The sequence below is a fragment of the Nocardia sp. NPDC003183 genome (assembly GCF_053590715.1).
Window position 1 is genome coordinate 109,518 of sequence record NZ_JBSFTG010000003.1, and the last position, 113,735, is coordinate 223,252.

Annotated in this window: 108 protein-coding genes and 2 pseudogenes (2 of these 110 cut by a window edge); 67 read left to right on the top strand and 43 right to left on the bottom strand. The window is 67.2% G+C overall.

Annotation, left to right across the window (positions count from 1 at the left end; all coding sequences use genetic code 11):
* Window positions 1-72: the end of a class I SAM-dependent methyltransferase gene (locus ACWDXS_RS12385; RefSeq protein ID WP_449965049.1), read on the top strand. Its footprint begins 720 nt before the window's first position; 72 of the gene's 792 nt are visible here — the last part of the coding sequence; its start codon lies beyond the left edge, outside the window; the stop codon is at window positions 70-72.
* Between the two features lie 161 nt (window positions 73-233).
* Here ACWDXS_RS12385 and ACWDXS_RS12390 read toward each other — a convergent pair whose 3' ends face one another.
* Entirely contained in the window at window positions 234-773 is a 540-nt protein-coding gene (locus tag ACWDXS_RS12390) for a hypothetical protein (protein WP_449965052.1), read from the bottom strand.
* A 131-nt stretch (window positions 774-904) separates the two neighbouring features.
* Here ACWDXS_RS12390 and ACWDXS_RS12395 point away from each other — a divergent pair, with 131 nt between their 5' ends.
* Window positions 905-2,185: a cytochrome P450 gene (locus ACWDXS_RS12395; protein WP_449965056.1), complete on the top strand. Its 1,281-nt coding sequence runs from the start codon at window positions 905-907 to the stop codon at window positions 2,183-2,185.
* A gap of 98 nt (window positions 2,186-2,283) precedes the next feature.
* On the opposite strand, the gene ACWDXS_RS12400 is transcribed toward ACWDXS_RS12395, so the two are convergent.
* Together ACWDXS_RS12400 and ACWDXS_RS12405 are read right to left on the bottom strand one after the other, a co-directional pair.
* Window positions 2,284-2,676, bottom strand: a complete 393-nt coding sequence (locus ACWDXS_RS12400; protein ID WP_387443653.1) for a nuclear transport factor 2 family protein — start codon at window positions 2,674-2,676, stop codon at window positions 2,284-2,286.
* A gap of 61 nt (window positions 2,677-2,737) precedes the next feature.
* A complete protein-coding gene (locus ACWDXS_RS12405; protein WP_378988454.1) occupies window positions 2,738-4,102 on the bottom strand; it encodes a lipase family protein in 1,365 nt (454 codons plus the stop codon).
* Between the two features lie 451 nt (window positions 4,103-4,553).
* Here ACWDXS_RS12405 and ACWDXS_RS12410 point away from each other — a divergent pair, with 451 nt between their 5' ends.
* A complete protein-coding gene (locus ACWDXS_RS12410) occupies window positions 4,554-5,945 on the top strand; it encodes a lipase family protein (RefSeq protein ID WP_449965060.1) in 1,392 nt (463 codons plus the stop codon).
* Between the two features lie 15 nt (window positions 5,946-5,960).
* Window positions 5,961-6,668, top strand: coding sequence for a TetR/AcrR family transcriptional regulator (locus ACWDXS_RS12415; protein ID WP_378987458.1), 708 nt, complete (start codon window positions 5,961-5,963; stop codon window positions 6,666-6,668).
* 71 nt (window positions 6,669-6,739) lie between these two features.
* On the opposite strand, the gene ACWDXS_RS12420 is transcribed toward ACWDXS_RS12415, so the two are convergent.
* Window positions 6,740-8,380 (bottom strand): CocE/NonD family hydrolase, encoded by a 1,641-nt coding sequence (locus ACWDXS_RS12420; RefSeq protein WP_449965064.1) that lies wholly within the window; start codon window positions 8,378-8,380, stop codon window positions 6,740-6,742.
* A gap of 519 nt (window positions 8,381-8,899) precedes the next feature.
* Here ACWDXS_RS12420 and ACWDXS_RS12425 point away from each other — a divergent pair.
* The 4 genes and pseudogenes from ACWDXS_RS12425 to ACWDXS_RS12440 all read left to right on the top strand — a co-directional run bounded on the left by ACWDXS_RS12425 (window position 8,900) and on the right by ACWDXS_RS12440 (window position 12,805).
* Window positions 8,900-9,397: a MarR family winged helix-turn-helix transcriptional regulator gene (locus ACWDXS_RS12425; RefSeq protein ID WP_379314091.1), complete on the top strand. Its 498-nt coding sequence runs from the start codon at window positions 8,900-8,902 to the stop codon at window positions 9,395-9,397.
* Window positions 9,398-9,434: 37 nt separating this feature from the next.
* Window positions 9,435-10,946, top strand: a pseudogene (locus ACWDXS_RS12430) (MDR family MFS transporter); the annotation flags it as partial.
* Between the two features lie 48 nt (window positions 10,947-10,994).
* The gene (locus tag ACWDXS_RS12435) at window positions 10,995-11,984 is read left to right on the top strand and encodes an MSCRAMM family protein (protein WP_449966203.1); all 990 of its coding nucleotides are present in this window, start codon (window positions 10,995-10,997) and stop codon (window positions 11,982-11,984) included.
* A complete protein-coding gene (locus ACWDXS_RS12440; protein WP_449965067.1) occupies window positions 11,984-12,805 on the top strand; it encodes a YceI family protein in 822 nt (273 codons plus the stop codon). The genes ACWDXS_RS12435 and ACWDXS_RS12440 overlap by 1 nt, the downstream gene beginning before the upstream one ends.
* A 57-nt stretch (window positions 12,806-12,862) precedes the next feature.
* Here the strand turns inward: ACWDXS_RS12440 and ACWDXS_RS12445 are convergent, their stop codons facing one another.
* From ACWDXS_RS12445 to ACWDXS_RS12455, 3 genes are all read right to left on the bottom strand, one after another.
* Window positions 12,863-13,963 carry a methyltransferase gene (locus ACWDXS_RS12445; protein WP_449965070.1) on the bottom strand — a complete coding sequence of 367 codons (1,101 nt, stop codon included), beginning with the start codon at window positions 13,961-13,963 and terminating at the stop codon, window positions 12,863-12,865.
* A gap of 848 nt (window positions 13,964-14,811) precedes the next feature.
* Entirely contained in the window at window positions 14,812-15,333 is a 522-nt protein-coding gene (locus ACWDXS_RS12450; RefSeq protein ID WP_449965074.1) for a DUF6924 domain-containing protein, read from the bottom strand.
* Window positions 15,334-15,408: 75 nt separating this feature from the next.
* Window positions 15,409-16,347 (bottom strand): alpha/beta hydrolase family protein, encoded by a 939-nt coding sequence (locus ACWDXS_RS12455; protein WP_449965077.1) that lies wholly within the window; start codon window positions 16,345-16,347, stop codon window positions 15,409-15,411.
* A 124-nt stretch (window positions 16,348-16,471) separates the two neighbouring features.
* Between ACWDXS_RS12455 and ACWDXS_RS12460 the strand changes: the two genes are divergently transcribed.
* Window positions 16,472-16,852 (top strand): MerR family transcriptional regulator, encoded by a 381-nt coding sequence (locus ACWDXS_RS12460; RefSeq protein WP_449965080.1) that lies wholly within the window; start codon window positions 16,472-16,474, stop codon window positions 16,850-16,852.
* A 140-nt stretch (window positions 16,853-16,992) separates the two neighbouring features.
* Here ACWDXS_RS12460 and ACWDXS_RS12465 read toward each other — a convergent pair whose 3' ends face one another.
* Window positions 16,993-17,187, bottom strand: a complete 195-nt coding sequence (locus ACWDXS_RS12465; RefSeq protein ID WP_449965084.1) for a hypothetical protein — start codon at window positions 17,185-17,187, stop codon at window positions 16,993-16,995.
* An 8-nt stretch (window positions 17,188-17,195) separates the two neighbouring features.
* Window positions 17,196-18,812: a murein biosynthesis integral membrane protein MurJ gene (murJ, locus tag ACWDXS_RS12470; protein ID WP_449966206.1), complete on the bottom strand. Its 1,617-nt coding sequence runs from the start codon at window positions 18,810-18,812 to the stop codon at window positions 17,196-17,198.
* Window positions 18,813-19,154: 342 nt separating this feature from the next.
* Here murJ and ACWDXS_RS12475 point away from each other — a divergent pair, with 342 nt between their 5' ends.
* From ACWDXS_RS12475 to ACWDXS_RS12485, 3 genes are all read left to right on the top strand, one after another.
* Window positions 19,155-19,355: a hypothetical protein gene (locus ACWDXS_RS12475; RefSeq protein ID WP_378987485.1), complete on the top strand. Its 201-nt coding sequence runs from the start codon at window positions 19,155-19,157 to the stop codon at window positions 19,353-19,355.
* Between the two features lie 50 nt (window positions 19,356-19,405).
* A complete protein-coding gene (locus tag ACWDXS_RS12480) occupies window positions 19,406-20,203 on the top strand; it encodes a SigB/SigF/SigG family RNA polymerase sigma factor (RefSeq protein ID WP_449965087.1) in 798 nt (265 codons plus the stop codon).
* A 292-nt stretch (window positions 20,204-20,495) separates the two neighbouring features.
* Window positions 20,496-21,293: a CPBP family intramembrane glutamic endopeptidase gene (locus tag ACWDXS_RS12485; RefSeq protein ID WP_449965090.1), complete on the top strand. Its 798-nt coding sequence runs from the start codon at window positions 20,496-20,498 to the stop codon at window positions 21,291-21,293.
* A gap of 39 nt (window positions 21,294-21,332) precedes the next feature.
* On the opposite strand, the gene ACWDXS_RS12490 is transcribed toward ACWDXS_RS12485, so the two are convergent.
* The 7 genes from ACWDXS_RS12490 to ACWDXS_RS12520 all read right to left on the bottom strand — a co-directional run bounded on the left by ACWDXS_RS12490 (window position 21,333) and on the right by ACWDXS_RS12520 (window position 27,320).
* The gene (locus ACWDXS_RS12490) at window positions 21,333-21,569 is read right to left on the bottom strand and encodes a hypothetical protein (protein ID WP_449966261.1); all 237 of its coding nucleotides are present in this window, start codon (window positions 21,567-21,569) and stop codon (window positions 21,333-21,335) included.
* Window positions 21,493-21,915, bottom strand: coding sequence for a nuclear transport factor 2 family protein (locus ACWDXS_RS12495; RefSeq protein WP_449965093.1), 423 nt, complete (start codon window positions 21,913-21,915; stop codon window positions 21,493-21,495). The genes ACWDXS_RS12490 and ACWDXS_RS12495 overlap by 77 nt, the downstream gene beginning before the upstream one ends.
* Window positions 21,916-21,937: 22 nt before the next feature.
* A complete protein-coding gene (locus ACWDXS_RS12500) occupies window positions 21,938-22,402 on the bottom strand; it encodes an SRPBCC family protein (RefSeq protein ID WP_449965096.1) in 465 nt (154 codons plus the stop codon).
* Entirely contained in the window at window positions 22,399-22,800 is a 402-nt protein-coding gene (locus ACWDXS_RS12505) for a nuclear transport factor 2 family protein (RefSeq protein ID WP_449965099.1), read from the bottom strand. Before ACWDXS_RS12505 ends, ACWDXS_RS12500 begins: the two co-directional genes overlap by 4 nt.
* Before the next feature lie 148 nt (window positions 22,801-22,948).
* Window positions 22,949-25,807 carry a BTAD domain-containing putative transcriptional regulator gene (locus tag ACWDXS_RS12510; protein ID WP_449965101.1) on the bottom strand — a complete coding sequence of 953 codons (2,859 nt, stop codon included), beginning with the start codon at window positions 25,805-25,807 and terminating at the stop codon, window positions 22,949-22,951.
* Window positions 25,808-25,867: 60 nt separating this feature from the next.
* Window positions 25,868-27,076 (bottom strand): alkane 1-monooxygenase, encoded by a 1,209-nt coding sequence (locus tag ACWDXS_RS12515; protein ID WP_449965104.1) that lies wholly within the window; start codon window positions 27,074-27,076, stop codon window positions 25,868-25,870.
* 25 nt (window positions 27,077-27,101) lie between these two features.
* Window positions 27,102-27,320 (bottom strand): hypothetical protein, encoded by a 219-nt coding sequence (locus ACWDXS_RS12520; protein WP_449965107.1) that lies wholly within the window; start codon window positions 27,318-27,320, stop codon window positions 27,102-27,104.
* Window positions 27,321-27,915: 595 nt separating this feature from the next.
* On the opposite strand from ACWDXS_RS12520, the gene ACWDXS_RS12525 reads away from it, so the two are divergent.
* Together ACWDXS_RS12525 and ACWDXS_RS12530 are read left to right on the top strand one after the other, a co-directional pair.
* Window positions 27,916-29,862, top strand: a complete 1,947-nt coding sequence (locus ACWDXS_RS12525; RefSeq protein WP_449965110.1) for a potassium transporter Kup — start codon at window positions 27,916-27,918, stop codon at window positions 29,860-29,862.
* 95 nt (window positions 29,863-29,957) lie between these two features.
* Window positions 29,958-30,329: a hypothetical protein gene (locus ACWDXS_RS12530; RefSeq protein WP_378987514.1), complete on the top strand. Its 372-nt coding sequence runs from the start codon at window positions 29,958-29,960 to the stop codon at window positions 30,327-30,329.
* Window positions 30,330-30,637: 308 nt separating this feature from the next.
* Here ACWDXS_RS12530 and ACWDXS_RS12535 read toward each other — a convergent pair whose 3' ends face one another.
* Entirely contained in the window at window positions 30,638-31,495 is an 858-nt protein-coding gene (locus ACWDXS_RS12535) for an aldo/keto reductase (protein WP_449965113.1), read from the bottom strand.
* 336 nt (window positions 31,496-31,831) lie between these two features.
* Here ACWDXS_RS12535 and ACWDXS_RS12540 point away from each other — a divergent pair, with 336 nt between their 5' ends.
* Window positions 31,832-32,704 carry a helix-turn-helix transcriptional regulator gene (locus ACWDXS_RS12540; RefSeq protein WP_449965117.1) on the top strand — a complete coding sequence of 291 codons (873 nt, stop codon included), beginning with the start codon at window positions 31,832-31,834 and terminating at the stop codon, window positions 32,702-32,704.
* Between the two features lie 154 nt (window positions 32,705-32,858).
* Here the strand turns inward: ACWDXS_RS12540 and car are convergent, their stop codons facing one another.
* Window positions 32,859-36,347 carry a carboxylic acid reductase gene (gene car / locus ACWDXS_RS12545; RefSeq protein WP_449965120.1) on the bottom strand — a complete coding sequence of 1,163 codons (3,489 nt, stop codon included), beginning with the start codon at window positions 36,345-36,347 and terminating at the stop codon, window positions 32,859-32,861.
* Window positions 36,348-36,553: 206 nt separating this feature from the next.
* Here car and ACWDXS_RS12550 point away from each other — a divergent pair, with 206 nt between their 5' ends.
* Genes ACWDXS_RS12550 through ACWDXS_RS12560 form a run of 3 tightly spaced genes read left to right on the top strand, consistent with a single transcriptional unit; the run spans window position 36,554 to window position 40,262 of the window.
* A complete protein-coding gene (locus tag ACWDXS_RS12550) occupies window positions 36,554-37,681 on the top strand; it encodes a sulfotransferase family protein (RefSeq protein WP_449965123.1) in 1,128 nt (375 codons plus the stop codon).
* An 11-nt stretch (window positions 37,682-37,692) separates the two neighbouring features.
* Entirely contained in the window at window positions 37,693-38,928 is a 1,236-nt protein-coding gene (locus ACWDXS_RS12555) for an aminotransferase class I/II-fold pyridoxal phosphate-dependent enzyme (RefSeq protein ID WP_378987529.1), read from the top strand.
* 2 nt (window positions 38,929-38,930) lie between these two features.
* Window positions 38,931-40,262: a cytochrome P450 gene (locus ACWDXS_RS12560; protein WP_449965127.1), complete on the top strand. Its 1,332-nt coding sequence runs from the start codon at window positions 38,931-38,933 to the stop codon at window positions 40,260-40,262.
* Here the strand turns inward: ACWDXS_RS12560 and ACWDXS_RS12565 are convergent.
* Genes ACWDXS_RS12565 through ACWDXS_RS12590 form a run of 6 tightly spaced genes read right to left on the bottom strand, consistent with a single transcriptional unit; the run spans window position 40,234 to window position 45,224 of the window.
* Entirely contained in the window at window positions 40,234-41,118 is an 885-nt protein-coding gene (locus ACWDXS_RS12565) for an acyl-ACP desaturase (RefSeq protein ID WP_449965130.1), read from the bottom strand. The genes ACWDXS_RS12560 and ACWDXS_RS12565 overlap by 29 nt on opposite strands.
* A gap of 15 nt (window positions 41,119-41,133) precedes the next feature.
* Complete coding sequence (locus ACWDXS_RS12570; RefSeq protein ID WP_449965133.1) at window positions 41,134-41,967, bottom strand: SAM-dependent methyltransferase; 834 nt, start codon at window positions 41,965-41,967, stop codon at window positions 41,134-41,136.
* Complete coding sequence (locus tag ACWDXS_RS12575; RefSeq protein WP_449965136.1) at window positions 41,964-42,227, bottom strand: acyl carrier protein; 264 nt, start codon at window positions 42,225-42,227, stop codon at window positions 41,964-41,966. Before ACWDXS_RS12575 ends, ACWDXS_RS12570 begins: the two co-directional genes overlap by 4 nt.
* Window positions 42,224-42,766, bottom strand: coding sequence for a PaaI family thioesterase (locus tag ACWDXS_RS12580; RefSeq protein WP_378987546.1), 543 nt, complete (start codon window positions 42,764-42,766; stop codon window positions 42,224-42,226). The genes ACWDXS_RS12575 and ACWDXS_RS12580 overlap by 4 nt, the downstream gene beginning before the upstream one ends.
* Before the next feature lie 5 nt (window positions 42,767-42,771).
* Window positions 42,772-43,557 (bottom strand): ferritin-like domain-containing protein, encoded by a 786-nt coding sequence (locus ACWDXS_RS12585; RefSeq protein WP_449965139.1) that lies wholly within the window; start codon window positions 43,555-43,557, stop codon window positions 42,772-42,774.
* Complete coding sequence (locus tag ACWDXS_RS12590) at window positions 43,452-45,224, bottom strand: AMP-binding protein (protein WP_449965142.1); 1,773 nt, start codon at window positions 45,222-45,224, stop codon at window positions 43,452-43,454. The genes ACWDXS_RS12585 and ACWDXS_RS12590 overlap by 106 nt, the downstream gene beginning before the upstream one ends.
* 368 nt (window positions 45,225-45,592) lie before the next feature.
* Here ACWDXS_RS12590 and ACWDXS_RS12595 point away from each other — a divergent pair, with 368 nt between their 5' ends.
* The 4 genes from ACWDXS_RS12595 (at window position 45,593) to ACWDXS_RS12610 (ending at window position 49,010) form a co-directional block, all read left to right on the top strand.
* Window positions 45,593-45,916, top strand: coding sequence for a hypothetical protein (locus tag ACWDXS_RS12595; RefSeq protein ID WP_449965145.1), 324 nt, complete (start codon window positions 45,593-45,595; stop codon window positions 45,914-45,916).
* A gap of 7 nt (window positions 45,917-45,923) precedes the next feature.
* Window positions 45,924-47,042, top strand: coding sequence for a PucR family transcriptional regulator (locus tag ACWDXS_RS12600; protein WP_378987558.1), 1,119 nt, complete (start codon window positions 45,924-45,926; stop codon window positions 47,040-47,042).
* 275 nt (window positions 47,043-47,317) lie between these two features.
* Complete coding sequence (locus tag ACWDXS_RS12605; RefSeq protein WP_387443581.1) at window positions 47,318-47,782, top strand: pyridoxamine 5'-phosphate oxidase family protein; 465 nt, start codon at window positions 47,318-47,320, stop codon at window positions 47,780-47,782.
* Window positions 47,783-47,972: 190 nt separating this feature from the next.
* Complete coding sequence (locus ACWDXS_RS12610; protein WP_449965149.1) at window positions 47,973-49,010, top strand: crotonase/enoyl-CoA hydratase family protein; 1,038 nt, start codon at window positions 47,973-47,975, stop codon at window positions 49,008-49,010.
* Window positions 49,011-49,092: 82 nt separating this feature from the next.
* Here ACWDXS_RS12610 and ACWDXS_RS12615 read toward each other — a convergent pair whose 3' ends face one another.
* The gene (locus ACWDXS_RS12615; protein WP_449965152.1) at window positions 49,093-49,701 is read right to left on the bottom strand and encodes a TetR/AcrR family transcriptional regulator; all 609 of its coding nucleotides are present in this window, start codon (window positions 49,699-49,701) and stop codon (window positions 49,093-49,095) included.
* Between the two features lie 92 nt (window positions 49,702-49,793).
* On the opposite strand from ACWDXS_RS12615, the gene ACWDXS_RS12620 reads away from it, so the two are divergent.
* The 3 genes from ACWDXS_RS12620 (at window position 49,794) to ACWDXS_RS12630 (ending at window position 53,878) form a co-directional block, all read left to right on the top strand.
* Complete coding sequence (locus ACWDXS_RS12620) at window positions 49,794-50,255, top strand: NUDIX hydrolase (RefSeq protein ID WP_378987570.1); 462 nt, start codon at window positions 49,794-49,796, stop codon at window positions 50,253-50,255.
* Window positions 50,256-50,445: 190 nt separating this feature from the next.
* Window positions 50,446-51,807 (top strand): FAD-dependent oxidoreductase, encoded by a 1,362-nt coding sequence (locus tag ACWDXS_RS12625; RefSeq protein WP_449965156.1) that lies wholly within the window; start codon window positions 50,446-50,448, stop codon window positions 51,805-51,807.
* 40 nt (window positions 51,808-51,847) lie between these two features.
* On the top strand, window positions 51,848-53,878 hold the full coding sequence (locus tag ACWDXS_RS12630; protein WP_449965158.1) for an ATP-binding protein: 2,031 nt from the start codon (window positions 51,848-51,850) through the stop codon (window positions 53,876-53,878).
* Here ACWDXS_RS12630 and ACWDXS_RS12635 read toward each other — a convergent pair whose 3' ends face one another.
* Window positions 53,879-55,186 (bottom strand): DUF1254 domain-containing protein, encoded by a 1,308-nt coding sequence (locus ACWDXS_RS12635; protein ID WP_449965161.1) that lies wholly within the window; start codon window positions 55,184-55,186, stop codon window positions 53,879-53,881. It lies immediately after the preceding gene.
* Window positions 55,187-55,465: 279 nt separating this feature from the next.
* On the opposite strand from ACWDXS_RS12635, the gene ACWDXS_RS12640 reads away from it, so the two are divergent.
* Both ACWDXS_RS12640 and ACWDXS_RS12645 read left to right on the top strand, forming a co-directional pair.
* A complete protein-coding gene (locus ACWDXS_RS12640) occupies window positions 55,466-56,212 on the top strand; it encodes an MspA family porin (RefSeq protein ID WP_378987582.1) in 747 nt (248 codons plus the stop codon).
* A 165-nt stretch (window positions 56,213-56,377) separates the two neighbouring features.
* Window positions 56,378-56,839 carry a cupin domain-containing protein gene (locus ACWDXS_RS12645; protein ID WP_378987585.1) on the top strand — a complete coding sequence of 154 codons (462 nt, stop codon included), beginning with the start codon at window positions 56,378-56,380 and terminating at the stop codon, window positions 56,837-56,839.
* Window positions 56,840-56,915: 76 nt separating this feature from the next.
* Here ACWDXS_RS12645 and ACWDXS_RS12650 read toward each other — a convergent pair whose 3' ends face one another.
* Entirely contained in the window at window positions 56,916-57,866 is a 951-nt protein-coding gene (locus ACWDXS_RS12650; protein WP_379314218.1) for an LLM class F420-dependent oxidoreductase, read from the bottom strand.
* A gap of 197 nt (window positions 57,867-58,063) precedes the next feature.
* On the opposite strand from ACWDXS_RS12650, the gene ACWDXS_RS12655 reads away from it, so the two are divergent.
* Window positions 58,064-58,441, top strand: coding sequence for a DoxX family protein (locus ACWDXS_RS12655; RefSeq protein WP_378987591.1), 378 nt, complete (start codon window positions 58,064-58,066; stop codon window positions 58,439-58,441).
* Window positions 58,442-58,525: 84 nt separating this feature from the next.
* The gene (locus ACWDXS_RS12660; RefSeq protein WP_449965167.1) at window positions 58,526-59,605 is read left to right on the top strand and encodes an alkaline phosphatase family protein; all 1,080 of its coding nucleotides are present in this window, start codon (window positions 58,526-58,528) and stop codon (window positions 59,603-59,605) included.
* A gap of 10 nt (window positions 59,606-59,615) precedes the next feature.
* Here ACWDXS_RS12660 and ACWDXS_RS12665 read toward each other — a convergent pair whose 3' ends face one another.
* Window positions 59,616-61,037, bottom strand: a complete 1,422-nt coding sequence (locus ACWDXS_RS12665) for a hypothetical protein (RefSeq protein WP_449966209.1) — start codon at window positions 61,035-61,037, stop codon at window positions 59,616-59,618.
* Between the two features lie 303 nt (window positions 61,038-61,340).
* Here ACWDXS_RS12665 and ACWDXS_RS12670 point away from each other — a divergent pair, with 303 nt between their 5' ends.
* The 3 genes from ACWDXS_RS12670 (at window position 61,341) to ACWDXS_RS12680 (ending at window position 64,848) form a co-directional block, all read left to right on the top strand.
* Window positions 61,341-62,030 carry a cupin domain-containing protein gene (locus ACWDXS_RS12670; protein ID WP_449965170.1) on the top strand — a complete coding sequence of 230 codons (690 nt, stop codon included), beginning with the start codon at window positions 61,341-61,343 and terminating at the stop codon, window positions 62,028-62,030.
* 171 nt (window positions 62,031-62,201) lie between these two features.
* Window positions 62,202-63,491, top strand: a complete 1,290-nt coding sequence (locus tag ACWDXS_RS12675; RefSeq protein ID WP_449965173.1) for a serine hydrolase domain-containing protein — start codon at window positions 62,202-62,204, stop codon at window positions 63,489-63,491.
* A gap of 139 nt (window positions 63,492-63,630) precedes the next feature.
* Window positions 63,631-64,848 (top strand): diguanylate cyclase domain-containing protein, encoded by a 1,218-nt coding sequence (locus ACWDXS_RS12680; protein WP_378987603.1) that lies wholly within the window; start codon window positions 63,631-63,633, stop codon window positions 64,846-64,848.
* 1 nt (window position 64,849) lies between these two features.
* On the opposite strand, the gene ACWDXS_RS12685 is transcribed toward ACWDXS_RS12680, so the two are convergent.
* Window positions 64,850-65,470, bottom strand: a complete 621-nt coding sequence (locus ACWDXS_RS12685) for a TetR/AcrR family transcriptional regulator (RefSeq protein WP_378987606.1) — start codon at window positions 65,468-65,470, stop codon at window positions 64,850-64,852.
* Between the two features lie 150 nt (window positions 65,471-65,620).
* Between ACWDXS_RS12685 and ACWDXS_RS12690 the strand changes: the two are divergent.
* The 11 genes and pseudogenes from ACWDXS_RS12690 to ACWDXS_RS12740 all read left to right on the top strand — a co-directional run bounded on the left by ACWDXS_RS12690 (window position 65,621) and on the right by ACWDXS_RS12740 (window position 78,223).
* Window positions 65,621-67,087 (top strand): annotated as a pseudogene (locus ACWDXS_RS12690) (flavin-containing monooxygenase).
* Window positions 67,084-68,577: a flavin-containing monooxygenase gene (locus ACWDXS_RS12695; RefSeq protein ID WP_449965177.1), complete on the top strand. Its 1,494-nt coding sequence runs from the start codon at window positions 67,084-67,086 to the stop codon at window positions 68,575-68,577. Before ACWDXS_RS12690 ends, ACWDXS_RS12695 begins: the two are co-directional and overlap by 4 nt.
* Before the next feature lie 89 nt (window positions 68,578-68,666).
* Entirely contained in the window at window positions 68,667-69,704 is a 1,038-nt protein-coding gene (locus ACWDXS_RS12700; RefSeq protein ID WP_449965180.1) for a lipase family protein, read from the top strand.
* 329 nt (window positions 69,705-70,033) lie between these two features.
* Window positions 70,034-71,404, top strand: coding sequence for an MFS transporter (locus ACWDXS_RS12705; protein ID WP_378987618.1), 1,371 nt, complete (start codon window positions 70,034-70,036; stop codon window positions 71,402-71,404).
* Between the two features lie 46 nt (window positions 71,405-71,450).
* Window positions 71,451-72,110 carry a response regulator transcription factor gene (locus tag ACWDXS_RS12710; protein ID WP_378987621.1) on the top strand — a complete coding sequence of 220 codons (660 nt, stop codon included), beginning with the start codon at window positions 71,451-71,453 and terminating at the stop codon, window positions 72,108-72,110.
* A 16-nt stretch (window positions 72,111-72,126) separates the two neighbouring features.
* A complete protein-coding gene (locus ACWDXS_RS12715; RefSeq protein WP_449965185.1) occupies window positions 72,127-73,575 on the top strand; it encodes a sensor histidine kinase in 1,449 nt (482 codons plus the stop codon).
* Window positions 73,572-74,498: a TAXI family TRAP transporter solute-binding subunit gene (locus ACWDXS_RS12720; protein ID WP_449965188.1), complete on the top strand. Its 927-nt coding sequence runs from the start codon at window positions 73,572-73,574 to the stop codon at window positions 74,496-74,498. The genes ACWDXS_RS12715 and ACWDXS_RS12720 overlap by 4 nt, the downstream gene beginning before the upstream one ends.
* Before the next feature lie 86 nt (window positions 74,499-74,584).
* Window positions 74,585-75,601, top strand: a complete 1,017-nt coding sequence (locus tag ACWDXS_RS12725) for an ABC transporter substrate-binding protein (RefSeq protein WP_449965191.1) — start codon at window positions 74,585-74,587, stop codon at window positions 75,599-75,601.
* A gap of 111 nt (window positions 75,602-75,712) precedes the next feature.
* Window positions 75,713-76,222, top strand: coding sequence for a DinB family protein (locus ACWDXS_RS12730; RefSeq protein WP_449965195.1), 510 nt, complete (start codon window positions 75,713-75,715; stop codon window positions 76,220-76,222).
* Between the two features lie 21 nt (window positions 76,223-76,243).
* A complete protein-coding gene (locus ACWDXS_RS12735) occupies window positions 76,244-77,260 on the top strand; it encodes an alpha/beta fold hydrolase (RefSeq protein ID WP_449965198.1) in 1,017 nt (338 codons plus the stop codon).
* Window positions 77,261-77,338: 78 nt separating this feature from the next.
* The gene (locus ACWDXS_RS12740) at window positions 77,339-78,223 is read left to right on the top strand and encodes an alpha/beta fold hydrolase (RefSeq protein ID WP_378987639.1); all 885 of its coding nucleotides are present in this window, start codon (window positions 77,339-77,341) and stop codon (window positions 78,221-78,223) included.
* A gap of 55 nt (window positions 78,224-78,278) precedes the next feature.
* On the opposite strand, the gene ACWDXS_RS12745 is transcribed toward ACWDXS_RS12740, so the two are convergent.
* Together ACWDXS_RS12745 and ACWDXS_RS12750 are read right to left on the bottom strand one after the other, a co-directional pair.
* Window positions 78,279-79,658, bottom strand: a complete 1,380-nt coding sequence (locus tag ACWDXS_RS12745) for a WS/DGAT/MGAT family O-acyltransferase (protein ID WP_449965201.1) — start codon at window positions 79,656-79,658, stop codon at window positions 78,279-78,281.
* A gap of 141 nt (window positions 79,659-79,799) precedes the next feature.
* The gene (locus ACWDXS_RS12750; RefSeq protein WP_378987645.1) at window positions 79,800-80,561 is read right to left on the bottom strand and encodes a 3-hydroxyacyl-CoA dehydrogenase; all 762 of its coding nucleotides are present in this window, start codon (window positions 80,559-80,561) and stop codon (window positions 79,800-79,802) included.
* 72 nt (window positions 80,562-80,633) lie between these two features.
* Between ACWDXS_RS12750 and ACWDXS_RS12755 the strand changes: the two genes are divergently transcribed.
* Window positions 80,634-81,260: a TetR/AcrR family transcriptional regulator gene (locus ACWDXS_RS12755; protein ID WP_449965205.1), complete on the top strand. Its 627-nt coding sequence runs from the start codon at window positions 80,634-80,636 to the stop codon at window positions 81,258-81,260.
* Here the strand turns inward: ACWDXS_RS12755 and ACWDXS_RS12760 are convergent.
* On the bottom strand, window positions 81,257-82,219 hold the full coding sequence (locus tag ACWDXS_RS12760; RefSeq protein ID WP_449965208.1) for an oxygenase MpaB family protein: 963 nt from the start codon (window positions 82,217-82,219) through the stop codon (window positions 81,257-81,259). The two genes, ACWDXS_RS12755 and ACWDXS_RS12760, sit on opposite strands and share 4 nt — an antisense overlap.
* Window positions 82,220-82,361: 142 nt before the next feature.
* Here ACWDXS_RS12760 and ACWDXS_RS12765 point away from each other — a divergent pair, with 142 nt between their 5' ends.
* Window positions 82,362-83,021, top strand: a complete 660-nt coding sequence (locus ACWDXS_RS12765; protein WP_378987654.1) for a TetR/AcrR family transcriptional regulator — start codon at window positions 82,362-82,364, stop codon at window positions 83,019-83,021.
* Window positions 83,022-83,135: 114 nt separating this feature from the next.
* A complete protein-coding gene (locus tag ACWDXS_RS12770; protein ID WP_387443527.1) occupies window positions 83,136-83,669 on the top strand; it encodes a VOC family protein in 534 nt (177 codons plus the stop codon).
* 23 nt (window positions 83,670-83,692) lie between these two features.
* Here the strand turns inward: ACWDXS_RS12770 and ACWDXS_RS12775 are convergent, their stop codons facing one another.
* Both ACWDXS_RS12775 and ACWDXS_RS12780 read right to left on the bottom strand, forming a co-directional pair.
* Entirely contained in the window at window positions 83,693-84,550 is an 858-nt protein-coding gene (locus tag ACWDXS_RS12775) for a DNA/RNA non-specific endonuclease (RefSeq protein ID WP_387443524.1), read from the bottom strand.
* 136 nt (window positions 84,551-84,686) lie between these two features.
* A complete protein-coding gene (locus tag ACWDXS_RS12780) occupies window positions 84,687-85,292 on the bottom strand; it encodes a hotdog family protein (protein ID WP_378987663.1) in 606 nt (201 codons plus the stop codon).
* 203 nt (window positions 85,293-85,495) lie between these two features.
* Here ACWDXS_RS12780 and ACWDXS_RS12785 point away from each other — a divergent pair, with 203 nt between their 5' ends.
* The 4 genes from ACWDXS_RS12785 (at window position 85,496) to ACWDXS_RS12800 (ending at window position 89,847) form a co-directional block, all read left to right on the top strand.
* Window positions 85,496-86,671 carry a Rieske 2Fe-2S domain-containing protein gene (locus ACWDXS_RS12785; protein WP_378627736.1) on the top strand — a complete coding sequence of 392 codons (1,176 nt, stop codon included), beginning with the start codon at window positions 85,496-85,498 and terminating at the stop codon, window positions 86,669-86,671.
* A gap of 37 nt (window positions 86,672-86,708) precedes the next feature.
* Window positions 86,709-87,887, top strand: coding sequence for an acyl-CoA dehydrogenase family protein (locus ACWDXS_RS12790; protein ID WP_449965214.1), 1,179 nt, complete (start codon window positions 86,709-86,711; stop codon window positions 87,885-87,887).
* 26 nt (window positions 87,888-87,913) lie between these two features.
* Window positions 87,914-88,819 (top strand): biphenyl-2,3-diol 1,2-dioxygenase, encoded by a 906-nt coding sequence (bphC, locus tag ACWDXS_RS12795; RefSeq protein ID WP_449965217.1) that lies wholly within the window; start codon window positions 87,914-87,916, stop codon window positions 88,817-88,819.
* A 179-nt stretch (window positions 88,820-88,998) separates the two neighbouring features.
* A complete protein-coding gene (locus ACWDXS_RS12800; protein WP_378627732.1) occupies window positions 88,999-89,847 on the top strand; it encodes an IclR family transcriptional regulator in 849 nt (282 codons plus the stop codon).
* Window positions 89,848-89,951: 104 nt separating this feature from the next.
* Here ACWDXS_RS12800 and ACWDXS_RS12805 read toward each other — a convergent pair whose 3' ends face one another.
* Window positions 89,952-90,584 carry a Dabb family protein gene (locus ACWDXS_RS12805; RefSeq protein WP_449965221.1) on the bottom strand — a complete coding sequence of 211 codons (633 nt, stop codon included), beginning with the start codon at window positions 90,582-90,584 and terminating at the stop codon, window positions 89,952-89,954.
* On the bottom strand, window positions 90,577-90,924 hold the full coding sequence (locus ACWDXS_RS12810; RefSeq protein ID WP_378987678.1) for a hypothetical protein: 348 nt from the start codon (window positions 90,922-90,924) through the stop codon (window positions 90,577-90,579). Before ACWDXS_RS12810 ends, ACWDXS_RS12805 begins: the two co-directional genes overlap by 8 nt.
* Before the next feature lie 139 nt (window positions 90,925-91,063).
* On the opposite strand from ACWDXS_RS12810, the gene ACWDXS_RS12815 reads away from it, so the two are divergent.
* Complete coding sequence (locus ACWDXS_RS12815) at window positions 91,064-92,038, top strand: alpha/beta hydrolase (protein ID WP_379316031.1); 975 nt, start codon at window positions 91,064-91,066, stop codon at window positions 92,036-92,038.
* 63 nt (window positions 92,039-92,101) lie between these two features.
* On the opposite strand, the gene ACWDXS_RS12820 is transcribed toward ACWDXS_RS12815, so the two are convergent.
* The gene (locus tag ACWDXS_RS12820; protein WP_449965225.1) at window positions 92,102-92,389 is read right to left on the bottom strand and encodes a putative quinol monooxygenase; all 288 of its coding nucleotides are present in this window, start codon (window positions 92,387-92,389) and stop codon (window positions 92,102-92,104) included.
* Window positions 92,390-92,440: 51 nt separating this feature from the next.
* On the bottom strand, window positions 92,441-93,136 hold the full coding sequence (locus ACWDXS_RS12825) for a PadR family transcriptional regulator (protein ID WP_378987687.1): 696 nt from the start codon (window positions 93,134-93,136) through the stop codon (window positions 92,441-92,443).
* 129 nt (window positions 93,137-93,265) lie between these two features.
* Between ACWDXS_RS12825 and ACWDXS_RS12830 the strand changes: the two genes are divergently transcribed.
* Window positions 93,266-93,772: a flavin reductase family protein gene (locus ACWDXS_RS12830; protein ID WP_378987690.1), complete on the top strand. Its 507-nt coding sequence runs from the start codon at window positions 93,266-93,268 to the stop codon at window positions 93,770-93,772.
* Window positions 93,773-93,817: 45 nt separating this feature from the next.
* Here ACWDXS_RS12830 and ACWDXS_RS12835 read toward each other — a convergent pair whose 3' ends face one another.
* Window positions 93,818-95,449, bottom strand: a complete 1,632-nt coding sequence (locus ACWDXS_RS12835) for a flavin-containing monooxygenase (RefSeq protein WP_378987693.1) — start codon at window positions 95,447-95,449, stop codon at window positions 93,818-93,820.
* 196 nt (window positions 95,450-95,645) lie between these two features.
* Here ACWDXS_RS12835 and ACWDXS_RS12840 point away from each other — a divergent pair, with 196 nt between their 5' ends.
* The 7 genes from ACWDXS_RS12840 (at window position 95,646) to ACWDXS_RS12870 (ending at window position 102,403) form a co-directional block, all read left to right on the top strand.
* Entirely contained in the window at window positions 95,646-97,181 is a 1,536-nt protein-coding gene (locus ACWDXS_RS12840) for an FAD-binding protein (protein ID WP_379317947.1), read from the top strand.
* Between the two features lie 106 nt (window positions 97,182-97,287).
* A complete protein-coding gene (locus ACWDXS_RS12845) occupies window positions 97,288-97,659 on the top strand; it encodes a nuclear transport factor 2 family protein (protein WP_378987699.1) in 372 nt (123 codons plus the stop codon).
* Between the two features lie 11 nt (window positions 97,660-97,670).
* Window positions 97,671-99,332 carry an FAD-binding protein gene (locus tag ACWDXS_RS12850; RefSeq protein WP_449965231.1) on the top strand — a complete coding sequence of 554 codons (1,662 nt, stop codon included), beginning with the start codon at window positions 97,671-97,673 and terminating at the stop codon, window positions 99,330-99,332.
* A gap of 11 nt (window positions 99,333-99,343) precedes the next feature.
* On the top strand, window positions 99,344-99,601 hold the full coding sequence (locus ACWDXS_RS12855; RefSeq protein ID WP_378627708.1) for a hypothetical protein: 258 nt from the start codon (window positions 99,344-99,346) through the stop codon (window positions 99,599-99,601).
* A gap of 24 nt (window positions 99,602-99,625) precedes the next feature.
* Window positions 99,626-100,417 (top strand): SDR family NAD(P)-dependent oxidoreductase, encoded by a 792-nt coding sequence (locus tag ACWDXS_RS12860; protein ID WP_378987705.1) that lies wholly within the window; start codon window positions 99,626-99,628, stop codon window positions 100,415-100,417.
* Entirely contained in the window at window positions 100,414-101,283 is an 870-nt protein-coding gene (locus ACWDXS_RS12865) for an alpha/beta fold hydrolase (RefSeq protein WP_387443509.1), read from the top strand. Before ACWDXS_RS12860 ends, ACWDXS_RS12865 begins: the two co-directional genes overlap by 4 nt.
* 91 nt (window positions 101,284-101,374) lie before the next feature.
* Complete coding sequence (locus tag ACWDXS_RS12870) at window positions 101,375-102,403, top strand: hypothetical protein (RefSeq protein ID WP_449965236.1); 1,029 nt, start codon at window positions 101,375-101,377, stop codon at window positions 102,401-102,403.
* A 4-nt stretch (window positions 102,404-102,407) separates the two neighbouring features.
* Here ACWDXS_RS12870 and ACWDXS_RS12875 read toward each other — a convergent pair whose 3' ends face one another.
* The gene (locus ACWDXS_RS12875; RefSeq protein ID WP_387443504.1) at window positions 102,408-103,235 is read right to left on the bottom strand and encodes a mycofactocin-coupled SDR family oxidoreductase; all 828 of its coding nucleotides are present in this window, start codon (window positions 103,233-103,235) and stop codon (window positions 102,408-102,410) included.
* Between the two features lies 1 nt (window position 103,236).
* Window positions 103,237-104,034 carry a mycofactocin-coupled SDR family oxidoreductase gene (locus ACWDXS_RS12880; protein ID WP_378987716.1) on the bottom strand — a complete coding sequence of 266 codons (798 nt, stop codon included), beginning with the start codon at window positions 104,032-104,034 and terminating at the stop codon, window positions 103,237-103,239.
* Between the two features lie 192 nt (window positions 104,035-104,226).
* On the opposite strand from ACWDXS_RS12880, the gene ACWDXS_RS12885 reads away from it, so the two are divergent.
* From ACWDXS_RS12885 to ACWDXS_RS12910, 6 genes are all read left to right on the top strand, one after another.
* Window positions 104,227-105,282 (top strand): 2Fe-2S iron-sulfur cluster-binding protein, encoded by a 1,056-nt coding sequence (locus ACWDXS_RS12885; RefSeq protein ID WP_449965239.1) that lies wholly within the window; start codon window positions 104,227-104,229, stop codon window positions 105,280-105,282.
* A 14-nt stretch (window positions 105,283-105,296) separates the two neighbouring features.
* Window positions 105,297-106,799 (top strand): MDR family MFS transporter, encoded by a 1,503-nt coding sequence (locus tag ACWDXS_RS12890; protein ID WP_449965242.1) that lies wholly within the window; start codon window positions 105,297-105,299, stop codon window positions 106,797-106,799.
* Window positions 106,793-107,578: a 2-keto-4-pentenoate hydratase gene (locus ACWDXS_RS12895; protein WP_378987725.1), complete on the top strand. Its 786-nt coding sequence runs from the start codon at window positions 106,793-106,795 to the stop codon at window positions 107,576-107,578. The genes ACWDXS_RS12890 and ACWDXS_RS12895 overlap by 7 nt, the downstream gene beginning before the upstream one ends.
* A 52-nt stretch (window positions 107,579-107,630) precedes the next feature.
* Window positions 107,631-108,539 (top strand): acetaldehyde dehydrogenase (acetylating), encoded by a 909-nt coding sequence (locus ACWDXS_RS12900; protein ID WP_378987728.1) that lies wholly within the window; start codon window positions 107,631-107,633, stop codon window positions 108,537-108,539.
* An 86-nt stretch (window positions 108,540-108,625) separates the two neighbouring features.
* Window positions 108,626-109,660, top strand: coding sequence for a 4-hydroxy-2-oxovalerate aldolase (gene dmpG / locus ACWDXS_RS12905; protein ID WP_449965246.1), 1,035 nt, complete (start codon window positions 108,626-108,628; stop codon window positions 109,658-109,660).
* A 210-nt stretch (window positions 109,661-109,870) separates the two neighbouring features.
* Window positions 109,871-110,428, top strand: a complete 558-nt coding sequence (locus tag ACWDXS_RS12910) for an SRPBCC family protein (protein ID WP_449965249.1) — start codon at window positions 109,871-109,873, stop codon at window positions 110,426-110,428.
* A gap of 22 nt (window positions 110,429-110,450) precedes the next feature.
* Here the strand turns inward: ACWDXS_RS12910 and ACWDXS_RS12915 are convergent, their stop codons facing one another.
* Window positions 110,451-111,722, bottom strand: coding sequence for a glycosyltransferase 87 family protein (locus ACWDXS_RS12915; RefSeq protein ID WP_378987737.1), 1,272 nt, complete (start codon window positions 111,720-111,722; stop codon window positions 110,451-110,453).
* A gap of 119 nt (window positions 111,723-111,841) precedes the next feature.
* Window positions 111,842-112,273, bottom strand: coding sequence for a MarR family winged helix-turn-helix transcriptional regulator (locus ACWDXS_RS12920; RefSeq protein ID WP_378987740.1), 432 nt, complete (start codon window positions 112,271-112,273; stop codon window positions 111,842-111,844).
* A gap of 58 nt (window positions 112,274-112,331) precedes the next feature.
* Here ACWDXS_RS12920 and ACWDXS_RS12925 point away from each other — a divergent pair, with 58 nt between their 5' ends.
* Complete coding sequence (locus ACWDXS_RS12925) at window positions 112,332-113,351, top strand: hypothetical protein (protein ID WP_449965253.1); 1,020 nt, start codon at window positions 112,332-112,334, stop codon at window positions 113,349-113,351.
* 237 nt (window positions 113,352-113,588) lie between these two features.
* Window positions 113,589-113,735: the start of a hypothetical protein gene (locus ACWDXS_RS12930; protein WP_449965256.1), read on the top strand. It continues 777 nt past the right edge of the window; only the first 147 of its 924 coding nucleotides appear in the window; the start codon lies at window positions 113,589-113,591; its stop codon lies off the right edge, out of view.

Here is a 113,735-nt window from a genome sequence, read left to right on the forward strand (position 1 = left end):
CCAGGACTATTCCGATTCCTGCAGTTACGGGCCGAGCTGTCGCGACGGACAGCCTTCCTGGAACCCAGGTAGTAAAAACGGTCTGCGCACTAGCGACGGTGACGAATGCCTAGAAATCCAGAACTTCTCGCGACGAAACGCGATAGCCCCCGGACCACAGACGTCGATCATCAAAGTCGCTGAACCAGCGACGACGTTCACGATGACAGCCGGGTCGCGGCCGAGGGGCCGAATTAGTAGACAGCAGACCAGTATTCGTTCACCGTCCATGTCACCGCACGGAATTCGGGGTGTTTCGGATCGTCGGTGACGGTGATCGTCGCACGTGCCAGGTCGATCTTCATGCCATCGGCCACGAACTGCTGACTATTGGCGGTGAAAGTGAAGAAGGCTCCGTCGAAGGGGTCCGGCCGTAGCGCCGGCGCCGCCGCCCGCATGATCCGGGTGCCAGCCTGGTCCTCGCACACGACGAATCGCTGGTCGCCGCCCACTCGGCTGCCCTGAAAGGTGGTCACCGGACGCCCAGTGGTCTGGCTGACCAGCAGCACCAGCCGTTCCGTGCCCTGACATCGGGCGAACGAATCGCGATAGCCGTAGGTGTCGGTGCCGTCGGGCAATGTGCCGTCGGTCTGCGTCGGTTCGGCCGTCGTGCTGGTGCGCGGCGCTGACGGGCTGGGCGAGGTCGCGGCGGTGTTCTCGCCGGAACACGCCACCATCGAACAGATCAACGCGGCCCCGATCAGCGCCGGAAAACCTTTCCGTGCTGAAATCATCAACGGAGACCAACAATTCAGACAAACGCCGTTCTGCCGCACTGCCGCCAACACGCGGACTTCCAGTTCGACGCCCGGCTCGAGCCCCCGGGGTTACCGTGGAGTGAGGTGTCTAGGAGAGGACCGTCGCCATGTACCCGCCCGGCCCCCGACTACCCGCGATCGCGCAGACCATCCGGTATGTGCAAGCGCGGGAGCGGTTCATGACCGCCACCGCTCTCCGTTACGGCGACACCTTCACCCTGCGCATGGTGCCGCCATACGCCCGACATCTGGTTGTCTTCACTCGCCCCGAGCACGTCCGCGAGATCTTCGCCGCCTCCCCCACCGACCTGCACGCCGGCGAGAGTAACGGCATCCTGCGTCCGCTGCTCGGCGATCATTCGGTGCTCATCACCGACGAGGCCGAGCACGCTCGGGCCCGCCGCCTGCTGATGCCCGCCTTCACCGGGCCAGCTCTGACCGGTTACCGCAAGATGATCGAGCAGATCGCCGCTGGCCACGTGGAGACCTGGCGGGCTGGGTCGACGATCCGCGGCCTGGACGCGATGACCGGGATCACCCTCGATGTCATCGGCGAGGTGGTGCTCGGTGTCGCCGATCCGCGCCGCCGCGACCTACTCGGTCCACCCATGCGCCGGATTACCGACATCGCCCCGCTCACCCTGCTCGGTTCCCGCTACCCGGCCCTACAAAACCGCGGCCCCTGGAAGCGGTTCCACCACGACCGGGCCAGTCTGGACGCCCACCTCTACGCCGAGATCGAGCAGCGCCGCACCGGCAGCAACGCCACGGGCGCAGATGTGCTGTCGCGGCTGATGGCAGCGGGCAGCGGCAACGACACCCCGCTCACCCCGGACGAACTCCGCGATCAGTTGGTCACCCTGCTCGCCGCCGGGCACGAGACGACCTCGGCCGCACTGTCATGGGCGCTACGCGAACTGGCCGCCAACCCCGCACAGCAGGACCTCGCCCGCCAGGCCGCGCTCGACGGCGACACCGTTTACCTCGAAGCGGTGATGAAGGAAGCACTGCGCTACCACTGGGTCATCGGAGGGATCGTGCGAAAGCTCACCCGCGACATGATGATCGGCGGCTACGACCTGCCCGCTGAAACCGTCGTCGCGACCTCGATCCTGCTCGCACACCAGCGCCCCGAGGCTTTCCCGGACGCGGTGTTCCGGCCCGGCCGCTTCCTCGACGGCAGCGTGGCGCCGAATACCTGGCTGCCGTTCGGCGGCGGAGTGCGGCGGTGCATCGGGGCGGGTTTCGCGCTGATGGAAGGCGCGGCGGTGCTCCAAGAGATCCTGCGCCGCCACGTCCTGTCCCTGCCCGCGGCCGCGACGACGCGGGGCCGGGTCCGCAACATCACGAATGTGCCGTCCGACGGGGCACCGATTCTGGTCAACTGAAAAGCGCACCATCATTGGTGGATGCTCTGTTTCGCGCGACGCCGGATGGAGTTTCAGACGCCCTCTGACGCACAGGTCGAATTCGGGCGACAGGACCATCAATCCGTCGTGCTGGCGTGTGCTGCGATGATCCGCCAGCCGTGCGTATCGTCGTGCAACCAGGAACGCGTGTAACGCATCCTGGCTCCGAAAGGCTCGCCGTTGACGGTCCCCTCGATGGTCCCGAGAAACCAGGTCACCCCGGCACGCCCGTCGGTGAGTACGTTCAGCTCTTCCTCGACCATGGCCGTCACCACCTGCGTCCGGGTGCGGTGAAGCTCCAGATCATCGGTCTTGGTGTAGACGTCTGCGCCGAAGGTGAAGATCAACCGGTCATCGAGCAGACGATCCAGCGCCTGCACATCCCCGGCAAGTTGCGCGGCCTGCAACCGCCGCTCAGCATCCCGTAAGTTCTCCATGCGCCTCACCTTGCCAGCCGATGTCGCACCCACGCCACGATGTTCGCGTTCAGCTGAGGCTGTCGCGATCCACGAGTCGACCCGACAGCGGGCGTCAGCGGGTGCCGATGGGCTGACCGAGGAAGGCCGCCAGCTCACCGCCGATGATCGAGACCCACTCCCCCCATGTGCGCGAGTCCAGCGCCATGGAGCCGACTTCATCTAGCTGGCAACCGTTCTCGACCGGCACCCCGGCGAAGCGATCACGCATCCACATCATGGCGCTCGGCAAGCCGATACCCTCCAGGCTCAGATGCTCACTGAAGTGATCACGGGTATAGGTCACCTGCGCGTTCGGATCCTGACAGTAGGTGCCGTAGAGCTTGTTGACCGGCCCGACGGGCACCAGCCAATCCATGTTCGCCTGGTACAGGAACACCGGCATGTCCGGCACACTCTTACCCATCCGGGTGCGCTCGATCACCGCCTGGGCAGCCGGTGCCGCGAGGGGATCTCCGGGTGTATTGAACAGCCCCTTGATATCCATGAACGGGAACAGCGCCGCCTGAAAGCCCACGCACAGCTGATCCTTCGCGGTCAACAGCGCCTGCCCCAGCGGATTGTTCGTTTCACGCAGGAAGGCTGCGAACTCCGGCTCTTCATGCGCCAGGCCGATGATGCCCGCGTACACCAGACCGGAGGCCGCGTTGTTGTTCGCCAGATTCACCAACTCGCCCAGGTCGGCATCAGTGCCGCCGGAGACCGCGCCGACGATATTCAGTTCCGGCGCATAGGTTTTGCGCATCTCGGCCGCCCACATCGTAGGGACCGAACCACCGGAGTAGCCCATCATCCCGACCCTGGTCGCCGCCCCGTCCAGACCCATCGGCGCGAAGTTCTCGGCCGCGCGAATGCCGTCGAGCGCGATCCGCCCGGCCAAGGGGCCGTGCGCGAAGGCCGCGTTCGGCCCCTGGTGATCGGGCACCACCACGGCCCAGCCCTGTTGCAACGCCACCTGGACCTCGAGGAACCCGATCGGCGCGACCAGCTGCCCGGTGAGGAAGCCGGGCAGCGCCCACTGCTGGATCGAATACGACGAGGCGCAGTACTTACCCGTCGAGTCCTCGGCCATGTGGTACGAGAGCAGGTTTCGCGACCCGCGTGGCACTTCTCCGCGCGGCTTCAGCACCGTCGCGACAGCGCCTATCGGTTCGTCGCGACTGTTGTTCGACCGATACGACAGCTGCCAGGCATCGACGTTGAGCGGCAGCACGTTGTAGGTCGCGACGTTCACCTGCCGCGCGGCGATGATCTCGCCGGGCTGTTTGGCTGCGACGACGTCCGCGGGCGGGCGGTAGAAGGAATCGAACTCCGGTATCGCCGGTGAACTCACGAACGGCGGCGCGGGCTGCACGACTCCGTCGAACGGCAGTGCTGAGGCCGGCGCGGCGACGACCGTGGCGGTCCCCGCGACCATCATCACGGCGAAGGCGAGCGAACGGGCCCGCACCCGCGACCTTGTCCGGCTGTGGCGGTCTCTCACCGGCGGGCGCCAGTTCACTGCGGCCATATCGAGCACTCCCAGCATCATTGTTGGACGCGAATATCTAAGATGTGGGGCACATTACCCATCCAGCGAGAGATGAGGCAAGTCACAGTTGGCTCCACGAATGGGTCCATCCCGCCTCAGAGGTGCGGCGGTGATGACCAACTGCCCCAGACACTCAGACGTAACGCCTTCGCCACCCCAAGCGCATCGATTTCATTGCGTGTAGACCGAAATGAAGCTGCTACCAGCGCGGTGAGCACTAGACCACCGGCGACTTGATCGAGATTGGACATACATAGACAATGACGTCTAATGTTTCGCTGCGACTTGGAACACGCAGCGTCTGGGTCAGTGCAGTGGCACACTCGAGAGGTTGGGGAAGATGAACTTTCGTCCAGGAGCGGCTAGCCGCCGTCTGATCGGGCTGGCGGCGGGGGCGATGGCAATCGCGATGATCGCCGGCGCTGCCCCCAGCACGGCCGAGCCGACTGTGGTTCAGCCCGCTACTCCGATTCCGGCCCCGCCGGAGCTCGATCCCGCCTTTTACCGACCAGCCGCCGACGTCGTTGCGGCGAAAGCACCCGGTGAGATCATCGCCGCGCGCCAGGTGAACGTCGCCAACGTCGGGGTCATCCCGCTCAATGTCGATGCGTGGCAGGTGTCCTACCGGTCGAACAACAGCCGCGACGAGGCCGTCCCGGCCGTCGCGACGGTACTCAAGCCGCGGAATTCGACACCGTCGAAGCTGGTGTCGATGCAGATCGCCGAGGATTCGCTGGCCGGGTATTGCGCGCCGTCCTATGCCGTGCAGCAATGGTCGCCTGCCATTCTGGCCGGCCAGATCGTCGCTCCGGCAGAGTTCGTGATCGCGCAAGCGGCGGTGCAACAGGGCTGGGCCGTCGTGATCCCCGACCATCAGGGGCCCGACAGCGCGTACGCGGCCGGGCCACTGGCCGGTCGCATCACCCTCGACGGCATTCGGGCCGCCCGGAATTTCGAGCCGCTACGAGTCACGCCGGACGCGCGCATCGGCATGTACGGATACTCCGGTGGCGCGATCGCCACTGGCCACGCGGCCGAGCTGAAACAAAGCTACGCACCCGAGATCGATATCGTGGGTGCCGCCGAGGGCGGTGTTCCCGCCGATCTCGGCGCAGTGCTCAGCAACGGCAACAACGGGGCGTGGGCCGGGATCATCTACGCCGCGGTACTCGGCCTTTCGCGTGAGTATCCGGAGTTCGCGGACATGTTGAACCGAGATCTCGACCCGCTGGGCAAAGGTCTGGCGACGGTAAAGGGCGGGCTGTGCGTGCAGTACAACACCGCGCTGGTGCCCTTCCTGAACATCTCGGGCATGCTGCGCGTCCCCGGCGGCGACCCTCTGCGCGACCCCGTTGTCATGGCGACCCTGGACAAGACCCGCATGGGCAAGTCTGTTCCCGACATGCCGATGTATATCTGGAACGCCAACCCCGACGAACTCATCCCGGTCGGTCCGGTGAACACGCTGGTGAACACCTACTGCGAAAGCCTCACGGCAACAGTGCAATACACGCGTGAACACTTCGCCGAGCACATCACCACGGAGATCTCCGGCGCCGCGCCCGCGCTGCTGTGGTTGAAGGATCGACTCGACGGAGTTCCCGCTCAGCCGGGGTGCAGCATCACCGATGCGGGCTGGCTAGCCCTGAATCCGGACGGAATGACCCTGTTCGCGTCCATCTTCGGCGAGACGATCGCGTCGTTCTTCGGCAAACCGATCGGAGCCAAATAGTCGAGCCAGCTCGGAGTGGACCACCGAATCATCGGCTTCTTCCGAACTGTCCATCGGCTGCCGCGAACCGGCCGCGCTCGGGCCACTAGAGTTGACGGCGTGATTGCGAGCGGGTCCCCACGCATCTACGACGGTCGCCCGGTCGAGGATCGCCGGGCCGAACGGCGGGAGCAGTTCATCGCAGCCGGTCTCGCCGTGTTCGGCGAGCAGGGATATCAAGGCGCATCCATCACGATGGTGTGCAAGGCCGCTGGGTTGGCCCGCGCGCAGTTCTATGAGCATTTCGGCAACCGCGAGCAACTACTGCTGGCGGTCTACGACCTGGTTCAGACTGATGCGCGCCGGGCGGTGGTCGAGGCGCTGAGCGAGGCCGGCGAGGTGGACGCGCCGACGCGGGCGCGCATCGCTGTGCGTGCCTACGCCGAATCGATCGGGATGAACCCCCATCGTGCGCGGGTATCTTTCGTCGAAATCGTCGGCGTGAGCGCCGATGTCGAGAAGCACCGGGTCGACCAGCGTGAGATCTGGGTACAGTTCTTCACGGCAGAACTGAAGCAGGCACGAGACCCGGACTTCGTTCCCGCCGGCGGTTTCCGTGCCGCAGCAACAGGTTTCATCGGAGCGCTCATGGCGCTGGTTCATCAGTGGAGCGTCGAGGGAACCTCCGCCGAACTCGAGGACCTGGTCGAGGTTCTGACGCGTTTCCTCATCAGCGTGATGTGAAGCCGGCTGTCGGCCGCGGCGGACTGATTGCCGGAGACCGCGCTGTCCCGGGCAATCAGTCACCGGTGGTATCAGTCAGCCAACGGGATATCGATACCCGCGGCACCATGGAAGGCGGACAGCGTCACCACGGCGCCAGGTTCGGTCTCGCCGGCGTACAAGGGGTCCTCGGTGGCGAGGATGACGGCAAGCCGGTGGCCGGCGGGGACCCGATAGTCAGTGGCCTGCAAGCGCAGTTCGACTGCGGTGGGATGTTCCGGTACGGCGTTGCTCACGGTGGTCGCGGCATGGGTGATGATCTTCAGATTGCCGGTGACCACGTCCAGGTCGAAGAGGTAGGCGACGACGGTGGCGGTCTTCGTGGTGGGCGTCACCGTCACACGAATTCGCGGTATGCCCGCGATGTGGTGCGGCGACGGGAGCGGAGCGCTCGTCCACACCGCTGCGGCGGATCGGTCGACCTCGGCGAGCTTGTGACGCACGGGCATGAGCAACCGCTCGCGGAAGCCATCCATGACCAGTTGATTCACGGCGCGGACATTCGGGGCACCGGACCGGATATTCCGGCTGAGATCCGATGGCGGGTCGAGAACCAGCGCACCATCGCCGGATCCGCTCGCAGGTGCGGCGAGATAGTAGGTGCGGATCGGATTGGACGACCAGCCTTCCACACCGGCGAAGGAGGAGACGGTGAAGCTGTGCATAGTCTCGGTGTGCACAGCACCGTCGTCATCGATGCCGTTGTCGACACCGTTGAGATAGTGGTCGAGCCAGTCGTATGCGGCCTCGGTGGTGCGGGTGTACACACCGAGCAGCAAGCCCGGGATCTCCACTGCCCCATGATCTCCGATTGCCAGATCCAGGCGCTTGGGGCCGGGGAACTCGGCGAAGTAGCTCAGCAGCTGGTTCTGGGGAAAAATGGTCTCGTGCCAGTAGCTGGTGAAGAAGGTCGGCACGGGGCGGCGCTGATCCGGGATGTGGGCGGGTGACCGCCGTCGCGCGTACTTCAGCACGCCTTCGATGTCGGTGTTCGTCCGGAAGTCTTCGAGCACCTTCACCAGTTCGGCGCTGGGCTTCTCACTGATCGCGGCCAGCGCTTCGGCGGCGAGGATGTGACGGGTCCCGTTGTCGTACAACGCTTCGCCGAGGTCAGCCCATGTGCTCAGGGCGACAACCGCTTTCACGCGCGGATCGGACTGAGCGACGAGCTGGCCGATGCCTGAGCCGTAGGAGATGCCGGCCATGCCGATTCGCTCCGGGTCCACCTCGATTTCCGGGTGCTCGAGCGCCCAGCTGATCACCAGCGACCCATCCGCGACGTCTTCGGGACCGGCCACCGTCAGCTCGCCACCGGAACCGGGCAAGCCGCGCTCGGTATAGGCAACGACGGCGTAGCCGCGCATGAGCAGCCTGATCAGCGCCCCGGAGTACATTTTCCAGCCCGCCGGGTCCAAACCGGCGGGAAGCACGACGAGCGGATGCGGGCCGCCGCTGGTCGGCCAGGCGGCCATCGCGTCGAGCAGATCGCCGTCGTAGCCGGGAATCTGGACCTGAGCGAACCGGCACCGCCCGCGGACGGCGGCGATGTCATCGACCAAGTAGTCGGGGACGCCGGCCGCGTTCCCGGTGAGCAGATCGGCAACGACGGCGAACGCGGCGGCTTCCTGATCGGGGGCGAGTAGACGCAGGCGGTCCGGGCGAGCTTCTGGCATGGCGATCTCCTGTCGAATTGGTGTATTTCACGGCAGCAGAACAGTTTCGCGACAAGCAAGGGAGCCATAGCGGGATCAGATCCGAGCCCCCCGCTCAGCAGTTATGCTACATCGACATCAATCATCTGCGTGTCCTGTTGCCGCAGTTGCCATCCGAATTCCCTCCCCCGCGCTCGTTGACTGATCATGTTCTGCCCCAACGCTTCACAGCGTCGAGGGAGACGGCGCGAACCGGGCGGCCCGCGAAGTTCCCGGCACACCGACGCCCACCGCGATCGCCCCCTCGGTCGTCGCATATCCGAGGAAGCCGCACGCCCGGCACCGGCCCACTTCTCACAGAAGGGCCGTAGAGCACGTCGGCGCCGGATCGTGCCGACCGGGTTTGCCTGCCGTTCCCGCCGTTGTTGTCGCAGCCGTCGCACCAAGCCGCACAGGCCTCCATGCCAGCTAGTTGATTAGCACAAGTAATGTAATGTATAGTTGCATTCTGCAAGTAAATATTCTCGTCTGGGAGTAGTCATGGCAGTGTCACCCGATACGGCTCAGAGCCTGATCAGAGAGCTCTATTTCATGGGCCGGACCATCCGCGCTGCCCTCTCCCATCCCGACGAAGGGGACCTGCTTCCAGGCGGCATCGGCGTGCTGGGCTCGCTCGAGGCCAGGGGTCCGTGTCGGCAGGTGGATCTCGCTGTGGACTTGTGTATCAGCCCGTCGACACTGAGCAGGCATGTCGCCGAGCTGGTGCGCTCCGGCAACATCGCCCGCCACGCCGATCCCAGCGATGGCCGGGCCACTCTCATCCAGATCACCGACGAAGGACGCGATCTGCTGCGGCGAGTCCGAATATCGCGAGCACAGGGATTGCAGATCGCTCTCGCCGATTGGAGCGAGGACGAAGCCGAACAGGCCACCTCGGTCGTTCGCAAACTCAGGAATTCACTGGCCGCAGTCGTGCCCCACACCGCGGTGGGCGCGCGCCGGCCGGTTTCGACAGAAAGTCAGGAAGCGGATGTCTGATCCAGTCGAGTCGGGGACGCGGCGGGCCCCGGTCGCGATGACCCATCGTCAAATCCTGGAAGCCATGACCGGGCTGCTGGCGGCGCTGTTCACAGCGCTGCTCAGCACCACGATCGTGGCGACCGCGCTGCCCACCATCATCGGCGACCTGGAGGGGTCGCAGACCGCATACGCCTGGGTCATCACCACAGCACTGCTGGCCAACGCCGCGTCCACCCCGATCTGGGGCAAGTTCGCCGATCTGTTCAACAAGAAGCTGCTGGTCCAGTCGGCCATCGTCATCTTCGTCATCGGTTCGGTGATCGCGGGCGTCGCGGGCAATGTGCCCATGCTGTTGGCGGCACGAGTCATCCAGGGCATCGGCATGGGCGGCTTGACCGCGCTCGTCGTCGCGATCATCGGTTCCATCGTCTCGCCGCGTGAACGCGGGCGCTATTCCGGCTACATGGGTGCGGTGATGGCGGTGTCGATGTCGGGTGGACCCATCCTCGGCGGTGTCATCGTCGACAGTCCGCTCGGCTGGCGCTGGTGCTTCTTCGTCTGTGTGCCCCTGGCCGTGATCGCCCTGGTGCTGCTGCAGCGGACCCTGCGGCTGCCGACCGAACGCAAGGCTGGGGTGTCGATCGACTGGCTCGGCGCCGCCCTGATGACGGCCGGTGTGTCGGTGCTGCTCATCTGGGTGTCGTTCGCGGGGAAGGCGGACTACTACGCGTGGTTCTCCCGCGAATCGGCCCTGTACGTCGGCGTGGGCGTAGTGCTGCTGCTCGCGACCCTGCTGGTCGAATCCCGAGCCGAGTCGCCGATCATCCCGCTCTCGATCGTCACCGAGCGCACCACCGGTCTGGCGATCATCGCCTCGATCGCGGTCGGAATCGGCATGTTCGGAGCGACCACCTTCCTCGGCCAGTACTTCCAGACCGCGCGCGGATACTCACCGACGGTGGCCGGTGTGCTGACCATCCCGATGGTCGCGGGCATGCTCGTCGCGTCGACCGGTTCGGGACAGCTGATCACCCGGTTCGGGAAATGGAAGTCGTTCGTCGTCACCGGCGGTGCGCTGCTGGTGGTCGGGTTCGGGCTGCTCTCGACGATCGATCACGCCACCAACCTGTGGTTGGTCGGCACCTATATCGCCGTTGTCGGGCTCGGTGTCGGCATGATGATGCAGAACCTGGTGCTGGCCGTGCAGAACACCGTGAGCGTGCACAATATCGGCGCGGCATCGAGCAGCGTCGCGTTCTTCCGCACGTTCGGTGGCGCGATCGGTGTCTCGGTGCTGGGGTCGGTCCTGGCTACCCGTGTGAGCGAGCTGTCGACAGAGGGTTTCGCGAAGATCGGTGTGACAACCAGTTCCTCCGGCGGCAGCAATCTGAACCTGCACGGCCTACCCGCACCGATAGCGACGATCGTGCGCGCCTCCTACGGCGATGCGACCGGCCGGATCTTCCTCATCGCCGCCGGGGCAGCGGTCGTCGCCTTCCTCGCGACCATGTGGCTTCCGAATCGTCCGCTGCGCAGCACGATCGACATCGATCCGGCGCTCGACCCGACCGTGAAAGAGTCTGCGTCGCAGGACAATCCGACCGATGCCGACAGAATGGCAGCGCTGGATGCCGAATTGGCCGTACTCGCGGACCCGAGGTGGGAAGAAGACCCGGTCTGGGAAGGCGCCGAGCGCGTGTTGTCCGAGTCGGAGCTGGTGCCGACCGCTTCGGCCGGACGGCACGCACCGGTAGCTCAGAACGGTCATCGGGCCTACCAGGCCGACGCGTCGTCGCAGTCCGCTCCGTCCACCGGCGAGTTGTCCGGCTCGGGCATCGGCGGTGGAGCGGTGGACGGTCATGTCCGCCGCGAGAATGGTCAGCCGTTACCGGGTGCGGTGTTGACGTTGATCGATCAGGGTGGCCGTCAGGTCGCGCGGGCGTGCAGTGCCGCTGATGGTGGCTATGCGATCAGTGCGCCGGCGTCGGGGGGTCATGTGTTGATCGTGTCGGCGATGGGGCACCAACCGGCCGCGGTCAATGTTTCGGTCGGCCGGCGGCCCCTGCGCATGGATCTGACCTTGGTGGGTTCCGGTGAGTTGTCGGGTGTCGTCCGCACCGCGGCGCACGGCTCGCCGTTGTCGGGTGCGACCGTCACCTTGACCGATATGCGTGGCGAGGTGGTCGGGGCCGCGGTCACGGGCGGCGACGGCACCTACCTGTGCCACGGCGTGGTGTCGGGTGTCTACACCTTGGTCGCGGCGGCTGAGCACATGCGTCCCAGCGCAATCACATTGACGGTGCCCGACAGTGGCGTCATGCGTCATGACATCGAGTTGACCGCGATGGCGGTGCTCACCGGATCGGCGCGGGCCGACGGCGAGCGGGCGGCGCCGGACGTGCTGGTCACTGTGCTCGACGCTGCGGGTGAGGTGACCGCGACGGCGCGCACCGACGAGAACGGCCGCTACGTCGTGACCGATCTCGTCGAAGGGCAGTACACCGTGGTCGCTCGTGGCTATCCGCCGGTGACCGGGCAGGTCACCGTGACCGGTAGCGAAGCCGCCTACGACCTGCGGCTCGGTTACGACCTCGGGGATCGTTGATGAGCGGGCTGACCGGTCGTGTTCGCACCGCGGAGGGGTGGCCGGTGCCGGACGCGGTGTTGACGGTGACGGATATGACGGGCAGCCAGATCGCCCGTGCGGTTGCCGACGAAACCGGCGCGGTGAGCACCGCCCTGATGCCCGCGGGTACTCACACCGCGGTGCTCACCGCTGTCGGGTTCGAGCCGGTGGCACGGATCGCGCAGATCTCTTCCACCGGGACGGGCGCGCTCGGTGAGGTGGTCCTGGTGCCGACGATGGGGGCAGTGGCGCTGCCCTCGACCGGGCCGTGGACGATCGATCCGGCGCATTCGACAGTGATCGCCACCGCGCGTCATCTGGGAATCGCGAGTATCAAAGCCCGATTCGCCGAGGTGAGTGGGCGACTCGATATCGCTGAGCCGTTCGAGCGTTCCACCGGGTACGCGGAGATCAAGGCGGCGGGTATCGATACCGGAATCTCGATGCGTGACAATCACCTGCGCTCGCCGGAGTTCCTGGACGTCGACAGGTATCCGATGATCACGTTCACCGGTCACGGGTTACGTCGTACCGGGGGTGACACCTGGGTGATGCCGGGTGAGCTGGTCATGCACGGGCAGCGCCGCTCGGTCGATCTCGAGGTGGCCTTCGGTGGGTTCGGGTCAGATCCGTGGGGTGGTGTGCGCGCCGCGTTCCACGCCGAAACACTATTGCACCGCAACGATTTCGCGATCGACTACAACGCGATCGTGCGCACGGGCGTGGCCGCCGTCGGGACCACCGTCAAGATTGAACTCGACATCGAAGTCGTCCAAGGCGAGCAGCTACCCGCAATCTAGCGATCACCCACACCTTGTCGCCGCGGATTGTCGAGTCGGAAAGCGAGTCTGGCGCGATCAGCGCGGGCGGGCATCGAGCACACAGTCCGGCGCGGCGGTGGGCACCGTCCGCAGCAGCGTGAAACCGCCGCGCGCGAGCAGCTCGCGGAACTGTGCCTCGGTGCGTTCGTGGCCGCCGTCGGTGTTGACCAGCATCTCCAGGTCGATGAATTTGCCCGGGTGCGGGCGCTGATGATCGGGCAGCACCAGTTCGATCACCAGCAGCCGGGCAGACGGATCCATCGCGGCGTGGATCGTGCGCAGGATCTGCTCGGCCTTGGCGTCGGACCAGTCGTGCAGGATGTGTTTGAGCAGGTAGACGTCCCCGCCTGCCGGGACCTCGTCGAAGAACGACCCTTCCCGCGCCGCGCAGCGCCCCGCCAGCCCGTGCGCCGCGAGTTCGTTGTCCAGGTTCGCGACCACGTCGGGCAGGTCGAACACGATGCCCTCGGCGTCCGGGTAGCGGTCGAGGACCTCCACCAGCAGGCTGCCACGCCCGCCGCCGACATCCACCAAGGTGCCGAACTGGCCGAAATCGTAAGCCGCCAGCAGCGGTTCGATGGACAGCGTGCTGATGCTGGTCATCGCGCGGTCGAACAGGTCGCCGATCTCGCGGTGCTTCGCGGCGTACTCGAAGAAGCTCGCACCGTCGAGAGCGGGGCCGACGGCTTCGCCGGTACGTACCGCGTCGGTCAGGTGGGTCCAGTGGTTGCGGTGAAACGGCGAACCGAAGAACAGGGACGTGTCGCGCAGCGTCACCTCGCCGTCGGAGCGCAGCGACTCACCCATCCTGGTGAGCCCATAGGAACCGTCGCGATGCTGGGCGAACACCCCAAAACTCACCAGCAGACGCATCAGCCTGCGCACGCCGTCCTCGTCGGCGCCCACCGCCGCGGCCAGCTCGGCCGCCCCGCGCCGCCCACGGGCCAGTTCGTCGGCGATACCCAGTTCGGCCGCGGCACTGATCGCCTGCGAGAGGAATCCGGCGATCTGTAGTTCCAGTAGCGCGATATGGCCGGGAACCAGTCGGCGATGCAGCGCCGAGAGCGCGTCGCGCACTCGCTCGACGGCTCGCAGAACCGGTGTGGGTGGTGGCTTCTTCAGTGCTGTGGACGTCATGAGACTCCATCGTCGGCCGGTTGACCTGCACGTACGCGACGAAGCTTACGGGAACCGCGCGCGTCGGGATACAGGAATCGGGGTCAGGTCGGAGTCGCCGGTGCGAACGACAGAACCGCGTCGGCTCCGCTGGTGCGCAGGGCGTGCGCGGCGACATGGCATTCTCGAGACGACCCAGGTCCGCTGAATCGAGCTCCCGACCCAACTACTGATCGCGCGCCCGCGAGATGTTGACAACAATAACGAGCTCGACAACCCCGGCGGAGAAAGGTGTTGAGGCTCAGCAACTTTCATTGCCGGACAACGTTGACCGCGAGTATTCGATAGCGCCGATCCGGAGTGACAACGACTGCGAATGACTGATGCCCGGTCGTTGGCTGCGCAGCGACCGGGTGGTGGCCGGTCGACGTGGCTACAGCGAAGCGGAGGCGCCTCGTGCCACGTCGACCCGGCAACCCGATCCGAGCACGCTCAGTCAGGCAGGTACCGGATCGGCACCGCGCGCTCGATACCGGCGAGCCTCGAGATCAGCCAGCGTGAACACCAACTGCGCGCGCTCGCCCAGCATTCCGGTCAGCAACAGGTCCAACAGCGCCCGATGCTGAGACCGCGCCGATCGCGCCATTTCGCACCGCCCAGGCCGGTACAGACCAGCCACCACCGGTTCTGTCCTCATGACCAGCCCGCGAGGCACCTCGCATGTCAACGTCACGTTTCGCCGATACCACCCGGATCTCAACGTCGTCGCCCCACAGACGCTATTCCGTCGATCAGGTCACGGATGACAACCGATCACCCGTTCGATCGCACCGACGACGAAACATGGTGCACCGCAAGTCGGCCCGGCGTCAGAAGCCGCGAAACACCCCGTCCGGGTCCACCGCTGATGCGAAGTCCTCGAAGTCCATGTTCGCAAGCGTGAGGTTGACTTCGGCCGGCCCTACTTCTCTTGGCAAGATCCGGAAAGTCGGCAGGCCTGCGGCGGGTTCACCGCCGCCGCTGTTGTCGACTGCCAGGATCGGGTGCTCTGGATCGCGGATGGTCTGTTCGTCGATGATGTAGATGTAGTACTGCGATGTGAGCAGCTTCTCGAGGTCGCCGGCCGTCACTTCCCGGAAGTCAGGGGTGTCGACAATGGTCAGCCCGTACTCGACGTCTTCGCTTTCATAGAACCGATTCACCGCGTCGAGTGTCTCGCGCCAGGCCGCATCGTCGTTGAAATCTGTTCGCAGCAGTAGTGATTCACCCTCGGGCAGCATTCGATTCACAGGGTTATCGTGCACGACGTTCGCGCCCGGGCCATCGTCGCAGCCCACCGTTGCCGACACAATCACCAGCGCCGTCAGCGCCGCGCGGATCACCCTCGTCATCGCACCCTTTCTCAGCCTTGCCCCATACTCGGTGCCTGCGCCGAAATACCGCCTCACAGTAGTTCGACAGGCCCGCTATTTGGATTCCAGCCGTCCCAGGGGGTGGGCGGGCGCGAGTACGGCCTGGGCGATAGTCCAGCCGCTGTGATCGATACCGGCGACGTGACGGAGGTAGGCGAGGGTGACCTGCTGTATCAGCGCGACCCGGTCGGGGTTCTCGTCGGTGGTCTCGCTGACGTGTTCGCCGGAAATACCGCCCAGGAAGTGCTGGCCGCCGAACACAGTGAGCAAGCTCTTGTTCGCCCGGCTCAGCGTGTAGGGATCGGTCGTCCAGGCCGGCCCGCGGGTGGACAGCGGGAGGTTGTCATCGTCCCCAGCGATCACCAGACCTGGGGCGTTGATGTGCGAGAAGTCCTGGTCGCGCAGCCACGGAAGATGTTCGCGAGCGAAGGCCGTGAGTTCTGTGCCGCCGCGTCCCGCGGTGGCGAGTTGGATACTGGCCGTGACTCGCCGGTCGGACAGGTCTTCCGCGATCCCGGTTTCCGGGTCGGTGACGCGCAAACCGACCAGGATTCCCGCGGTCTGCCCACCGAAGGAATGTCCCGCGGCGATGATCCGGTCGTGGTCGACTCGACCGCGCAAACCAGGCACCGATGCCGCCAATACGGAAAGTTCGTCGAGAATGCTCGTCATGTCCTGCACCCGGTGCCGCCACAGTCGCGGCTTGCGCGGATCCTCGGTTGCCAAGGCGATCCGCTTCGAGTCCAAATGCGTAGCCTGGATGACCACGAATCCGTGCGAGCTCCAATAGTCGACCAGCGGCCCGTAGGCGTCGAAGTTCGAGCCGAACCCGTGTGCGAAAAGCACGACCGGTAGGTTGTCGCCGGTGACCGGGGCGGAAACCCTCACTTGGAGGTCGTCAGCACAACCGGACCTGCGCACCCGGAGTGGTTTGACGGTGACGGTCGGCGCGGGCGCGGGGTCGGCCAGGCCGGTGGCGGGGTGAATGACCATGAGTGAAATATTCTTTCGGTTCGCTGCCAGGACTTTCGTCGCGGATGGGTACCTCGACTACGCTAGAAGTTGACGTCGATGTCAGAGGCAAGCGTTTGTGGCATGGATCATGTGAAGGGCCGGAATGCGTATTGGCGAATTGGCTCGCCGGACCGGGGTTTCAGCCCGGGCCCTGCGGTACTACGAACAGCAGAACCTGCTACATGCCGAGCGCAGTTCCAGCGGTCAGCGCCACTACGCCGACACCGCCGTGGATCAGGTACTGCTGATTCAGCAGCTGTATGCAGCGGGCCTGTCCAGCCGGACCATCGGCGAGCTCACGCCACATCTGATCAACGGCCGCGCCACACCTGCCCTACTCGGCCGCCTCGAGGTGGAGCGTGATCACTTGCGCCAGAGCATCATCGAGCTGGCGCGCACCGAACAACACCTGGACGCGGTCATCTCGGCAGTCTCGGCCAATGTGAGCACCGGAGCGGTATGCGTTCGAGAAACCCGCGCATAAGGGCGGAACGTAACTCACCGATCCCGCCAGCTGTCCAGACAAGCCGATCCGAATAGGTCGTCCGTCGGTGTGGGTGGCTTGGTCAGACCGTATGGCTGTCCACCACATCTTTTCTTACCAGGAGTTTGTCCATCGGATCATCATGACGAACAGATCGGCGGGATGGTGCGGTGGTCGTCGAGCGTGATGAGATCGCCGGTGCGGTGACGTTCTTGGCGCAGCAGGGTGTTGTCGTGGTGGAGCGCGGCGATCGTCGTGGCAACCGCGTCGAGGTGTGTTGAAGGGTTGTCGAACCTTGGATATTCGCCGCCATCACAGGGTTTCAGAACCGCCATCGGCCTCCTCACGCCCGGCGTAGAAGTGTTCGCGCCGCGCGCAGTTCGGGAATACCGATGACATGGGCGGCGAGCACAAACACCAGTACGGCAGCGATGGCACCGGCCGCGGTGGCCGCGAGTTGTTCGACTGCGCCCGCGCTGATCGAGGTGCGGGTCAGCGCGACGGCACCGAGTCCCGCCAGCCCGGCGAGAACGGTGGCCGCCGCGACCCGGGCGACGGTGGTTGCGACAGTGGAGAACCCGAGCAACCCATGTCTGCGCCGCAACAGGATATGACCGGCGACAGCGCCGGCGACGTAGGCCAACGAGCTCGCGACGCTGAGCATGACGATGACGGCTCGGTCTGCCAGCACCGTGGCGGCCAGGACGAGGATGCTGACCTTCGTGGTGACCATGACAAGGTTGAGCACGGCCGGGGTGCGAGTGTCGTTGTAGGCGTAGAACACCCGCATCTGCAGCATCACCAAAGCAAACGGCGCCAGCCCGAATGCGGAACAGGCGACTGCGGTGCCGATCAGGGTGGCGGCCTCGACATCGACACGGCCGGTGAACACCACCGTCGTGAACCCGGGGCCGAGAAGACTCATGGCCATCGTCATCGGAATCAGTGCCACCGACAGATACCGGGCACCGCGGGCGAGATCGGCCACGACCGCGGTCCGGTCGCCGAGGGCGGCCGCGCGAGAGATACGCGGCATCAGCACGGTCAGCACGGACGCGGCCAGAATGCCGTAGGGGACCTGGAACAGCAATTCGGCGTAGGTGTAGACCGATACACCGCCGTGGTCGAAGGCGATTCGCATCGTGATCGCGACGCCGATCTGGCTGATCACCGCGTAGACCAGCAGCCAGCCCATCACCGGCAGGCCGGACCGGACCGGGCGCCAGGTGTAGGGCAAAGGCCGCACCCGCCAGCTCCAGGTGAACCCGTCTCGGCGCAACGCCACTACGACCCAGACTGCCTGCCCGGCGATCCCGGCTGTGGTGCCGATACCGAGGGTCAGGATCTGCGCGGTGGTCATCGATGCCGGAGTGAGCGTGACCGGGCCGGGAAGGGCCACGAACACAGCACAGGTCGCCAGCAGGATCACATTGTTGACGACCGGCGCCCACGCTGCGGTAGCGAAGCTGTTACGGACGTTGAGTACCGCGCCCACGACGACGGCGATGCCGTAGAAGAAGATCTGCGGCAGTAGCAGATACGCCAACCAGGTCGCCAGGCGCCGCTGCTCGGCATCGGCGACGAACCCGCGAACGATCCACGGCGCACACGCCACCGCGACGGCCGTGACCACGGCCAGGGCGATCATGGTCGCGACCATCAGGCGCTGAGTGAACTCGCGTGAACGTTTACGGCCCCGACGACGGGCCCGGGTCAGCACCGGAATGACCGCACTGGCCAGCACGCTGCCCAGCAGCAACTCGTAGACCATGTTCGGCAGATTGTTGGCACCGTTGTAGGCGTCCCCGACCGCCGCGGTCCCCAGCACCGCCGCTACCACGAGCGTGCGCACGAACCCGGTCACGCGACTCACCACGCCGGCAACCGCGACATAGCCACCCGACCGCACCAACCCGGAAGACCCTGAGCCCCCGTGACCACGCACGCCTTTCAACGGCACCGGCGCGACAGCACGTGGAGTGCTGTACTGCACCGGCAACGGTTGGGTAGCGAAACTGCCATAGTCGTTCAACCTGCCCCCTCCGCTGAGAACCTCGTGATCACTCAGCCTACGGATGCTGATCCGACTTGCCCCGCCACTTCGGGACTGAGGTAGCGCCGGACGAGGAGCGGCGAGAGTCTTCCCGGCTCGACGCCGCGGGGCCACCGACTCCGGGCCAGACGTGTACTGACGCCTTCCCATCGGACAGGTACTTCATTCCTGAAGTACGAAACTGCCTCCGTATCAACATCATCGACCGGTTCCGGTTTATTCGCCTCCACGACGGTCAACCCTTTGCTCATGACCACCTCACGTAATCGGGTACCGAGTACGCCGAGCATGGATCTGACCAGCACCACCATCGTGTTGGCGACCAGCGTGTTCTTTCTGTTGGGCCTGGCCGCCTTGACCGGGTCGCCGACCGTCGCCTTCTTCTGCGCCGTCGGCCTGGGTGCGGCGATGACGATGTCCTCCAAAATGCTGGGCCTCAACAGCCTCTAGTTCACCTCCTCCCCGCCGTTGAGCATGTCGCAGACCAGGAGCTGATCCGCATGTCCACCACCGTCGCCCGCCCCACCTACGAACACGCCGAACCCTTGTTCGCGCACCTGGCACTGACCGACCCGCGCAGCCCTGAACACGATGCTCTGCGCGAGGAGATCATCGAGGTCTGCCTCCCGCTCGCCGAGCACATCGCTCGCAAATACGCCGGTCGCGGTGAAGTGTTCGAGGATCTGCTCCAGACCGCGCGGCTGGGCGTGGTCATGGCAGTCGACCGCTACGACGTGACCACTGGATCACCGTTCCTGGGTTTCGCGGTCCCCACCATCATGGGTGAAGTGCGCAGACACTTCCGCGACCACATCTGGCCGTTGCATGTGCCGCGTCGCGAAAAGGAGCTACAGGGCAAAGTCAGGGTGGCGACCGACGAGTTGACCCGTCGATTCCACCGCTCCCCCACCGCGCAAGAACTCGCGACCGAACTCGATGTTCCGGTTACCGACATCGCCCGTACTCTGGTGGCGGCCAACGCGTTCCAGACGCGCAGCCTCGACACCCCGGCACGTGATACCGACGGCGATCCCAGCATGACCATCGCCGACACCTTCGGCGATGAAGACCCTCGCTACCAACTGGCTGAAGACACGATCACCGTCGCGCCCTTGCTGGCACAACTGCCGCCGGAAGACCGCCAGCTGCTGATCTGGCGGTTCTACGACACACTCACCCAAGGTGAGATCGCCGAGCGCCTCGGTGTCTCTCAGATGAGCGTGTCTCGCAAGCTCACCAGACTGCTGGGTGATCTGCGTGCGCAGACCATCGACGACCGAGTCCCGCTCGCGGTCTGAACTCCCGGCGCGCCTGCGCCGTCTCTCCGCTTCGCAGCCACCTTCAGCTGTTCCTCAGATCGACGCCCGACCGAAGGCGGAGTCATCCAAAGGGGTCCGGCCGTCGAATTCCTGGGTGAAGGGCCGGTTTCCGTAGCGCTCACAACCTGCGACGGCCCTTCCGAGGAAGGCAACGCTCGGTCGCTGGCCGGATCGATCAGCGACCGAGCGTTCCGTTGGTCGCTGCCACTGCGGTGAACGACACGACCCCAAATATCAAGCGTCCAGCTTTCCCAGCGGATATTTTGCCCGTATGAGCCGTCCTGAAACTGCGCTATCGGCTACCCCGACCGGCCGCCGACGCCTGTCCTATCCGGTGTTCGCGCTGGTCGTGATCGCGTATCTGGCGATCATCCAGCTCGGTGGTCTGCTGATGACCGAGCTGACCGGCGAGGACGACTTCCTGTCCACGCGCGCGGTGTTCTACGGCATGATCATCCCGCTCGGTGTCGCCTTGGCGTTCACCTACGGTGTCATCGCCTACCTCGGCTGGATGCGGCCGGTCCTGCACGACGATCGCCCGACCCGGCCGTGGGTGCGGGTCGTGCCGATCGTGTTCCTCGTCGCGATCGTCTTCGGTATCAACTACAGCGCGCTGGGCGACAAGGGTCTGCTGTACACCCTGATGCTGCTGATCGCGACCCAGTTCGTCGGCTGGGGCGAGGAGGGCATGTTCCGCGGGATCGGTGTCGTGGTGCTGCGCGATCACGGCCTGACCGAGGGCAAGGTCGCGCTATGGTCGAGCATCGTGTTCGGCGCGGTGCATCTGACCAACGGCATCACCCACGGCGCGAGCGCGCTGCCGCAGGCGGTCATGGTCAGCCTGGCCGGCTACTTCTTCTACCTGACCCGGAGAGTGACGCGTGGCAACACCGCCAACTCGGTGCTGCACGGTTTATTCGACTTCACCCTGCTCACCGGCACGTCGATCCTGATCGATCAGACCTTCTATCTCGGCACCCTGCTACCGATCCTGCTCTACCCGGTGCTGGCGATCGTGCTGCTGGTGAAGCGGCGCAGTATCGAGCCCGCGCCGGGGACGAGCCCATGATCAAAATCCCTTCGCTCGCAGATCGCCGTCTCCGGGTGACTACAGCAATACCCGCGCGGTAAACAGCACGACATCCGATTCCTTGGGCAGGACACGGCCGTGGTCACCGTGCGCGGCGAATCCTGCAAAGGCGACCGCCCCAAGAAGCTGACCAAGGTGCAGACCCCCGGTACAGGCACACCTCGGCAGCGCCGAGCGGTTATCGAGTTTGCTCGAGTGCGGCGAGAATGGCTGCCGTTTCTTCGAAGAGGGAAAATCGGGCGATTCTGTGGTCATGCACTTCCAGGAGGGCGACCTCGTGACCGTGGATGATCGTCCTGGTTCCGCGGACTGTCCCTTCGAACCATGCGATCACGACGATTCGGTTGCCCGCCTGGAAGGTTCGCTCGATTGTCAGGTGGGTGTCGAGTCGAGTGTGCCGAAGTCCGAAGAACTCGAAGAAGCCGTCCGGACCGTCGTATTGTCCACGCCACGGCAACGACCTGACCGGGTAGTCCAACACGAACTCCGGTGCGATCAGCGCCCTGACCCGGTCCATGTCGTGTCGGGCCAGGGCCGAGTAGAACCCTTCGACCACGGCAATTTCGTTGGCGGACAACGGCCTTTCGACTCCTCGAATCATCGGCGGTGTGAAGCGCGTGGCATCACCGCACTTTTCGTTCACTGTCGGTCGACGATTCGGCCAGGTTGCGCAGTGCTGCGATATCTCGATCCAGGTTGCGTTGCAGCATGCGAGCCAGCAGCCACCCGAACGGCCGTTGTATACCGTGCGGAACGACGCGCAGCTCGAGGCGGACGCGGCATCGGTCTCGGCCCAGCGGGGTTACGGCGCGAGAGCCTTCGGCGTCGGCCCCGGTGAGCGTGCGCCAGGTGATGCGGGTGCCTGGTTCGACAGTGACGACTTCACCATTGTTGTGCCAGGTCCGGCCCGCGAACCGGAGTTGTTCGACGGTGCGAGCGCCGGGAGTGGCAGGCCCGGGCGGGGAGGCGGACATGGCGACGACGCCGGTGCGCCATGCCGTGTCGGTGGCGTAGTCGGCCAGTAGCGCCCACACGGTGGCGGCCGCCCGTTCGACTGTCGTTTCCGCAGCCAGGTCGAAGCCGGTCATCGTGTCTGCACCTGCCGTAGGGCGGCCAGCATGGCCGGGGTGTCGATATAGGCGTCGAAGCCGACGATCCGCCCCTGACGCAGGTGCCAGATGTGCACCTCGGGAAGGTCGAATTCGACGCCACCGGGGATGGTCGTCCCGACCGTGCGGCCGACCTGCACCACGTCCTCGCCTGCGGCGAACATGTGCTCGGAGATCACCTTGCTGTCGATGTGCGCGAGCAGCGTGGTGAAGAAGCCGACCGCGCCCACATGCCCGTGATGGCGGCCGCCCCAGGGCAAATCGGCGGCCTGGTCGATGTCGATGTCGGGGTCGAAAAGGCGTTCGATCATGCCGAAGTCGCGGCTGTCGAAGGCCCGGTAGACCTCCGCGATGATGTCGAGAGTGGGGTGTGACATAGGACTGTCCTCGCAGACGTAGCGGTGAGTGCTTGGCACGGACGCCGGTATGTGCCGGCTCGTCGCAACGATCGCGCGCAGGTGTTTCAATACCGCTACAACGACCGTCGAGACTCGCGCGCCGACGAAGCCGCCGAACATCGGCCTCTCAGTCTGCTGAGATGCCCTCGACCGAGTCACGGACCAGAGCGACCATGGCCGTCCAGCTCATCTGCCTGCCCAGCTGCTCGGCCGCGCGTTGTTCACCGGCGGGCAGCAGCCGTTCCATCCGATCCAGCACTACGGGGTGGGCGAATTGTGTGTAGCGCCGCGGATCAGCCCCGATCCGCTCGGAATGCTGAATCGCTGCCGCCCGCAGCCCGACAGCGGACTCGGGCGACGACAGCGCCATCAGCGTGTAGGCGGCAATGTAGACCGCACCCAGCGCGTCGGAAATATTCGATTGCTCGCCGAACGCGCGCAGCGCGCGGTCGATGGCGGTCAGGGCCGACGCGGCCGTGTCGGCGTCCGCGGCCGGAGTGAGCAACGAACAGGCGAGCACCACGTCGGCCATGCCTTGGCACCACAGGTGACCGCATTCGGCGCTGAGTTCCCGCGCCGAGGCCAACCAGCCGATCGCGTCGGCGAGATTGCCCTCCAGCAGTAGTGCGATGCCCTGCCCGAACTGTGCGCAGCCACGGATCCAGTCCGCTGTCGGGAGCCGGTCGACTTCGGCGATCAGCCGGTCGATCGCGCTCCGGGTCGAGGCCCGATCGCCGAGCGCGGTGAGCGCGAGCGCACGGAACATCAGCGCGTGCAGCCACAGGTCTCGGTCGGGCTCGGGGTCGGCGAGTAGTTCCATGGCTGCCTCCGCCCGCCCCAGCGCCTCGCGGGCGTCACCAGCATGGAACGACACAATCGACAAGGCCAGCAGTCCGCGCGCGCGATCCTCGGTGCCGGCGTCGGCGGCGGTGTCGAGCGCGGTCCGGATGACATCGCGGCCGTCGACCAGCACGCCGAGGACCGGCCATGCGAATTGCAGCGCCGCCGCGCTTCGGAGCGCGTGCACGGGATGGTGTGCGAGGTCGTAGTCGATTCCCGCGCGGATATTGGGCAGTTCGGCGGCGAGCGAACGGTAGGCCGCGCCGGCACGGTGCCCGGTCAGCAGCGCGGCCTGGTCGGCGACGAATCCGCGGGCCCAGGCGGCGTGTGCGGCGCGGGTGGCAGGTGGGTCAGGGTCGGTGTCGCGGCAGTAGCGGCGGATGGTCTCGAGCAGCCGATAGCGTGTCCCCCCGGAGGTGACGTCGGCGGCGATCACCGAGCGGTCGAGCAGCGATGCCAGGGTGGCGAGCACACCGGCGTCAGTTCCCACGGGTCGCACGGCTTCAGCACCCTGCCAGGTGAACCCGCCTTCGAACGGCCACAGCCGCAACAACATTGCGCGATCAGCGGGGGTGAGATGGTCGACGCTCCAGCCGATTGCGGCCTCCAGGCTCGCATGCCGCGACAGTGACCCGCGTGGCGTGGTTCCTAGCACGTCGAGCCGGTCGCGCAAGTGAGCGGCGATATCGTGCAGGCCGAACGCGCGTTCCCGGGCCGCCGCCAGCTCGATCGCCAGCGGCAACCCGTCCAGGCTCGTGCATATTGCGCGTCCGGTTTCCCGGTCGCTGTCAGTCGGTTGCCAGCCGGGCCGACCAGCGCGCACCCGCTCGATCAGCAGCTGCACCGCGGCACCGTCGCCGCCGGCTGCGCCGAACACGGGCAGGGGTTCGACGACCAGTACCTGTTCGCCGTCGATCCCGAGCGGCTGCCGGCTGGTCGCCAGAATCCGCAGGTCCGGAGAGGCGGCGAGCAGCAGCATGGTCACCTCGGCCACGGGCTCGATCAGATGCTCACAGTTGTCGAGTACCAACTGCCCCGGTCGCAGGGTCAGGGCACGCCGCACCGGGTCCAAGGGATCGCCGCTGATCCGGACCAGACCCAGCGCGGTCGCGATGGCGGTCACGACACTGTCACCGTGGTGGACATCGCCGAGCCGTACGATCCAGCGATCCGCCGAATCCGCTCCCCCGGCACAGTATTCGACGGCGAGTCTGGTCTTGCCGACTCCGGCCGGACCCACCAGGCTGACCATGCGCCGCTCGGCAAGCAATACGGACAGCAGGCTCAGTTCGCGATCACGACCCACAAACGACGACAACACGCGCCCGATCGGTCGCTGTGGCGTACGGAGCGAGGTCTCCGTGCGCATCTCGCGCGGTCGCGGGGATTCCACGAGCAACAGCCCGGGGTCGTGGTCGAGCATTCGCTGCTCGAGAGTGCGCAGCGCCGGCCCGGGATCCACTCCGAGCTCCTCGACGAGAAGTTCACGCACCCGCCGGATTTCGGCCAATGCCTGGGCCTGACGTCCGCTGCGGTAGAGGCCGAGTGCCAACAGTTCCCAGCGCCGCTCCCGAAACGGCGCCGCCGACACCGCCTCGCTCAGATCGGCCACCGCCATCGCGGTCTCACCACACGCCAATCGAGCCGCCTGCAGTTCCTCGACCGCTGTCGCACGCAGCTCCGTCAACCGGGCCCGCTCGGCGGGCAGGTCCGGCGCTTGATCCAACTCCGGCCACGGATCCCCTCGCCACAGCACGAGCGCATTCTCGAACAACCGCGCGGCCGACCCGGCGTCCCCAGCCGCGAGCACACGCACCCCATCGGTGATCATGTCGGCGAACCGGCCATGATCGGTCCATTCCGAATGCACCGTCAGCGCATAGCCGAACGCGCTGCGCTGCAGGCACTCTCGGGCCGACGGCCCCAACGCCGAACGCAGCCGCGAGGCAAGGACTCGCAGGGTCGCGGCCGCCTGCCGCGGACGATCCTCGCCCCACACCAGTTCGGTGAGCACACCGTCCGATACCGGGGTTCCCACCGTCAGTGACAGCGCTGCCAGGAATCGGCGCGGCACCGGGCCGCCCAGGTCGACGGGCCGGCCGTCCACCTCGACAGCGATCGGGCCCAGCACCCGAACGAACAGCACCAGCAGAGCCTAATCAGCAACGGCCTCGCCGACTCGGTGACAACGCCGTTCATCGCACTTTTATCGCCCCGCGAGACGACTGCCCAGCTTTCCTCGCGATCGCCTCGAGCCGCGACCTGCACGCCGAACTCGGCCGGGCATCGTATTGACGCGAGTGCGGTCCCCGTCGTAGTGCGCCAGGACGCGATGATCCATTGTGCGCCGCCACAGCACCGGCACCGATGCGACGACGATCATGGTGGCATAGCCCGCGGGCAGCTGCGGTGCCTCGGACGCGCTGCGCAGGGTCTGATACCGGCGCCCGGGATTGGTGTGATGATCGCTGTGCCGCTGCAGGTGGAACAGGAAGATGTTGGTGACAAGGCGGTCGGAGTTCCAGCTGTCGGCCGGCGAGCAGCGCGCCCAGCGACCGTTGGGCAATCGACTTCGCAGCAGGCCGTAGTGCTCGACATAGTTCACCGTCTCGAGCAGCCAGACGCCTATCACCGCCTGAACGACGAGATAGGGCAGGACACCGGACCCGAACGTCGCGACGAGCCCGCCGAACAGCACCACCGTCATCGCCCACGACTGCAGAATATTGTTGCGCGGGCACCACCACGAACGTTGCTGGCGTCGCAGCCGGTCCCGCTCCAGTTCGAGCGATGACCGGAACCCCCCGATCACGCTGCGGGGCAAGAATTTCCACAACGACTCACCGAACCGCGCGCTGGCCGGGTCCTGCGGCGTGGCGACCCGAGCATGGTGGCCCCGATTGTGCTCGACGTAGAAATGCCCGTACCCGGATTGCGCCAGCGCCGCCTTCGCCAGCCACCGCTCGAGCCGCTCGACCCGGTGACCGAGCTCGTGCGCGGCGTTGATACCGATCCCCGCCAAGAAACCGACTGTCACAGCCAATCCCAGCTTGTCGACGAATCGAAGTTGCGAATCGGTCCACAGGTAGCACGCGATCACCAGGGCAGCGACCTGTACCGGAAGGAACAGGTAGGTACACCACCGGTAGTAGCGGTTGGCACCGAGTTCTTCGTAATCCTCGTCGCTGGGATTGTGGCCGTCTTCACCGACAAGGCGATCCAGCACCGGAATCACGAACAGCACGACAATCGGTTCGATCCACCAGAAGATCGCCAGTCCGGTACGCATCACCAGCTGTGAGGGCAGCAACGCGCAAACCGGCGCCACCAATCCGAATGCCCAGAGATATCGCTTCGGATCCGCCGTCGGCACCAAGTACCGCTCGAGCAGGTGCCGCGGCCGCGGCACCCGCATCGACATCCTCATCGAAGATTTGGGGTCACGGCAGCCTCGCGCAGTTCGTCGGTGCGGGCTGACCCGCGAGCCTGTCGGTCATCCACCTCTGCGACCCCTCCAACGCCGCCGATGCGGGGATCATTTCCGGCTGCCCCGGCGCTGACAGGGCCAGATGCGCGGGCTCCGTCCGGATGACCGCCCCCGCCGCCACATCGGGCGGCGTGCTGTAGAAGTCGCCGACGGCTACCTCAGCGGTCGGCACCGACGATGCTACCGGCGCCGATACCAGCCCGGCGCCGACCGCGACGACCGCTCCTGACAGAGCTGCCGGTCGCCCGCATACCCGCCTCCTCAACACTGAACCTCCCCTGTGACGTGTCGCACTCCGCTGCTGACTGGGATAGACCGTACACACAGGGTTCAGCGCAGGAGATCCCAGGTATCTACATTGGCGATGAGCTGGTATTTCATCCCAAAAATCCTATTTCTGGATGAATACACCGAAGCACTCCGCATCCACGGCAGGCGCGCCATAGTTCGTAACTTATATAGCGTTGATCTATGAATCCTTCCTAGATGACAGCTGTCCTCGATAAGAGCGTGCCTCATGTCGACAGTTGGCCGGCCGGGCCGCAGCGCGCGCTCGGGCAGCCGATCACGCCGTCAAGCCAGGTGCCGCACGTGGATGCGCAGGGCGTTCGCGGCGAACTCCGCGGCCGCCGGGCTGCCGAAGGTCTGGTGGAAGTCGGGGTTGGTCTCGTAGAGGTCGGCCATGCCTCGCACCATCCGATCGCGACCACAGGCGATATCGTCACGTCAGCGCCATCCATCGGGTGCTCGCCACGGAAGGACAACCTGTGACCGAAACACCCACCCACGCCACCTCGACCCCGCCCGGACAGGGGACAGGTCGCGAGGTCGTGCGCCTTGCCGCGATCGTCGCGGCACTGGGCGTGGTGTTCGGCGATATCGGCACCAGCCCGATCTACACCCTGCAGACGGTGTTCAATCCGGCCGACCCGCACCCGGTGCCGGTGAGCCAGGACAACGTGTTCGGGATCGTCTCGCTGATCTTCTGGTCGGTCACGGTGATCGTGACGATCACCTATGTGACGCTCGCGATGCGCGCCGACAACGACGGCGAGGGCGGCATCATGGCGCTCATCACGCTGCTGCGGCGCTGGAGCGCGCCGGGCGGCAAGCGGACGGCGACTTTCCTTGCGGCACTGGGGATCTTCGGTGCTTCGTTGTTCTTCGGCGACTCGATGATCACCCCGGCGATCTCGGTGCTCTCGGCTGTCGAAGGATTGAAGATCGTCGAGCCGTCGCTCGAGGAGTTCATCATCCCGATCACCGCGGTGATCATCGTGGTCCTGTTCCTGGTGCAGCGCAAGGGAACCGCGGTCGTCGGGCGCGTATTCGGGCCGGTGATGATCGCGTGGTTCACCGCGATCGGGGTGGCCGGGATCGCGGGCATCAGCGACAACCCGGAAATCTTGAAGGCGATCTCACCGACCTACGCGCTGGGATTCCTGTTCGGCCACTTCCACATCGCGTTCTTCGCGCTTGCCGCCGTGGTCCTCGCGGTGACCGGCGCCGAAGCCCTCTACGCCGACATGGGTCACTTCGGGCGTCGCCCGATCGCCCGAGGCTGGCTGCTTCTGGTGTTCCCGGCATGCATGCTCAGCTACATGGGCCAGGGCGCGCTGATCCTGTCCGACCCGGCCAACATCACCAGCCCGTTCTTCCTGCTCGTCCCGGGCTGGGGTCGGCTCCCGATGGTGCTGCTGGCCACCGCCGCGACGGTGATCGCTGCTCAGGCCGTGATCACCGGCGCGTTCTCCGTCGCCTCCCAAGCCGCTCAGCTCGGCTACCTGCCGCGACTGCGGATCGTGCACACCTCCGAATCCACCATCGGTCAGATCTATGTCCCGTGGATCAACTGGCTGCTCATGGTTTCGGTGCTGACCTTGGTCTTCGCGTTCCGCAGCTCCCACGCCCTCGCCTACGCGTTCGGGATGGCGGTCACGGGCACCATCACCATCACCACGCTGCTGTTCTTCTATGTAGCCCGCGCCCGATGGCGTACCCCGTACTGGCTGCTCGCGCTCGGTGCGGTGCCGCTGCTCGGTATCGATCTGCTGTTCCTCGGTGCGAACCTCACCAAAATCGTGCACGGTGCGTGGCTACCGTTGCTGATCGGCGTCATCGCGTTCACGGTCATGACCACCTGGGAACGCGGTCGCGACATCGTCACCGCAGCGCGCGAACAGCGTGAAGGCCCACTGCAGGAATTCGTCGACGAACTCGGCGAAGGGCGACCGAGGATCTTCGAGGTTCCCGGCACGGCGATCTTCCTCAATCGGGGCAAGAAAACTACTCCGCTGGCGATGCGCGCCAATGTCGAGAACAACCACGTCCGCCACCAGCACGTCGCGATCGTGAGCATCGCCACCGACCCGGTGCCCCGTGTCCCGTTCGCGGAACGGCTCACCGTCGACCCACTCGGCCACGGCGACGACGGCATCATTCACGTCACCGCCCGCTACGGCTACGCCGAACGTCCCGATATCCCCGCGGCGTTGCGGCATCTCGATGCCACGGCGACAGAGGGAAGGCTCGACCTCGATCGCGCCTCCTACTTCGTCTCCAAGATCGAACTCCGCCGCGGTGACCAGCCGACCATGGCGACGTGGCGCAAACGACTGTTCATCGCGACCTCCCACATCACCGCCGACGCCGCCGACTACTTCGGCCTGCCCCGCGACCGCACCGTCATCATGGGCTCCCACATCGACGTCTGAATCTCTGATCATCGGCCGCGAGACGGACGCTTCACCGACCCGAATTCGGGACTGTCGGTGGCGTTAGAATCGAGGGGGGTGCGAGGAGCAGAACGATGAGTACCACCAGTGTGATTGTGATCATCGTCGTCGCGGTCGTTGTTGTTGTCGCGCTCGTGGCCGGCGCCTTGATGTTGATGCGTAAACAGCGTGCACACCAGCGGGCAGAGGCCGAGGATATCCGTGCCCGCGCGACGGAACAGGAGTTCGAGGTCGGTCAGCGAGAGGCGCGGGCCGACGAGATCGCCGCCCGCAGCCGCGCCGCCAAGGCCGAAGCCGAGGCCAAGTCCGCACAGGCCGAGCAGCTTGCCCAGCAGGCACATGTGCATCGCGATGATGCCGCGGATTCGCGAGCCGACCTGGACAAGGAATGGGAGCGCGCGGACAAGGTCGATCCGGACACGAAGTCGGGTCACGCATCCGAGTGATCTGGACCGGTCGGCCCCGCGCCGCCCCGATCGACCTTCGCCGGCAGCCACATATCGGGATCGGGATCGGTTGTGGTGCTTCACCTTCGGGGACGACGAACCCGCTGCCGGGTTCGAACGCGACAATGCCCTGCACACCGGGGTTCTTGATCGCGGTCTGCCGGTCGGGGCCGCCGCCCTGGGAAGTGAGTGAACAAGATCCCGTCGAACAGGGCGTCGATGTTGTCGGTGATCGCGGTGGCGTCGTAGTACTCCTCGTCGATCAGGGCCTGCCCACGCCCGTCATGCGTGAGCGCGGGCAGTGCGGGTCAGTTGTGGCTGCGGCCGGACAGGCGGCGCACGGCCTCGGGATCACGGTGGTCGAAGAACAGGGACTCTCCGGTGTCGAGGCCGGCGATCGCGGTCATCTCGGCGTCGGTGAGGGTGAAGTCGAGGCTGTCGAAGTTCTCGGCCATGCGTTCGGGGCGCACCGATTTCGGGATCGCGATGACGCCGCGTTCGGTGAGCCAGCGCAGCACCACCTGGCCCACGGACTTGCCGTGCGCGTCGGCGATCGCGGTCAGGGTCGGGTCGGTGAACAGGTTGTTGCGGCCCTCGGCGAACGGCCCCCACGACTGGATCTGCACACCGAGCTCGGCCATCTCGGTCTGGTATTCGGCGCGCTGGAAGAACGGGTGGGTCTCGATCTGATTCACCGCGGGGGTGATCTCGTTGTGCTCGATGAGGTCGACGAGCCGGTCGGGGTAGAAGTTGGCCACCCCGATCGCGCGGATCAGGCCCTGGCGGTACAGGTCGGTCATGGCGCGCCATTCGCCGTAGTAGTCGCCGAAGGGCTGGTGGATCAGATACAGGTCCAGATAGTCCAAGCCCAGGCGATTCAGCGAGTCCTCGAAGGAGCGTTTCGTCGCGTCCTCCGCAGACCCGTCACGCGAGTCCTGGATCCACAGTTTCGTGGTGACGAACAGATCCTCCCGCGCCACGCTGGACGCGGCGATCGCGGCGCCGACGGCTTCTTCGTTGCCGTAGCTGACAGCGGTGTCGAGCAGCCGGTAGCCGGTGGCGATCGCCTCGGTGACAACTTTTTCGGTATCGGCATCGGGGATCTGGAAGACCCCGAAACCCAGGATCGGCATCTCGACACCGTTGTTGAGGGTCACAGTCTGCACAGCAGTACTCCTTTCGATGGAGGAAACAGGGTCGAACAGCTGGATCAGCTGGGGTGCGCGGCAACAGTGCGGGTACGCGCGTGTTCGGCGGGACGGACGAGCACCACGACGGAGATCAGCGCCACCGCCAGCATTGCCGCCCCACCCGGGTAGGCGGCGCTGACACGCCCCGCCGGCCTGGCCGAACCCGAGCCCGACCGCGAGCGGGCAGGCCGGTGAGGATCGTGTCGGTCATGCACCCATTGCACGCCGACCCGACCATGGCTGGAAGTGACCGCTGTTCCGTGTACTGGCAGTCACTGCTTCCCGACCGACCTGCGGTTTACCGTGGACGTCATGAACAACCAGAGCGAGGTGCGTGAGTTCCTGCGGACCCGGCGAGCCCGCATCACCCCTGCTCGAGCCGGCCTACCCACCAGCACCGGGCATCGCCGCGTGCCCGGGCTGCGCCGGGAAGAAGTCGCCCTGCTGGCCGGGATCAGCGTCGACTACTACGCGCGCATGGAACGCGGCAACCTCACCGGCGTCTCCGACGAGATCGTCCACGCCCTTGCCCGGGCGCTGCAACTCGACGACGCCGAAACCCAGCACCTCCAAGACCTCACCCGCGCCGCCAAACCGGCCCCCGCCACCACCCGACGACCCAAACGCACCTCCGACCAAACCGTGCGTCCGACCCTGCAACGGTTCCTCGACCCCATCACCGGCACGCCCACCTGGGTCCGCAACCGGCGCATGGACTACATCGCCGGCAACGCCCTTGCTCGCGAACTGCTGTCCCCGCTGCTGACCGACCCCTCCAACGAAGCCAACAATGCCCGCTTCGTCTTCCTCAACCCCGCCGCCCGCCTGTACTATCCGGAATGGGAACGCGGCGCCGACGACATCGTGGCCACCCTGCGCACTTACGCCACGCAGAACCCCCTCGACAAAGGACTCACCGACCTCATCGGCGAACTCGTCACCCGCAGCGACGCCTTCCGCCACCGCTGGTCGGCCCACAACGTCCGCTTCCACCGCACCGGCATCAAACGAATCCATCACCCCGACGTCGGCGACCTCGAATTCGCCTACGAAGCAATGGAACTGCCCGACACCCCGGGCTGGACCATGTTCGGATTCACCACCGAACCCGGCTCCCCCACCGAAGAACGCGTGAAACTGCTCGGCAGCCTCGCCGCCACCAACACGAGCCAGGATTCGACGTAGTCACCGAAGTGGCCAGCTGGTCGATTACGAGTGGTGATCCTAGATCGCATCGAGACCGGCCTGTTCGGCGGCGACCTCGGCCCTAACCGCGACTCCGCAGGTGCGGCGCTCGAGAACGCTGGGGTCGTCCCGCGATGGCACGACCGGCGACAGCTCAGATCAGATCCAGTCGACTGAAATCGGTGCTGTACTTGCGGATGAGCGCGGCTGACATGTGGGGAATGTCGATTTCGGCGGACTGAACGGCGGCACGGAAGCGGTCGGTGGGGAATTCGGGGCGGACGAGGGTTTCGCGAGTGTTGCCGAACGCCTGGAGCAGCGGCAGCAGTGAGTGTCGTCGCCGGCTCTCCGGCATGGCGCGGACAGCGGTTTCGAAGCGGGTGAACCACTCGTCGTAGTCATCGATTCGCGCGATGGGGTGACCGGCATCGATGAGCCAGTCGACGACCACGTCGAGTGAGACGCTGCGCGGATCGAGGACGTTGTAGGTGCGATAGCCCGTCACGGTGTGCTCACTGAGTGCGGCGATGGCCGCGGCGGTGAAGTCGACGGGAAGGCCACCGTGGTGGGTGCGTCCTGCGTCTTCGGTCGGATAGAACGATCGCGGCGCGATACCGGTGAAGATCAGGCTGAGCAGCAGGCGGGTGAAGACATCGGGCACGTTCAGCTGCCCCGAGTATCTGCTGTGCGCGAGGATCATGTCCGACCGGAACACCGAAACCGGCAGACCGCACCGTTCGTGTGCCGCACGCAGGAGCACCTCGCTCGCCCATTTGCTCGTCGAGTAGCCGTTGGCGTAGGTCCCGTCGAGTTCGCGAACCGGGCTGGCGAGCCGGATATCGGCGTCCTCGTCGGCGGACACTGTTCCCGTGGCGACCACCCCCATGGTCGAGACGTGGCTGACTCGTTTGATCCGCGCGGTGAGTGCCATCCGGATCAGCTCGGCGGTGCCGATGACGTTGGGGCCGAACAGCTCCGGATACGGCAGAACGTGGTTGACCAGTGCGGCCGGGTGGACGATCGAGTCGACGGTGCCGGCCAGCCGGTGCCATGTCGGCTCGTCCAGGCCGAGGCCGGGTGCGCTGACATCGCCCGCGAGGACCTCGAGACGGCCTGCGGCCAGATCGTTGAAGCGGCGGACCAGGTCGGGGTCGCCCCGATCGAAGGCCGCAGCGAGCCGCAGGCGTGCGGTGGCGGCCGTTTCGCCACGGACCAGACAGATCACTGTGCCGCTCGTGCGCGTCAGCAACTCCAGGCACAAGAACCGGCCCAGGTAGCCGTTCGCGCCGGTGAGCAGCACGGTGTTCGTCGCGCCGCTCGGTGGCGGTAGGGCCCGTGCCGCGTCGAGGGTCGCGGTGTCGATGAACTTGTCCAATGTGAGGTCACTGGCCCGGACTCGGGTGCTGCCGGTGCCGTGCACTGCCGCGAACGTCGGCTGTCGCGGCCCGCCGGCCACAACCGTCTCGATGTGTCGCGCCAGTTGTCGAAGGTTGTTCGCGGGGTTGAGGACGACGCTCACCGGCACCTCGATATCGAAGATCTCCCCGAGCAGGCCGGCCAAGGACAGCGCCGACAGGGAGTCGCCGCCCAGGTCGGTGAAACGCTCCTCGCCGAGCAATTCGCCGCTCTCACCACCCAGCAACGCCTGAGCGGCCCGCAGGACGGCGTCGGCCACCGGCTGGTTCCGGCCGCCGCGACGCAGTGCGCTCAGCTCACCGGTCTCCCGTTCCGCCAGCTCGGTGTACATCTGCTCCAGGCGCTCGCCGTAGTGGTCTTTCATCTTGGGGCGCAATGGTTTACGGACGTCGGAGAGCAGGCCGTTCGCCGTGCTGAACGGCTCGGTCTCGATCAGGAAGTCGCGCGGGATCTCGTAGCGCGGCAGGTCCGCGTTCTTCGCCACTTCCCGCAACGATTCGCCGATCAGCGGTTTCAGGTCCGCTACGGCCGCGCCGACGCGGTCGAGCGCCGCCGAGGTCGGCACCACGACCGCGAGCGGATAGGCGCGCTCGCTGTTGCCGTACACGAAGATCTGCCCGACCAGCGGGCTGGTGACGAACAGCGCCTCCAACCGGGCGATGGCCACGAACTCGCCGTTGGACAGCTTGAGCACGTTCGTGCGGCGATCGAGGTAGACCAGCTCGTCCGGCCCGATCTCGGCCATGATGTCGCCGGTCCTGTAATAGCCGTCGCGGTCGAAGATCTCCGCGGTGGCCTCCGGACGCTTGTAGTACCCGGGAATGATGGCATCGGTCTTGACCAGCAACTCCCCGCGCGGATACGGCGAGTCGGTACGCGAATAGCCCAGTTCGGGCACGTCGACCAGCTTGTAGTCGCGCACCGGCGGTCGGCACACCTTCCCGTTGACCATGATTCGACCCGCTTCGGTCGAGCCGAAGCCGTCCTGCAGCGGAAGGTCGAGACAGGATTCGACGAAGGCGGCCATCTCCGGCGACATCGGCGCCGACCCGGTGCCGGCCCACACCACGCGGCCGCCGAGGAACCGTTCACGTAGTTCCTCGCGCACCCGCGCCGCGGCCGCGACACGGTCGCCGCTCGCGTATCGGTCCAGTTCGCTGTGGTACCGCTGGAACAGCATGTCGCAGACGCGCGGAACCAGCCGCAGTGTCGTCGGCTGGACCAGGGCGATGTCCTCGAACAGCGTGGACAGGTCGCTCGTCGCTGTGAAGTATCCAATGCCACCTGCCGCGAGGGTGCCGGAGAACGCGGCCCGTCCCGACACGTGACTCATGGGCAGGCAGTGCACGCCGATAATCGGCAGTTCATCTGTCCCCGGCCAGAACCCGCGCCACGCCGGAACGACCATGCGGTCGGTGTACATGGCGCCCTTGGGTACCCCGGTGCTGCCCGATGTGTAGATGAGCATGGCCAGTCGGTCACTCGCCGGATCGGCCTCGAACAGTGGTATCGGCGGCAGGGTCGCTCCGCGCGCGAGCACGTCGGCCAGTGTGTCGAGCGCGATCGGGCTGTCGGCCAGGCGTCGGCACGCTGCCTCGACCAGCTCGCGGTGCTCATCGACGGCCGCCTGATAGTCGAAGACCAGCAGGCGTCGCACCGACGTGCTCGCCAGTGCGCACTCGACGGCAGTGGTCAGCTGTTCGAGGCTGGTGGCCAGCACGCGTGGCCCGGTCTCGGCGATGAGAGGCGTCAGCTGGTCAGCGGCGGCGCCGGCCGGTAACGGCACCGACACCGCGCCGAGCCGGACACAGCCCAGCTCGATGGTGGTGTAGTCGGTACTGGTGAAACCGACGACGGCGACGAACTCGCCCGCGCGCAACGGCGACCCGGGATGGTGGTGCCATTCGGTTGCCACAGCGCCCGCCCGCGACCACAGTTCGCCATAGCTGATGGTCTCGAAGGACGGCAGCAGGCGAAGCGTCGTACGGCCGGTCGCCGGATCGATGCTCGTCTCCCGCGCGCGTTCTCCAACGGCGGGCCGATCCGCGTAGCCCTCCATGATCGTGGCCACGATCCGCCCCAGCGACAGCCCCGGCTTCCGGATCGCCGCGGTGACTGCGGCATTCGGCACGGTATCGCGGAACTGTCGGTCGGCGGCGTGTAACTCGGCGATACGGCGTGCGCGCCGAGCGTCGAGATCGCTGGTCTCCGAGCGCGAAACCGTCACCACTGCCAGCCTCCGTAAGCAATTTCCGTGTTCGCACACGCGACCCCGGGATTGGGACTATACGGCGATCAACTGATGCACATTCGGTGGTGAAAGTCGATAAATCGCTTTCCTATCGACCGATTCGTTTACGCGACCGGACCACACGAGATCGGCTCTCTTCCTTAAGGTTTCGAATCAATAGAGGACGAATCAAAGGATTTGACGTGAATGAACTCGGAGCAGTGGAGGAACTGGAGGCGGCGGCCGCCGGTCTCACCGGGCTCACCGACTTCGGTCCGTCGGAGTACCGGGAAGGGCTCGGGGTGCTCCTGTCCTCCTATCAGGAGGAGGCCGATCTGAGCCCGCAGGGTATCCAGGCGGTTCAGGGCGAGCTGACCGGCATCCTCGCGTCCCGCCTGATCAGTCAGGCCCAGTGGGCGGCGCGGCCCGAATACGCCGAGGTCGCGATCGAGCGGCCGGTGTTCATCGTTGGCATGCCGCGCACCGGGACGACGACTCTGCACCGGATGCTGACCGCCGACCCAGCGCACCAGGGCCTGCAAATGTGGCTCGGCTATGCGCCACAGCCCCGGCCGGCGCGCGCGGACTGGGCGGCCGACCCGGTCTTCCAGATGGTGCAGAAGGGCATCGACGGATTCGTCGAACAGGTTCCCGGCTACCTGGGCATTCACAACCGAAGAGCCGACGAGGTCGAGGAATGCTGGCTGTTGACCCGGCAGTCGATGCTCTCGGCGTATTTCGAGTTCACCGGGAACCTGCCGTCGTATTCCGCGTGGCTGGCTGAGCAGGATTTCACCGAGACCTACCAGCGGTACCGTCGCAACCTGCAATTGATCGGGCTGCCCGACGCAGGCAAACGCTGGGTGCTCAAGTCGTCGAGCCATCTCGTCTGCCTGGACGCGCTGCTGGCCACGTTCCCGGACGCGCTGGTGATCCAGACCCATCGTCGGCCCGCCAGCGTGGTGCTCGGCTCGGCGTGCAGCATGGTGAACAAGATGGTCGCGGGCCGGTCGGCCGGCTTCCAGGACGAGGCGATCGGCCCCATCCTGCTCGAGTTCGCCGTTCGCTCGCTCGAGCGCTACGCCACGGACCGGGCCGAATACGACCAAGCCCTTTTCCACGACGTCGAGTTCGACGAGTTCACGGCCGACCCGCTGGCCGTCGTCACCGACATCTACCGGCGACTCGGACGCGAGATCACCGACGAGGTCCGCACCGCGATGCTCGCGGTGGTCGCCGAGGACGACCGCCTTCGCTCGCACACCTACGACCTGACCGACTACGGCATCACCGCCGACGAGGTCGACGCCCGACTCAGCACGCTGATCTGAGGGGAACGACCATGGCGACGCAGTCCTCGGTCTCGGTATTGGATCGCTGGGGGTTCTCCACCTGGCTCGAAAGCGCTCGCGGGAGCGGCGAATTCATCACGCTGCCCGAGCTCGACGGCAGCAACGACGCGGTCGTGAGCATCGACGGCAACAAGCTGGTCAACTTCTCCGGCATCGGTATCCTGGGCTGGCAGCACGACCCGCAGGTGCGCGAGGTCTTCGCCGAGACAGCGACGGACTACGGCCTTGTCGTCGGTGGCTCGCGGATCATCCAAGGCGTCTCCCGGCCGCACCTCGAGCTGGAGACGCTCGTCGCCGAGATCACCGGCAAGGAGCGGGCGCTCACCTTCGCCACCGGAATGCTGGCCAATCTCGGTTTCGTGAACGCGATGAGTTCCCGGTTCTCGTTCAACAACAACCACGGCGTCGACAACACCGACACCGTGCTCGTGCTGGACCGGGAATGCCACTGGAGCATGTGGAAGGCCGCCGAACGATTCAAGTTCGGCCGCAACCTGATCATGTTCGACCACAATGACACCGCCAGTCTTCGACGCGAGCTGGAGCAGCTGGCGGGACGCAAGATCATCGTCGGATTCGAGGCCGTGTACTCCGCCGACGGGTCGCTCGCCCCGGTCGCCGAGATCCTCGATCTGTGCGAGGAGTTCGGCGCGATCAGCTTCGTCGACGACGCCAACGGGTTCATGGTCTACGGCAACGGCGGTCACCGGTTCGCCGCCGAGTACGCGGCGCTGCGCCGGGCAACCTTCCTGATGGTGTCCTTCGGCAAGGGCGTCGGGCTCAGCGGCGGCGCGCTCGCCGGACCGGCCGACGCCTTGGATGCGTTCCGGTTCCTCTCCGGCACAACAGTTTTCACTACCAACATTCAGCCGCCGACCGTCGGCGCCATCGTGCACGTGCTGCGCCGGATGCGCCGTGATCCGTCGATCATGGAGAACTATCTCGACCGGGTCGACCGGTTGCGGGAGCGGCTGCTCCAGATCGGCTGCACGATCAACCCGACACCCACGTACGTGACCTCGATCCTGGTGGGCGCGAACGACACCGCTGTGCGTGTGCGACAGGAGTTCATCGACCGCGGCTACCTGGTGCCGATGTTCGGCTACCCGGCGGTGCCGAAAGACCGCGCGGTGATCCGCCTACTGATGAACAACCGAATCTCCGACGAGCAGCTCGACGGGTTCATCGACACCCTCGCCGAACTCCGAGCGAAGTACAGGTTCTGATCATGACCGCCGCACCGGCGATCTCACTGCCGCCGGGTTCCCGACTACCCCGCTCGGTCCAGGGATTTCTCTACCTCAGCGGTCGCCGCCGGATGATGCGGCGCTCACGCCGCCGGTTCGGCCCGGTGTTCACGCTGGATCTGCCGGTGATCGGACCGTCGGTCTTCGTCGGCGACCCGGCGCTGGCCCGTCAGGTGTTCACGGCCGGTCCCTCGGTCGCAGGGAAGGCCGAACCCAACCTCGGTGCGTTGCTCGGCCCCGGATCGGTGTTCAGTCTCGACGACGATCCCCACCGTCGACGTCGCCGGCTGCTGTCCCCGCTCTTTCACGGCAAACGGATGCGCGAGTACGAGGCGCTCATCGAACGGGAGTATGCCGCCGAGGCGGCGACGTGGTCGGAGAACACCGAATTCCCGATCCTGCCCGCGACCGTACGCATCACCCTCAACATCATTCTGCGCGCGGTGTTCGGCGCGGAGGGCGAGGAGCTCGCCGCATTGCGCCGGCTGATGCCGGCCCTCGGCGACGTCGGCTCGCGGTTGGCGACCGGCCGTGGGATCGGGTTCGGTCGTGGTCGCTCCGCACGGACTCGACTCGATGAGCACCGCGCCGAATACGACGCGCTGATCGCGAAGCTGATCAGCCGCGCACTCGCTGATCCGTGTCTGCCCGACCGCGAGGACATCCTCGCGCTGCTGCTGCGCAACCACTACGAAGACGCAGAACCCATGTCGCACAGTGACATCGCCGACGAGTTGGCGACCTTGCTCACCGCCGGCAACGAGACCTCCGCCAACACCCTGGCCTGGACGCTGGAACGCCTGCGCCGGCACCCGGCCGCGCTGGCCCGGCTGGTAACCGACCTGGACGCCGGAAGAGACGAGGTGCTCCAGCGGACGATCTGGGAGGTGCAGCGCGTTCGACCGGTGATCGGCACGGTTTCCCGGCAGGTGAAGGCGCAGAGCTTGGAGTTGGGTGAGTGGGTGATCCCGCGCGGCCATCGGGTCATCGTCTCGATGGCCCTCATCCACGGCGACGAAGCGGTCTATCCCGACCCTGAGGTCTTCGAACCCGACCGATTTCGCGGAAGCCGACCCGACCTCATGTCATGGCTTCCCTACGGTGGCGGGAATCGCCGCTGTGTCGGTTCCGACTTCGCCGATACCGAGATGAAGGTCGTCCTCCGTAGCCTGCTCCGGGATTTCGAGCTCTTGCCGACAACCGCGGCCGGGGAGCGAATGCGCGATCGCGGCATCGCCTACATGCCGGGGAAAGGCGGCCGGGTGGCCTTGCGCCGGCGACAGTTCAGTCGAGCGAGCGGCACTGTTCGATGAATCCGACCAGTTCGTCGAGCCGGTCCGAGCGCACGTCGACCGCGCGGTCGACCACCTTCACCAGGTGCGCGTAAGCGGCGGTGTGGTCGTAGTCGGCGACGTCGGCGATGCGCAGGGCCCAGCGCCAGTAGCCACGCATGGTGTCGGCCAACGGCATTCGGAATCCCTCGATGACCTCACGGATCGGGTCGACCACCGCGTCGCCGTGCACCCGCAGGTACCGGCTCACGACATCGGCCATGAAGGTGAAATGCCGGGCCTCGTCACGGGAAAGGCGAGTCAGCACGGCGCCGAGGACCGGATCGGCGACCACATCGCGTAGCTGCTGGTAGTAGATCTGGGTCGCCTTCTCCTGCACCAGCGCGTAGGCGAAGAACTGCACCGGATGCCGGTAGGGCAGGTCGAACGGCTTGCGACCCTCGACCGCGAGATCGGTACGCAGCCCCGCGCGGTCGGCCATCCCGGCGGCCTCCTGATAGCGCGCGAGCGCCCGCGCGTGGGTGTCCTCCTCTGCCGCCCAGCGCACGGTGAAGTGATACAGCTCGCGATTGTGGACGAAGGTCGCGGCGTCGACCGAGTCGTCCACGGGGAAGTACCGGTGATAGACGTCGAAGTAGCCGGGCAGGTGATCCTCGATATAGGTGATGAACTGCACGGCCGATCGCTGGCCCTCGGTGAGTCGGCCCGCGTCGGCACGGGCCCAGTCGAAGCCGGTTTCCACGTCCCAGGCGCGCGCGGCCGGGGAGGCGGCGAAGAATCCGTCGACGGCGGCGGCGATATCGCCGGCCGGGATCATCTCGGCTCCGACGCGCGGGTGTTCGGTCGAAAGGTGCTCGGGCATACGCTTCTCGGACATGGGGGCTCCTCGCGGTCAGCGGGCATTGCGGCAGGTCAGGGCGTAGTGCTTGGTGGTGTAACCCCAGCCGGCGTTGGCGATTTCCAGATACCGCCGCAGCTGGGCCGCCAGTCCTGGCCTGTGCGTGTCGATCCGCTCGGCGGCCGCGTCCACGTTGGCGATCCAGTCGTCGATGGTGCGGCGGTAGTCGTCGGTGAGATCGTCGATCGAGTCGATGGCGAATCCGGCGTTCTCGGCACCGGCCACCAGCTCGGACAGCGGGCGCAGCTCGCCGAATCCGAAGATGTCGGAGCGGATGAACCGGGTGCCGGTTCGATCGTCGAACGCGGTTCGCGCCCGGGCGCTGCGAAAGCAGCTCTCCGACACGTAGAGCATGCCCCCGCGTCGCAGCGTGCGCCGGGCGCGGGTGAACGCGGCGTCCAGGTCGGGCATGTGCACGATCGACCCGAGCATCGTCACCGCGTCGAATGTGCGAGCGGGCAGTTCCAGCTGCTCGAAGTGCGCGACGTGGGTCCGCACACGGTCGGTCAGGCCGCGGGCAGCGGCCTGACCGGCGATGTATTCGTGCTGGCGCGGCGCGGGGCTGACGCCGACCGTCTGACAGGCGAATTCCTCGGCCATGAACAGGACCAGCGACCCCCAACCGCAGCCGGCATCGAGCACCCGCTCACCGCCCGAGAGCCGAAGCCGCCCCGCGACGAAACGCAACTTGTGCCGCTGTGCCTGTTCGAGGGTGTCGGTATCGGTCAAGTACCGGCCGGAGCTGTATTTGCGTAGCGGGTCGAGGAATTCGCCGAAGACCTCGGGATCGAGATCGTAATGCTGGTTGGTGTCGGCGACCTCGGTCACGCGGGCACCTCCGCCAACGCCGTGTGCACCACGGCCGCCACGTCGGCGAGAGTGGACATGCCGAACACGTCCTGGTCGTCGAGCTCGATGTCGTAGACGCGCTCGATGCGGGCCACCATGCGCAGCACGCGGACCGAGTCGACGCCTGCCACACCGCGCAGGTCGATGTCGGACCCCAATTCGGCGGCGGGCACGCCGATCTCGGCGGTGGCTATCTCGGTGACAGTGCGCAGGATGTCGGCGACGGCAGGGGTGCTCATGGATGAACTCCGTTCTGGGTTGACATGGCGTGCTCGAGCCGAGCGACGTCGGCGTCGTCAAGGGTGAGCAGGTGGCGGACCTCGCCCAGGGCGAACGGCCGGTAGGTGGCCGAAGCGGACGCGCAGAGCTCGTCGTCCACGTCGTGGATCTCCGCGCTCGCCGTGATGACGGCGGAGTCCGTGCGGGAGATGGTCGCGGTGCAGTGGTAGTCGTGGTCGACCCGCAGCGGCGTCAGGTAGCGGGTGCGCATCGAGACGGTGAAGGCCGGCATCCCACGCTCGAACATGATCACGTTGGCCATCACCTCGTCGCAGATCACGCCGACCAGGCCACCGTGCAGGACACCGGGATACGACTCGAAGGACCGAGTCGGCCGGAATCCGGCTCGCAGACCGCCGGGGTGGGCGGTGAAGCGCAGCCCGAGACCCGCCGGGTTGTGCGGCGAGCAGCCGAAGCAGTGGTAGTCCGGCACCGCCTCCCAGGGCAGCCGGACCGCGAGGTCGGGGGTGGCCGCGCGGGCAGGCTCAGGGACGCGCATCCGGCTCAGGCGATCGCGTCGGCCAGGGCGCGCCGCACCCGGGCGTTGGTGGACAGGTCGAGTCCGGTGATGCCGGCGAACGTGCGCCGAACCTTGTCGTGCAGTACCTCGAGCTCGCCTTCAGCGGCGATCTGTTCCAAGAACAGCTCGAAGCCGGTGTCGATGGTCTCGTGCTCGCCGAGTTCGGTGAGGCCGGATTTGAAAGTACTCACCGGATGCTTGATCTTGGCCTCGGAACTGTAGACGTACAGCGTTTCCAGCACCGACGGCAACTCCTCGGGGCTCTGGGTGAGACGCTGGGTGGTGTAGTGGATGAATTCCCGAGCGTGGCCTGCCTCGTCGCGGCTCGCGTTCAACAGCAGCCCCTTGAGTACCGGCTCCCCCACCCACTGCGACACCGCGCGGTAGACGTGGTTGACGGTGAGCTCGGAGATGATGTTGGTGGCCAGAGTCGCCGACGGCGTCGTGCCCGGCGCGTACGGCTGACGCATCGCCCCGACCGCCGTGTCGTCGACGCTCTCGCCGACCGCGGCCAGCCACGCCCGGAAGGCGTAGTGGTGCTGCACCTCCTGGTATCCCCACACCACGGCGAAGGTGGAGAAGTCGTAGTCGTCGAATTCGTTGAGGAATCCGTGCACGGCGGCGATGACATTGGATTCGCCCATCGTCGCGCTCTTGGCGAGAGTCACGTACTCGGGCCGGACCAGTGCGGGGTCGATGGTGTCGAGGTCGAGGTCGGCCAGCCGCCAGTGCTGGCGCTCGTAGTGGCGGAAGACGTCGTAGCTGTGCATGGTTGCTCCGAATCTGTTTCGGTGGCGATCAGTTCCCTGGCGGCCAGCCGCCGCAGTTTGCCGCTGCTGGTTCGGGGGATGCTGCGCGGCGCGACCAGATACACCCGCACAGCGGCCAGCCCGAGCCGGGCGGTGATCCGTCCGGTTATGGCGGCGGTGAGCTCGTCGCCGGCGCTGTCTGCGAGTTCGGTTTCGGCGATGACCGCAATGGTGTCGCCGCCGTCGGGGTCGGCTGCGGCGGTGCAGCGGCCCTTGTAGACGCCGTCGAGATCGCGCACGACAGCCTCGACGTCGTGCGCGTAGTAGTTGACCCCGCGCACGGTGATCATGTCCTTGCTGCGGCCGGTCACATACAGCTCGCCGTCGCGCTGGTAGCCCAGATCGCCGGTCCGCAACCAGCCCTCGCTGAACAGCTCGGCGGCGGCCTCGGGATCGGCGGTGAGATAACCGTCGGTCACCGACTCGCCGCGAATGAGGATCTCGCCGACCTCACCGTCGGGCACGGTCATGCGCGAGTCGGGATCGACCACGCGCAGCCGCAGGCCTGCGACCGCCGTGCCGACGCCCGCGATCGCACGGGCCCCCTCGGCTTCGGGGGAAACCCGCTGTGCCCTAGCGGAATCCGACAGCGTCACGCGGTCGACCCAGTCGAAGACGGGCTCGCGGCCGAGCGGCGGGAAGGTGACCGCGAGGGTGGCCTCGGCCATCCCGTAGACCGCGAACATGGCCGCTGGGTCGAATCCGGCCGGCCGGAAACGCGCGCAGAACTCTCGCACCACGTTGTGGGCAATGGGTTCCGCCCCGTTGAAGGCGATCCGCCAGTGTCGCAGGTCGTAATCGGCCGCGCGGTCCGGCGGCACGGCGGCCAGCAGGGCCTCGTAGCCGAAGTTCGGCATCGCGGAGATGGTCGACCCGCTGGCGGAGAACTCGCGCAACCAACGCTCGGGGTCCTTGACGAACGCCGTCGGCGACCACAGATGCGACGGGATTCCGCGCAGGATCGCCGACAGCGTGCCGATCAAGCCCATATCGTGGAACAGCGGCAGCCAGAACCCGCCCTGGTCAGCCGGACCCAGGTCGATCCCGGTGCGGATGGCAGCAAGCCCGGCCAGCACCTGCCGGTGGGTGAGACGCACGCCCTTCGGTGCGGCGGTGCTTCCCGAGGTGAACTGCACGACCGCGACATCGTCCGGATCGACCCGGGGCAGCCCCGTCGCCGCCGGTTCGGCGAACAGGGTTGCGGTATCGAGGAATTCGATATCCATGGCCGCCCGCAATGGTTCGGCGATGGCGGCGAACTGCGGCGACACCAAGATGGTCCGCATGCCGGCGGCGTCGGCAATTCCCGCCAAACGCGCTGGGTAGGAAGCTAATTGGCGGGCCCCGGCGGGCAGCGGCAACGGGGTGGCCGCACCGCCCGCGGTCGTGGTCGCGAACAGGCCGATGAGGAACTCCGGCGCGTTCGGGCACAGCAGGCCGACCGGCTCGCCGCGCGCGACGCCGCGCGCGACCAGCGCAGTAGCGGCTGCAACGGACCGTTCCCGGAGTTCGGCATAGGTGAGCGTCGACTGCGACAATGACCAGAACGTGGTGCGAACCTGCGGGTGCGCGGTCGCGACCTCGGCCAGCCGCTGGTGCAGCGTCAGGCCCGGAATGGACGATGTCATTGCTGTATGACAAAGGCCCCGGGTAGCCGAACCCTGAACGATCAGTTAAATGCAGGGCTGCGATAACACAGTCCGCTCCGACAATAACAATAACGCGAATTTCCCTAATAACTCGCCTGAAAAGGGAATTCGGGTTCCGGGCCCGGAGCAGTCGACAGGACGACGGCTGATCAGGGTTTGGCGCCGAGGACAAGGTCACCTCTGTCGACTCTGGACCTCAGTGCAGTGACGGCACATACCGATGGGTACAGACTTTGCTTGCCGCCGCTGCGCAGCGACCTACATCACATGATTGCTCGATTGTGGTCCCAGTCACCGGTATCCGTGGTGCGCGGTCGATCAGATTGGACTTGTAGGAAATGCTTGCAATGAAGCAGCACATGCGCCGGTCCGCCGTGGCCGCAGCGCTCATCGTGGGGGTTGCCGTCGAGCACGGACTCGGAGCGACATCTGCCGGCGCGGAGCCCGGCGTGACCTCGGACTCGCAGTCGCTCGCCGACGCGATCGCCGATGGACTGAAGCCACACCCTGATCTGAAGGGCGACACCGTTCCCGGCGTCGACTACACCGCGGTGGCATCGCGCCACGACGAAGTCACCAACCCCTCCCTCAGCGCCGTCGATCCCATCGGCCACCCGGCCCTGAACCGCACGTTCAACCCGTGGTTGATCGGTGGGGGCGAAACACTGTGAGCCCCCGATGACCAGCCACACCGAACTCGGGTCGCCCGCGCAACTCTCGCCGGCGACCGACCGGATCGCGCACAAGATCCTCGAAACCATCCCGCGTCGCAGCCGACGAGGAAACGTTCTGCGCGAGGAGATCAGCGCCATCGTTGCCGACTGTCTGGTACTGGTGTCCGACACAGCCCGGACACACCGCGGCCTCGGGACGCCGCGTCTTCGTCCGGTTGTTGCGCGGTGGGCGAGCATCGGCGTCCCGATCGACACTGTGCAGCACCATGTTCACGCAGGGTTCCGGCTACACATGGACGATCTCGAAGCCCGCTGCGCGCCCTTCGACGAAGTGCGCCGACTGATGGATGCGTTGAGCTCGGTGACCGCCACGATATCGACGATCTATCTGGAGGTCGCACCGCCCAGCGGCGATCGCGGTGGGTATGTGGCGCGCACTCTACTCAGGGGCCGACATACGACGAGAGCTACCCGTGAGCACGGGGCGCCACCCGACAAGCGGTACACCGTGCTCGCGGTGGCCGCGGATCGGTCCGCGCGCGACGCGGTATCACCGCGCGACTTCCGGGCGATGCTGTCGACAAGCTTCGGGCAGCCGGTGCCGGGTTTGGAGTCCCGGTTCGGCGCGACGATTCTGGTGCCGGAATCATTTCCCACCGCGAAGATCCGCGGCACGGTCGGACTGACCGCACTCACCGTGGTGGGGATCGCCGCCGACCGAGATCGGATTCCCTCGGCCGCCGAGGAGGCGCACGAACTCTTGGATGTGGCGACAAGACTCCATCGCCCGCCGGGCATGTACGAGATCGGAGACCTCGCAGTCGAGTACCAACTGACTCGGCCAGGGCCTGGGCGGGATCGTCTCGCATCGTTTCTCGATCCGGTTGCCGAGTTTCCGGACCTGATCAGCACGCTGCGCGCACATCTCGGCAACGGTCTCAATCGCCGACTCACCTCACGTGAAACCCATATCCATATGAACACCGTCGACTACAGGCTCCGGCGTATCTACGACCTCGTGGGGCTCAGTGCCCATGATCCAAAGCTCATTTGGTTGCTTCAGTCCGCACTGATCGTGCGCGACTACCAGTCGGCGGACCAGTCCGACACGGTCGTCCGGTAATCGGCTTCGCGATCTGCCTGACAGACCCAGGGCAGCGCTTCCCAACCTCGGCCCCGGCTGCGGACGGGCGGCGACCCGCACACACCGTGTCGGCACTGCCGTTATGGGCGCGGTTCGCAAGCAGCGAGGTTAGTGCTGTCAGAAAGGATCAGGACAAATGACGGTTCCGCAGGGACACAGCGTTTAGATTTGGAGGAATACGACGAAGGTGCCCGAACACAGACGGAAAGGTGCTTGGGAGGACAGGCCGATATCCACGACAGGAAGGGGAAAAGATGGGAAGCGACGACCCGAGTGTCAAGGAGCTTGCTGTCAACGAAAGCTGGGCGCTACTCCGTACCGAGGAAATAGGCCGCCTCGCCGTGTGGGTGGATGACCATCCGGATATCTTCCCCCTCAACTACGCGGTCGATCACGGAACCATTGTGTTCCGATCCGCGCGAGGTACGAAGGTGTCCGCCGCATTGTCCGATGCGCGCGTCGCCCTGGAAGTCGACGGTTACCTCCCTGAGTCTCACGAAGCCTGGAGCGTCGTGATCAAGGGGCGAGCCGAAGGGATCCGTGAGATCGGTGACCTGATGGACACCGTGGATCTGCCCCTCTCTCCGTGGCAGCCCGGGGAGAAGAACTTCTTCATCCGACTCGTACCCACCCTGGTGACCGGTCGCCGGTTTCCTGTTGCCGACCCCGGAGCTTGGCAGACACCCTTGTCCGGCGTGCGACGGTCTCCTCCGGAGTGAGGAAAACTCTTGCTGCGGCGGCACTCTCATCGTCATGCGGACATGAACTGCGGCCGGTCGCCGACGACCCGGCGAAATTTCACAGTCATACTTGACTGTGAACCATCGAATGGGTCAGGCTGGTCCGACCACGCGCCGACCACCTCCCCGTGAGCTGCCGTCCGCCGAATCGCATCCGAAGGGACCGTCGATGTCCGAGAACCGACCTCACGCAGGCCATCGTCCCGCCGGCTGGTACGACAATTGGACCGAAGGTCCGGACTCCCCGTGGCGAGACCGACCCGCGCCCGACTACGACCACGAGTACTCGACTCTCACCTACGAGCGCGACGGACGCATCGCCCGCATCACTTTCAACCGCCCGGAAAAGGGCAATTCGATCACCCCCGACACCCCACGTGACCTCACCCACGCCGTCGAGCGCGCCGATCTGGACCCGCGCGTGCACGTGATCCTGGTCAGTGGCCGCGGGAAGGGCTTCTGCGGCGGCTACGACCTGGACATGTTCGCGGAGAAGAGCTTCCGAACCGCCGAAGGCCCGGACGATGTCGACGGCACTGTGCTCGATCCGGTGGTGAATGCGCTCAACCACAATCCGTGGGGTACCTGGGACCCGATGATCGACTACGCGATGATGAGCCGCTGCAACAAGGGCTTCGCCAGCCTGTTGCACGCCGACAAGCCCACCGTCGCGAAACTGCACGGCTTCGCCATCGCGGGCGGCACCGATATCGCCCTGTTCAGCGACCAGATCATCTGCGCCGACGACACCAAGATCGGCTACCCGCCCACCCGCACCTGGGGTATTCCCGCAGCCGGTATGTGGGCCCACCGTATCGGCGACGCCCGCGCCAAGCGGCTGCTCTTCACCGGTGACAGCATCAGCGGCAAACAAGCCGAAGAATGGGGTCTGGCGGTGGAATCGTGCCCGGCGGAGGAACTCGACGAACGCACCGAGGAACTGGTCGGCCGGATCGCCCGCATGCCGGTCAATCAGCTGATGATGGCCAAGCTCGCTCTCAACTCGGCACTGCTGTCACAAGGCGTGGCCAACTCCGGCATGGTCAGCACCGTCTTCGACGGCATCTCCCGTCACACCCGGGAAGGCTACGAATTCCAAATGCGCGCCGCCACAGTCGGTTTCCGGGAAGCAGTGCGCGAACGCGACGAACCCTTCGGCGACTACAAACGAGCCCGGTTCGACCGCAGCCACACCGAGCAGGAATGAATCATGCAACTGCATGGACGAACCGCGGTTGTCCCCGGCGGAGGCAGCGGAATCGGCGCGGTGCCCGGGTGGATGTCGAGCCCTATCCGTCGGCGTCGCTGACGCGACCCACCAGGATGCGAATTGTGTCAGCCCACTGCTCGAGCACGGCGCGGTTCGCCTGATCTGAGAGCTGTAGTGCACGCGTGCCGGCGAGCCCCCGCAGGATGGCGACGGTCAGGTCACGGACGGCCGGATAACGCGGATGCGCCACGATCCCCGCCCCGAACAGCCCATCGATCACCCGGTGCAGATCGCGGCCCGCCTTGCGCTCGGCCACCCGCAGTGCGGCGGCAAGATCAGGATCGGTGCCCGCCGCAGCCCACAGCTCGAACTCGGCACGCGCGGGCGGTTGCGTCATCGCCGAGTACAGCGCGGTCAGCGCGCGCTCGACCGGGTCCACCGTGTCGCCCAATTTCACCACCGCCGCCTGCGTCGCCGCTTCGTTGAGCACGACCAGATTCGCCACCAGCGCCTCGGACAGATCGCGCACTGTCGGGAAATGGTGCAGGAGCGCACCGCGACTCAGGCCCGCCCGCTGCTGCACACCCACGGTGGTCAAGGCCGAATAGCCGCGTTCGACCAGCAGCGAAGTCGCGGCGTCCAGAATGCGCGCCCGCGTCGCGTCCTTCTGTTCAGCGCGTGTCGCCATCAGCGGCCCTTTCGTCTGCCCGACGACAATTTAACAGTCACGGGTAACCCGACCCCACGAAGCTGACCGCTGGTCGCCGGTAGGCTCGCCCGGTGAGGAAAGAGCTTCGAGTCGCTGCCTACGCGATATGCGTTCGGGAGTCCCGTGGAGCGATCGAGATCCTGCTCGCCAGATGGGTGTCACCCGACGGTGACAGGCAGTGGACGCTTCCGGGCGGCGGAATGGAACACGGCGAGGATCCGATCGCGACGGCCGTCCGTGAGGTCACCGAGGAGACCGGGTACACCGTCGAACTCGTCGAACTCCTCGGCATCGACTCGATCAACCGCCGATACCCGCGCCCGCGTGGTGAATTCGCCGATTTCCACGGCTTACGAATCGTGTACGAAGGCCACATTCGGGCCGGCGAACTCCGCAACGAAACCAACGGATCGACCGACCTCGCCGCCTGGCATCCGCTCACCGACATCGAGCACCTCGACCGAGTCGACCTCGTCGACATCGGAATCGAGCTGTGGCGAACCAAACCGGCCACCGGTCGCGTGCGCGGTTGACCGCGATGGTCGCGTGGGACGCTCCGATCGTGGTGTCCTCGGTGGCCGATTCGGCGAGCCGGGTCCGCCATCGGACCGCCGTGGATACTTCGTGGCACTCGCCCGTCGAGGTGAGCAGGGAAGTGGACTGGTAATCGAGCAGTCGCATGTCGCACGCTCGCACCATCGCTGAGACTCCAGGAGGTGCGCGATGGTTCGCAGAGGTGAACACGCAGTGGTACTCGGCGCGAGCATGGCAGGTCTGCTCGCCGCCCGAGTGCTGTCCGATTCCTATGACCGGGTCACCGTGGTGGAACGCGACCGTCTCGACGGTCAGTACGCCCCGCGTCGTGGGGTACCGCAGGGCAAGCACGTGCACGCGTTGCTGCCCAGCGGATCCCAGGCGCTCGAGCGGCTGTTTCCCGGCCTGCTCGACGAGCTCGTCCGCGCCGGTACGAAGGTGATCGAGGACTACACCGACTTCTATTTCTCGATCGGGGGCAACCGGCTCTCGGCCGCCGTCAAACCGGATGTCACGACCTATCTGCCGACCAGGCCGCATCTGGAAGGTCGTGTGCGGGACCGTGTTCGGGTGTTGCCGAACCTGCGGTTCGCCGACGGCAACGATGTGGTCGGCCTGGTCGCGGATGAGGCCGCGGTCACCGGTGTCAGGATCATCTCCCGCACGGCAGGCAGTGCCGAGGAAGTACTCGCCGCCGATCTCGTCGTCGATGCCATGGGCCGTGGCACGCGCACGCCGGCCTGGGTGGCCGAGCTCGGCTTCGACATGCCCGCCGAGGAACGGGTTTCCGTGCACATCGGGTACTCGAGCGTGGCGCTGCGGCTGCGCCCGGGGAGCGAACCGGAGACGCTGGTACTGATCGGCCCCGCCCCCGACCGGCCGATCGGGATGGCGTTGTTCGCGACCGAGGACGACACGTGGTTGCTTACCGCGACCGGGTATCGAGACCATCACCCCGGCACGAGTTTCGACGAACTGGTCGAGTTCGTGGCGCCGTTCGCGCCTCCGCACGTGCTCGACGCGTTGCGCGCCGCGGAGGCGCTGTCCCCGGTGACGACCTACCGGTACGACGCCAACCGCCGTCGCCGCTACGACCTGGTCAGCCGCTTCCCCCGGGGACTGATAGCGCTCGGTGACGCTCTGTGCGGCTTCAATCCCATCTACGCACAGGGCATGTCGGTGGCCACTTTGCAGGCCATGGCCTTGCGCGAGTGCCTGCACACCGGAGGGGACGACGTGGAACGCCGGTACTTCCGTGCCTCTGCGATTCCGGTGAACGTGGCCTGGCGACTCGCCGTCGGCGCCGACCTGACGCAACCGCTGGTGGAGGGCACCCGCACCCTCCAGATCCGGCTGGTCAACGCCTACGTGCGTCGGCTGCTCGAAGTGGGCAGGCACGACCCCGTGGTCGCCGCGCGATTCCTGCGCGTCTCGGCATTGCTGGACCCTCCCGCGTGGCTGATGCGGCCGAGTACCCTCGCGCGGGTATCGGTCGGGATGCGCAGGCGCGGCGACTCGGTGGCACCACCACCGCGGGTGCTCACCCGGTGACGATCGCCAGCGGGCACCGTCGATGAACGGAACTGAGCAGATGACTGACGACGCGAGGACCGTCGCCGACCGGCTCCGATCGGCGCGCAGGCGGCGGTTCGTCGGGCGGGCGGGCGAAGTGGAACTGTTCCGCACCGCGCTCGACGCGGACGAACCACCGTTCACGGTGCTGTTCCTGCACGGGCCGGGCGGCATCGGCAAGTCCGCGCTGCTGGCCGAAATGCTCGAACTCGCCGAACTCGCGGGCGCGACGACGACGCGGGTCGACGGACGCACGGTCGAGCCGTCGCCCGAGTCGTTGCGCACCGCGCTGGGCCCCGCGATGTCCTCGGTGGTGTTCATCGACACGTTCGAACGTCTCGCGCCGCTGGAGGATTGGCTGCGCGAGACGTTTCTGCCGGTGTTGGCCACGACTGTTCTCGTGGTGATCGCCGGCCGTCATCCGCCTGCCCGCGCCTGGTCGGACGACCCCGGTTGGCGGGATCTGTTGCGCACGATCTCGTTGCGCAACCTCGCACCCGACGACGCCCGCGCCTATCTGCGGATCGCCGAGGTGCCCGAGGCGAAGCACGAACGGATGCTGGCGCTCACCCACGGCCACCCGCTGGCGCTGTCGCTACTGGTCGACGTGCTCGCCCAGACCGCGGGCGAGTTGCCCGCCGCACTGGTCGAGGCCCCCGACGCGGTGCGCGCCCTGCTCGCGCGGTTCGTCGATTCGGTGCCGAGCAAACGTCACCGGGCCGCACTGGAGGTGTGCGCGCACGTCCGGTTCACCACCGAGGCGCTGCTGCGGGCCGCGCTCGGCGAATCCGACTGCGCCGACGTGTTCGAGTGGCTGCGCGAGCTGGCGATCATCGAGCCGGGGCCGCTCGGGCTCGCGCCGCACGAGATCGCCCGCGACGTTCTCGACGCCGATTTGCGCTGGCGTGATCCGGAGTCCTACCTCGACGTGCATCGCCGCGTGCGCGCGCACCTCATCGAGGTCCTCGACGCCACCGCGCAACAGAATCGCTGGCCGGTGGCCGACCTCGTCTTCCTCCATCGCCACAACCCGTCGATCTCGGCGTACTGGGACTGGTCGACCTTCGGCCGGGCCTTCCCCGACCGATACCGCGCGGAGTATCGGGAGTCGATCCTGGCGATGACGAAGCGGCACCAGGGCCCCGAGCAAGCCGAGTTGGTGGACTTCTGGCTGGCTCGTCAGCCCGAGCAGTTCGTCGTGGTGCAAGGCTCGGGCAGCGCACCGATCGGCTACTTCTGTCGGCTGGCGCTGCACGACGCGACGGAGGCCGAGCTGGCCGCCGACCCCGGCACCCACGCCATGTGGGACTACGCGACCAGGTACGGCAGGCCACGGCCCGGCGAACCGGTGCACGCGGGACGGTTCCTCATCGACGCGGAACTCAACCAGCGTCCGTCGCCGACCATCAATGTGGTGACGGCTTGCTCGACGCAGTTCTGGTTGTCGCGTCCGGATCTGACGTGGGACTTCATCGGCGCGTTCGAAGCCGCCGACGCATGGGAACCCTTCATGACCCACATCGATTTCCATCGTGCCCACGATGCCGAATACGAGGTCGGTGGCCGGCGGTACGCGGTGTACGCCCACGACTGGCGCCGGGTGGGCATCCCCGAATGGCTCGACCTGACCAGTGATCGTGTCGTCGGCGGGGTCCCCGCGCGACCCATGCCGCCCACGCCCGAACTCGTGCTGTCACAGCCCGAATTCGCCGACGCCGTCCGCTCCGCGTTGCGCGGGATAGGACGGGGCGACGGCCTCGAACGCAATCCGCTGCTGCGCTCGAGAGTGGTCGCCGACCGACCGGGCCCCGCCACCGGTGCCGCGCTGCGCGATCTACTCACCACGATCGTCGAGTCGGTGCGCGAGGACTCGCGCGGTGAGAAGCTCTACCGCGTCCTCGACCGCACCTACCTGCGTCCGGCGCCCACCCAGGAACGGGCCGCCGAACTACTCGGGCTGCCGTTCTCGACCTACCGACGCCACCTCACCCAGGGCATCGAGCGGGTGATCGCCAAGATGTGGCATATCGAGCTCTACGGAACCAGCTGATCAGGCCCTGCGGACCGGCGGAGGCGCCCATGTGCCGTTGAGCGCTTCCGTGCGAGGGGCATACAGCCGCATGGTGATACCGAGGGGCCCGCTCGGCGCGGGCAGCCAGTTCGATTCGCGCTCTGGTCCCGGGTTGGTGTGGGAGATGTAGATGTCGAGCGAGCCGTCGGAATTCTGCACCAGTGCGTCTCGGTCGCCGATGGCGAAGCGGTCGAGTTCGTTCGGCGCCTGGAACCCCTCGTCGTCGTACATGGTGACCGACCAGAACGCGGCCACCGGCGGCAGCTCGCCCGCGTCGAAGTGGATCACGTAGTCGGTATCGCCGTCGAGCGGCCGGCCGTCGGCGTCGGCGACCAGCAACGGGTAGATCGCGTCTTCGGGCGGGTTGGCGCCCAAGCCCGCCAACGTGATGGCCGAACGCCGGAAATAGTCGTTGCCGTACACCCCGATGTCGGCGAGCACGCTGATCCACCCGTTGATCGGTGGCGCCAGCTTTTTCGGCGCCGCCATCACCGCTGCTCGCGCGGCCTGCACACCGGCTTCGATGTCGGCGAGCTCATCGGTGGAGAATCGGGTGGCGTCGAAGTCCCGGCCGGGAACGATACCCAGCCGGGCGATGCGCGCGAGCTGGGAGAAGTCGGTGCCGTGTGGCGGGTCGACCTGCAACGCCGCAGCGGCACGGACGAAGAACTCCGTCGCCGACATCGCGTTGACCTGGCGCAGCGGTTCGGTCTCGCTCGCCGAACTCGGATCGGCCACGAACGGTCCCGGTGCGGCCAACTCGGTGATCTCGAGTCCGGCCTGGAACTTGTTGACCGCCACGTAGTCGGCGGGCCCGTTGGTCTGGGTGCGCCCGATCACCCACACATGATGAGTCGGCGCGTGGATCACGGGCAGGTCAGCCGGAAGATCACCGGTGTGGCCGGGGCCGACGACGACGAAGTCCAGTTCGCCGGTGCCGGTGGTGCGCTTTCCTGGATTGGCGAAAACATCCGTCCACGCGTCGAGCATCGGGAGCATGTAATAGCGGTCGCCACTGTCGGGAACATGGATGTGCACAGGACCGCGGGTCAGATCGAGCCAGGCCGAGGAGTACAGCGTGTCGAAATTCGGGCGAACCACCGCCCGAAAATGGACATCAGGGAACTCGTGGATGTGGTGGAACTGGTTCGGGGGCCCGAAACCCGGAGTCGAGTCCGCCGGGGAGTTGGTCTGCTGCGCGCGAGTGACGTCCATCGTGACGAGGGAGTACAGGTAGACATACGCTTCGTAGCTCAAGGTTTTCAGATCGCTGGACAATACGCTCACAACGCCTCCCTCGCATATGGCCTCGCCTGGCAAATTCCTATCCTGCACCTGCCGGTGCACCGTGAAAAGATCCGACCCATATATCGAAATCTTCTTGTGTCGCCGGATTCGGGCCGTTTCGTCCCCGTATTCGAGCGTGCACACAGTGCCGAACCGGTGTACCGGCGGATGAACGGGCGAACAAGAAGCCGCATCGGTCGGGACACGCGCCCGCGTGACGACAGGGAAACGGCGGCCGATTCACTAGTGTCCGGGGTCATGTTGCGAATCATCCGGAGAGTGAGTTACGCCGTCTCAGCGCTGGCCATTCTGTCGCAGCCGACCGCGCATGCCGATACCGTCAATCTGCCACCGCACGAGAAGACTTTCGAGTCGAGTATGGGCAGTTTTACCGTCGGCACGCACGACGAAGTCATCAATCGAATCGCGCCGTTGAACAGCACCCCCACCAGCCGTGAAGCCTTGGTCTCCACAGTCGCCTACGGACGCCTCGACGGGCAGGCCGAGGGCGTGCTCAAGACCGGATACTCCGTGGGCTGTCCGGCCAGGATCGGTGCCGTGCTCCCCGGCATCGATCCCACCACCGAATTCGGGCTGGAGGGGCCGCAGCAGAACTCCGCGACGGAACAGGTACAGCGGCAGGCGACGGAGCAAGCACAGTCGCAGACTGTCGAGCAGTCGAGTTCCGGCGAATCGGTGCAGTCCCAGACCCAGGAGTCCGGGCAAGTACAAGAGTTCGAATCGGGACAGGTGCAGGAGTTCAGCGGCATCCTGCCCTCCATCGCGATAGACCCGGGTCTCTTCCTGGAATTGGACCTGCAACCCGGCGACATCACCAACGTCGACATCGGGGACGGCAAACCGCTCATCCCGGGCAAGACCGTGCAGATCGTGACCCGCGACTTCCACATCAAAGTCGACAACTGCATCGGGCCGGCCACCATCCGCCAATACACCTACGTGCTGACCAAAACACCCGAAGTCGACGACAGCGGAGCGGTGTTCGGCGAGCCCACCACCCTGTAGCGAGCCCCGCGACCGCGCGTGGCGGTCCTCTTTCGATCCCGCCGAGTGAAAACGTCTACCGGGCAGCCGAATCATGATTGCGTAGCCTCAACCGCGCGCGACGGTCCCCCGGCCCGCTCGCATTCGGCGATACAGCTCGAACCGATCGACGTGGAGGAGCGCACCATGACTGCCGAAGATTGGCGGCACAACGGTGTCCGGGTGATCAAGGCCGATCAGCTCGATTCGAACACCGCGCAGACACCCGGAATGGAGCGGGCGGCCGCGATCGATTTCGCCCGTGTCGGCGCGCAGAAGATCTGGGCCGGGACCGTCACGATCCATCCGGACGCCAAGACCGGCGCACACCATCACGGCGCACTCGAAAGTGTCATCTACGTGATCCGCGGCCGCGCCCGGATGCGATGGGGCGAGCGGCTGGAATTCGTCGCAGAGGCCGGGCCCGGCGACTTCATCTTCGTGCCACCGTATGTCCCGCACCAGGAAATCAACGCCAGCACCCACGAACCCCTGGAATGCGTGCTGGTGCGCAGCGACAGCGAAGCCGTCGTGGTCAATCTCGACATCGAGCCGATCGAGAAGCCCGACGCCGTCCATTGGATCGACCCCATCCACCACCATCTGTAGCCCTTGATTCCGGCCAAAGTGTGAAGGTCGGTGCGGTGATTCACCGTCGCCGACGTCAGCCGGCCACAGTCGCTGATCAGTGGTGCACCAGCGGACTCAGGGCCTTGCCTGCCAATTCGAGGATGCCCGGCTCGTGACCGTTGGCGACCATGTTCACGATGATGCCGTCGACCCCGTGATCCAGGATGCGGCGCTGGATCTGCTCCGCCACATCGTCGGGGGCTCCGGCGAACACGCTGTCCGCCGAGATCGCCACCACGACATCGCGCTGCATGAACTCCTGCGCCAGCTTGCGAGCCCGGTCGCCGTTCTCGTCGATGACGACGACAGCGCGGTAGCTGGTCTCCAGAGTCTGTGGGTCACGCCCGGCCTCCTCGCAGCGCTGCCGCAGGGTGGCCAATTTCTGGGGCAGGTCGCTGGTGTGGCAGAGGATGTTCAGGTGGTCGGCGTAGCGCGCGGCCAGGCCGAAGGTCTTCTTCTCACCGCCGCCACCGAGCAGGATCGGCAGGTCGTCGCGCACCTGCGGCTCATTGATCGCGTTCTCGGCGCGGTACCACGTGCCCTGGAAGGTGGGCCGCTGCCCGCGCAGCATCGGCGAGATGATCTGCAGCGCCTCGTCCAGCCGCTGGAACCGCTCGGTGAAGCTGCCGTAGTCGAACCCGTAGCCGCGGTGCTCGAGCTCGAACCAGCCCGCGCCGATGCCGAGGGCCGCGCGGCCGCCGCTGATCACGTCCAGCGTCGTGACGATCTTGGCCAGCAGCGCCGGATTGCGGTAGGTGTTGCAGGTCATCAGGGTGGCCAGCTGGATTCGCTCGGTGACGGTGGCCAGCCCGGCCAGGGCCGTGTAGGCCTCCAGCATCCAATCGTCGGGCTGCCCATAGACCTGATAGAAGTGGTCCATGAAGAGCACGGCATCGAACCCGGCTGCCTCCGCCTCCTGCGCCTGCGCGATGACCTTCGGGAACAGTTCGCGCGCAGAGCCCGCGTAGCCGAAGTAGGGCATCTGATATCCGAGACGAATGCTCATGTTCGACGACCCTACGGTCGTTTCCCCCGTCGACCCGCAGCGATAATCCATGGCAATCAACCGCGCGTCACACGGCAATGGCCGGAAGTTCACCGATTGCCGTCCCGCGCCGCAGTACGATGAGTGGGCGAACTGATACTCGATCAGGTCGAGGCCTGGGTCGGCGCCCCGCTGCCCTCGCACACCGGAGTCGCGGCATGAATGTCGTCGTTTGGATCGTTTCCGGCCTGCTGGCCGCAGTCTTTCTCCTGGCCGGTGCGATGAAACTCGCCAAATCCAAAGAACAGCTCGTCGCGGACCCGAAAATGGGCTGGGCCGAGCCCTTTCCGGAAGGCCTGATCAAGTTCATCGGCGTGGCAGAAGTCGCCGGCGCACTCGGCCTGATCCTGCCCGGCGTGTTTGGTATCGCCACCTGGCTGGTGCCCGCGGCCGCCATCGGTCTGGCGGTGATCATGGTCGGCGCGATCGTCACGCACGGGCGTCGCGGCGAATGGTCGAACGTCGTGATGACCGTGGTGCTGCTGGCATTGACGGTGTTCGTCGCGGTGGAACGGATCGGCCCGCAAGCGTTCTGACGTCGGTCCCAGTGGGCGGGACTGTACCGGTCAATTGTCCAATTCGCTGGATGTCGTCGGCGCTCGGCAATTACGGTGCCGCGCATGTCTCGCACTCACCGCATCCTCGCAGCCGCGGCTCTGGCCGCTGTCCCCTTCGCCACGGCAGCGCCGGCCCCCGCGGCTCCGGTCGTGAACAAGGTCGTGGTCATCGGCATCGACGGCACCCTGTGGAGTGAGGTGACGGCGGCCGATGCCCCCAACCTCGACCGCCTGGCCGCGCAGGGCACCCTGGCACGCACCTCCATCGCCCCGCACACCACCATGTCGTGCGTTTCGTGGGCCACGGCGCTGACCGGCGTATGGGATACCAAGCACGGGATTCAGGACAATGGATCCACCTGCAACGCAGGACCTTTCGCACAATATCCGACGGTGTTCACGCAGGTGGAGCGGGAGCGTCCGGCGCTGTCGACGGCCTCCATCGGGACCTGGGACAAGATCGGCATGATCGCGCGCACCGGCAGCCCGCAGGCCGATCGGGTGACCGTCACGCAGATCGATCCCACCGGCGCGGGCGTTTGTGAGACCACCGCCGATTCCGCGGCCACCGCGCAGGTTGTCTCGGCCATCACCGAGCAGGGAACCGACCTGCTGTTCACGCACCTCGATCAGGTGGACATCGTCGGACACACGCTGCGCGGAATCTGGCCGCAGGCCTATCGCGATGCCATCGGCCGCGTGGACAGCCTGGTCGGGCAGATCACCGCCGCGGTGGACGCGCGGGCGGCGGCGCATTCGAACGAGCGGTGGACGATCCTGGTCACCACCGACCACGGACACAAGCCGGATGGGGGGCACGGCGGTCAGAGCGCCTACGAGACAGCCAGTTTCGTGATCGCGCGGGGAGCGGGGTTCGCGGCGGGCACAGAGAACAACGGCTACACCCTCGCCGACATCACACCGACCGTGCTGGATCTGCTCGACGTCCCGGCGCCCGCGAACCTCGACGGCGAGTCGATGATGACGGGCGGTTCGGGCAACCCGGCACTACCCGCGCCGAACACGCCACCGGTCGACTCCGGGATCACCGGTTCGTCGTCCGGTTCGGCACAGGCGGCGATGGTGGCGAATCCGTTGTGCCTGCTGGGAAGTGGATCGGCGAGCGGTTCGTCCGAGCGCTAGTTCCCGCCGCTCACCGAGGTGCGATCCGGAACAACCCGCTCATCGTGCCCTGATAGAGGGTGCGGTCAGGGGCGATGGTGCCGACCATCTGCAGGGTGTTGTGCACGGCGGTGGCCCCGATGACCTTCTCCGTGTCGACGCGCCCGGTAGCGGCGTCGATCACGGTGTAGCGGAAGGTATCGGTCAACCCGGCGCTGCCGGTCGAAATGATGCTGTGGCGCGCGACGGTGTAGATCTTGCCGTCGGCCACCGACAGACGTGGAACCGCCGCGGACAGAACAGCATTGGTCCACTTCACCTGACAGCCGGAACCACTGACGTCTACGCGGACCATGCCCCCGGTGAACGAAGCATGCGCCGGGTCACTGTCGCCCGCCCCTTCCGGCACCGCGGGATACGGATACCCGTAGGTGCTGGCGACGAAAAGGCTGTTGCCGGAACCGATCGGCGAGTTCTCGGTGCCCTTGACCGTCGGCACCGAGCACACCGGATTGCCGCCGGCGGTGTCGAACACGAGCAGATTCTCCTTCGGCACGGCGTTGTCGGTGATCGCCACGTACTCGGTGCCGCTACCGGGGCCGAAGAAGGTGGGAGTGGCACCGGTCCCCCAGGAGAGCTGACCGGGCTTGCGGGCCGGACCGCGGTCATAGGCCTGGCGCCACACGATGCGGGGACCGCCGGTCTCGTCGATATCGACCAGGTACAGCGCGTGGGTGGTGGCGATCGAGACGCCCTCGGGCGCGGTGGAAATGCTGTTGGCGACCTTCTCCCCCGGACCGAGCACGATCGACCGGGCCGCGCCGGTCGCCGGATCGGAGTAACCCGCCACCGCGTTGTCGGTGGCGAACCACACCCGGCCGTCGAAGTCGGGCATCACCGAACTCACAGCGTCGCAGTCGCTACCACCGCAGTGGCCCGTGACAGCTTGCGCTATATCGGTGCGCGTCTCGACGAACAGCTTCCAGTCGTCACCGTCCTTGCGGTGGCCGATCCGTAGCAGCTGCCCGCTGCCGTCGACGGTGACCATGCGGTCGTCGCTGTCGAGATAGGCGTACACACCACCGAGGAGGCTGCCCTTGGCCAAATCGAGGGAGGCCAGAGGCTGCCCGCTGCCGGGGTCGAGCAGGAACACCTTCGGGGCCCGGTCGATGATCTTGGTGCACAGCGCCTGCGGAATCCCGTCCGCGCCTTGCAGAATGGTCGGACACGCAGCAGCGAGTTCGCGGAAGTCGCTGTCGATGCTTCCGGTTCCGGGACCCGCGAAAGGCGTGGCGTCGGACGACTCGGCATCCCCGTGCATCGTCGCGGTTCCCGGCGGGCCCAGGTGCGGATTCGCGGGCGGTAGCGAACCGAACTCCGCGGCGGCGGTTCCGGTGGTGACCATGAGCGACACGGTCAGACACAGCGCGGCGGTCGCGGCGATGCGACCCATTCTTGCGAACACGGGCGACTCCCTGATTCCTGCCATCGACGCGCTCGCTCGCCAGAGCGAACCCGCCTCGAAACAAATACTCGAACTCAGCCTTTCGAATACTCGTACAGCTCGCAGAGTAGGGGACCGCAGTCGCGACGGCAAGATCCGTCGGCGACCGTCGCGCACCCCGGTCGGCACCACTGGTTCCGGGTTGCGGGTGCCTCGGTTCCGATCCGCGACCGCCGACTCGAGCGACGCCGGCACCACGAGCACAACGGCATTCCACGATCTTGGGGAACACTCGATGTCATGGAACCACTCGTGTCTGACGCGACCGACACCGAACCGATGTTGGTTACCACCCTCGATGCCTGGCGGTCGGGAGGTGATCAGCTGCCCGTCGACGACGACCGGACCGCCTGGGCGGCAGACGACGAGTCGGCGCTTCTGGTTGCCGATGCGCTGGCGCCGACCGCGCAGATCCTCGTCGTCACCCCGCGCGCGGCATCGCCGACCGCGGGACACCTACCCGCCGGGAAGGTGCGGTGGGCCCGGCGCGGCCCGGCAGGCCGCCATACCGAACTGCTGCACCGGCCCTCGACCGCGGAGACCCTCGACCTGCTGCCGCATCCCGAAGGCGGCTGGTTTCGCGAAACTTGGCGCAGTGCGCACACTTTCGCGCCGACTGACTATCCGGGCCCACGCGCCGCGGCGACCGGCATCCTGTTCCTGCTCCCCGAGCACGAACAGTCGATCTGGCATGCGGTGCGCTCCGACGAACTGTGGATGTGGCATCGAGGCGGACCACTGGAACTCCTGCTGGGCGGCGACAGCGACACTCCCACCACAACCGAGACCGTGATCCTCGGCCCAGCCATCGAGTCGGGGCACCGCGTGCAGCAACTCGTCCCAGCGGGTAATTGGCAGGCGGCCCGGCCGTGCGGTGGTGCGGAGGTACTGGTGAGCTGCGTCGTCGCACCGGGCTTCGATTTCGAGGATTTCCGGAGCTGAACCCACCCTCGATCGCCGGAAATGGCGAGCTCTCGGCTCGCCATTCCACTGTTACCGGGTTGCTGATTGATTCCTCGGCGCGCAGGGAGCAGAGTTGCGTTACACAGCGCGACATCACCCCTTCGAGCACACGCTGATCGGAGAATCATGGGACACCGAACGAGTTTCGCAGTGTTTGTCGCGACCGCGAGTTTGTTCATTGCCACCGGCTGCGCGACATCGTCGGATTCCGGCGGCGATGCCACCAGCACGTCGGCCGGCGCGCAGGCCGAGCCCGTCTACGCCACCGCCCTCAGGCCGGTGATCACCCAGCTCATGAAGGACAACGTCATTCCCGGTGCTGTCGTGGTCGTCAAATCGCCGAAGCAGGGCGATTGGACCGAGACATTCGGCACCCGGGTCATCGGGGCCGACGACCCCATGTCGGTGGACGACTATTTCCGCATCGCCAGCAACACCAAAACCATGACGTCGACCGTCATTCTGCAGTTGGTGCAGGAGGGAAAACTCGCACTCGAGGACCCGATTGCCAAATATTGGCCGGATGTGCCGAACGGCGACGAGATCACCATCGCCCAGCTCTCCGAAATGCGAAGCGGGCTCTACAGTTACACGTTCGACCCACAGTTCAATGCCATGCTCGACAGTGACCCGAACAAGGTGTGGACGCCCGAGGAGTTGCTCGCCATCGCCTTCTCCCATCCGGTCAACTTCGCACCGGGGGAGAAATTCGATTACAGCAATACCAACATCATCCTGCTCGGCCTGGTCATCGAGAAGATCACGACGATGACGGCCGCCGAGAATTTCCAGCAGCGGATCTTCGAACCACTCGGCCTGAAGCACACCTCGCTGCCCGCGGCGGCGGACCACTCGATCCCCGATCCGCACCCGCAGGGGTACGCGTTCGGCACCAATGTCTCCACCATCGACACCTTCGCCCTGCCGCCCGAGCAGCAGGCCGCCGCGCTCGCGGGCACGCTGCAACCCAACAACGCGACCGACGAGAGCCCGTCGTGGACATGGACCGCGGGTGCCGCGATCTCGACGGTCGGTGATGTGGCCACGTACGTGCGGGCGCTCGTCGAGGGCGACCTGCTGGACGAGCAGATGCAGCGAGTGCGGATGGACAGCATCCAGCCGATCGATCCGGCTGCGCCCGATGTCGCCGGATACGGTCTCGGCATCGTCCGATTCGGGTTGCATCTGTTCGGACACGACGGTCAGATTCCGGGATACATGACCTTCATGGGCCATGACCCGGAGTCCGACCTCACGATCGTGGTCGCCACAAACCTCGCGACAGTGCCGTCAGGCGAGGGGTCGGCACTGGTGCTGGTCAAGGGCATGCTGCCGACCTTCTACGGCAACGAGGCGGTGCCGGGCAGCCCGGCCGCGCCGAACACCGGCGCGACGACCGCGCCCACCAGCCCTGCTCCACCGACCACCACCGGCCGGTGACGAACCCGCGAGCCCGCCGCCCGAACGGATGTCCGCTGCACACGATGACACCCGGCTGATCCGATGTTCGCATGCGGTGAGGCGATCCTTGCTTTACTGCTCGAAGGAGATATCGGAGTCTACGGAGGTGTCATCGACGGTGCCCGCTCGACGATTCGCCCGGCGATGGGCCGCGCACCTGGCTGCGGTGAACATCCCGGTACGCGGCGAAGACGAGCTCGTCGACGTCCTCGAAGATCTCCTGGCCCGAGTGCTGGTCGCGCTGGCCAACCCCGCGTGGGATCCCGCCGTCGGCGAAAACCTCGGGATCGCCGTCGCCGATCTCGGCTTCCGCTCCCCCGCTGTCATCGATGCCTCGCTGCCGACCCTGCGTGAGGTCTGCCGGCACGCCGGAGCGCCACCCGAGGTTCTGACGAGCCTGGCCTCGCGGTTCGGCCTCGGCGTCGGGCGCAGTCTCACCTCCGAGTCGGTGACCGCGCACGCCGCCGACGGCTTCGAGATCGCGTTCCGCCACGCGTCGGTGGCCATGTCCATCGGCGACGCCCGAGGCCGCATCATCGACGCCAATCCGGCCTTCGAACGCCTGGTGGGGTACTCGCTCGACCAGCTACGGGGACTCGACGGCTTCGACCTGGCCGGCGACACCGCCGACGTCGAGCGCCGGCGCATCTTCGCCGAACTCGCCGGCAACGACTCGGGGGCCGTGCGGTTCGAAAGCGAACAGCCTCGCCCGGACGGAACTACCAGGTGGGTCGGCTGGACGATCACCCAGTGTGTCTCGGCCGACGGCGAACGGGCTTATCTGCTCGGCTTCGGCCAGGACCTCACCGAACAGCACACCGCCGCGCAACGGCTGCACTGGCAGGCCCACCACGACCCGCTCACCGGCCTGACCAACCGGCGCGGCCTGCACACCGAGTTGCACTCGCTCGTCGGCGACGCCCACCCCGGACAGTGCGCGGCGGTGTGCGCACTCGACGTCGACGGGTTCAAAGCGGTCAACGACACCTACGGACATGCCGTGGGCGATCAGATCCTCGTCGAGCTCGCCGAACGCCTGCGGCGATGCTTGAGCACCGATGAGGAACTGCTCGCTCGCCTCGGCGGGGACGAGTTCATCGTGGTACTCCCCCCGTCCGCGGTCGACCGAGCGCGCAAGACCATCGATCTGCTCCACGCCGCGGTGATCGATCCGTTCGCCCTGCCCGACGGGCCGATATCGGTATCGGTCAGCATCGGCGCGGTGGTGACGCCTCTGACCGGTAGACGCGTTTCCGAACTGCTCGCCGAGGCCGACGACTGCCTCTACCAGGCCAAAGCGCTGGGCAAGAATCGGTGGATTCTGCGCGAGCGGTGAGTCAGCGGGCGATTCCGTCGAACATCAGCCGCTGTATCGCGATACTGAGCTCTCGTTGCTGTTCGGGCGGCCCACTGTCGTCCGCGCTGCCCCGTTCCCCGGCATCTCTGGCGCACGCGATGACCCCGGCCAGCAGCATGCCCATCACAGCCTGCGCCGTGTGGTCGACATCGAGATCGGCGCGCAGGTACCCGCGTTCGATCCCGTGTTCGAGATAGCCGGCGGTGAGAGCGTTGGCGGAGTCGAGCACGCTGAACATTCGTTTGTTCAATTCGGCGTCGACACCGACCGTCCCGGTGAACAGGAACCGGGGAATGCGCGGGTCGGAGTACAGGATGCCGGTCAGTCCGTCGGCGATGCGGCCGACCTGGGCGCGGTAGTCGTCGAGGGTTTCCGCGGCGGCGGGGGCGTTGTCGGTCGCCAAGGCTTCCAGCACGCGACCGAACAGATCGTCCACGACGTGGTCGATGATGTCGCGCTTGTTCTGGAAATACCGGTAGAAGGTGCCGTGGCCGATCCCCAGCCGCGTGGCGATGTCGGCGATCGAGGTGTCGTGGTAGCCGCTCGTCGCGAAACAGTCGAAGGCGGCGTCGATGATGTCGCGGCGTGTTTCCTCGCGCATGCGTTCCGCTCGCTGAGCGCGTCTGTCTCCGAGTGCCTCTGGTCCGACCACGCCTGTGATGATAGCCTCCGTCAAAGTTGAGTGACACTTCATTCCGTAAGTAGAATGATGTGTCAGTCCAGGCATGGAGACAGAACAAGGGAGTTCGTCATGCGTGACCCGAAGATCGTCATCATCGGCGCCGGCGTCGCCGGGATCACCGCCGGCGTGATCTTCAAGCAGGCCGGCTTCGAGAACTTCGTGATCGTGGAGAAGGGCTCCGATGTCGGCGGGGTCTGGCATTGGAACCGCTACCCCGGACTGACCTGCGATGTTCCGTCGCAGATCTATCAGTTCGGCTTCGCACCCAAACCCGACTGGTCACAGATCTGGGCCACCGGTGGCGAGATCCAGCGCTACCACCGCGATGTGGTCGAGCAGTTCGGTCTGACCGATCATCTCGCACTGAACAGTGAGGTCACCGAGGCCGTTCACGGCGCCGACGGGTGGACCGTCACCCTCGCGGGCGGCCGAGAGATCACGGCGGACTTCGTCATCGCCGCCACCGGCGTGCTGCACCACCCCTTCACCCCCGATATCCCGGGAATCGACCGGTTCACCGGTGCGGTGGTCCATACCGCCCGGTGGGACGACGCGATCGAGACCGCAGGCAAGCGCATCGCGGTGATCGGCAGCGGGTCCACCGGCGTTCAGGTGGTCTCCGCGCTGCAACCGCGAGCCGCGAAGTTGACCCAGTTCGCCCGCACACCCCAATGCGTGCTCTGGGCTCCGATGAGTCTGCCCCAGCCGCGACTGCTGGCCGAGCTGCTCGCCGCCGCGCCCGCCGCGCACCAGCGCCTCTACTCCACGCTGTTGTGGAGCTCGGGCGTCCTCGCCGATATCGCGTTGAAACCGACATGGCGACGCCGCGCCGCGCAGCAGTTCGCCCGGTGGTCGCTGACCACCCAGGTGCGCGATCCACAGCTACGAGCGGCGTTGACTCCCGACTACGAGCCGTTCTGCAAACGGCAGGTCCTCTCCGGCACCTATCACCGCGCGATCGGCGCCGGCAACGCGGCGTTGGTGACCGACGCGATCAGCGAGATCACCGAAACCGGAATCCGCACCGCCGACGGCACCCACCACGATCTCGACGTGATCGTCTTCGCGACCGGCTTCCACCCACACAACTACATGCGCCCGATGAACCTGCGTGGCCGCGACGGACTGAGCATCGACGAGGCCTGGGCGAAGGGGCCACGCGCCTACCGGATGACCGCGATCCCCGGTTTCCCGAACTTGTTCACCGTGCTCGGCCCGAATTCGCCCACCGGATCGATCTCGCTGCAGTACTCCGCGGAACTGACTGCCCGCTACATCACGCGGTGGCTGAAACGCTTCCGCGACAACGAGTTCGACACCGTGGAGGTGACCGAGTAGGCCACCGTCCGGTTCAACGACTCCGTCGCCGACGCCATGGGCCCGACCGTGTGGAACACCGGGTGCAACTCCTGGTACTTCACCGAGGAAAACACCATCGACCTGTGGCCTTTCGACCGCAAGACGATGACCACCCTGCTCACCGAACCCGACGACCGCGACTACCTGATCGCTCACCAGGATGGAACTCTGTCATGACGACACGACACGTCGACGTACTGATCATCGGCGCCGGCCTCTCCGGCATCGGCACTGCCTGTCAGCTCGTTCGCGAGCGGACCGGCCGCAGCTTCGCGATCATCGAACGTCGCGACAACGTCGGCGGTACCTGGGATCTGTTCAAGTATCCGGGCATCCGGTCCGACTCGGACATGTTGACCTTCGGTTTCGGGTTCCGCCCGTGGATCGGCACCAAGATCCTGGCCGACGGGCCGAGCATCCGGAACTACATCGAAGACACCGCCCGCGAGTACGGCGTGCTGGAGCATATCCACTTCGGCCGCAGAGGAATTCGCGCCTCCTTCGACAGCACCACCGGACTGTGGACGGGCGAAGTCCGCAACGAGCGCACCGGCGAGATCGAGATCTGGTCGGCGAATTTCCTGGTCGGCGCCACCGGCTACTACGACTACGACAAGGGCTATCAGCCGGCGTTCCCCGGCGCCGCGGACTTCACCGGCCAGATCGTGCACCCGCAGCACTGGCCCGAGGACCTCGACTACCAGGGCAAGAAGGTGGTGGTGATCGGTTCGGGTGCCACCGCGATCACCCTGATCCCCGCGATGGCCGACGCCGTCGAGCACATCACCATGCTGCAGCGCTCGCCCACCTACATCCAGACGCTGCCCTCGAATGATCCCGTCGCGATCACGATGCGCAAAGCCCGTGTGCCGGAGAAGATCGCCTATCGGATCGGCCGTGCCCGCAATATCGCGTTGCAGCGCGCCAGTTTCCAGCTCTCGCGCACCAATCCCGAGCTGGCGAAGAAGGTGTTCTTGAACCAGGTCAGACTGCAAGTGGGCGACAAGATCGACATGCGGCACTTCACGCCCGGTTACAACCCGTGGGATCAGCGTCTGTGCGTGGTGCCCAACGGTGACCTGTTCAAGGCGCTGAAAAGCGGCAAGGCCGATATCGTCACCGACCGCATCGCGAAGTTCACCGAGAAGGGCGTGCTGACCGAGTCGGGCCAGGAGCTCGAGGCCGACATCATCGTCACCGCCACCGGCCTGAACGTGCAGATCGTCGGCGGCGCCGAACTCGTAGTGGACGGCGTACCGGTGGACCCCCACGGTTCGGTGCTCTACAAGGGTGTCCTGATCTCCGGGGTCCCCAATGCCATGATCATTCTCGGCTACACCAACGCGTCGTGGACGCTCAAGGCCGACCTCGCCGCCACCTATTTCTGCCGGGTCCTCAACACCATGCGCGACGGCGGATACTCCCGATTCTCGGTGCGAGCGGGTGCCGACGACATCGCCGAAGAGTCCGTGATGGGTGGTGACCTGACCTCCGGCTACATCCAGCGCGGCGACGGTGTCATGCCGCGGCAGGGGCGGCGCTCTCCCTGGAAGGTGGTCAACAACTACTACCGCGATCGCGCCCTGCTCGGCAAAGGCGAACTCCTCGACGGCGTATTGACGTTCGACCGGATCGCCGCACCCCACGGCACGGGGTTGATCCGATGATGTCGTGCCGGCGCACAAGGTTTTATCAGCCCCTCCCGGAATCGACCGTGAGCAGAGCCGCCGCCGGGGAAATTCTGCGAATCAGACCGATGACCGCACGGATCGCCCCGGGAATCACGATGCGGGCCGACGCGTATCGCGTGTTGTACCGTTCCACCGACCTTGCCGGAAAGCCGATCACGGTCTCGGGAGCAATTCTGATTCCCCGCGATATCTCGGGACCGCTGCCACTGGTCGGGTTCGCTCCGGGCACGCAGGGAATGGCACGTTCGGCAGCGGTGTCGCGGCTACTCGAACGCGGGCTGGAATACGAAGGAGTGTTCATCGCCGCCGCGTTGGCCCGCGGCTGGGCGGTGGCGGTCACGGACTACCCCGGGCTGGGAACCGAGGGAACTCATCCCTATGTGATCGGTCCGGCCAACAGCCGCGCCTTGCTCGACGTCATGCGTGCCGCGCGGTACCTGCTCACCACCCGATCGGCGCAGATCAGCCACTACGGGATCTACGGCTACTCCGAGGGCGGCAACACCGCCGCCTGGGCCGCGCAGATCCAGTCGCTCTACGCTCCGGATCTGCCGTTGGCCGGTGTCGCTGTCGGCGCGCCACCCGCCGATCTCGCCGAAATGGGTGCGAGCCTCGATCGCACCGCGGGCTTGTTCCTGCTGGTGTACTCGGCGATGGGGCTGGAAGCCAGTTTCGACAACCTGGATCTGCGCCGAAATCTCAACGCCGCGGGCAAGTTCACGCTGCCGGTGATTCGTCGACTGCATCCGCTGGCGCTCGCCGCGGTCGGGTTCGTCATCCCGAAGTCGCGGACCGTCTATCTCCGCACCGACCCGTTCGAGGATCCGGTGTGGCTCGAGCGAATGCGTGAGGTCAGCCTCGGATACCTACCGCCGACAGCGCCGGTGCTCGTCGGGCACGGCCCCCGCGACCGGGTGGTCCCCTACCGACAGACCGAGCTGCTCACCCAGCGGTGGCGCGAACTCGGCGTCGAGGTCAGCGAACATCGGATCCGATTCGGTGGCCACTTCACCGCGGCACCGCAATTCGCCCGGGCCGGATTCGCGTTCCTCGCCGACTGCTTCGCCGAGCAGGACCGGACAGCGACCCCGACCGCCTCCTGAGCGATTCCGCCGGAGTCCGCCGGACGTCGCGGCGCAGTACTGCCGGTGCCGACCGACACCCGCGCCACCCGGATCGCCGAGATCGTCACCGAGCTCACCGGTGACGCCGCGAAGCAACGCATTCAGTTCTGGCACAACGGAAATGCAGCGCCGGATGACGGATTTCCTCGCCGACGACGGGGCGGGTGCGGTGCTGCCCGATATGGCCGTCATCGGGGATCGTCCTAAGGGAAGGTTAGGAACCGCCCGTGCCGCTTCCTTTCGGCATGTGAGCGCCGACACAGTGGTCTCCGACGGCGCAATGCCGCGCCGATAGAGGAGGGTCCAAGGTGACAACGACACAGGCCGGTGGTGAACGGCGAGTCGTGGCGAACGTGCTGCGCGGCTCGATCGGCAACCTCGTCGAGTGGTACGACTGGTACGTCTACGCCGCGTTCAGCGTGTACTTCGCGAAGGCGTTCTTCCCGGACGGCGACCCCACGGCGCAACTGCTGTCGACGGCGGCGGTATTCGCGGTCGGGTTCATCATGCGCCCGATCGGCGGCTGGGCGCTCGGGCGCTACGCCGACCGGTTCGGCCGGCGCGCCGCCCTCACTCTGTCGGTGACGGTGATGGCCGCGGGTTCGCTGATGATCGCGGTGACGCCCGGATTCCAGACCATCGGTATCGCGGCGCCGGTGTTGCTGCTCATGGCGCGACTGCTGCAAGGACTGTCGGTCGGCGGTGAATACGCCACCAGCGCAACGTATCTGTCCGAGGTCGCGTCCCCGGGCCGGCGCGGGTTCTACTCGAGCTTCCAGTACGTGACGCTGGTCGCGGGCCAGCTCGTCGCCCTGGGCGTGCAGATCATCCTGCAGCAGATGCTCTCGTCCGAGCAGATGTACAGCTGGGGCTGGCGCATCCCGTTCCTGATCGGTTCCGGTGGCGCGATCGTGGTGATGCTGCTGCGACGCGGCATGGACGAGTCGGACTCGTTCAAGGCCATGGAGAAGACCGCCGAGACCGGCAAGGCGGCCGCGAGCAGCTCGCGCGGTTCGCTGCGGGTCCTGCTGCAGTACCCCCGCGAATGCCTGCTGGTAGTCGGCCTGACGCTGGGCGGCACGGTGGCGTTCTACACCTACACGACCTACATGCAGAAGTTCATGATCAATACCTCGGGCATCTCCAAGGACACCGTGGCCTGGATCAACTTCGTCGCGCTCCTGGTCTTCGTGGTGCTCCAGCCGATCGCGGGCGGTCTGTCCGACCGGATCGGCCGCCGCAAACTGCTCATCTTCTTCGGTGTCGCCGGCACGGTGCTGACGGTGCCGATCATGACGGCGCTCGCGCACACCTCCAACCCACTCGCGGCCTTCGGCCTGATGATGACCGCGCTGGTGATCGTCACCGGCTACACCTCGATCAATTCGATCGTGAAGGCCGAGCTGTTCCCCACCAAGATCCGCGCGCTCGGCGTCGGGCTGCCGTACGCGCTGACCGTCGCGATCTTCGGTGGTACCGCGGAGATGATCGCGCTGGCGTTGAAGAAGGCAGGCCTCGAGTCGCTCTACTTCTTCTACGTCGCCGGATGTATCGCGATCTCGCTGATCACCTACTACTTCATGCGGGAAACGTCGGCCGAGTCGACCATCGACGCCGACGACGTCGTCGATGCCGATGCGGTCGAGCCGGAACGGGCGATGGCCGCCGTGCGTGGCTGACCGTCCGGAACACGCGCCGGTCCTGCCGCTATGGGAGGATCGGCGCGTGCGGCTTGCGGTGGTCGAGGACGACGACGGTGTGGGCGACGCCCTGGTAGAGGCGCTCACCGCGCGCGGCTACCGGGCCGAGCGCATGCGCCGTGGCGCCGACCTGCTCATCGCCCACCGCGATTTCGACGCCGTGCTCCTCGACCTCGGGCTGCCCGATGCCGACGGGTTGCAGGTCCTGCGTCAGCTGCGTGAGGTCAGCACGATCCCGGTATTGATCCTGACCGCCCGCAGCGACGAACGCTCCATCGTGCGTGGCTTGCGTGGCGGAGCGGACGACTATGTGGTCAAGCCCCCGCGGATCGCCGAACTGATGGCGCGGCTCGAGACCGTACTGCGCCGGGCCGCGGCCGTCGCCACGCGGGCCAGGACCGAAGTCGTCACCGGTGATGTCCGGGTGGATCTGCATGCGCGGGTTGTCGAGGTGGCCGGTGCTCCGATCGCGCTCACCCAGAAGGAATTCGAGCTCGTCGAGGTTCTGGTGGAACGGCCGGGCGCCGCGGTGAGCAGGCAGCAGCTGATGGACCGCATCTGGGGCGATGCGTTCGTCGCGGTCTCGCGCTCGCTCGATGTCCACATGACCGGGCTGCGCGCCAAACTGAACCGGCCCGGGCTGATCACCACCATTCGCGGCTACGGGTATCGGTGGGGCGAGTGAGTGCTCGAGGACCGGCATGCGCCGCAGACTGCTGATCGCGCTCACCGTCTTCGCGGCGCTCGCGGTGCTGGCCTTCGCGATTCCGCTGTCGCTGACCGCCGCCACCAGCCGAACCCAGGAGCTGGTGCTCGGCCGATCCGGTGACGCCGACCGCTTCGCGACCCTCGCCGACGCGGTGGGGTCGGCCGGCGGGGTGCAGGCACTCGCCGACGAGGTCGGCCGCTATCACGAGCTGTACGGGGAGAACGTGCTGGTCGTGGATGCTCGCGGGGCACCGATCGTCAACGCCGGGGTCGAGGTGAGCGATGTGCGGATCCGGGCCGCGGTGGCCGCGGCTCGCCGCAACCAGCGACCGCAGCAGGTGGACCGGCTGACGCCGTGGAGCGCCCCGGTCATGCTCATCGCCCGGCCCGTCGGCACCGGTGTGCAGGTCAACGGGGCCGTCGTGATCGAGGCGTCGACCGCCGCGGCGCGCGCGACGATCGCCCGGGTGTGGGCGGTGATCGCGGTGGGCGCGCTCGGCGCGATGGTGGTCTTCGTGCTGTTGGCACTGGTCCTGAGCCGATGGGTGCTGCGCCCGCTGGCCGCGATGTCGGACGCGGTCGCCGAACTCACCGCGACACTGCCGAAACCACGCGGCCGCGCCCCGATCACCAGAAATTACGGTGGCCCACCGGAGGTCCGTGATCTCGCCGAATCCGTCGACGCCATGGCCACCGCCGTCGCCGATTCCGCCGACGCGCAACACCAGCTCGTCGCCGATACCGCGCATGCCATGCGAAACCCGCTCGCCGCCTTGATGATTCGTCTCGACTCGCTGGAGTACGCGGTCCCCGGCCAGGCGTCGGCGACTTTCCGCGGTGCGACCGCGGAAGTGGAACGGCTGACCGCGCTCCTCGACGATCTGCTGGAGCTGGCCGTGGCGCAAGCACCCGCGTCCTTCGGCACTGCGGCATCCACCGACGAGCGGTGCGATCCGGCACAGGTCGTGGCCGACCGAATCGACGCATGGGGGTCGGCGTTCGACGACGCGGGGATGCGGTTGACCACGGCACGCCGACCCGACGGATCGGTCAGCCCTGCGCCGCCGGACGGCGGTGAGGATTCCGGCAGCCACAGCGCGGCGGCGATCAGCTCGGCGGCGCTGGCCCAGATTCTCGATGTGGCACTGAGCAATTCGTGCCGGTACGCGGGATCCGGCGCGCACACGGTCGTCGGGGTGAGCGACGAACCGGGCTGGGTGAGGGTCCAGGTCGCCGACGACGGGCCGGGCGTCGCGCCGGACGAACTCGACAAACTCACGGCACGGTTCTTCCGCGGTTCCGCCGCGGCCGCGGGCGGAACGGGGCTGGGGCTGTCGATCGCGCAGGCACTGGCCACGGCATGGGGCGCGAGGTTGACGGTCGAGGCGGTGCACCCGCACGGGCTCGCCGTGACGGTCCGGATACCCGAGGTGGCGCGATGAGTGGTGGATCGCCGATGTCACGTCGCCGAATGCTGGCCTTGGCCGCACTTGTGTCGGCGGGCGTGGCCGGGTGCGGCACGAACGACCGGACAACGGTGCGGCTGGCGTCGGGCGAGGACGGGGGCTTCTACTACGCCTTCGCGCGACTGCTGGCCGCCGCGGCCGCTGACGACACCGACACTCTCCGCATCGAACCGGTGGAAACCGCTGGTTCGCAACAGAATCTGCGGATGGTCGCCGACGGCGACGTCGACACCGCACTGGCGCTGGCGGATTCGGCGAGCGATTTCGGCGGGCGTGTGGTGGCGCTCGGTCGCGTCTACGAGAACTATCTCCAGCTGGCGGTCCGCACCGGCGATCCGATCAACGAGGTCGCCGACCTGCGCGGACGCCGAGTCAATCTCGGTGCCGCGGGCTCGGGCGCCGCGGCCACCGGTCAGCGACTGCTGACAACGGCCGGGCTGGATCCGAGCGTCGACGTCGTGGTCGAGCATCGCCCGCTGCGCGAGGCCGCGCAACGGTTGACCGACGGCGACATCGACGCGTTGCTGTGGGCCGGTGGCGTGCCCACCGCCGCACTCGCCGTGCCCGATCCCCTGCGCCTGATCGACCTCGGCGCCCTCGCCGCTCCCCTGCGCGAGCGATACGGCCCCGTCTACGACCGGGTCGCCATTCCCGCCGACGCCTATCCGGGTAGCCCGGCGGTGCACACGATCGGCGTCGCCAACCTTCTCCTGGCCGCCGCGACCCTGCCCGACGAGACAGCGGCCGCCATCGTCGATCTGCTGGTCCGCCACGCGAACGCGCTCGTCCCCGCCGAGGCCGCGGGCACCCAGTTCCTCGACGGCCGATTCCTGATCGGCACCGGGACGGTCCCGCTGCACCCGGGCGCCGTCGAGGTCTACCGCCGCTGGCACGGCTGAATCCGCCCGTCGATAGTAAGGTTTGCCTTGCCTTATTGAGTATGGTCTAGTGATCGCGAACCGATAGCCACGTGCGGAGGAGAATCGTGATCGCGAACCAGGATCGACCCGACCGTGCCCTCACCCGGCGCCGATTCTTCGCGGTAGCGGGGGCGGTCGGGGTGAGCGCGAGTCTTGCGGCCTGCGGGGCCAACGCCGACAACGGACGCGACAGCACCGGGAGCTGGCAGTTTCCCGATGGTCGTGGCGGCACCGTGCGGACGGAGGGGACGCCGCGCCGGGTGGTCGCGTTCACCGGCTCGGCGGGCGCGCTGGTCGATTACGGGGTACGCGAGTCCATCGTGGGCATTTTCGGCGAAGCGCATGACCGAGATATGTTGGGCGACCTCGATCCGGACTCGGTGACCGTCGTCGGTGATGCCTGGGGGCAGTTCGACATCGAGAAGTACGCGACGCTCGAGCCCGATCTGCTCGTCACCGATTCCTATGTGCCGGGCCGACTCTGGTATGTCCCCGACGACAACCTGTCCAAGATCGAGTCGGCGAACCCGAATGTGGTCGCCGTGCAGATCGCCGGTCAGCGGCTCCCCGACATCATCGCGCGCTATCGCGCCCTGGCCGCGGCGCTCGGCGCCGAGACCGCCACCCCGGCGGTCGCGGCCGCGGAGCAGCGCTTCGCCGCCGCGTCCCAGGCGGTGCGCGACGCCGTGGCGGTGCGCCCCGGCCTGCGCGTGCTCGCCGCCTCGGCAACCCCCGAACTCTTCTACGCCTCCGACCCGCGCGCCTCGGCCGATCTGAGCTACTTCACCGAACTCGGGGTCGAATTCGTCGTTCCCGACCAGGTCGATCCCGGCGGCTACTTCCAATCACTGAGCTGGGAGACGGCCGACCGCTATCGCGCCGACCTGATCCTGCTCGACGACCGAACCTCCGGCCTGCAGCCGGCCGCGCTCGCCGACCGGCCGGTCTGGCGCAGCCTGCCCGCGGTGCTGGCCGGCCAGGTCGCGCCCTGGTCGCCGATCTTCCGCTTCTCCCATGCCGCCACCGCTCCCCTGCTGGAACGCCTGGCGACCACGATCCGGGACGCGCAGCGAGTCCGCTGACCGACCTTTTTGCCGAACCCGCAATTTCGCGTGCCAGATCGTGGTGGCCTCAGCGAAACTGGGCGCGCCTGCTCATCCACCGCAGCGCCTGACGTTTCGCGACGAAGGAAGGTGACCACCGTACCCAGCACACCGCGTCGCGCCCGCCGCCGAGACACCCCGCCCCCACGGACGGGAAGCGAGGAGATCGAGGTCCTGCGCGGATTCCTCGATTATCTGCGGACTTCGATCGTCGCGAAGGTGGACGGCGCGCCCGAACCTCGAGTACGCACGGCCGCGGTGGCATCGGGCACCAATCTGCTCGGCCTGCTCGAGCACCTCACCTTCGTCGAACGCTCGATGTTCCTCGGGGACACCGTGACCGACTGGCAGGCGACCTTCCACGCCCCGGCGTCTGCCACTGTCGCCGACGTCGTCGCCCGCTACCGGGCCGCGGTCGAGCAAGCGAACGAGATACTCGACGGCTGCACCGATCTCGGTGCCCCGCTGCCGCGACCGCGACCGGGACGCCGCGCTCCCAGCGTGCGCTGGGCACTCGCCCACATGATCGAGGAAACCGGGCGCCACGCAGGCCACGCCGACATCCTCCGCGAACTGATCGACGGCGCCACCGGCCGCTGATCTCACCCAGACAAGGAACAGATGATCTCCACCTCCCGACCACACAGCGTCGGTCGATCCGCCTGCGCGGCAGCGGCTTTCGCGCTCGCATTCCTGCTCACGATGTGTGCCGCAGCCTGTTCCCCGGCCGCCTCCGACATCGCACCCCACGCCGCCGCGACGGCGGGCGACCCCGTGTTCGACAAGACATTCCGGCACGAGTTCGCCGACGTCGACGGTGTCCGGATGCACTATGTGACCGGAGGCAGCGGCACACCGGTGGTGCTGATCCACGGGTGGCCGCAGACCTGGTACGGCTGGTGGCCGATCATGCCCGCCCTCGCCGAGAACCACACCGTCTACGCCGTCGACCTGCCCGGACTCGGTGACAGCACCGGTTCACCGGCCGCCTACGACAAGGCCACGCTGGCGCGGTACGTGCACACCCTCATCGCCGACCGGCTCGGCGTGCGGGATGCGCGCGTGGTCGGACACGACTTCGGCGCCGCCGTCGCCTTCGCGTACGCCGCCCAGTTCCCCGCCGATACCGACCGCCTCGGCTACCTCGATCTCCCGCTGCCCGGGCCCGCGATCGACGCACCGACCTACCGCACACTGAGCTGGCACATCGCGTTGCACTCCCAGCGGCGAGTACCCGAAGCTGTTGTCGGCGACAACGTTCGCGAGTACCTGGCGCTGTTCTACCCGCAGGTCTCCTTCGGCGGCACGGCGTTCGGCGGCACCTCGGATCGATCCCCGTTCACCGACGCCGAGGTCGACGAGTTCGCCCGCACCTACCGCAAGCCCGAGGCTCTCGCGGGCGGCTTCGAGCTCTACCGCGCCCTCGACCAGGACGTCCGCGACACTGTGGCGACCGCGCCGACTCCAGTCCCGACCCTGCTCATGACCGCCGAGGGGCAGCTCGAGGCGATCCGCGCCACCGTTTCCCCGCGCCTGAGCAACATCGTGCGGGCGGTCGACGTGCCGCACGCCGGACATTGGCTCGTCGAGGAGAACCCTCGATTCGTCACCGAGGAACTCCAGCGCTTCCTCGCCTGACGCTGCCGCGCCGACACTGTCGCCTCGATATGCCATCATGAACTGTAACGAGTTCTAAAAATGCCCGAGGAGGCCACCGTGGGTGCTGCGCGATCGGTGCGGACAGGGCCGTTCGTCGTGCCCGCCGTGGACGAGATCCCCGGTGGGCGGATGCTCGACCTTCCCGGACGTGGCCGGACCTATGTCGTCGACCTCCCCGGACCACCCGGCGCACCGGTGCTGATCCTGCTGCACGGCACCGCGTGCACGGCGGCACTGAACTGGTTTCCCGCGTTGGAGTCGCTGAGCGCCCACTATCGCGTGGTGCTGTTCGATCAGCGCTGGCACGGGCGCGGGATCCAGTCGGCCCAGTTCCGGATCGACGACTGCGCCGACGATGTGGTCGCGGTCGCCGACGCGCTGGGTCTGGATCGCTTTGTCTGCGTCGGCTATTCGCTCGGCGGTATCGTCTCGCTGCTCACTGCACGCCGGTACCCGGACCGGGTGGCGGGACTGGTCCTGTGCGCGACTCCCTATCGCTTCCAGGAGAAGTGGCGCGAGCGGGCGTTCCATCGCGGTTTCGCTTCCGTCGCCGAGGCACTGGGCGACTATCCGTATCGCCGCGCCCGGCGCTTCACGCGGACCCTGCCGGATCTGCCGCCCGCCTTGGTGCCGGGGCAGCTCCGCCGCTGGGCGGTGGCCGAATTCCGCAGTACGAGTGGCTGGGCGCTAGCCCCCGTGCTGGCCGAGATCGGGACCTTCGACGCCACCGAGTGGCTACCCGAGCTGCGGATGCCGACCGCGGTGGTCATCACGACCAGAGACCGGGCGATCCCGGTGTACCGCCAGATCGAACTCGCGGCCGCCGTCCCGGGGTCGAGTATTCATCCGCTCGCGGCGGGTCACGCGGCGTGCGCCGTCGCGCCGGACCGGTTCGTCGCGGCGCTGACCGACGCGTGCCGGGCAGTGGCGGCACGGCTGTAGGTGACGACCCTGTTCGACGCCGGTGGCGAACAGGGAGATCGGCCCGAGCGGGTGATCAGCCCTTGGCTCGCGCCGCGGCGAGCAGGTCTTCGATCACGGCGGGCACGGCTTCGGCCAGTGCTTCGACATCGGGAACCAGGTCGCGGCAGGCGATGAAGCCGAAATCGAGATCGCCGCAGTTCGACAGCACGGTGACGGTGAGCCCGGCACCGTGGAAGACCGGACCGAACGGAAACATCCCGTCCACCCGGACGCCGAGGAAGTACAGCGGCATCGGCGGGCCCGGCACATTCGAGACCACCAGGTTGTGCACCACCGGGTGCCGTTCGGCCAGCTTCAGCGACGAGTACACGCGCGAGGCGAGCCGAAACGTGTTGGGCGGGGCGTACTTCGACCAGTCCTGCAGGAAGTCGGCGCCGATCATGTCGTGTTCGGCCTTGGCTTCGCGGTTCGCGACGGCCAGCACCCGCAGCCGCTCGACCGGATCGGCGACATCGGTGCCGAGGCGGCAGAACAGCGTCGAGACCTTGTTGATCCCCTCGGTGTGCCGGGTGGATTCGTGCACCGAGACCGGCACCGACGCGATCAGGGAGCGATCGGGCAGCTCGCCTCGTTCTTCCAGGTAGCGGCGCAGCACGCCGCCGACGACGGCCAGCACCACATCGTTGACCTTCACCCCGAACGCGGCCTTGATCTCCTTGATCGCGCCGAGGTCGGTCTTGGTGAACGAGACCGACCGCGCCGCGGTGACGGCCTGGTTGAACGGGGTGCGTGGCGCGGAGAACGGAAGTTCCATCCCCGCTTGATTGTTGCGGCGCCGCCGGGCGAAGCCCGCGACCATCCCGAGGGTCTTGGGGACCATGCCGAGCATGCCGGCCCTGGCGGGCAAGCGGACCGCGGCCCGCGCCGCCAGTTCCAGATCGCCGGGCACCGGTTCCGGTTGCCACGGCTCGGGTTCCGGGCGGCTGGTCCCCGGCTCCAGATCGCACAGGTGCATCATCATGTTCGTGCCGGTGATGCCGTCGACGGCCGAGTGATGGTACTTGCAGACGACGGCCACCTTGCCGTCGTCGAGACCTTCCACCACCGACATCTCCCACAGCGGCCGATTCCGGTCCATCGGGCGACTGGCGATGGCGCCGATCAGCGCGGCCAGACCGCCCGTCTCCGGCAATTCCACGCGCCGGATGTGGTTGTCGATGTCGAAGTCGGCGTCGTCGACCCACAGCGGATGATCGAGGTTGAACGGCACCGAGTGGATTCGGCGACGCATATGCGGGATGAGGGGCAACCGCTTGCGGAGCTCGTCGCGGAGGTCGCCGAAGGAGTAGGGCCCGTCGGCCGGGTCGAGGATCAGCAGTGCGCAGACGTGGAGATGCTGGGTGTCGGTCTCCAGATAGAGGAAACTGGCATCCAGTCCGGTGAGTTGTTCCATAGCAGAAGCCTACTAGAACACGTTCTAGTTTTGCCGTCGCCCGTGCCGAATTTTGACGACGATCACAAGTGGTACGCCGGTGCCGACAACACCTCCGGCCGGGCAGCACGCCCGGCCGGATATGTTGTCGCACAGATCAACTCAGCGCGGCGCCATCCGGATGGCGCCGTCGAGGCGAATGGTCTCGCCGTTGAGCATCGGGTTCTCCACGATGTGGCGGGCCAACGCGGCGAACTCGGTGGGCTGCCCCAGGCGCGAGGGGTGCGGCACCTGCGCGCCGAGGGACTGCAGCGCCTCCTCGGGCAGCGTCTCGAACAGCGGCGTGCGGAACAGGCCGGGCGCGATCGTGACGACGCGGATCTTGAAGCTCGCCAGGTCACGCGCGATCGGCAGGGTCAGGCCGACGATGCCACCCTTGGACGCGGCGTAGGCGGCCTGGCCGATCTGGCCGTCGTAGGCGGCGACGGAGGCGGTGTTGATGATGACGCCGCGCTCCTCACCGACCGGGTCGGTGCCCGACATGCGCTCGGCGGCCAGCCGGATCACGTTGAACGTGCCGACGAGGTTGACGTTGATCACCTTGGTGAAATCGGCGAGCGGGAACGCGCCCTTCTTGCCGACCGTCTTGATCGCGTTGCCGATACCGGCGCAGTTCACGGCGATCCGCAGCGGCGCCAGCGACTCGGCGACGTCGAGGGCCGCGGCCACCGCCGATTCGTCGGTCACGTCCGCGGCCGCGAACGCCGCGCCCTCGCCCAGTTCCTTGGCGATGGCCGCACCGTTGGACGAGGGGAGGTCGACGATGACGACCTTGGCGCCCTTGGCGTGCAGTTCCTGCACGGTCGCCAAGCCGAGACCCGACGCACCGCCGGTGACGATCGCGGACGAGTTGACGAAATCCATACTGTTTCTCCTGTTTTCGGTGAGGTCTCACTGAATATTGACACACTTCGCCAAAACTGTTTGGCTTTCGCGGTGACCCAGCCAGCTCCCCGCCGCCCCGGCCGCCCCTCCGTGCTGGACACCAGGGCCGTGTCGGTCGGCGCACTGCGCTTGTGGACCGACCGCGGTTTCGCCACCACCAGCTGGAGCGATCTCGCCGAGGCCACCGGAATCAGCACGCGCACCCTGCTGCGACACTTCTCGTCCCGAGCCGAGATCGCCTGGATCGGGGTCGCGCCCGCGACGGAGCGGCTACGAGACGCGCTCGCCGGCGCCGCACCCGAGGAGCCGCCCGCGGTGGTCGTGCGGTCCGCGATCGTCGAGTCGGTGTCGCGCGATCCGCAGATCCAGGAGCTGGTGCCGGACTGGCTGCGGCTGATCTCCTCCGAACCCGAGCTGGCCGCGACCGCTCCCCGGATCTACCGTCCGTGGATCGATACGCTGTCGGACTACCTCGCCGGTCGACTGCCCGGCTCCCCCGCTCCCATCTGCCGGGCCATCGCCACCGCGTACCAGTCCGCCACCTTCGCCGCGCTGATCGAGTGGGCCGAGTCCGGCGCGCAGGGCGACTGCGCGGATTCGGTCGACCGGATGCTGCGCTGGATGGATCCGCACCTGCCGGGCTCCGCGCCGGACCGAGCGGCACTCGATCGCGGCTAGGCTCGCACCCGCCGCCGCGATCGGGCCTCGCCGGTCTCCGGTGCGAACGAGGTGAGGCCGACCTCCCGGTATCGCCCGGCCAGGCGTTCGTACTTGCGCCGATTGCGGGCCATCGGGGAGTCGGTGACCGCGGCCGGGAGCCGGGTGTAGGCGACGCGCAGAACGGTCGTGAGGATTCGGAAGTGCCGGTCGTGGCGAGCGGTCCAGGCGATCGGCATCTTGGCGCGCACCTCGGGGTGCATGATCCCGCAGCCGAGAACCATCGCGATATAGCCGAACGTGGGCGCGCTCACCCACCAGAACGGGGCGGTGACGGCGGGCAGGAAGTCCGGGCGCGGTGCACGGCGAACCGTTGTGGTGGCCGCTTCCAGCGCCGGGGTCGCGCGCAGCTCGGTGATCATCTGGTCGTAGTGGACGGCCAGGTCCGCGTAGTTCGCGATCGGCTGCGAGTTACCCGGCAGGTGCAGGCCGCGCGTTTTGGTGCGGTAGTGGTCCCAGATGGCCTGGTCGGCGGCCGGCGACGGGGTGTCGCCGGTCAATGCGAGGTAGGCGCCGCGCTGGACGAAGAAAGTCGAGTAGAGGATCCAGTTCCAGGCGTGCGGGTTGAGCGCCGAATAGCGTTCACCGTCCGGGCCGACGCCTTTGACGTCGCGATGCAGGAGCATGAGCCGCTGCGACTCGGCGTCCCGGTCGGCGTCTTCGCCGTGATAGATCAGCTGGTCGGCCGCCGCGGTGCGCACTGCCCGCGCCCACGGCTGATATCGCGCCCGGCCGGTGGCCTCGAGCGCGGCCGAGACGGGGGGCAGCATCGGCTGGTCGAACAGGCCGACCCCGAAGAAACCGAACAGCACCGAGCCGCCGACACGTTCGAATCGTGCGACGGCGCTGTGGGATTCGCGCGAGGACGCCGGGGTGACGTCGGCCGAGCGGGTTTCCTGATGTGGCACAGGACAGGTCATCGGTGAACTCCTTTGTTCCGCCGACAGTTCTGGTGCTGGATGACACCATAAACTAGTCTGGTGTCAGAGTGCACCAGAATTGAGGGAGGGTCAAGAGTTCCGGGTGGACTATTCTGGCGCCCGAGGAAGAGGAAGGGCGGCCATGCGCAACGACACCGACGACGCGGCGACATCACGCGTCTACGGCGGTGTAGCCGCGGACGAACGCCGGTCCCGCCGTCGTGGCGCGCTGTTCGACGCCGCGCTCGACCTGCTCGCCGAGGGCGGAGCGCCCGCGGTCACCAAACGGGCCGTCTGCGTGCGAGCCCGGCTCAACGATCGCTACTTCTACGAGCAGTTCGCCGACCGCGACGCCCTGCTCACCGCGCTGGTCGAGGAGCACACCGCCCTCGGCATCGCCGCGGTGGTCACCGCCACCCACGACGCCGACCCCGACGTCCACAGCCAGGTGCGCGCGGCGGCGGACGCCGCGCTGGGCTTCCTGCTCGCCGACCCCCGCCGATCGGCCCTGCTGCTCAACGCGCAGAGCACCGAGGCACTGCAGGCCGCGCGACTGACCACCCAGCACGCGATCGCGCGCGCGATGTCGGCGGTGGGTCGCGAGATCCTCGCCGAACCCGCCGATCCGCTCGACGCCGACATGACCGCCTACAGCGTGGTCAGCGGCGCACTGGAGTTGGTCGCGGCCTGGATGCGCGGCGAATTCGGCACCACCCGGGAACATCTCACCGACCTCATCGCCCGGCTGCTGCTCAGCTCCGACAGCACGCAGCACGTCACCGCGACGAAGTCGGCGCAATAGCGCGAGCCGCCCAGGCACGAAAGTCTCCCACTCCCCGGTCGTCCAGTGGTGTCGCCGGAGGTCGGCGTGGGACGCTCAGAGATCGAGACTGTCGATCGAGGAGGCCACCGCCCGATGCGGGGAATCAACCACATCGTTCTGTTCGTCGCGGATCTGCCGCGCAGCATCGCGTTCTACGAGGACGTGCTCGGATTCGAGCGGCTCGCCGAAGGATTCCCCGGCGGCGCGTTTCTGCGTCACCCCGGCTCGGCCAACGATCACGACCTCGGCCTCTTCCAGGCCAGGACACCCACGGCGGGCCCGGCGGGCTCGGTCGGGCTCTATCACGTCGCCTGGGAAGTGGACACGTTGTCCGAGCTCGTCGCCGTCCGGGACCGCTTGACGGCGGCTCGCGCACTCACCGGTGCCGGCGATCACGGGTCGACCAAGGCGCTCTACGCCCGCGACCCCGACGGCATCGAGTTCGAGGTGTGCTGGCTGGTGCCCGATGAGCAGGTGGAGGACGCGCTCGCTCCCGGCACCTCACTGACCGCGCCACTCGACATCGACGCCCAGATCCGGCGGTACGGCGCCACCACCGCCGGCGGCCCACGCACCGATCCCCAGGTATGGGCGCGCGTGGCGGCACGTCGGGCGGCGACGTCGTAACCCGCGCCGGTGTCGGCTAGCGGTTACCAGCTGATATCGGCCGTCGACTCGAGCGGGCTGCGCTGGGCCACCGACTCCTGGGTCACGAAAGTGTCGGCGATGTGGAGCGCGGCCGGGAATCGGCAGTGCGCTCGCTGTTCGATCTCGGCCACGGCGACCTGGAAAACGCGGAACTCGTCGAGGGCGAGCGCTTCGAGTTCGTCGAGGTGCTGGGTCAGCAGAAACGCCTTGCACCGCAGTCGGTTTCCCTCGGCGAAGCAGATCACCTTCCAGTACTCCCGCGGCAGGGCCACCCCACGATGCACCTGGTCGTCCGCGCGGAAGGCGGGCCCGCCGAGCACGCTCACCCTCAGGTTGTCGACCTCGACGTCGGCGAAGACCGCGTCTTCGAGTTGGCCCCACACCCCGGCGCGACTGCTCTGGTTGAAGTCGTCCATCTGCGGGGTGATGTTGGTGTAGAAGAACGAGTCGACATTGGCCTGCTCGGCTTCGGCCTCACTGCCCCACAGCAGATCCGCGCGCCGCGCCAGGTGGCCGCGATCGAGCCGATTCTGTCGGTAGAGTTCGTTTCCCACCTGCGCCTCGGCCGGGACGCGTGGGTCTTTCACGAAGTCGATGCCGGTGCGGGAAAGTTTGCGCATCGCGGCGCCGTCGATGTTCCAGGCCACCCAGAACGCGAACCGCCGTGGCCTGCTCAGCGCCAACGAGAAGTGGGTGTAGCTGATCACGTCGGAGCCGTCGAGACGAACCGCATCGCCGCGCACGGCCGCATCCAGTTCCGGAACCTCGACCCGCGACCCGAGAAAGTCCGGGTCGTACCCGGTCCGCGGCGCGTCGCTCTCGAATCCGGTTGTCGACGGAGAATCCACGTGGACGGTCATCGCAGGCCCCTTCCCGAAGGGTGGACAAGGTGTGTCGGCAGTTGCGTACACACGATCGTCGTCGCCACCGCAGCCATCCTCACGAGTAGTCGACTACCCGTTGTCCTCGCCCGCGGGCGAGGAGAGGTCCGCTCCCCTAGCGCGGGTCCGGGGTCCCGTCGCCGGTCACGGCGAAGGTGGCCCACGCACGGACGACCACGGTGCCCGCGGCGTCGGCGCCGCACAGGCTCACATCGACCCGGGATTCGCCGTCCTGCACGTAGCTCTGGGTCACCCGCCCCGAACACGACATGACATCGCCGGGCGGCAGTGGTCGCACCGACCTGGTGCGGAAGCGGCGGATCGCCTCGGCCCCGAGCCAGTCGGTGGCGTAGGTCGCCAGCAGCGCCGCCGCCTGCGGTGACACCTGCTCGCCCGCGAAGGCTTCCGCCGCCGCCCACGACTCGGCGACCAGTCCGCCCGTGCGGTCGAAGTATCGGGTGAGCGACTCGGCGGCGCCGACGGCGGGTTGGCCGGGGGCGCCCGCGCGGATCGCGGTCAGCTGGTCACCCGCGCGCGGCGGCGGACCGAAGAACCGGTGATCGGTTTCGACTCGCTCCCCTGCGATGGATCCGTCGGCGGGCAGGAAGGTCGGCGGCACCACGGGCCGATCGGCGAGCCGGTAGGCCGGATTGTCCGAGCGCGCCGCCTGTGCGAACAGCCGGATGGCATCGGTGTCCAGTACCACCGCGACGTTACCCATGATTCACTCCTGCTCGTCGAAACCGATGCCGTCACGGTAGGGCGGTCCGCCTCCTGTGATCGGTTCCTCTCCCGGTCATCGGGACAGCGGCCGACCGGGACGAAAACATGTCCGCTGACCGGGAACACCACGACCCGCCGACCCCCGCGCGGCGCGACCATCGGCGCAGCTCATCCCCACTCCGTCCGAACATGGAGGTTTCGATGCCGGAGAACTCGCCGAACGGCCGATCGCAGGACACCACCGCCGACTACCGGCAGATCGAGGCCGCCGCGGCGCCGACTCGGTTCGCCCGCGGCTGGCACTGCCTCGGCCTGCTCTCGTCGTTCCGCGACGGCAACCCGCACGAGGTGAAGGCCTTCGGCACCATGCTCGTGGTGTTCCAGTCCGAATCCGACGGCGCGCTGCACGTGCTCGACGGCTACTGCCGCCACATGGGCGGCAACCTCGCGCGCGGCACCATCAAGGGCGACTCGATCGCCTGCCCGTTCCACGACTGGCGCTGGGGCGGTAACGGCAAGTGCACGGCCATTCCGTACGCGCGCCGGGTGCCGCCGCTGGCCAAGACCCGCACCTGGCCGACGCTGGAGCGCAACGGCCAGCTCTACGTCTGGCACGACCCGCAAGGCAGCAAGCCCACCGATGACGTGACCATCCCCGAGATCGAGGGGTACGGCACGCCGGAGTGGACCGACCTGACCTGGAATTCGATTCTGATCGAGGGCTCGCACTGTCGCGAGATCGTCGACAACGTCGTCGACATGGCGCACTTCTTCTACGTGCACTACTCGTTCCCGCGCTACTTCAAGAACGTCTTCGAGGGCCACGTCGCCACTCAGTACATGCGCTCGACCCCGCGCCACGACGTCACTGTCGGCACCAGCTACGACGACCCGGATTCCGCGCTGCGCTCGGACGCCTCGTATTTCGGTCCGTCGTACATGCTCGATTGGCTGTGGAGCGAATCGAACGGGATGACAATCGAGACGGTGCTCGTCAACTGCCACTACCCGGTCGACGAGAACTCGTTCGTGCTGCAGTACGGCGCGATGGTCAAGAAGCCCGAGGGCATGTCCGACGAGGACGCCAACGCGATGGCGGCACAGTTCGCGCAGGGCGTGGAGTACGGCTTCGAGCAGGACGTCGAGATCTGGAAGAACAAGGCGCCCATCGACAATCCGCTGCTCTCGGAGGAAGACGGCCCGGTGTATCAGCTGCGCCGTTGGTACAAGCAGTTCTATGTCGACGTCGACGACGTCACCGAGGACATGACCAAGCGGTTCGAGTTCGAGATCGATACCGATCGCGCGGTGACGAGCTGGGAGGCCGAGGTGGCCGACAACATCGCCCGCGGCGCCGTCATCGACACCATGTCCTGATCCGCCACCCCACTACGAACAGAAAGCATCACCGGAGATGACCAGAGTTCTCGACAATATCGCCGCCATCGCGGACCAGCTGCGTGAGCAGGCACCGGAGGCGGAGCGGCTCGGGCAGCTGCCCGATGCCACAGCCCAGCTGCTGAAGGCGGCGGGCCCGATCCGCCTGCTGCAGCCGAAGAAGTACAGCGGCTACGAGGCGCACCCGCGCGAGTTCGCCGAGACGGTGATGGCCACCGCCGCGCTCGACCCGGCCAGCGGCTGGATCGCCGGCATCGTCGGCGTGCACCCGTGGCAGCTGGCCTTCGCCGACCCGAAGGTGCAGGACGAGGTGTGGGCCGACGACCACGACACCTGGATGGCCTCGCCCTACGCGCCGACCGGCATCGCCCGTCCGGTCGACGGCGGCTACATCTTCAACGGCCGCTGGCAGTTCAGCTCCGGCACCGACCACTGTGACTGGATCTTCCTGGGCGCCATGCTCGGTGATGCCGAGGGCAAGATGGCGCTGCCGCCGACGATGCTGCACATGATCCTGCCGCGCCAGGATTACCAGATCGTCGAGGACTCCTGGAATGTGGTGGGCCTCAAGGGGACCGGATCCAAGGACATCATCGTCAAGGACGCGTTCGTGCCCGACTACCGGGTGATGAACGGTGACCACGTCATCGACGGCACCGCGCAGAAGGAGTACGGGGTCACCGAGACGCTGTACAAGATGCCGTGGTCGACGATGTTCCCGCTGGGCATCAGCTCCGCGGTGGTCGGCATCGCCGAAGGCGCGCTGGCCGCGCACCTGGACTACCAGCGCGACCGGGTCGGCGCGCAGGGCACCGCGGTCAAGGACGATCCGTACGTGCTGTTCGCCATCGGCGAGGCCGCCGCCGACATCAACGCCGCGCGCCAGGAACTCCTCGCCAACGCCGACAAGATCTTCGACGCCGTCGACGCGGGCAAGGAGATCGGCTTCGCCGAGCGGGCCGCGGTCCGGCGCACCCAGGTCCGCGCGGCCTGGCGCGCGGTCACCGCCGTGGACCAGATCTTCGCCCGCTCCGGCGGCAACGCCATGCGGATCGACAAGCCGCTGCAGCGCTACTGGCGCGACGCGCACGTCGGCCTCGCCCACGCCATCCACGTGCCGAGCACGGTGTATCACGCCTCGGCCGTCAGCTCCCTCGGTCTCGAGCCCGCGGACAACCTGCGCTCGATGATCTGACCCGAACACCACGAAGGACAACGGAAATGACAGACATCAAAGGCCTCGGCTACGTCAAGATCCAGACCGCCGACATGGACCGGTGGCGCAAGTTCGCGTTCGAGGTGCTCGGCTTCGCCCAGGGCAGCGGGCCCGACGAGGACGCGCTGTACCTGCGGATGGACGAGCGCGCGGCGCGGATCACGATCGTGCCGGGCGACAGCGACGCCATCGTCACGATCGGCTGGGAAGTCCGCGACCACGCGGCACTGGTCCGCGTGCAGGAAGCCGTGACGGCGGCCGGGATCGCGGTGAAACCGCTGTCGGTCGAAGAGGCCGACGCGCGCCGGGTCGAGGAGGTCATCACCTTCCAGGACCCGACCGGCGCCACCCTCGAGATCTTCCACGGCGCGGTGCTCGACCACACCCCGGTGATCACCCCCTTCGGCGCGCGATTCGTCACCGGCGCACAGGGTCTGGGCCATGTCGTGCTGCCGACCATGGACCCCAACGGCGCGTTCGGCTTCTACACCGACGTGCTCGGGTTCCTGCCGCGCGGCGCGTTCCGGATCCCGGCGCCGCCGGAGTACGGCCCGATGCGGGTGCGGTTCCTCGGTGTCAACGAACGCCATCACAGCTTGGCGCTGTGTCCTGCCCCGCACGGCGGCGCGCCGGGCCTGGTGCACATCATGGTGGAGGTCGACTCCCTCGATGCCGTCGGCCAGGCTCTCGATCGGGTGACCAAGGACGGCTTCTCGGTGTCCTCGACGCTGGGCAGGCACACCAACGACAAGATGGTGTCGTTCTACGTCCGCGCGCCCGGCGGCTGGGATATCGAGTTCGGTACCGAAGGCATGCGGGTCGACGAGACGTACTACAGCGCCGAGGAGATCACCGCGGACAGCTACTGGGGCCACGACTGGTCCGGGAGTGAGCCGCTCGCGGCGATGTAATTCCGCAGGTAGTCCCACGACGGCCCCTGGCCCGAGCTCCTCGCTCGGGCCAGGGGTCGTCTTTTTCATATTGGCCTGCCGATTCATGTGACAACGACCACAACGGATGGTATGAATAGGTATATGCCTAATCGAAATATGCGACTGGGCATCAGCTCGTAGATCCGAATGGAGAGCTCATGGTCATCCAGGCCGAGGCCACCACCCCGAGCGCGATCCTCGATCGCGCGTCCCTGCTGCTCGACGCCTTCGACGGCCCGGGCAGGCTCACGCTCGCCCAGATCGTCCGGCGCACCGGTCTACCCCGGTCCTCGGCGCATCGCATGCTCGATCGGCTGGTGCAGTTGCGCTGGCTACGTCGCGAGGGGCGCGACTACGAACTCGGCATCCGGCTGATGGAGCTCGGCTCACTGGCGGTGCACCAGGACCGACTGCACCGCGCGGCGATGCCGTTCCTGCACGAGCTGCACCGGGTCACCGGGTTCGTGGTGCATCTGGCCGTGCTGGACGGTCCCGACGTCGTGTACCTCGACAAGGTCGGCGGCGAGCTGTCGGCGGTGGTGCCCACCCGCGTCGGCGGCAGGCGGCCCGCTGCCTGTACCGCGGTCGGCAAGGCGATCCTGGCCTACTCCGACGAGCGCCGCATCGCCGATGCCCTCGCGGGCCAGGCCGGCGCACGCACCCGCTACTCGATCACCACCAAGGCCCAGCTCGACACCGAACTGGACAAGGTGCGCGCGCACGGGATCGCCGTCGAGCGCGAGGAGTCGCTGCCCGGCTTCGGCTGTATCGCGGCGCCCATCGGCGACCTCGGCGAGGCCGCCGTGGCGGCGGTGTCGGTGTGTGGACCGGTGGATCGGATGCTGTTCGATCACCGTCTCAGCGCACCGGTGCGCACGACCGCGCTCAACATCTGGCGCCACGTCGACGACGGCCGGGTCCGGGTGCATCCGACGTTGCAGCAGCATCCTCGTCCGCTGGGCGTGAGCCGTTCGTACGCCGACCACCGCGGGCCGCGTACGGCGTGATCCCCGTCGCGCCGTACGCCGCCGGCCCGAACGCGGGCGGCGCACGGCGCGACCCGGTTGTGCGCGGCAGCGGGGTCAGATCCGTTCGCGGACGATCACTTCCGTCAGAGCGGGCGGTTCACGCAAAAACTGTGGCAGATCCGGTCGCGGATGATCATGTCCGGGCATTCGGGGTCGAACCAGCGGTCGACGTGCGCCCAGTGGACCGGATGCATCAGATAGGGGCCCGCGAGAGCGTCGAGGTCGGCGAACTCCTGCTCCCAGACATGGGTCCACGCCGCGAGTCCGGTGCCACGGGTGACCCGGCTCAACTGCCAGGATCGGATGCCCGGCAGGTAGCGGGGCATCCGCAGCAGGTCTGCCTCGAAGCGCTCGACCGTCGCGCGCGGGGTGTGCTGCTCGACTCGCAGCAGCAGTACCCGGTAGACCGACCCGGTGGCGTCCGGCTCGGCGATACCCGCTGTGCCGCCGTGATATTCGGTGCCGTCGACGTGGGCGACGGGACTCTCGCTCAACAGGGTATCCACCTCGGTGGTGGTCCCTGTCCAGTCCGCGGACTCGTCGAAGCGCAGGTGCACCAGGACATCACCACCGTTGCGCACGCCCGGCAATGTGGGCTCGACCAGCACGCGGCGTGCGGCCGGGGCCGCGATTTCGCGCACCCTGGTCATCAGCCGGTCACGCACCACGGTCTCGGTGCCGGGCGAAAGATGCACCAGCCGAGTCACTTCAAACATTGCCGAGCCTGTCGATGTCGGTGGCGAGCGCGCCGGTCGAGCGGGTCCGTTCGACGATCAGCTCCCGCGCCGAGGCCCACCACTGCCGCACCGACTCATCCGACCGTCCCTGCCAGGTCATCTCCCACCAGCCCTGTGCGCCGTCTAGCACCCAGCTCGCGATGATCGTGTTCGACTCGTCCGGGAACCACACGGGCGGACTCACCACGATCCGCTCCAGCGTCATGCCGCGTCGGCGCGCGCCCGGGGCGTAGTCGCGCAGATAGGCGTCGACGAATTCCCTGGCCCGTCCTGGCTTGGTCACTACGGTGTCGATCACGTAGACCTTCGTGGCTTCCATGCACCGACCGTAGGCAGCCGCCGAAGGGCATCGACCTGGTGTTTCCGCCCAGTGGGAGAACGCGGTACGGATCGCGCGGCACCGACCCTACGGTGAGGCCGACGACGTCCGATTCCGTCGCCGAAATTCAGGAGGACCAGTGACTGTGCGAACGTTCCCGACCACCGGGCCCGGTGCGGTTCCCGATCCGGAAGTCGCGGCCGTGCTCGCCACGCTCGACGCCGGATTCCCCGATGTCGCCACGATGGCCGCGAGCGAGGCGCGTGCCGCGATCCGCGCCAGACGCGCTCCGCTGCAACGACTTCCCGATATGGCGCTGGCGCGCGACCTCACGATCGACGGACCCGGCGGCCCGCTACCGCTGCGGGTGTTCCGGCCGCATCACGACGGCGAACCGCTGCCGGTGATCGTGTTCGCGCACGGCGGCGGCTTCGTGTTCTGCGACCTCGACAGTCACGACGAGTTCTGCCGCTCGATGGCGGCGGGTGTCGGTGCGGTGGTGGTCTCGGTCGACTATCGGCTCGCGCCCGAGCACGCGGGCCCCGCGGCCCATGACGACATGTTCGCGGCGCTGCGGTGGACCGCCGCCAACGCCGGCGACCATGGCGGCGACCCGTCGAGGATCGCGGTGGCCGGTGACAGCGCGGGCGGTAATCTCGCCGCCACCGTGGCCATCGCGGCCAGGGACGCGGACGGGCCACAGATCGCGGCCCAGATCCTGATCTATCCGGTGATCGACGACGATTTCGAGACCGAGTCCTACCGGCGATTCGGCACGGGCCACTACAACACCACCAGCGCCATGCGGTGGTACTGGGCGAACTACGCACCGCACGGCACCGACGACGTGCGTCTCGTGCCGACCAGGGCGGACTCGCTGGCCGGTCTACCGCCCGCGGTGGTGGTCACCGCCGAACTGGACCCGCCGTGTTCGGCCGGGGACGCCTACGCCCAGCGCCTGGCAGCCGACGGTGTCGCGGTTCGTTATCGCCGCTACACCGGGCTGTTCCACGGATTCCTCAGCATCCCGTCCCTCGCCGCCACCGTCGCCGCGCGCACCGAGATCTGGGCTATGGTGCGCGAGACGCTCGACCTCCCTCGGGACCCGAGGTGATCGGTACCGGTAGCGCCCCACCCGAGACCCTTCAGGCCCGCGTTCCGAGTAGGGGGTTCAGGTTCAGACCGCGGTGAAGTACTCGATCTTCGGCGCAGCCGCCAGCAAGGGAGCCATCAACTTGCCTGCCGCGCGGAAGTGCTCCGACCGGCCGTGGGCTTCGACGGCGGCGTCGTCGGAGTACAGCTCGAAGAACCGGTAGTGATCGGCGTCGGTCCGCGAACGCACCAGCTGGTAGGTCAGATTGCCCGGCTCGTTGGACTTGATCTGTTCGACGAGATCGGCGACGACGGCTTCGAACTCCGCACCCGCACCGGCTTTGACGGTCACCTCGGCGATGACTGCGATCATGATTTCTCTCCTTTTTCCGTGCGACAGTACCCGCGATCGGAGAGACACGGCCTAGTCCGCCGGGTCGTGCTGCTCGAGCTCTTCTTCGCGCACCCGCTGCTCGATCTCGCGCCAGCGACCCGGCGTCGGGTGGGGGTAGTCGGTGCGGTCGTCGTGTTCGGCGCCCGCCAAGACGGTGGCCGCGTTGTCGATGTCATCGATCAGCTGCTGCGCGAGGTCGCGTTCGGTCGCGTAGTGGCGCTGCGCCCATTGCAGCACGAGCTGCGAATAGGCCCAGCCCGGTTCGGATTTCGCGGCTTCGGCATCGATCGCGGCGCGTTGGGCGAGTTTGTCGACGTCGGCGATGTGGTCGTGCAGGATCTGCTTGAGCCGATCCGGGGACCCGAGATGGCCGAACATCACGCGCAGCAGCACGTGGTGTTTGAGCACCGACGGATCGACCGGCGCCTTGTTCCACCACGTGGTCACCGCGGCCCGGCCCTCCGCGGTGATCTGGTACAGCCGTCTGGCGCGCATGGTGTTGTCGGGATCGAGTCGCGAACTCGCGAAGCCGTGCTGTTCGAGCTTCTTCAGCTCGGCGTAGATCTGGCTGTAGGACGGGGTCCAGTAGACGTAGCGCAGACTCCAGTCCGCCCATTTCTTCAGGTCGTAGCCGGAGATCTCCTCCTCGTACGAGAGCATGGCGAGCACCGCCCAGCTGGTCGGCGGCAGATTGGGCACGCCGGAGTCGGGGTCGGGGGTAGCCATGGCTGAATGCTAGCAACCGATCTTCCCGGAATTCACCCGTCAGCAACCGCTGACCGGGAGGCCGTCTTGAGGCGCTGCCCGATCTTCCCGGATTCTGGGAGGCATCGAATTCCTTTCGGAAGGACCTCTATGAATGCGGACAACGTCGTCGTCGACGCAGGTATCCCGGCCCCCGCGGACCTGCGCAGAGTGCTCGGGCACTTCGCGACGGGCGTCGCGGTGATCGCCGCCCACGACGGGACGCGACCGCTCGGCTTCACCTGTCAGTCGGTGGTGTCGGTGTCGCTGGACCCGCCGTATGTGTCGTTCTGCCCGGCCAAGAGTTCCACGAGCTGGCCGCTGCTGCGTGCGGCGGGCGCGTTGTGCATCAACATCCTGGCGCAGGAGCAGAGCGCGCTGTGCCGCCAGTTCGCGGTGAGCGGGGCCGACAAGTTCGCCGGCGTCGAGTGGGACAGGGCGGGCAACGGCGCGCCCGCGCTGGCCGGGGCGCTGGCCCAGATCGAGGTGACGGTGGAGCTCGAGCACGACGCGGGCGACCACACCGTGGTACTCGCGCGCATCGGTGAGCTGCGGGCCACCGAGGGCGCCGAGCCGCTGCTGTTCTACAAGGGCGGGTTCGGCGGCTTCACGGCCTGACACGACGACGGGGTGGTCCGGTGCGGACCACCCCGTCGTCGCCGCTCACGCCTCGATGACGTCGAAGCCCTTGTACCCGGCGGCCGCGACCTCGGCGATGATCTGGCCGTAGACGCCGAAGCCGCCGACGAAGGGCATGAACACCCGTGGCCTGCCTTCGATGTTCGCACCCAGGTACCACGAATTCGCCTGTGTCATCAGCGTTCCCGCGGCCCGGTTCACGCATTCGAGCACCCACTCCGCCACCGCGTCCTGGCGTGCCTCCAGCGCCACCGCTCCCCTGCCGTCGAGGAAGCCGATCGCCTCGGCCACCCAGTCGACGTGCAGTTCCGAGTGCAGCACCATGTTGGCCAGCACCGACGGACTGCCGGGACCGGTGAGGTTGAACAGGTTCGGAAACCCTGCCATCCCCAGTCCCAGATAGGTTTTCGGCCCTTCCCGCCAGGCGTGGTTGAGCGTCTCGCCGTCGCGGCCGACGATGTTCATCCGCGACACCGAACCGGTCATCGCGTCGAAGCCGGTCGCGAGCACGAGGGTGTCGAGGGGGTAATGCGTGTCGGTGGTGTGCACGCCCTCGGCGTCGATCCGGGTGATCGGTGTCGCCTTCAGGTCGACGAGGTCGACATTGGCGCGGTTGAAGGTCTGGTAGTAGTTCGTGTCGGTGCAGATCCGCTTGGTGCCGATGGGGTGGTCGTGCGGGACGAGCAGGTCGGCGACGCGCGGGTCCTCGATCACCGCCCGCACCTTCTCCTCCCAGAATTCGCGGGCGGTGTCGTTGGCGGCGAGGGTCGTCAGCTGATCGGGGAAGGTCTTGCTGAACAGCACACCGCCCAGCGCCCAGCGCTTCTCGTAGGCCTCGCGCCGGTCCGGCTCGCTCACCGCGACCGCGGATGCCGGATGCGCCTGGTGCGGCGAACCGCCGCCGCTGGCCATCGACAGCCGCCTGCGCTCGGGATAGTTCGCCTTCTGCGCGGCCCGGTCCTGTTCGGTCAGCGGCGTATTACCGGCGGGCACACTGTAATTGGCGGTGCGCTGGAACACGTGCAAGCGCTCGGCCTGCTCGGCCACACACGGGATCGTCTGGATACCGGAGGAGCCGGTGCCGATCACGCCGACCCGGCGGCCGGTGAGATCGACCCCCTCGTGCGGCCAGTGCGACGTGTGCAGGAGCTGCCCGGCGAAGGTGTCGAGTCCGTCGATGGCCGGGGTGTTGGCGTTGGAGAGCGGGCCGGTGGCCAGCACGACGAACCGGGCCGAGACCGCGCGGCCGGTGTCGGTGTCGACCTGCCAGCGCAGGGTCTGCTCGTCGAGCACGATATCGGTGACGCGCGTGTTGAATTCGATGTCGCGACGCAGTTCGTAGCGGTCGGCGACGTGCTCGAGGTAGGACAGGATCTCGGGCTGGGTGGCGTACTTCTCGCTCCAGTTCCACTCCTGTTGCAGCGCGTCGTCGAAGGAGTACGAGTAGTCGACGCTCTCGACATCACAGCGCGCGCCCGGGTAGCGGTTCCAGTACCAGACGCCGCCCACGCCGTCGCCGGCTTCGAACACCCGCACGGTGAGACCGCTACCGCGGAAGCGGTGCAGCGCGTAGAGGCCGGCGATGCCCGCACCGACGACGACCACGTCGACGTCGGCCGGGCCTTTCGCTGGTGCCGATGGGGTCTCGGGGTTCACAGTGCCTACCTTTCGATGGAGACCGGTTTCTCTGCGGGCGACGCTAAGGACGCGCGCCGCGTTCGAGCAGGTCCCCTTCCCGCTGACCGGCACATTCGCGCATCGATGCTCTCCCGGTGATCGGGAGAGCCGCCCCACGACCACCGGCGCCGGGCCTACCGTCGAGCGCAATTCGAGGTGGTACCAGGAGGAAACAGTGGTGGACTGGAACGACGAGGTGGATGTGCTGGTCGCGGGGTCGGGTGGTGGCCTGGCCGGCGCCTACACCGCCGCGCGCGAGGGACTCAGCGTCGCGGTGGTCGAGGCGACCGACAAGTTCGGCGGCACGACGGCGTACTCGGGCGGCGGCGGGGTGTGGTTCCCCTGCAACCCCGTACTGGAGCGCGCGGGCACCGACGACACCCTCGACGACGCACTGACCTACTACCGCGCGGTGGTCGGTGACCGCACCCCCGACGAACTGCAGCAGACCTACGTGCGGCGAGGCCGCGATCTCATCGAGTACCTCGAAGCCGACGACCATTTCGCCTTCATGGTGCTGCCGTGGCCGGACTATTTCGGGAAGGCACCCAAGGCCCGGCTCGACGGTCAGCGCCACATCATGCCGACGCCGCTGCCTGCCGCGGAGCTGGGCCCGCTGCGCGCATCGTTGCGCGGAACGCTGGACACCGACCGGCTCGGCGCTCCCCCGCAGGACCTGCTGATCGGCGGTCAGGCGCTGATCGGACGGATGCTGCGCGCGATCTCGAGCTACCCGCACGCACAGCTGCACCTGGATTCGCCGCTGGTGGAACTGGTGGTCGAGGACGGTGTGGTGACGGGCGCGATCGTCGAACGCGACGGCGCCCGCGTCGCGATCCGCGCGCGGCGCGGCGTGATCCTGGCGGCGGGCGGTTTCGAGCAGAACGCCGAGCTGCGCACGCACTACGGTGTGCCGGGCGAGGCACGAGACACCATGGGGCCCTGGGGAAATCAGGGTAGGGCGCATCAGGCGGGCATCGCGGCGGGCGCCGACACCGATCTGATGGATCAGGCGTGGTGGTCGCCCGGACTGACCCATCCCGACGGGCGGTCCGCGTTCGCGCTGTGGTTCACCGGCGGCATCTTCGTCGATCAGGACGGCAAGCGGTTCGTCAACGAGTCGGCCCCCTACGACCGGCTCGGCCGCGACGTGATCCGCCAGATGAACGATCGCGGGCTCACCCTGCCGTTCTGGATGATCTACGACGACAAGGAGGGCGAGGTGCCGCCGATCAAGGCCACCAATGTCTCCATGGTCGAGACCGAGAAGTACGTCGAGGCCGGTCTGTGGCACACCGCCGACACCCTCGCCGAGCTGGCCGCGAAGATCGGCGTGCCCGCGGCGAACCTGGCGGCCACCGTGGAGCGGTTCAACGCGATCGTCGCCACCGGTGCCGACCCCGATTTCGGGCGCGGCGACGAGGCCTACGACCGGGCCTTCTCCAACGGCGAACCGCCACTGGTGACCATCGACAAGGGGCCCTACCACGCGGCGGCGTTCGGCATCTCCGATCTGGGCACCAAGGGCGGGCTGCGCACCGACAGCGCGGCCCGGGTTCTCGGCCGCGACGGTGAGCCGATCCCAGGCCTCTACGCCGCGGGCAACACCATGGCTGCCGTGAGCGGCGAGGTCTACCCCGGCGGCGGCAATCCGATCGGCGCGTCCATGCTGTTCAGCCACCTCGCCGTCCGCCACATCCTCGGCGAATGATCCACCCCCGGTCTTTCCCGCTGGACGGGAGAGACCGGGGCATCCGAGCCACCGGATGTGGTTCGGTTCACAGACTCATCCCTTTCGACATTTCAGGAGCGACACGATGGCTTCAGCGGACGACATTCGCGCAACGGTGCGCAAATATGTGGAGGCCGTCGGCAGCGGTACGGCCGCCGACGTCGTCGCCCTCTACCGCGAGGACGCGACGGTCGAGGACCCGGTCGGCACCGAACCGCATGTCGGGCACGCGGCGATCACGAAGTTCTACGAGAACATCGAGCCGCTGGAGCGTTCGACCGAACTGTTCTCCGTCCGCGTGGCCGGCAACAGCGCCGCGTTCAGCTTCCGGGTGGTCACCAAGTTCGGTGAGCAGACCTTCACCCTCGATCCGATCGATGTCATGACCTTCGACGAGGACGCCCGCATCGTGAGCATGCGCGCGTTCTGGTCCCAGGACGACATGGTCGTCGGCTGAGCGAGGCGGAGATGACTGCGACCGAACAACACTGGGATCACGAAGTCGGCTTCCTCGTCGTCGGCAGCGGCGCGGGCGGGCTCACCGCCGCGCTCGCCGCCGCCGATCGCGGCCTGGACACCCTGGTCATCGAGAAAGCCTCCGTGTACGGCGGCAGCACCGCGCTCTCGGGCGGCGGCATCTGGGTGCCCAACAACCCGGCGCTGCTGCGCGAGGGCCTCGGCGATTCCCGCGCCGACGTGCGCGCCTATCTCGACGCCGTGGTCGGCGATCGGGTGCCGTCGGCCAACCTCGACGCGTTCATCGACGAGGGCCCGCGCATGCTGGCCTTCCTCGAGACCAGCCCGCACCTGCGTTTCCAGTGGTGCGCCGGCTATTCCGACTATCACCCCGAAGCACCGGGAGGACGGCCAGCGGGCCGCTCCATCGAGCCGCTGCCGGTCGATCTCAAACAGCTCGGCGCCGATGAGGATCTGCTGCGTCCGGCCGCGCTCGCGACACCGCCGGGGCTGTTCATCACCTCCAAGGACTTCGTCCAGCTCAATATGGTGACCCGCACCTGGAAGGCCCGCTGGACCGCGCTGCTGACCGGCCTGCGGGCGGTCAAGGCCATCGTGTTGCGCAGACACATGGACACGCTCGGCCGGGCCCTGATCGCCCGGCTGCGCCTGGCCGTGCGTGATGCGGGAGTGCCGCTGTGGCTCGACACCCCGTTGCGCTCGCTGATCACCGACGACGCGGGCGCGGTGCTCGGCGTGCTCGCCGAGCGCGACGGCCGCGAGATCCGGATCAGGGCGCGTGCCGGTGTGCTGCTGGCCACCGGCGGGTTCGAGTACAACCAGGCCATGCGCAAGGACCACCTGCCCGAGGGCGGACGCGACAACTTCAGCGCGGCGTCGGCGGACAACACCGGCGACGGCATCATCGCGGGCGAAAAGATCGGCGCGGCAGTCGATCTGATGGACGACGCGTGGTGGATGCCGTCGTTCCAGCGACCGGAGGGCATCAACCAGGTGCTGGTGTCGGAACGCTCGATCCCACGCTCGATCATCGTCGACGGCACGGGCAAGCGGTTCACCAACGAGGCATCGCCGTATGTGACGTTCGTGCACGCCCAGCTGAAGGGCGGCCACGATCCGGCCTGGCTGATCTTCGACGCGAAAGCCAAGAGCCGCTACCCGATCGGTGGCATCGTGCCCGGCCAGAAGTTCCCGGCCTCGTGGTCGGGGGCCGGCCTGATCCGGTCCGCGCCCGATCTCGAGGGACTCGCCGCCGCCATCGGCGTGCCCGCCGACGCGTTGCGCGACACCGTGGGACGCTTCAACGGTTTCGCTCGCGACGGGCACGACGCGGACTTCGGCCGCGGTGTCAGCGCCTACGACAACTACTACGGTGATCCGACCCTGGCCACGCCCGCACTCGATGTGCTGGACAAGGGCCCGTACTACGCGCTGCGGGTGCGGATCGGCGACCTCGGCACCAAGGGCGGCCTGGTCTACAACGCCGACGCCCAGGTGCTGCGCGCCGACGGGTCTCCCATCCCCGGCCTCTACGCCGTGGGCAACACCTCCGCCGCGGTGATGGGCAACGACTACGCCGGTGCGGGCGCGACGATCGGCCCGGCCATGGTGTTCGGCTACATCGGCGCCCGCCATGCCGCCGGCGAGCGATGAGAGGGGCGGCCATGCAACCCGTCGAATGCGCTTCCTGCGGAAACAAGGTGCTGGCAGAGAAATTCAGTCCCAGTCACACCAGCATCCAGTGGCTCGACGACGCCGAGTCCGCGTGCCCCGAATTCGCTCGGCGCGCGGCCCTCGGTGAGCACAGCAGCTGGATCCCCACCTGCCCCGCCCTGCGCGACTCCATCGAGGACGCTGTCCGCGTCGGCGCGCTGGCGACCGATCAGCTCCGCCACGAACCGGTTCCCGGCCGACTCGGCTGACACCCAAGACCAGGAGAGAACCCCATGAACAGACTCGACAACCACCGGACGCTGGTCACCGGCGCCGCCTCGGGCATCGGCGCGGCCACCGCCCTGCGACTGCTCGACGAGGGCGCCAGGGTGGTCGCCGCCGACGTATCAGCCGAGGGCCTCGCCGCGACGAGCGCGCAGGCCGCCGAGCGCGGCACCGCCGACCGGCTCACCACCCTCACCATCGATATCGGCGACGAGCAGTCGGTGATCGAGGGCGTCCGCTCCTCGATCGAGACCCTCGGCGGCCTGGATTCGCTGGTGAACGCGGCGGGCATCCTGCGTGCCTCGCACACCGATCAGACCCCGCTCGACCTGTGGGACCTGATCATCCGGGTGAACCTCACCGGCACCTTCCTCGTCGTCCGCGAGGCACTGCCGGCACTGCTGGTCAACCCGCGCGCGACCGTGGTGAACTTCAGCTCGACGTCGGCGGCCTTCGCGCACCCGTACATGGCGGCCTACGCGGCGAGCAAGGGCGGCATCCAGTCCTTCACCCACGCCATCGCCCTCGAGTACGGCGGCAAGGGCTTGCGCGCGGTCTGTGTCGCGCCCGGCAGCATCAAGTCCGGAATCACCGAAGCCACTGGCGGATACGTGCCCTCCGACGCCAACTGGGCCCTGTTCGGAAAGCTGTCGCCCGTCCTGCCGACCGACCTCGAATCCGGCGGCGCGGGCATGGGTGACCCTGCCGCGGTCGCCGGCGTGATCGCGATGCTCGTCTCCGAGGACGGCGCCTTCATCACCGGTACCGAGATCCGCATCGACGGCGGTACCCACGCATGACCGACCTGAGCTACGAGGGCACGCTGCGCGAGATCACCACCGATGCGGGCGTCTTGCGGTACCACGAGGCGGGCGAAGGACCGCCGCTGTTGCTCCTGCACGGATCAGGGCCCGGTGTCACCGGATGGCGCAACTTCCGCGGTAACCTCGCCGTCTTCGCGCAACGATTCCGTTGTCTCGTCCTGGAATTCCCCGGTTTCGGGGTGAGCGACGACTTCGGCGGACATCCGATGATCACCGCGCTGGATGCGGTGGTTCGTTTCGTCGACGCGCTCGGCCTCGACAGCGTCGACATCATCGGCAACTCGATGGGTGGCGGCGTAGCGCTCAACTACGCCATCGCCCATCCCGAGCGGGTCGGCAAGCTGGTGACGATCGGCGGCATCGGCCGCAATCTCTTCAGCCCCGGCCCCGGCGAGGGCATCAAGCTGCTCCAGGAGTTCACCGAGGAACCGACCCGCGAGCGGTTGATCCAGTGGCTGCATTCGATGGTCTACGACCCCGCGATGGTGACCGAGGAATTGATCGAGGAGCGCTGGACCCAGGCCACCGATCCCGCGACACTGGACAGCGCTCGCCGGATGTACAGCAAGGCCGCGTTCGCGATGATGATCAAGGCGATGGAGGCCTCCGACGCACCGCCGCCGTGGGCGATGCTGCACAAGGTGGCTGCCCCCACGCTGATCACCTGGGGCCGCGATGACCGGGTGAGCCCCCTCGATATGGCGCTGATCCCGATGCGTACCATCCCGCGCGCCGAACTGCACGTATTCCCCCACTGTGGGCACTGGGCGATGATCGAACGCAAGGGCGAATTCGAGTCGGCCGTACTGGCTTTCCTCACCCGCGAGGACACCGCGCACTGAACCGGCACAATGCGCGGGCCGCCATCGGGCGGCCCGCGCATTGCGGTTTTCGCGGCGGATTCTCTGCCGGCTGCTGGCAGGATGAACTGCTATGCGCTTCACCGTGCCCACCATCGTGGTGATGATGGCGGCAGTCCTGCTCACTGGATGTTCGCTCTTTCCGCAAGGGCCCGATCAGGCCGAGCGTGACCGCTGGTCCCGGGTGATCGAGACAGCCATCGAGGCCCTTCCGGGAGTGGCCGACGCGTCGCATACGTTCCAGTACCACCCGTACGGCCCCAACTCCTACTACACATCCCGACTCGAGGTGCAGCTCGAGGACGGCGTCACACCAGCCGAGACCGCGTCTGTCGTGCGTGTCATGGGCGCTCAGCAACTGCCGCCGCACTATCGAGGCGACTCGACCATGGTCAAGATCCACCGGAAGACCGACTCCTTTTCCGGGACCGGCAGTTCGTGGCGGAACGTGGACGTGGAAGCGAACGCGGCATACACCTGGACCCGAGTGTCAGCGGCCGATACCGGTGCGCAGATCCACTGGTCCACCAGCAGCTTCACCGCCACCGCGGACACGGACGGACCGACCGAATTCATCAGTGTGCGAGCGGGCTCCGAGGCCGAACCCCACCGGGCCACCGCGGCGATGCGCCGCATCATCCAGGACTTCCCCGAACTGGCATCCAACTACTGGACAGTGTCCCCCGTTCATGGGGAGAGCATGTCCGAGCACTACTCGAAACTGGCGCCCAGTTCGACCCACACGGACCGCCGCCCCCGTTTCCCCTCCACCGGCGAACTCGAACTGTGGGAGTGGTTCCTGACCGATCAACCCACCCCGTTCCTCGCCGAGGTGTCGGTATTCGACCCGCCCGACACAGCGGGCCGCACACTGGGCGTCACGGTATTCCCGCCCAGCGGACAGAAATTCAGTGCCGCGCAGGCGACACAACTCGCCGACCGGCACCTTCGTTACCTGTCCCGGCCCGGTGCTGTGGTCGACTACACGATCGTGACGCGCGACGGCCCCGGGGTCGCCGTCCTTGTCGGCGGCTGCCCGGCATCCGAGCGCGAGGTCGCACCGGAGTCGGAGCCCTTCGCGCGTCAGTACGAACGGTGCTAGCGCACTAGCGCTGGGTGCTGCCCGCGTCGATGGGCAACGTCACCGCGGTGATGTAGCGGCCCTCGTCCGAGGCGAGAAACAGGGCGGCATTGGCGATGTCGACCGGGTCGACCCACGGGATGGGCAGCATGTTCATGGTCACGGCCGCCTCCGCGAATTCCTCGCGGGTGGGGTTCTCCCGGTCGGGCCGGAACACCTTGCGCACCATGTCGTTCTGGATCATCGGGGTGTCGACATTGGTCGGATGCACCGAGTTCACCCGGACATGGTGCGGGGCCAGCTCTTTCGCGAGCGAGCGCATCAGCCCCACCACCCCGTGTTTGGCGGCGGTGTAGTGCGCGACACCCACCAGGCCGCGTAGTCCGGCGATCGAGCTGGTCAGGATCATCGCGCCGCCGCCGCGCGCGATCAGGTGCGGGGTGGCGGCCTTGCACGTCTGCCATACCCCGGTCAGATTGACGTCGATCATCGTCTGCCACTGCTGTTCGGTCAGTTCCAGTGCGCCGCCGCTGGAACTGATTCCGGCAGTGGCGCAGACGATGTCGAGACCACCCAGCTGCTCGACCGCGGCGTCGACCGCGGCCCGCAGCGCCGCGCCGTCGCGGACGTCGACGGTCGCGGCGACGATCCGCGCACCGGTCGCCTCGACCGCGCGCACGGTCTCGGCGAGGTCGTCGTGCGTCGCTCCCGGCGACACCACGGTCTCGACCGGCCCGCAGATGTCGACGGCGACGATGTCGGCGCCTTCCTCGGCCAGCCGGATCGCCTGTGCGCGGCCGATACCGCGCGCGGCGCCGGTGATCAGCGCGATCTTGCCCGAAACCCGTCCCATGTCACACCTTCTGAGTAAGTCCGGCATCCACCACGAGTTGGGTTCCCGTCACGTAACGGGACTCGTCGGATGCGAGGAAGAGCACGGCATTGCTGATGTCGACCGGATCCACCCACGGAACGGGCAGAATCGTGCGCCGGGCCAGCGCCTCCGCCGCGTCCTGCTGCGTCGGATTCGGCAGGTCGGGGCGCAGTTTGGCGTACACCGCGTCGTTGAGGATCATCGGCGTGGCGACGGAGCCGGGATGCACCGTGTTCACCCGGATCCCGCGCGGGCCGAGCTCGTTGGCCAAGGTGCGGGCGAGCCCGACCACGGCGTGCTTGCTCGCCGAGTAGTGCGCGGCGGCGGCCGCGCCGACGATGCCGTTGGTGGAGCTCACGATCACCACCGAGCCGCCGTCGGACAGGGCGGGGACGGCCGCGCGCACGGTGTGCCACATGCCGGTGAGGTTGATGTCGATGGTGCGCTGCCAGGCCTGATCCGACAGCTCCCAGGACAGGCCGAGGTCGGTGTAGATGCCGGCGTTGGCCACGATCACGTCCAGGCGACCCAGCGCGGCGACGCCGTCGGCGACTGCCACGTCCAGGGCTGCCTGATCGCGCACGTCGGCGACGCCGGTGACGCACTGGCGACCCGTTGCCTCGACTTCGCGTGCCGTCTCGGCCAGCTCTGGCGCGGCGGCCTCGATGTCGAGTGCGATGATGTCGGCGCCTTCCTCGGCCAGCCGACGGCAATGGGCGCGGCCCATTCCCCCGGCCGCGCCGGTCACCAGCGCGACGGTGTGCTGCATGCGGTTCATCGGGTGCCCCCGGAGAATCTGGTGTCCACGAGCCCGACGCTAGGGTCGCCGTCCACCGCATCCGCCCTGGTCTTCCCGGTCAGCGGGCAGTGCATCGCGATCTCCCGGCCACCGGGAGCCACGGGCTCCGCAACGCCGGCGAGCCTGCGACGGTGCTCCGCAAGACCGGTTCCGAGATCGAGGAGAACACCAGTGACGAGGGCGACTGTCGACGTTCCGCGGAGCTCGCGGGTGGTGACGCTGCGCGTATCCGCGGTGATCGAAGAGACCGCGGACGCGCGGACGCTGGTGTTCGAGGTACCCGAAGCGGTCGCCGACCGCTTCGCCTTCCGGCCGGGCCAGTTCCTCACGCTGCGGATCCCGAGCGAGCGGCCCGAACCGGTGGCGCGCTGCTATTCGCTGGCGAGTTCGCCGTTCACGGGCGATCCGCCGCAGGTCACGGTCAAGCGCACACCCGGCGGCTACGGCTCGAACTGGTTGTGCGACAACATCGCTGTCGGCGACACCCTCGATGTGCTGCCGCCGCAGGGCGCCTTCACCCCGGCCTCACTCGACACCGATCTGCTGTTGTGGGCGGCGGGCAGCGGCATCACACCGGTGATGTCGATCCTGCGTTCGGCCCTGGCCTGCGGCACCGGCCGGGTGGTGCTGTTCTACGCCAATCGCGAGCAGGCATCGGTGATCTTCGCCGACGCCCTGCGCGATCTCGTCGCGCGGTACCCGGGCCGGATCACTGTGGCGCACTGGCTCGAATCGCTGCAGGGCCTGCCCACCGCGGCCCAGCTGGCCGACTTCGCCGCGCCGTATTCGTCCTTCGCGGCGTTCGTGTGCGGGCCCGGCCCGTTCATGTCGGCGGTGACCGAGGCACTCTCGGGCGCCGGATGGCCGCGCGAACGCGTCACCACCGAGGTGTTCGTCTCGCTGTCCGGTGATCCGTTCGCCGAACCCGAGCCGCTCGACCCCGTCGACGACGCGGATGCCGCGCGCGTGGAGGTAGAGCTCGACGGGACCGTGCACGCGTTGAGCTGGCCGCGCTCGCGCACCCTCGTCGACGTCATGCTCGCCGGCGGGCTCGATGTCCCGTACTCCTGCCGCGAGGGCGAGTGCGGAACGTGCGCGTGCACCGTCGTCGACGGCGAGGTCACCACGACCAACTCGGCCGTCCTCGATCAGGACGACATCGACGCCGGGTACACCCTGGCCTGCCAAGCCCGCCCGCGCACCGACCGGGTCCGTATCCGCTTCTGAGCGAGAGGTGTTCTGTGGCAACCGATACCGCGCGGCCCGATGTCGGCTTCGGCTCGGACCGTGGGCCGGTGCTGGCCTCGCTGATGCTCGCCACCGGACTCGTCGCGCTCGATTCGACGATCCTGGCGACCGCGGTGCTGTCGATCACCGGCAGTCTGGGCGATTTCACGCTGTTCCCGTGGCTGTTCACGAGCTATCTGCTCGCCCAGGCCGTCACCGTGCCGATCTGCGGCGCGCTCGCCGACACGTTCGGGCGCAAACCGGTGATGTTGTTCGGCATCGCGGTGTTCGCGCTGGGCTCGCTGCTGTGCGGGCTGGCGAGCAGCATGCTCGCCCTGATCGTGTTCCGCGCCGTCCAGGGCATCGGCGCCGGCGCCATCCAGCCCACCACCATGGTCATCGCGGGTGATCTGTACACGTTGGCCGAACGTGCCACGGTCCAGGGCTATCTGGCCGGGGTGTGGGCGGTGGCCTCGGTGACGGGCCCGCTGCTCGGCGGTATCTGCGCCGACTATCTCGGGTGGCGGTGGATCTTCCTGGTCAACCTGCCGCTGGCCGCGCTCGCCACCTGGATGCTGATCCGCAACTTCCACGAGTCGGTACCGCGGCGCCGGCGCAGCGTCGACTACGCCGGGGCGGTCCTGTTGACGCTCGGTGCGGGGGCACTGGTGCTCGGACTGCTCGAGGGCGGTCAGGCGTGGGCGTGGGGATCGCCGGTCGGTGTCGCGGTCTTCGGGTGCGCCGGACTGTCGCTCACGCTGTTCGTCGCCGTCGAAGCGCGGGCCACGCAACCGATTCTGCCGCTGTGGGTGTTCACCCGGCGGGTGGTGATCGCGAGCAGTGTCGCGGCCATGCTGGGCGGGGCGCTGCTGTTCGGGTTCACGACGTATGTGCCGATGTTCAATCAGGGCGTGCTCGGGTCGAGCGCCCTGGTCGCGGGGCTCGTCACCGGAGCGCTCACCCTGGGCTGGCCGTTGGCCGCGGCCAGAGCGGGAAAGGTGTATCTGCGCTTCGGGTTTCGCACGTGCGCGGTGCTGGGCAGTACCGTCGCGGCGCTCGGCGTGGTGACGACCCTGCTGCTCGACGAGGATTCAGCGCTGTGGCAGGTCGCCGCGTCGTGTTTCGTGGTGGGCGCGGGCATGGGCTTGGTGGCCACACCCACGCTCATCGCGGCGCAGACGAGCGCGCGGTGGGCCGAACGCGGGGTCGTGACCTCCGCCACCATGTTCGCGCGGTCGCTGGGCAGCGCGGTGGGAGTCGCGGTCTTCGGCGCGATCGTCAACGCGCGGCTGGCCGGCGACGGTGCGCCGACACCGCGATCGCTGTCCGCCGCAATACATCTCGTGTTCGTGTCCATCGCGGTCATGACCGTTGTCCTGGTCGTCGCGTGCGCGGCGATCCCGCGCCGGGCCGGGGAATTTCCTGTCCATCCAGCGGGAGAGCCCGGCCCGGCGAGCCGCCTCGACCACGAGCATGGGGTGGCATCACCAGACGAGAAGAGGGAGCCAGGATGCTGACAACCGGCATGCGCACCGAGCTCGCCGCCGAACTGGCGCGGGCGGAGCTGGATCGGGTGGCCGTGTCCCCCATCGTCGACCGGTATCCGGGCATCGATGTGGTGGACGCGTACGAGGTCCAGCTGCTCAATATCCGGCGCAGGCTCGACGACGGCGGAAAGGTCGTCGGGCACAAGGTGGGGCTGTCGTCGAAGGCGATGCAGCAGATGATGGGCGTCGACGAGCCCGACTACGGTCACCTGCTCGCCGACATGGAGGTCTACGAGGACGTCCCCGTCGATACCACCAAGTTCCTGCTGCCGCGCGTGGAGGTCGAGGTCGGGTTCGTCCTCGGCGCCGACCTGCCCGGCGAGGACTGCACCGAAGCCGACGTCTTGGCCGCGACCGTCGCCTACGCGCCATCGATCGAGCTGATCGACTCACGGATCACCGACTGGCAGATCGGGCTCGCCGACACCATCTCCGACAACGCTTCCTCGGCCGGGTTCGTCCTGGGCCGCGAACGCGTCGCCCCGGGCGATATCGATATCACCGCGATCGATGCCGTGCTCACCCGCAACGGTGAGATCGTCGCCGAAGGCCGCAGCGACGCGGTCCTCGGGGATCCGTCGATCGCGGTCGCCTGGCTGGCCCGCAAGGTCGCGACCTTCGGGGTCCGGCTGAAAGCGGGCGACATCGTGCTCCCCGGTTCCTGTACCCGCGCCATCGACGCCCGACCCGGCGACGATTTCCGCGCCGACTTCACCGGACTCGGCTCCGTCCGCTTGTCGTTCACCTGAGCCGATCCCACCCGCGGCCCGTCCGGGCCGCCATTCCTCGAGGAGGCCAACCGTGTCCCACGGTTCCGTCACCGCCGCGATCGTCGGATCCGGCAACATCAGCACCGATCTGCTCTACAAACTGCTGCGCTCGGAGTCCATCGAGCCGCGCTGGATGATCGGCATCGACCCCGAGAGCGAAGGGCTCGAACGCGCGCGCGGACTCGGCCTGGAAACCTCCGCCGAAGGTGTGGACTGGCTACTCGCCCAGGACGAGAAGCCCGACATCGTGTTCGAGGCGACTTCGGCCTACGTCCACCGCGCGGCCGCACCCCGCTATGCCGAACTCGGCATCCGCGCCGTCGACCTCACCCCCGCCGCGGTGGGTCCGGCCGTGGTACCGCCGGTGAACCTGGCCTCGCTGCTGGAAGCGCCGAACGTCAACATGATCACCTGCGGCGGGCAGGCCACCATCCCGATCGTCGCCGCGGTTTCGCGCGTCGTGCCTGTCCCCTATGCCGAGATCGTCGCGTCGGTCTCGTCCAATTCGGCAGGTCCTGGCACCCGCGCCAACATCGACGAGTTCACCAAGACCACCAGCCGTGGCGTGGAAACCATCGGCGGCGCCCAGCGCGGCAAGGCGATCATCATCCTGAACCCCGCCGAACCGCCGATGATCATGCGCGACACCATCTTCTGCGCGATCCCCGACGACGCCGACCACGACGCGATCACCGCCTCCATCCACCAGATGGTCGCCGACATCCAGCAATACGTGCCCGGCTACCGCCTGCTCAACGAACCCCAGTTCGACGAACCCTCCGTCGTTTCCGGCGGACTGGCGAAGGTTTCGGTGTTCGTCGAGGTCGAAGGCGCGGGCGATTTCCTGCCCCCGTACGCGGGCAACCTCGACATCATGACCGCCGCGGCAACCCGTGTCGGTGAGGTCATGGCCGATCAGATCCTGTCGACGCGGGTGTGATCATGACCGATTCGTCAGCCCTGGACACCATCACCCCCGAGGCCCTGCGTCCGCCGCAGCCGAGCCGGGCGTAAGGAGACTCGACCATGCCATTCTCTGCCGAACTCGACATCCGGATCACCGACACCTCCCTGCGTGACGGCTCCCACCACAAACGCCACCAATTCACCACCACCGAAGTCCGCGACATCGTCACCGCCCTCGACAACGCCGGCGTCCCCGTCATCGAAGTCACCCACGGCGACGGTTTGGGTGGTTCCTCGTTCAACTACGGATTCTCCAAAACCCCCGAACAAGAACTCATCACCGTCGCCGCCCGAACAGCCAAGAACGCCAAGATCGCGTTCCTCATGCTGCCCGGCGTCGGCGTCAAAGAAGACATCAAGATCTCCCAGGACAACGGCGCCGCCATCTGCCGCATCGCCACCCACTGCACCGAAGCCGACGTCTCCGTCCAGCACTTCGGCTACGCCCGCGACCTCGGCCTCGAAACCGTCGGCTTCCTCATGATGTCGCACACCCAGCCAGCCGAAACCCTCGCGAAACAGGCCCGGATCATGGCCGACGCAGGCTGCCAATGCGTCTACATCGTCGACTCCGCGGGCGCACTCGTCCTCGAACAAGTCTCCGACCGCGTCGCCGCCGTCGTCACCGAACTCGGCACCGACGCCCAGGTCGGGTTCCACGGGCACGAAAACCTCGGCCTCGCCGTGGCCAACTCCGTCTACGCCGTCCGCGCCGGCGCCACCCAGATCGACGGCTCCACCCGCCGCTTCGGCGCCGGTGCGGGCAACACCCCCGTCGAAGCCTTCGTCGGCGTCGCCGACAAGCTGGCCATCAAGACCGGCGTCGACTTCTTCGCCATCGCCGACGCCGCCGAAGACGTCGTCCGCCCCGCCATGCCCCAGGAATGCCTGCTCGACCGGCAATCACTGATGATGGGCTACGCGGGCGTCTACTCCAGCTTCCTCAAGCACGCCGAACGCCAAGCCGAACGCTACGGCGTCTCCGCCGCCGAAATGCTCGTCCGCGCGGGCAAACGCAAACTCGTCGGCGGCCAGGAAGACCAACTCATCGACATCGCTTTGGAACTCCAGCGCGAAGCCTCCGTCACGGTCTGAAGTACCCGATTCAGTCATCATCGCCCCGCGTGGATCGCACGCGGGGCGATGGTGACTTTCCACGAAGAACACGGTGCGGATATAGTCTCGTCGGCGAAATCCACTGTCCGAATGGACATTTCGAGTGGGTCGGCTATCGTCTGTCGCACGCCGTTCGGGACCGGTCGACGTGCGACCACCGCACGCCGGGTCCCGATGAAGTGGGGGATCATGGCCCAGCGGAGTCATCGCAGGCAGACCGGTCAGCTGATCACGCCTGACGGCGTGCCCGGCGACGGCGTGGACCAGGTGCACGTCAGCGGTGCCATCGCTCTGCCCGTCGCCCCGGATGCGCTGTGGGACCTGCTGTCCGAACCGCACACTATCGCCGCGTGGATGTCCGAACTCCACTCCTGGACCGGCCCGGCGCCGGATCGAGTCGGTGCCGATCTCGAACTCGCCGCTCAGGTCCAGATGTTCGACATGCTCCACGACGTGCATCTGGTCATCACCGAATACTGCCCGAACCGCAGCTGGACGATGACGTGCGGCGCGGTGACCGGTATCGCGGTCACCTTCGCCGTCGAACTCGAGCACCTGCGCGACCTCTCGCGCGCCACTCTTCGCACCGGCCTGCACGGCCAGGTGTTACGAGACGCCGACGCGGTCGTACTCGGTCACGCCCTTCAGCGCGGGTTGGACTCGAGCCTTCGTCAACTGGCCGACATCGCGGACCCGGACGGAATCACTGCCCGGCCCCCGGTAGCCGTCGTCAACCACCTGGGCTGAGACCGCCGGGGTCACCGGATGTTCAGGCGACGCGCGCGTGTTCCTCGACCGCCGCGGGCTCCTGCGCAGGCTGCGCCGGCCGACGTCCGGTGACGAGGAACAAGACAACCAGCCCGACCGCCAGCCACACATACGTGTCGCCGATGATGTGCTGATCCCACGTCCATGAGGTCTCACGGTGTTCACCGTCGGGCAGGAAACTGTGCGGCGCGATCACGAAGACCGCGGCGACGACGACAGTCGTGGCGTACCAGCCGCGAGCGCTGCTGACCGGCAGGGTACGGGCGTGGCAGACCATCGCCAGCAACGCGGGCGCGATCCAGACCCAGTGGTGCGACCACGAGATCGGCGACAGCAGCAGCGTGAAGACCGCGTTGAGCGACAGCGCGATCGCGGGGGCGTCGGCGGCCTTGCGCATCGCGGCGACGACCAGGACCAGTAGCAGGGTGCCCAGCACCAGCCACAGCGCGTCGAACGGCAGACCGGTGATGTGCAGGCGGGCCATGACGGCCTGGATCGACTGATTGGTATGGAAAGCCGAGCCGCTCAGGCCCGAGACGTTGCCGAGGCCGCCGAACCAGTAGCGGGTGGATTCGGTGGGCAGGAACGCGAAGGAGGCGATGGTGGCGATCGCCCCGGTGCCCGCGGCGGTCGCGGCGGCCTTGTAGTCCTTGCGTACCAGGAAGTAGAGAACGAAGGCGGCGGGCGTGAGTTTGATGGCGGCGGCCAGACCGATCAGCATGCCGCGCGGGTAGCGGGTCTTCGGGAGCAGGCAATCGGTGGCGACCAGCACCATCAGCAGGAGATTGACCTGACCGAAGTCGATGGTCGAGCGAACCGGTTCCAGCAGCATCGCCAGGGGGACCGCGCAGGCGGTGACGAGCAGGGCGACCTGCTTGCGGTCGGGGTGGTAGCGGCGGGCCACCAGATACAGCGTCCAGGCGACGGCGGCGATCGACACCACGACGTAGAGGATCTTCGCCGTGCCCCACGGCAGCAGCGCGAACGGCGCGAGCGCGATGGCCGCGAACGGCGGGTAGATGAAGGGCAGACCGATGCCGATCGAGGTCTTGGGCAGCTGACCGTACATATCGGCGCCGTCGCGCATCGCCTCGATGCCGAGGCGGTAGACCTGGAGATCGATGAACCCGCCGGAATAGCGTTCGAAGGGCCAGATCGGCGTCCTGACACAGACCACCGACACAATGGTGAGCAACACCGGCACCAGCCACCATGCTCGATTGATCGGGCGTGGGGAACGCTCTTGCTCGGGGTGGGTGGTGTCACTACTCATCCGCGGCGACTATACCGACTCACACGCGCTGCCGGGGCACCGCCCATCGGCGGGGGTGACGTGCGCAATAGCCAGGCGGATGCCCGCCCACGAACCGAACGCGCTGAAGACGGGCCTGGTCAGTCGCCGCGGTTGTAGCGGGTCAGGTAACCGGCCATCGCCGCGACATCGTCGTCTGTCCAGTCGGCGAAACGCGCCTGGAAGGCCTCCCGGCGCCGGCGTTCGGCCTCGCCGGCGACGGCTCGGCCCTCGGGGGTGGCGCGCAGGACGTGGTTGCGCCGATTGCCGGGATCGACCGCGCGTTCGAGGTAGCCGAGCTTCTCGAGTGCGCCGACCTGCCTGCTGACGGTCGATTTGTCGAGCAGGAACTGCTCGGCCAGGTCGGTGGCCAGGCAACCGTCGCGTTCGAGGATCAGGTCGAGAATGCTGTAGGCGACCAGGCTCAGCTCGGGGTGTAGTTCGGCGGCGCGGCCGCGGGCACGGCGAGCGAAAGCGGTGAGTTCCCGCTGGATGGTGTCGACAGCCTGGGTTCTTGTGCTCCGCGCGTTCATAGTTGTATCATACAACCATACATAGTTGCATTTACCAACTGTTTGGAGATCTGCCCCGATGACTCGCACCCAGTTCCGGCACGTCGCCGGACATCTGCTGACGCCGCTGCTGATGTGCCTCGGTATGGCTCTGGCCTACCTCGGCGCGTTCCATCAGCCCGAGCCGAACAATCTCGCGCTCGCCGTGGTGGGCGATTCCCCGCAGACGATGGTGCTGGCACAGACGATGAAGGACAAGGGCGGCGCCGGGCTCGACATGGTCACCGTGCCCGATCGCGACGCGGCCATCGACGCACTGCGCAATCGCGAGCTCGTCGGCGCCTATGTGCCCGACGCCGCCAAGCCGGAACTGCTGGTCGCCACCGCGAGCTCCGACACCAGCGCGATGGCCGCGGAAGTGGCCTTCCGGTCGGTATCGGATCACCAGGGCGTGCCGCTGGTGATCACCGATGTCACGACCAAGGCGGGCGGTGACCCGACCGGGCAGGGCATCTTCTTCCTGCTGGTCGCGTTGAGCGTGGGCGCGTACGGCAGCGTCGCGGTGATCGGCGCGGCGGGCGCGCTGCTGCGGATGCGGGTGCGCGCCGCCATCGGTGTGGTGACCGCGCTGATCGTCAGCCTCATCGGCGTCGTGGTGGCGGGTCCGGTGTTCGGCGTGATCGACACCGATCTCGCGAGCGTGTTCGCCATCGCCTGGGTCTACACCTCGGGCATCATCCTGATCGGCATCGGCCTGCACACGTTCTTGAAGCGCTGGACCACCCTCGCTCTGATCACCCTGTTCGTGATGCTGAACTTCACCACCTCCGGCGGCGTCTACGGGCCCGAACTCCAGAACGGGTTCTTCGGTGCGCTGCACTCGTTCTGGAACGGCGCCGACTTCGTCGAAGGCCTGCGCAGTCTGCTCTACTTCGACGGTGGCGCCGGGTTCGGCTCCCGCCTGTTCGGGTTGTTCGCCTGGCTGGTCGTGGGTGTGGCGCTGGTCGTGGTGGCCGGTCGGTACGAGGCACGCCACGCACCCCAGCCGGTCGCACCTGCCGCGGTCGAGGAAGAGATCGGCGAATCGGTGGCCGTCTGAGGCGTCGATTCCACGCCTGATCAGTCAGGTCAGGCCCCGGCGAATCCCGTTGCCCGACATCCGGACACACTGTCGCGGACCAGGTCGACCGGGGTCGCCGGGGCACTGTCGTTTTCAACGGCCGTCTTGTCGTGAATCGACCACGACTCCACGTAGACACGAGTACGGTGTAGCGCGCAACCGCGGACAGTCTGGCGCCGCGAGGGGGTGTAACAGCGGAAAGGGCGGGTGCCACCGATGAATGATCCCGACGCGCAACGCCCTGGCGACCCACTCCCCCTCGATCAGCGCTACGACGGCGCCGATCCGATCGAATGGTGCGGTGCGGCGGTCTATCCGATGTACACCGAGGCGCTGCCCGCCGGAACGACGGCGGTGCATCTG

Bases quoted from the DNA above. Each gene is read 5' to 3' on its own strand.
- ACWDXS_RS12390 (WP_449965052.1), bottom strand. From the start codon at position 773: ATGATTTCAGCACGGAAAGGTTTTCCGGCGCTGATCGGGGCCGCGTTG.
- ACWDXS_RS12395 (WP_449965056.1), top strand. From the start codon at position 905: ATGTACCCGCCCGGCCCCCGACTACCCGCGATCGCGCAGACCATCCGG.
- ACWDXS_RS12405 (WP_378988454.1), bottom strand. From the start codon at position 4,102: ATGATGGTCGCGGGGACCGCCACGGTCGTCGCCGCGCCGGCCTCAGCA.
- ACWDXS_RS12410 (WP_449965060.1), top strand. From the start codon at position 4,554: ATGAACTTTCGTCCAGGAGCGGCTAGCCGCCGTCTGATCGGGCTGGCG.
- ACWDXS_RS12420 (WP_449965064.1), bottom strand. From the start codon at position 8,380: ATGCCAGAAGCTCGCCCGGACCGCCTGCGTCTACTCGCCCCCGATCAG.
- ACWDXS_RS12425 (WP_379314091.1), top strand. From the start codon at position 8,900: ATGGCAGTGTCACCCGATACGGCTCAGAGCCTGATCAGAGAGCTCTAT.
- ACWDXS_RS12435 (WP_449966203.1), top strand. From the start codon at position 10,995: ATGGCAGCGCTGGATGCCGAATTGGCCGTACTCGCGGACCCGAGGTGG.
- ACWDXS_RS12440 (WP_449965067.1), top strand. From the start codon at position 11,984: ATGAGCGGGCTGACCGGTCGTGTTCGCACCGCGGAGGGGTGGCCGGTG.
- ACWDXS_RS12445 (WP_449965070.1), bottom strand. From the start codon at position 13,963: ATGACGTCCACAGCACTGAAGAAGCCACCACCCACACCGGTTCTGCGA.
- ACWDXS_RS12450 (WP_449965074.1), bottom strand. From the start codon at position 15,333: ATGACGAGGGTGATCCGCGCGGCGCTGACGGCGCTGGTGATTGTGTCG.
- ACWDXS_RS12455 (WP_449965077.1), bottom strand. From the start codon at position 16,347: ATGGTCATTCACCCCGCCACCGGCCTGGCCGACCCCGCGCCCGCGCCG.
- ACWDXS_RS12460 (WP_449965080.1), top strand. From the start codon at position 16,472: ATGCGTATTGGCGAATTGGCTCGCCGGACCGGGGTTTCAGCCCGGGCC.
- ACWDXS_RS12465 (WP_449965084.1), bottom strand. From the start codon at position 17,187: ATGGCGGTTCTGAAACCCTGTGATGGCGGCGAATATCCAAGGTTCGAC.
- ACWDXS_RS12475 (WP_378987485.1), top strand. From the start codon at position 19,155: ATGACCACCTCACGTAATCGGGTACCGAGTACGCCGAGCATGGATCTG.
- ACWDXS_RS12480 (WP_449965087.1), top strand. From the start codon at position 19,406: ATGTCCACCACCGTCGCCCGCCCCACCTACGAACACGCCGAACCCTTG.
- ACWDXS_RS12485 (WP_449965090.1), top strand. From the start codon at position 20,496: ATGAGCCGTCCTGAAACTGCGCTATCGGCTACCCCGACCGGCCGCCGA.
- ACWDXS_RS12490 (WP_449966261.1), bottom strand. From the start codon at position 21,569: ATGACCACAGAATCGCCCGATTTTCCCTCTTCGAAGAAACGGCAGCCA.
- ACWDXS_RS12495 (WP_449965093.1), bottom strand. From the start codon at position 21,915: ATGATTCGAGGAGTCGAAAGGCCGTTGTCCGCCAACGAAATTGCCGTG.
- ACWDXS_RS12500 (WP_449965096.1), bottom strand. From the start codon at position 22,402: ATGACCGGCTTCGACCTGGCTGCGGAAACGACAGTCGAACGGGCGGCC.
- ACWDXS_RS12505 (WP_449965099.1), bottom strand. From the start codon at position 22,800: ATGTCACACCCCACTCTCGACATCATCGCGGAGGTCTACCGGGCCTTC.
- ACWDXS_RS12515 (WP_449965104.1), bottom strand. From the start codon at position 27,076: ATGCGGGTGCCGCGGCCGCGGCACCTGCTCGAGCGGTACTTGGTGCCG.
- ACWDXS_RS12530 (WP_378987514.1), top strand. From the start codon at position 29,958: ATGAGTACCACCAGTGTGATTGTGATCATCGTCGTCGCGGTCGTTGTT.
- ACWDXS_RS12540 (WP_449965117.1), top strand. From the start codon at position 31,832: ATGAACAACCAGAGCGAGGTGCGTGAGTTCCTGCGGACCCGGCGAGCC.
- ACWDXS_RS12555 (WP_378987529.1), top strand. From the start codon at position 37,693: ATGGCGACGCAGTCCTCGGTCTCGGTATTGGATCGCTGGGGGTTCTCC.
- ACWDXS_RS12560 (WP_449965127.1), top strand. From the start codon at position 38,931: ATGACCGCCGCACCGGCGATCTCACTGCCGCCGGGTTCCCGACTACCC.
- ACWDXS_RS12565 (WP_449965130.1), bottom strand. From the start codon at position 41,118: ATGTCCGAGAAGCGTATGCCCGAGCACCTTTCGACCGAACACCCGCGC.
- ACWDXS_RS12575 (WP_449965136.1), bottom strand. From the start codon at position 42,227: ATGAGCACCCCTGCCGTCGCCGACATCCTGCGCACTGTCACCGAGATA.
- ACWDXS_RS12580 (WP_378987546.1), bottom strand. From the start codon at position 42,766: ATGCGCGTCCCTGAGCCTGCCCGCGCGGCCACCCCCGACCTCGCGGTC.
- ACWDXS_RS12585 (WP_449965139.1), bottom strand. From the start codon at position 43,557: ATGCACAGCTACGACGTCTTCCGCCACTACGAGCGCCAGCACTGGCGG.
- ACWDXS_RS12590 (WP_449965142.1), bottom strand. From the start codon at position 45,224: ATGACATCGTCCATTCCGGGCCTGACGCTGCACCAGCGGCTGGCCGAG.
- ACWDXS_RS12595 (WP_449965145.1), top strand. From the start codon at position 45,593: ATGAAGCAGCACATGCGCCGGTCCGCCGTGGCCGCAGCGCTCATCGTG.
- ACWDXS_RS12600 (WP_378987558.1), top strand. From the start codon at position 45,924: ATGACCAGCCACACCGAACTCGGGTCGCCCGCGCAACTCTCGCCGGCG.
- ACWDXS_RS12605 (WP_387443581.1), top strand. From the start codon at position 47,318: ATGGGAAGCGACGACCCGAGTGTCAAGGAGCTTGCTGTCAACGAAAGC.
- ACWDXS_RS12610 (WP_449965149.1), top strand. From the start codon at position 47,973: ATGTCCGAGAACCGACCTCACGCAGGCCATCGTCCCGCCGGCTGGTAC.
- ACWDXS_RS12615 (WP_449965152.1), bottom strand. From the start codon at position 49,701: ATGGCGACACGCGCTGAACAGAAGGACGCGACGCGGGCGCGCATTCTG.
- ACWDXS_RS12625 (WP_449965156.1), top strand. From the start codon at position 50,446: ATGGTTCGCAGAGGTGAACACGCAGTGGTACTCGGCGCGAGCATGGCA.
- ACWDXS_RS12630 (WP_449965158.1), top strand. From the start codon at position 51,848: ATGACTGACGACGCGAGGACCGTCGCCGACCGGCTCCGATCGGCGCGC.
- ACWDXS_RS12645 (WP_378987585.1), top strand. From the start codon at position 56,378: ATGACTGCCGAAGATTGGCGGCACAACGGTGTCCGGGTGATCAAGGCC.
- ACWDXS_RS12650 (WP_379314218.1), bottom strand. From the start codon at position 57,866: ATGAGCATTCGTCTCGGATATCAGATGCCCTACTTCGGCTACGCGGGC.
- ACWDXS_RS12655 (WP_378987591.1), top strand. From the start codon at position 58,064: ATGAATGTCGTCGTTTGGATCGTTTCCGGCCTGCTGGCCGCAGTCTTT.
- ACWDXS_RS12660 (WP_449965167.1), top strand. From the start codon at position 58,526: ATGTCTCGCACTCACCGCATCCTCGCAGCCGCGGCTCTGGCCGCTGTC.
- ACWDXS_RS12665 (WP_449966209.1), bottom strand. From the start codon at position 61,037: ATGGGTCGCATCGCCGCGACCGCCGCGCTGTGTCTGACCGTGTCGCTC.
- ACWDXS_RS12685 (WP_378987606.1), bottom strand. From the start codon at position 65,470: ATGCGCGAGGAAACACGCCGCGACATCATCGACGCCGCCTTCGACTGT.
- ACWDXS_RS12695 (WP_449965177.1), top strand. From the start codon at position 67,084: ATGACGACACGACACGTCGACGTACTGATCATCGGCGCCGGCCTCTCC.
- ACWDXS_RS12700 (WP_449965180.1), top strand. From the start codon at position 68,667: ATGACCGCACGGATCGCCCCGGGAATCACGATGCGGGCCGACGCGTAT.
- ACWDXS_RS12715 (WP_449965185.1), top strand. From the start codon at position 72,127: ATGCGCCGCAGACTGCTGATCGCGCTCACCGTCTTCGCGGCGCTCGCG.
- ACWDXS_RS12720 (WP_449965188.1), top strand. From the start codon at position 73,572: ATGAGTGGTGGATCGCCGATGTCACGTCGCCGAATGCTGGCCTTGGCC.
- ACWDXS_RS12735 (WP_449965198.1), top strand. From the start codon at position 76,244: ATGATCTCCACCTCCCGACCACACAGCGTCGGTCGATCCGCCTGCGCG.
- ACWDXS_RS12745 (WP_449965201.1), bottom strand. From the start codon at position 79,658: ATGGAACAACTCACCGGACTGGATGCCAGTTTCCTCTATCTGGAGACC.
- ACWDXS_RS12750 (WP_378987645.1), bottom strand. From the start codon at position 80,561: ATGGATTTCGTCAACTCGTCCGCGATCGTCACCGGCGGTGCGTCGGGT.
- ACWDXS_RS12760 (WP_449965208.1), bottom strand. From the start codon at position 82,219: ATGACCTGTCCTGTGCCACATCAGGAAACCCGCTCGGCCGACGTCACC.
- ACWDXS_RS12765 (WP_378987654.1), top strand. From the start codon at position 82,362: ATGCGCAACGACACCGACGACGCGGCGACATCACGCGTCTACGGCGGT.
- ACWDXS_RS12770 (WP_387443527.1), top strand. From the start codon at position 83,136: ATGCGGGGAATCAACCACATCGTTCTGTTCGTCGCGGATCTGCCGCGC.
- ACWDXS_RS12775 (WP_387443524.1), bottom strand. From the start codon at position 84,550: ATGACCGTCCACGTGGATTCTCCGTCGACAACCGGATTCGAGAGCGAC.
- ACWDXS_RS12780 (WP_378987663.1), bottom strand. From the start codon at position 85,292: ATGGGTAACGTCGCGGTGGTACTGGACACCGATGCCATCCGGCTGTTC.
- ACWDXS_RS12785 (WP_378627736.1), top strand. From the start codon at position 85,496: ATGCCGGAGAACTCGCCGAACGGCCGATCGCAGGACACCACCGCCGAC.
- ACWDXS_RS12790 (WP_449965214.1), top strand. From the start codon at position 86,709: ATGACCAGAGTTCTCGACAATATCGCCGCCATCGCGGACCAGCTGCGT.
- bphC (WP_449965217.1), top strand. From the start codon at position 87,914: ATGACAGACATCAAAGGCCTCGGCTACGTCAAGATCCAGACCGCCGAC.
- ACWDXS_RS12800 (WP_378627732.1), top strand. From the start codon at position 88,999: ATGGTCATCCAGGCCGAGGCCACCACCCCGAGCGCGATCCTCGATCGC.
- ACWDXS_RS12805 (WP_449965221.1), bottom strand. From the start codon at position 90,584: ATGTTTGAAGTGACTCGGCTGGTGCATCTTTCGCCCGGCACCGAGACC.
- ACWDXS_RS12810 (WP_378987678.1), bottom strand. From the start codon at position 90,924: ATGGAAGCCACGAAGGTCTACGTGATCGACACCGTAGTGACCAAGCCA.
- ACWDXS_RS12820 (WP_449965225.1), bottom strand. From the start codon at position 92,389: ATGATCGCAGTCATCGCCGAGGTGACCGTCAAAGCCGGTGCGGGTGCG.
- ACWDXS_RS12825 (WP_378987687.1), bottom strand. From the start codon at position 93,136: ATGGCTACCCCCGACCCCGACTCCGGCGTGCCCAATCTGCCGCCGACC.
- ACWDXS_RS12830 (WP_378987690.1), top strand. From the start codon at position 93,266: ATGAATGCGGACAACGTCGTCGTCGACGCAGGTATCCCGGCCCCCGCG.
- ACWDXS_RS12845 (WP_378987699.1), top strand. From the start codon at position 97,288: ATGGCTTCAGCGGACGACATTCGCGCAACGGTGCGCAAATATGTGGAG.
- ACWDXS_RS12850 (WP_449965231.1), top strand. From the start codon at position 97,671: ATGACTGCGACCGAACAACACTGGGATCACGAAGTCGGCTTCCTCGTC.
- ACWDXS_RS12855 (WP_378627708.1), top strand. From the start codon at position 99,344: ATGCAACCCGTCGAATGCGCTTCCTGCGGAAACAAGGTGCTGGCAGAG.
- ACWDXS_RS12860 (WP_378987705.1), top strand. From the start codon at position 99,626: ATGAACAGACTCGACAACCACCGGACGCTGGTCACCGGCGCCGCCTCG.
- ACWDXS_RS12865 (WP_387443509.1), top strand. From the start codon at position 100,414: ATGACCGACCTGAGCTACGAGGGCACGCTGCGCGAGATCACCACCGAT.
- ACWDXS_RS12870 (WP_449965236.1), top strand. From the start codon at position 101,375: ATGCGCTTCACCGTGCCCACCATCGTGGTGATGATGGCGGCAGTCCTG.
- ACWDXS_RS12875 (WP_387443504.1), bottom strand. From the start codon at position 103,235: ATGGGACGGGTTTCGGGCAAGATCGCGCTGATCACCGGCGCCGCGCGC.
- ACWDXS_RS12880 (WP_378987716.1), bottom strand. From the start codon at position 104,034: ATGAACCGCATGCAGCACACCGTCGCGCTGGTGACCGGCGCGGCCGGG.
- ACWDXS_RS12895 (WP_378987725.1), top strand. From the start codon at position 106,793: ATGCTGACAACCGGCATGCGCACCGAGCTCGCCGCCGAACTGGCGCGG.
- dmpG (WP_449965246.1), top strand. From the start codon at position 108,626: ATGCCATTCTCTGCCGAACTCGACATCCGGATCACCGACACCTCCCTG.
- ACWDXS_RS12910 (WP_449965249.1), top strand. From the start codon at position 109,871: ATGGCCCAGCGGAGTCATCGCAGGCAGACCGGTCAGCTGATCACGCCT.
- ACWDXS_RS12915 (WP_378987737.1), bottom strand. From the start codon at position 111,722: ATGAGTAGTGACACCACCCACCCCGAGCAAGAGCGTTCCCCACGCCCG.
- ACWDXS_RS12920 (WP_378987740.1), bottom strand. From the start codon at position 112,273: ATGAACGCGCGGAGCACAAGAACCCAGGCTGTCGACACCATCCAGCGG.
- ACWDXS_RS12925 (WP_449965253.1), top strand. From the start codon at position 112,332: ATGACTCGCACCCAGTTCCGGCACGTCGCCGGACATCTGCTGACGCCG.